General features: G+C 47.4%; 92 protein-coding genes and 5 tRNA genes (1 of these 97 cut by a window edge). 68 read left to right on the top strand and 29 right to left on the bottom strand.

The features are described 5' to 3' along the window. A protein-coding gene (locus tag BMW65_RS03320; protein WP_245747476.1) for a triple tyrosine motif-containing protein crosses the window boundary here: on the bottom strand, positions 1-1,925 show its 5' portion. It extends 982 nt beyond the left edge of the window; the window shows 1,925 of its 2,907 coding nt (coding positions 1-1,925); the start codon lies at positions 1,923-1,925; its stop codon lies beyond the left edge, outside the window. Positions 1,926-2,028: 103 nt separating this feature from the next. Between BMW65_RS03320 and BMW65_RS03315 the strand changes: the two genes are divergently transcribed. Continuing rightward, a complete protein-coding gene (locus BMW65_RS03315) occupies positions 2,029-4,296 on the top strand; it encodes a glycoside hydrolase family 20 protein (RefSeq protein WP_090602717.1) in 2,268 nt (755 codons plus the stop codon). A 1-nt stretch (position 4,297) separates the two neighbouring features. Here the strand turns inward: BMW65_RS03315 and BMW65_RS03310 are convergent, their stop codons facing one another. The 6 genes from BMW65_RS03310 to BMW65_RS03285 form a co-directional block, all read right to left on the bottom strand. Further along, positions 4,298-4,771: a ribonuclease H-like YkuK family protein gene (locus tag BMW65_RS03310; RefSeq protein WP_090602715.1), complete on the bottom strand. Its 474-nt coding sequence runs from the start codon at positions 4,769-4,771 to the stop codon at positions 4,298-4,300. 129 nt (positions 4,772-4,900) lie between these two features. Next, positions 4,901-5,545, bottom strand: a complete 645-nt coding sequence (gene upp, locus BMW65_RS03305; protein ID WP_090602714.1) for a uracil phosphoribosyltransferase — start codon at positions 5,543-5,545, stop codon at positions 4,901-4,903. A gap of 95 nt (positions 5,546-5,640) precedes the next feature. Beyond that, a complete protein-coding gene (locus tag BMW65_RS03300) occupies positions 5,641-7,146 on the bottom strand; it encodes a PepSY-associated TM helix domain-containing protein (protein WP_090602712.1) in 1,506 nt (501 codons plus the stop codon). A gap of 24 nt (positions 7,147-7,170) precedes the next feature. Then, positions 7,171-9,936 (bottom strand): TonB-dependent receptor, encoded by a 2,766-nt coding sequence (locus BMW65_RS03295; RefSeq protein ID WP_177180977.1) that lies wholly within the window; start codon positions 9,934-9,936, stop codon positions 7,171-7,173. A gap of 228 nt (positions 9,937-10,164) precedes the next feature. Then, positions 10,165-11,130, bottom strand: a complete 966-nt coding sequence (locus tag BMW65_RS03290) for a FecR family protein (protein WP_090602709.1) — start codon at positions 11,128-11,130, stop codon at positions 10,165-10,167. Positions 11,131-11,247: 117 nt separating this feature from the next. Beyond that, positions 11,248-11,802, bottom strand: coding sequence for a sigma-70 family RNA polymerase sigma factor (locus tag BMW65_RS03285; RefSeq protein ID WP_090602707.1), 555 nt, complete (start codon positions 11,800-11,802; stop codon positions 11,248-11,250). A gap of 205 nt (positions 11,803-12,007) precedes the next feature. Between BMW65_RS03285 and uvrB the strand changes: the two genes are divergently transcribed. Further along, the gene (gene uvrB, locus BMW65_RS03275) at positions 12,008-14,041 is read left to right on the top strand and encodes an excinuclease ABC subunit UvrB (protein ID WP_090602704.1); all 2,034 of its coding nucleotides are present in this window, start codon (positions 12,008-12,010) and stop codon (positions 14,039-14,041) included. A gap of 47 nt (positions 14,042-14,088) precedes the next feature. Here the strand turns inward: uvrB and BMW65_RS03270 are convergent, their stop codons facing one another. The 6 genes from BMW65_RS03270 to BMW65_RS03245 form a co-directional block, all read right to left on the bottom strand. Continuing rightward, complete coding sequence (locus BMW65_RS03270) at positions 14,089-14,982, bottom strand: TlpA family protein disulfide reductase (RefSeq protein WP_090602702.1); 894 nt, start codon at positions 14,980-14,982, stop codon at positions 14,089-14,091. A gap of 88 nt (positions 14,983-15,070) precedes the next feature. Beyond that, positions 15,071-16,333 (bottom strand): NAD(P)/FAD-dependent oxidoreductase, encoded by a 1,263-nt coding sequence (locus tag BMW65_RS03265; protein ID WP_090602700.1) that lies wholly within the window; start codon positions 16,331-16,333, stop codon positions 15,071-15,073. 17 nt (positions 16,334-16,350) lie between these two features. Continuing rightward, positions 16,351-17,358 (bottom strand): 4-hydroxyproline epimerase, encoded by a 1,008-nt coding sequence (locus BMW65_RS03260; protein WP_090602699.1) that lies wholly within the window; start codon positions 17,356-17,358, stop codon positions 16,351-16,353. A gap of 16 nt (positions 17,359-17,374) precedes the next feature. Further along, complete coding sequence (locus BMW65_RS03255; RefSeq protein ID WP_090602697.1) at positions 17,375-18,853, bottom strand: aldehyde dehydrogenase (NADP(+)); 1,479 nt, start codon at positions 18,851-18,853, stop codon at positions 17,375-17,377. 5 nt (positions 18,854-18,858) lie between these two features. Continuing rightward, positions 18,859-19,800 carry a dihydrodipicolinate synthase family protein gene (locus BMW65_RS03250; RefSeq protein ID WP_090602695.1) on the bottom strand — a complete coding sequence of 314 codons (942 nt, stop codon included), beginning with the start codon at positions 19,798-19,800 and terminating at the stop codon, positions 18,859-18,861. A gap of 153 nt (positions 19,801-19,953) precedes the next feature. Continuing rightward, positions 19,954-20,832, bottom strand: coding sequence for an AraC family transcriptional regulator (locus tag BMW65_RS03245; protein ID WP_090602694.1), 879 nt, complete (start codon positions 20,830-20,832; stop codon positions 19,954-19,956). A gap of 405 nt (positions 20,833-21,237) precedes the next feature. Between BMW65_RS03245 and BMW65_RS03240 the strand changes: the two genes are divergently transcribed. The 7 genes from BMW65_RS03240 to BMW65_RS03210 all read left to right on the top strand — a co-directional run bounded on the left by BMW65_RS03240 (position 21,238) and on the right by BMW65_RS03210 (position 27,186). Further along, entirely contained in the window at positions 21,238-21,846 is a 609-nt protein-coding gene (locus BMW65_RS03240; protein ID WP_090602992.1) for a DUF4254 domain-containing protein, read from the top strand. After that, positions 21,843-22,883 (top strand): glycosyltransferase family 9 protein, encoded by a 1,041-nt coding sequence (locus BMW65_RS03235; RefSeq protein ID WP_245747475.1) that lies wholly within the window; start codon positions 21,843-21,845, stop codon positions 22,881-22,883. The genes BMW65_RS03240 and BMW65_RS03235 overlap by 4 nt, the downstream gene beginning before the upstream one ends. Next, positions 22,880-23,992, top strand: a complete 1,113-nt coding sequence (locus tag BMW65_RS03230) for a glycosyltransferase family 4 protein (RefSeq protein WP_090602690.1) — start codon at positions 22,880-22,882, stop codon at positions 23,990-23,992. The genes BMW65_RS03235 and BMW65_RS03230 overlap by 4 nt, the downstream gene beginning before the upstream one ends. 96 nt (positions 23,993-24,088) lie before the next feature. Continuing rightward, positions 24,089-24,904 (top strand): glycosyltransferase, encoded by an 816-nt coding sequence (locus tag BMW65_RS03225; RefSeq protein WP_090602990.1) that lies wholly within the window; start codon positions 24,089-24,091, stop codon positions 24,902-24,904. A 14-nt stretch (positions 24,905-24,918) separates the two neighbouring features. After that, complete coding sequence (locus BMW65_RS03220; protein WP_090602688.1) at positions 24,919-25,689, top strand: glycosyltransferase domain-containing protein; 771 nt, start codon at positions 24,919-24,921, stop codon at positions 25,687-25,689. A gap of 16 nt (positions 25,690-25,705) precedes the next feature. Beyond that, positions 25,706-26,422 (top strand): glycosyltransferase, encoded by a 717-nt coding sequence (locus BMW65_RS03215; RefSeq protein WP_090602988.1) that lies wholly within the window; start codon positions 25,706-25,708, stop codon positions 26,420-26,422. Continuing rightward, positions 26,419-27,186: a glycosyltransferase family 2 protein gene (locus BMW65_RS03210; RefSeq protein WP_218145328.1), complete on the top strand. Its 768-nt coding sequence runs from the start codon at positions 26,419-26,421 to the stop codon at positions 27,184-27,186. Before BMW65_RS03215 ends, BMW65_RS03210 begins: the two co-directional genes overlap by 4 nt. Positions 27,187-27,194: 8 nt before the next feature. Here BMW65_RS03210 and BMW65_RS03205 read toward each other — a convergent pair whose 3' ends face one another. Continuing rightward, complete coding sequence (locus BMW65_RS03205; protein ID WP_090602685.1) at positions 27,195-28,160, bottom strand: glycosyltransferase family protein; 966 nt, start codon at positions 28,158-28,160, stop codon at positions 27,195-27,197. A gap of 415 nt (positions 28,161-28,575) precedes the next feature. Here BMW65_RS03205 and BMW65_RS03200 point away from each other — a divergent pair, with 415 nt between their 5' ends. From BMW65_RS03200 to BMW65_RS03180, 5 genes are read left to right on the top strand one after another with little or no spacing between them, the layout of a single operon-like run. After that, positions 28,576-29,457, top strand: a complete 882-nt coding sequence (locus BMW65_RS03200) for a glycosyltransferase family 4 protein (RefSeq protein WP_177180975.1) — start codon at positions 28,576-28,578, stop codon at positions 29,455-29,457. Then, positions 29,454-30,311: an alpha-1,2-fucosyltransferase gene (locus BMW65_RS03195; RefSeq protein ID WP_090602681.1), complete on the top strand. Its 858-nt coding sequence runs from the start codon at positions 29,454-29,456 to the stop codon at positions 30,309-30,311. The genes BMW65_RS03200 and BMW65_RS03195 overlap by 4 nt, the downstream gene beginning before the upstream one ends. Next, positions 30,308-31,315, top strand: a complete 1,008-nt coding sequence (locus BMW65_RS03190; RefSeq protein WP_090602679.1) for a glycosyltransferase family 2 protein — start codon at positions 30,308-30,310, stop codon at positions 31,313-31,315. Before BMW65_RS03195 ends, BMW65_RS03190 begins: the two co-directional genes overlap by 4 nt. 19 nt (positions 31,316-31,334) lie before the next feature. Continuing rightward, complete coding sequence (locus BMW65_RS03185; RefSeq protein ID WP_090602678.1) at positions 31,335-32,348, top strand: glycosyltransferase; 1,014 nt, start codon at positions 31,335-31,337, stop codon at positions 32,346-32,348. 26 nt (positions 32,349-32,374) lie between these two features. Next, positions 32,375-33,490, top strand: a complete 1,116-nt coding sequence (locus BMW65_RS03180; RefSeq protein ID WP_090602676.1) for a glycosyltransferase family 2 protein — start codon at positions 32,375-32,377, stop codon at positions 33,488-33,490. On the opposite strand, the gene BMW65_RS23820 is transcribed toward BMW65_RS03180, so the two are convergent. Together BMW65_RS23820 and BMW65_RS03175 are read right to left on the bottom strand one after the other, a co-directional pair. Then, a complete protein-coding gene (locus BMW65_RS23820) occupies positions 33,485-33,826 on the bottom strand; it encodes a hypothetical protein (protein WP_143053782.1) in 342 nt (113 codons plus the stop codon). The genes BMW65_RS03180 and BMW65_RS23820 overlap by 6 nt on opposite strands. A 15-nt stretch (positions 33,827-33,841) precedes the next feature. Next, on the bottom strand, positions 33,842-34,639 hold the full coding sequence (locus tag BMW65_RS03175; protein WP_090602674.1) for a glycosyltransferase family 2 protein: 798 nt from the start codon (positions 34,637-34,639) through the stop codon (positions 33,842-33,844). A 167-nt stretch (positions 34,640-34,806) separates the two neighbouring features. Here BMW65_RS03175 and BMW65_RS03170 point away from each other — a divergent pair, with 167 nt between their 5' ends. From BMW65_RS03170 to BMW65_RS03160, 3 genes are read left to right on the top strand one after another with little or no spacing between them, the layout of a single operon-like run. Beyond that, positions 34,807-35,292, top strand: a complete 486-nt coding sequence (locus BMW65_RS03170; protein ID WP_090602673.1) for a SixA phosphatase family protein — start codon at positions 34,807-34,809, stop codon at positions 35,290-35,292. A gap of 19 nt (positions 35,293-35,311) precedes the next feature. Then, positions 35,312-37,318 carry a thioredoxin domain-containing protein gene (locus tag BMW65_RS03165; RefSeq protein WP_090602671.1) on the top strand — a complete coding sequence of 669 codons (2,007 nt, stop codon included), beginning with the start codon at positions 35,312-35,314 and terminating at the stop codon, positions 37,316-37,318. A gap of 40 nt (positions 37,319-37,358) precedes the next feature. Then, entirely contained in the window at positions 37,359-37,856 is a 498-nt protein-coding gene (locus tag BMW65_RS03160) for an FKBP-type peptidyl-prolyl cis-trans isomerase (RefSeq protein WP_090602669.1), read from the top strand. A 5-nt stretch (positions 37,857-37,861) separates the two neighbouring features. Here BMW65_RS03160 and mnmD read toward each other — a convergent pair whose 3' ends face one another. Next, positions 37,862-38,530 (bottom strand): tRNA (5-methylaminomethyl-2-thiouridine)(34)-methyltransferase MnmC2, encoded by a 669-nt coding sequence (gene mnmD / locus BMW65_RS03155; RefSeq protein WP_317040394.1) that lies wholly within the window; start codon positions 38,528-38,530, stop codon positions 37,862-37,864. Positions 38,531-38,574: 44 nt separating this feature from the next. On the opposite strand from mnmD, the gene BMW65_RS03150 reads away from it, so the two are divergent. Further along, positions 38,575-39,843 carry a dicarboxylate/amino acid:cation symporter gene (locus tag BMW65_RS03150; RefSeq protein WP_090602667.1) on the top strand — a complete coding sequence of 423 codons (1,269 nt, stop codon included), beginning with the start codon at positions 38,575-38,577 and terminating at the stop codon, positions 39,841-39,843. After that, positions 39,830-40,249 carry an alternative ribosome rescue aminoacyl-tRNA hydrolase ArfB gene (gene arfB, locus BMW65_RS03145; RefSeq protein WP_090602666.1) on the top strand — a complete coding sequence of 140 codons (420 nt, stop codon included), beginning with the start codon at positions 39,830-39,832 and terminating at the stop codon, positions 40,247-40,249. The genes BMW65_RS03150 and arfB overlap by 14 nt, the downstream gene beginning before the upstream one ends. On the opposite strand, the gene BMW65_RS03140 is transcribed toward arfB, so the two are convergent. After that, the gene (locus BMW65_RS03140) at positions 40,246-41,241 is read right to left on the bottom strand and encodes a lipid A deacylase LpxR family protein (protein ID WP_090602664.1); all 996 of its coding nucleotides are present in this window, start codon (positions 41,239-41,241) and stop codon (positions 40,246-40,248) included. The two genes, arfB and BMW65_RS03140, sit on opposite strands and share 4 nt — an antisense overlap. A gap of 136 nt (positions 41,242-41,377) precedes the next feature. Here BMW65_RS03140 and BMW65_RS03135 point away from each other — a divergent pair, with 136 nt between their 5' ends. From BMW65_RS03135 to BMW65_RS03125, 3 genes are read left to right on the top strand one after another with little or no spacing between them, the layout of a single operon-like run. Further along, positions 41,378-41,785 carry a cytochrome c maturation protein CcmE domain-containing protein gene (locus BMW65_RS03135; protein ID WP_090602663.1) on the top strand — a complete coding sequence of 136 codons (408 nt, stop codon included), beginning with the start codon at positions 41,378-41,380 and terminating at the stop codon, positions 41,783-41,785. Positions 41,786-41,788: 3 nt separating this feature from the next. Further along, positions 41,789-44,236 (top strand): cytochrome c biogenesis protein CcsA, encoded by a 2,448-nt coding sequence (gene ccsA / locus BMW65_RS03130; RefSeq protein WP_090602661.1) that lies wholly within the window; start codon positions 41,789-41,791, stop codon positions 44,234-44,236. Further along, positions 44,236-45,000 carry a Rossmann-like and DUF2520 domain-containing protein gene (locus BMW65_RS03125; protein ID WP_090602660.1) on the top strand — a complete coding sequence of 255 codons (765 nt, stop codon included), beginning with the start codon at positions 44,236-44,238 and terminating at the stop codon, positions 44,998-45,000. The genes ccsA and BMW65_RS03125 overlap by 1 nt, the downstream gene beginning before the upstream one ends. 81 nt (positions 45,001-45,081) lie before the next feature. Here BMW65_RS03125 and BMW65_RS03120 read toward each other — a convergent pair whose 3' ends face one another. The 4 genes from BMW65_RS03120 to BMW65_RS03105 all read right to left on the bottom strand — a co-directional run bounded on the left by BMW65_RS03120 (position 45,082) and on the right by BMW65_RS03105 (position 49,204). Then, positions 45,082-46,065 (bottom strand): DUF6624 domain-containing protein, encoded by a 984-nt coding sequence (locus tag BMW65_RS03120; RefSeq protein WP_143053781.1) that lies wholly within the window; start codon positions 46,063-46,065, stop codon positions 45,082-45,084. 337 nt (positions 46,066-46,402) lie between these two features. Further along, entirely contained in the window at positions 46,403-47,686 is a 1,284-nt protein-coding gene (locus BMW65_RS03115) for a TlpA family protein disulfide reductase (RefSeq protein ID WP_090602657.1), read from the bottom strand. Between the two features lie 434 nt (positions 47,687-48,120). Then, a complete protein-coding gene (locus BMW65_RS03110) occupies positions 48,121-48,720 on the bottom strand; it encodes a hypothetical protein (protein WP_090602655.1) in 600 nt (199 codons plus the stop codon). Next, positions 48,707-49,204 carry an RNA polymerase sigma factor gene (locus BMW65_RS03105; RefSeq protein WP_090602654.1) on the bottom strand — a complete coding sequence of 166 codons (498 nt, stop codon included), beginning with the start codon at positions 49,202-49,204 and terminating at the stop codon, positions 48,707-48,709. Before BMW65_RS03105 ends, BMW65_RS03110 begins: the two co-directional genes overlap by 14 nt. 105 nt (positions 49,205-49,309) lie before the next feature. Here BMW65_RS03105 and BMW65_RS03100 point away from each other — a divergent pair, with 105 nt between their 5' ends. Then, positions 49,310-49,699, top strand: a complete 390-nt coding sequence (locus tag BMW65_RS03100) for a hypothetical protein (RefSeq protein ID WP_090602652.1) — start codon at positions 49,310-49,312, stop codon at positions 49,697-49,699. Positions 49,700-49,746: 47 nt separating this feature from the next. Here the strand turns inward: BMW65_RS03100 and BMW65_RS03095 are convergent, their stop codons facing one another. Together BMW65_RS03095 and BMW65_RS03090 are read right to left on the bottom strand one after the other, a co-directional pair. Next, complete coding sequence (locus tag BMW65_RS03095) at positions 49,747-50,529, bottom strand: amidohydrolase (protein WP_090602984.1); 783 nt, start codon at positions 50,527-50,529, stop codon at positions 49,747-49,749. 362 nt (positions 50,530-50,891) lie between these two features. Next, positions 50,892-51,866 carry a polyprenyl synthetase family protein gene (locus BMW65_RS03090; RefSeq protein ID WP_090602651.1) on the bottom strand — a complete coding sequence of 325 codons (975 nt, stop codon included), beginning with the start codon at positions 51,864-51,866 and terminating at the stop codon, positions 50,892-50,894. 126 nt (positions 51,867-51,992) lie between these two features. On the opposite strand from BMW65_RS03090, the gene BMW65_RS03085 reads away from it, so the two are divergent. Next, positions 51,993-52,568 carry an RNA polymerase sigma factor gene (locus BMW65_RS03085; protein WP_090602649.1) on the top strand — a complete coding sequence of 192 codons (576 nt, stop codon included), beginning with the start codon at positions 51,993-51,995 and terminating at the stop codon, positions 52,566-52,568. A gap of 7 nt (positions 52,569-52,575) precedes the next feature. Further along, positions 52,576-53,676: a S1 family peptidase gene (locus BMW65_RS03080; RefSeq protein WP_090602647.1), complete on the top strand. Its 1,101-nt coding sequence runs from the start codon at positions 52,576-52,578 to the stop codon at positions 53,674-53,676. Positions 53,677-53,733: 57 nt separating this feature from the next. On the opposite strand, the gene BMW65_RS03075 is transcribed toward BMW65_RS03080, so the two are convergent. Continuing rightward, positions 53,734-54,369: a peroxiredoxin gene (locus BMW65_RS03075; protein WP_090602646.1), complete on the bottom strand. Its 636-nt coding sequence runs from the start codon at positions 54,367-54,369 to the stop codon at positions 53,734-53,736. 105 nt (positions 54,370-54,474) lie between these two features. Here BMW65_RS03075 and BMW65_RS03070 point away from each other — a divergent pair, with 105 nt between their 5' ends. The 25 genes from BMW65_RS03070 (at position 54,475) to BMW65_RS02950 (ending at position 91,838) form a co-directional block, all read left to right on the top strand. Beyond that, complete coding sequence (locus BMW65_RS03070; RefSeq protein ID WP_245747474.1) at positions 54,475-55,224, top strand: EcsC family protein; 750 nt, start codon at positions 54,475-54,477, stop codon at positions 55,222-55,224. A 40-nt stretch (positions 55,225-55,264) separates the two neighbouring features. Further along, the gene (locus tag BMW65_RS03065; protein WP_090602644.1) at positions 55,265-55,762 is read left to right on the top strand and encodes a VOC family protein; all 498 of its coding nucleotides are present in this window, start codon (positions 55,265-55,267) and stop codon (positions 55,760-55,762) included. Between the two features lie 105 nt (positions 55,763-55,867). Continuing rightward, on the top strand, positions 55,868-57,007 hold the full coding sequence (locus BMW65_RS03060) for an acyl-CoA dehydrogenase (RefSeq protein WP_090602642.1): 1,140 nt from the start codon (positions 55,868-55,870) through the stop codon (positions 57,005-57,007). After that, positions 57,004-57,942, top strand: a complete 939-nt coding sequence (locus BMW65_RS03055) for a bifunctional Delta(1)-pyrroline-2-carboxylate/Delta(1)-piperideine-2-carboxylate reductase (protein ID WP_090602641.1) — start codon at positions 57,004-57,006, stop codon at positions 57,940-57,942. Before BMW65_RS03060 ends, BMW65_RS03055 begins: the two co-directional genes overlap by 4 nt. A gap of 173 nt (positions 57,943-58,115) precedes the next feature. Then, complete coding sequence (locus tag BMW65_RS03050; RefSeq protein WP_090602639.1) at positions 58,116-59,897, top strand: DUF885 family protein; 1,782 nt, start codon at positions 58,116-58,118, stop codon at positions 59,895-59,897. A 27-nt stretch (positions 59,898-59,924) separates the two neighbouring features. Then, complete coding sequence (locus BMW65_RS03045) at positions 59,925-61,349, top strand: APC family permease (protein WP_090602637.1); 1,425 nt, start codon at positions 59,925-59,927, stop codon at positions 61,347-61,349. A 44-nt stretch (positions 61,350-61,393) separates the two neighbouring features. Continuing rightward, positions 61,394-63,646, top strand: a complete 2,253-nt coding sequence (locus BMW65_RS03040; protein ID WP_090602636.1) for a S9 family peptidase — start codon at positions 61,394-61,396, stop codon at positions 63,644-63,646. A 345-nt stretch (positions 63,647-63,991) separates the two neighbouring features. Beyond that, entirely contained in the window at positions 63,992-67,204 is a 3,213-nt protein-coding gene (locus tag BMW65_RS03035; RefSeq protein ID WP_090602635.1) for a SusC/RagA family TonB-linked outer membrane protein, read from the top strand. Positions 67,205-67,210: 6 nt separating this feature from the next. Next, the gene (locus BMW65_RS03030; protein ID WP_090602634.1) at positions 67,211-68,635 is read left to right on the top strand and encodes a SusD/RagB family nutrient-binding outer membrane lipoprotein; all 1,425 of its coding nucleotides are present in this window, start codon (positions 67,211-67,213) and stop codon (positions 68,633-68,635) included. 22 nt (positions 68,636-68,657) lie between these two features. After that, complete coding sequence (locus tag BMW65_RS03025; protein WP_245747472.1) at positions 68,658-70,937, top strand: S9 family peptidase; 2,280 nt, start codon at positions 68,658-68,660, stop codon at positions 70,935-70,937. A 51-nt stretch (positions 70,938-70,988) separates the two neighbouring features. Then, a complete protein-coding gene (locus BMW65_RS03020) occupies positions 70,989-72,488 on the top strand; it encodes a S10 family peptidase (RefSeq protein WP_090602632.1) in 1,500 nt (499 codons plus the stop codon). 420 nt (positions 72,489-72,908) lie between these two features. Next, positions 72,909-76,097, top strand: coding sequence for a SusC/RagA family TonB-linked outer membrane protein (locus BMW65_RS03015; RefSeq protein WP_090602630.1), 3,189 nt, complete (start codon positions 72,909-72,911; stop codon positions 76,095-76,097). A gap of 21 nt (positions 76,098-76,118) precedes the next feature. Continuing rightward, the gene (locus BMW65_RS03010; RefSeq protein WP_090602628.1) at positions 76,119-77,549 is read left to right on the top strand and encodes a SusD/RagB family nutrient-binding outer membrane lipoprotein; all 1,431 of its coding nucleotides are present in this window, start codon (positions 76,119-76,121) and stop codon (positions 77,547-77,549) included. A gap of 13 nt (positions 77,550-77,562) precedes the next feature. Then, on the top strand, positions 77,563-79,104 hold the full coding sequence (locus BMW65_RS03005; RefSeq protein WP_090602627.1) for a twin-arginine translocation signal domain-containing protein: 1,542 nt from the start codon (positions 77,563-77,565) through the stop codon (positions 79,102-79,104). Between the two features lie 112 nt (positions 79,105-79,216). After that, a complete protein-coding gene (locus tag BMW65_RS03000) occupies positions 79,217-79,981 on the top strand; it encodes a (Fe-S)-binding protein (protein ID WP_317040391.1) in 765 nt (254 codons plus the stop codon). 5 nt (positions 79,982-79,986) lie between these two features. Then, positions 79,987-81,354: a lactate utilization protein B gene (locus BMW65_RS02995; protein ID WP_090602624.1), complete on the top strand. Its 1,368-nt coding sequence runs from the start codon at positions 79,987-79,989 to the stop codon at positions 81,352-81,354. A 16-nt stretch (positions 81,355-81,370) separates the two neighbouring features. Next, positions 81,371-81,967: a LutC/YkgG family protein gene (locus BMW65_RS02990; RefSeq protein ID WP_090602622.1), complete on the top strand. Its 597-nt coding sequence runs from the start codon at positions 81,371-81,373 to the stop codon at positions 81,965-81,967. 17 nt (positions 81,968-81,984) lie between these two features. Continuing rightward, positions 81,985-83,865: an aldolase/citrate lyase/malate synthase family protein gene (locus BMW65_RS02985; RefSeq protein WP_090602621.1), complete on the top strand. Its 1,881-nt coding sequence runs from the start codon at positions 81,985-81,987 to the stop codon at positions 83,863-83,865. Positions 83,866-83,893: 28 nt separating this feature from the next. Then, the gene (locus BMW65_RS24040) at positions 83,894-84,067 is read left to right on the top strand and encodes a hypothetical protein (RefSeq protein ID WP_177180974.1); all 174 of its coding nucleotides are present in this window, start codon (positions 83,894-83,896) and stop codon (positions 84,065-84,067) included. A gap of 85 nt (positions 84,068-84,152) precedes the next feature. Continuing rightward, positions 84,153-85,058 carry a DUF6282 family protein gene (locus BMW65_RS02975; protein WP_143053780.1) on the top strand — a complete coding sequence of 302 codons (906 nt, stop codon included), beginning with the start codon at positions 84,153-84,155 and terminating at the stop codon, positions 85,056-85,058. A 129-nt stretch (positions 85,059-85,187) separates the two neighbouring features. Beyond that, positions 85,188-86,933 (top strand): DUF885 family protein, encoded by a 1,746-nt coding sequence (locus BMW65_RS02970; RefSeq protein ID WP_218145327.1) that lies wholly within the window; start codon positions 85,188-85,190, stop codon positions 86,931-86,933. A 28-nt stretch (positions 86,934-86,961) separates the two neighbouring features. After that, on the top strand, positions 86,962-87,597 hold the full coding sequence (locus BMW65_RS02965; RefSeq protein ID WP_177180973.1) for a peptidylprolyl isomerase: 636 nt from the start codon (positions 86,962-86,964) through the stop codon (positions 87,595-87,597). 160 nt (positions 87,598-87,757) lie between these two features. Then, on the top strand, positions 87,758-88,102 hold the full coding sequence (locus BMW65_RS02960) for a hypothetical protein (protein ID WP_177180972.1): 345 nt from the start codon (positions 87,758-87,760) through the stop codon (positions 88,100-88,102). Between the two features lie 71 nt (positions 88,103-88,173). Beyond that, positions 88,174-89,256 carry an alpha/beta fold hydrolase gene (locus tag BMW65_RS02955; protein ID WP_090602613.1) on the top strand — a complete coding sequence of 361 codons (1,083 nt, stop codon included), beginning with the start codon at positions 88,174-88,176 and terminating at the stop codon, positions 89,254-89,256. A 185-nt stretch (positions 89,257-89,441) separates the two neighbouring features. Then, on the top strand, positions 89,442-91,838 hold the full coding sequence (locus BMW65_RS02950) for a TonB-dependent receptor (RefSeq protein WP_090602612.1): 2,397 nt from the start codon (positions 89,442-89,444) through the stop codon (positions 91,836-91,838). A 3-nt stretch (positions 91,839-91,841) separates the two neighbouring features. On the opposite strand, the gene BMW65_RS02945 is transcribed toward BMW65_RS02950, so the two are convergent. After that, entirely contained in the window at positions 91,842-92,726 is an 885-nt protein-coding gene (locus tag BMW65_RS02945; RefSeq protein WP_090602610.1) for an AraC family transcriptional regulator, read from the bottom strand. A gap of 176 nt (positions 92,727-92,902) precedes the next feature. Between BMW65_RS02945 and BMW65_RS02940 the strand changes: the two genes are divergently transcribed. From BMW65_RS02940 to BMW65_RS02930, 3 genes are read left to right on the top strand one after another with little or no spacing between them, the layout of a single operon-like run. Then, positions 92,903-93,775: a sugar phosphate isomerase/epimerase family protein gene (locus BMW65_RS02940; protein ID WP_090602609.1), complete on the top strand. Its 873-nt coding sequence runs from the start codon at positions 92,903-92,905 to the stop codon at positions 93,773-93,775. Between the two features lie 20 nt (positions 93,776-93,795). Then, the gene (locus tag BMW65_RS02935) at positions 93,796-94,929 is read left to right on the top strand and encodes a Gfo/Idh/MocA family protein (RefSeq protein WP_090602978.1); all 1,134 of its coding nucleotides are present in this window, start codon (positions 93,796-93,798) and stop codon (positions 94,927-94,929) included. Positions 94,930-94,986: 57 nt separating this feature from the next. Then, positions 94,987-97,992, top strand: a complete 3,006-nt coding sequence (locus tag BMW65_RS02930; RefSeq protein WP_090602607.1) for a PVC-type heme-binding CxxCH protein — start codon at positions 94,987-94,989, stop codon at positions 97,990-97,992. A 12-nt stretch (positions 97,993-98,004) separates the two neighbouring features. On the opposite strand, the gene BMW65_RS02925 is transcribed toward BMW65_RS02930, so the two are convergent. Continuing rightward, entirely contained in the window at positions 98,005-98,460 is a 456-nt protein-coding gene (locus tag BMW65_RS02925) for a DUF6644 family protein (protein ID WP_218145326.1), read from the bottom strand. Between the two features lie 36 nt (positions 98,461-98,496). Next, the gene (locus BMW65_RS02920; RefSeq protein ID WP_090602976.1) at positions 98,497-98,850 is read right to left on the bottom strand and encodes a DUF6152 family protein; all 354 of its coding nucleotides are present in this window, start codon (positions 98,848-98,850) and stop codon (positions 98,497-98,499) included. A 358-nt stretch (positions 98,851-99,208) separates the two neighbouring features. On the opposite strand from BMW65_RS02920, the gene BMW65_RS02915 reads away from it, so the two are divergent. Further along, a complete protein-coding gene (locus tag BMW65_RS02915) occupies positions 99,209-100,735 on the top strand; it encodes a hypothetical protein (RefSeq protein WP_143053778.1) in 1,527 nt (508 codons plus the stop codon). A gap of 2 nt (positions 100,736-100,737) precedes the next feature. Here the strand turns inward: BMW65_RS02915 and BMW65_RS02910 are convergent, their stop codons facing one another. Then, positions 100,738-101,892, bottom strand: coding sequence for a BamA/TamA family outer membrane protein (locus tag BMW65_RS02910; protein WP_090602603.1), 1,155 nt, complete (start codon positions 101,890-101,892; stop codon positions 100,738-100,740). A gap of 239 nt (positions 101,893-102,131) precedes the next feature. Between BMW65_RS02910 and BMW65_RS02905 the strand changes: the two genes are divergently transcribed. The 14 genes from BMW65_RS02905 to rpoC all read left to right on the top strand — a co-directional run bounded on the left by BMW65_RS02905 (position 102,132) and on the right by rpoC (position 115,318). Continuing rightward, positions 102,132-102,204, top strand: a tRNA-Thr gene (locus BMW65_RS02905). Positions 102,205-102,211: 7 nt separating this feature from the next. Next, positions 102,212-102,295: transfer RNA gene (locus BMW65_RS02900), tRNA-Tyr, on the top strand. 3 nt (positions 102,296-102,298) lie between these two features. Next, positions 102,299-102,371, top strand: a tRNA-Gly gene (locus BMW65_RS02895). A gap of 77 nt (positions 102,372-102,448) precedes the next feature. Next, positions 102,449-102,520, top strand: a tRNA-Thr gene (locus BMW65_RS02890). A 54-nt stretch (positions 102,521-102,574) separates the two neighbouring features. Further along, on the top strand, positions 102,575-103,762 hold the full coding sequence (gene tuf, locus BMW65_RS02885) for an elongation factor Tu (RefSeq protein ID WP_090602601.1): 1,188 nt from the start codon (positions 102,575-102,577) through the stop codon (positions 103,760-103,762). 80 nt (positions 103,763-103,842) lie between these two features. Then, a tRNA-Trp gene (locus BMW65_RS02880) sits at positions 103,843-103,913 on the top strand. A gap of 17 nt (positions 103,914-103,930) precedes the next feature. Then, a complete protein-coding gene (gene secE, locus BMW65_RS02875; protein WP_090602599.1) occupies positions 103,931-104,125 on the top strand; it encodes a preprotein translocase subunit SecE in 195 nt (64 codons plus the stop codon). 17 nt (positions 104,126-104,142) lie between these two features. Further along, on the top strand, positions 104,143-104,688 hold the full coding sequence (nusG, locus tag BMW65_RS02870; protein ID WP_090602598.1) for a transcription termination/antitermination protein NusG: 546 nt from the start codon (positions 104,143-104,145) through the stop codon (positions 104,686-104,688). A gap of 185 nt (positions 104,689-104,873) precedes the next feature. Beyond that, the gene (rplK, locus tag BMW65_RS02865; protein ID WP_090602596.1) at positions 104,874-105,317 is read left to right on the top strand and encodes a 50S ribosomal protein L11; all 444 of its coding nucleotides are present in this window, start codon (positions 104,874-104,876) and stop codon (positions 105,315-105,317) included. Between the two features lie 23 nt (positions 105,318-105,340). After that, positions 105,341-106,039, top strand: coding sequence for a 50S ribosomal protein L1 (rplA, locus tag BMW65_RS02860; protein WP_090602595.1), 699 nt, complete (start codon positions 105,341-105,343; stop codon positions 106,037-106,039). 2 nt (positions 106,040-106,041) lie between these two features. Next, positions 106,042-106,560, top strand: coding sequence for a 50S ribosomal protein L10 (gene rplJ / locus BMW65_RS02855; RefSeq protein ID WP_090602593.1), 519 nt, complete (start codon positions 106,042-106,044; stop codon positions 106,558-106,560). 78 nt (positions 106,561-106,638) lie between these two features. After that, positions 106,639-107,019, top strand: coding sequence for a 50S ribosomal protein L7/L12 (rplL, locus tag BMW65_RS02850; RefSeq protein ID WP_090602591.1), 381 nt, complete (start codon positions 106,639-106,641; stop codon positions 107,017-107,019). Between the two features lie 174 nt (positions 107,020-107,193). Further along, positions 107,194-111,003, top strand: coding sequence for a DNA-directed RNA polymerase subunit beta (gene rpoB / locus BMW65_RS02845; protein WP_090602589.1), 3,810 nt, complete (start codon positions 107,194-107,196; stop codon positions 111,001-111,003). Between the two features lie 34 nt (positions 111,004-111,037). Next, positions 111,038-115,318, top strand: a complete 4,281-nt coding sequence (gene rpoC, locus BMW65_RS02840) for a DNA-directed RNA polymerase subunit beta' (protein WP_090602587.1) — start codon at positions 111,038-111,040, stop codon at positions 115,316-115,318. The last annotated feature ends 25 nt before the right edge of the window (positions 115,319-115,343 follow it).

Here is a 115,343-nt window from a genome sequence, read left to right as displayed (position 1 = left end):
TTACTGATATTTTCCTTATATCGCTGGTAGTTGAGGTGTATGGCGCCTCGATTGGCTCCGATGAAGATGTTTTCCTCGTTTAGGATATAGATGTTTTCAAATCCACCTAAAACCTGTCCATTCAGCTCGGGGAAGTACGTAGTGGTGTAGGGAAGGCTATCAGTCGGGCGAGAGAAATCAACGACTCCCAATTTTTTGTGGTTGACAAACCAGACATTGCCGTCGTTGTCCTCCTTAAAGTATTGGATTTCGACCCCTTTGAATTGCGAATAAAATAAAGGCGAGGGAATAAAACGATCGGTTGTACCTTCGTATTCATAGATGCCGTCATTGGTGGCAACGGTGATCTTATTCTTAACGAGAAAAACATAGTTGTATAACGAAGAAGGGAGCCCATCCTCATGGGTATAGGTTTTCTGCTGTGCAACGCGGCTGAAATCTTCCGAGAGGTTGAACTTGAAGACCCCACGGTAGGGATGTGATGCCCAAATAGTACGGTCGTGATCGTCGTAGTGGATAAATCGTAATGACTCATAGGGACCATCGACGCGGCCTGCATTGCGAAATACATTCCCATCAAAGGTCACATGGTGCAAGCCCAAATAAGTACCTGCTATGAGGTGTTGGGACGGGAATACCCGTGATACAGGCTGATAAAGCCAGGTTCCTGGGATTGTATAGATTTTTCGGGCTGATTGATTGATAATCTCAAATGCGCCATCTTCATGCCCCATAAGCAGACGTCCGTTGATTTCATTAAGGCTCCATACTTGACCTTCAGTGTGGCTTACTTCAGAAAAATCAGCATTGGAGAGACTGATGTCTTCTTGATTGCTATCAACGGGTGTGGCATACAATCCGTTGGAAGTACCAATGTAGAGATGTCGATCAAATAGTCTGACGGCATAACTGCTTATGGGGTTAGCTTTGTTGGGATGAATGTATTTTACGGCGCTGTTTATGCCGATGAAATCGATGCCATCATCCAGCGCGAGCCATAGATTCCGGTTTCGGTCAATGAAGACATCCCGGACATTGTTTTTTTGCAGGCCTTCGCCATACACGTATTGCTGCACGAGCCTATCCTGCCTATCGACAATTAATACCCCCGCTGACGTGGTGCCCAATACAAACCAATCGTTATTTACGGGTAATCCACAATAAATGCGATCAATGGAAAACAGCTCATCAAACGGTGTTTTCTTGGGGATCAACATGTTGTCCGTTAGGAAAAAAAGGCCTTGCTTAAGGGTCGTGATCAACAACGTGTCTTGGTTATACGGCATAATGGCGGTTATCACGTTGCCATTCAGGTCGGGATGATTAGTCAATGGCTTCCAGAATCCAGATTCGTAGTACATGATGCCCTGCTTCATGGATTGGGCATATAATTTTCCTCCTGCCTCTCCAAGGAATTGCCATTCCGTAATGGTCTTGTCTACCCTTATGCGACTATCCTTGTAATGCAGTATTTTGGTGTTTGCCCTAAAAAAAACGCCCGCATCTGTAATGACAATATCCCATACATCAGCAAACTGCCGTTCCTGGTTTGGAATGAGGTCTATCAGCGAATGATATTGGAGCGATCCGGTGCTATCTGCTTCAAAATACCCTACCTCATCTTGGCCGCCTACATATACCCGGTCATTTTTGTCAATCGCTATCGACCGGACTACCGTTGCATTCGGCAGTGGATAATTATTCCAATACCGGCCATTAAAGGTAAGCAGCCCTTCATTATTGCCGAAATACATGATGCCATGGCTGTCCTGGGCGATGTCCCAATTTTGCAATCCACCCTTATATTGGTTATTGTTATAATTGATAATTTGGGGGATGGCTACCCGATGTTGCGCGGCACTGTATACGGGCCCGGTAAGAAACACAACAATTAATAAGGCTCGCTGTATACATGCATTGGTCATTAGGCAAGTTGGTTAGTCATTATTTTCCCACAAAGGTAAAGATAATTGGATAATTTAGGCATTTTCGATAAGTTTGTAACAGATACATTAAACAAACATTCGTATGACTCAATATGCACTTCGGCTGATATTGGGTTTTTGGGTTATACCGTTCATTACGGTATTATCTGCCCGTGCCCAACACCGGGTCTCCATTATCCCCCAACCCAATATATTGGAAATCCACGAAGGGGAGTTCGTGTTTCCATCCATCACATCACGCTTTGCCTTTGAACCATTCATTGAGGTAGCTGCGTTGTTGGACGATCATCCTTTTACCACGTTTGCGCCCGTTGAACGCATAAAATCGCATAGACGTATACCCGAGTCGGGAGTACGGCTTATTCAGGCCCGCGATATGGACAGGCTGGCATCCGATGCGTATCGGCTTGTTATCGATACAGGAGGCATCACCATCACTGCCCATCAGCCTGCTGCGATGCTCAATGGGATTTTGACATTACTGCAATTAGCCTATACACAGCCCCATGGTGACGTGTTGCCAGCTATGCTTATCGAAGATAGACCCCGATTTGGCTATCGCGGACTCCATCTTGATGTCTCCCGGCATTTTTATCAAGTATCTTTTTTGAAGAAATTTATCGATATCATGGCCCTTTATAAGTTCAATAAGTTCCATTGGCATCTCACGGACGGGCCAGGGTGGCGACTGGAAATCAAACGTTATCCTGAACTTACACAAAAGGCAGCTTGGCGCACTCATGTCGTGTGGAAAGATTGGTGGCAAAACGGGAAGCGGTATTTGGAAACGGGCCATCCCAACGCTAGTGGGGGCTATTATACCCAGGATGAGGCGCGTGACTTGGTGGCTTATGCGGCGCGCAAAGGGATAACCATCATTCCCGAAATCGAAATGCCGGGGCACTCCGAAGAAGTATTGGCTATCTATCCAAATTTGTCGTGTACGGGCCAGCCTTACCAACAAGCCGAATTTTGCATTGGTAACGAGGAAACATTCACATTCCTCACGCAAGTATTGGAAGAGGTCATCGATATCTTCCCTTCCGAGTACATTCACATCGGCGGTGATGAAGCGGATAAGGAGGCTTGGAAGACTTGCCCGAAATGCAAAGCGCTGATGGAAAAAGAAGGCTTGAAAAATGTGGAGGAACTACAAGCTTATGCAATTAAGCGGATAGATAGCTTTTTGCAAGCCCATAATAGAAAGCTGATTGGGTGGGATGAAATTTTAGCGGGTGGGCTTTCGACTGCTGCTACGGTCATGAGTTGGCGAGGGGAAGCCGGTGGCATTCAGGCCGCAAATGCTGGGCATGACGTCATCATGACACCCAACTCACATTTATATTTCGATTATTACCAAAGTGATCCTGCCACGCAGCCCGAAGCCATCGGTGGCTATATATCGCTTCGCAATGTTTATGAATACGAGCCCATACCTCAGGCCATTGCGGCTGATAAGCGAAAACACGTGCTCGGTGCACAGGGCAATATCTGGACGGAATACATACCCACTTCAGAACAGGTGGAATACATGGCCTTCCCCAGGGCATTGGCGTTGGCAGAGGTGGCATGGTCTGCTTCGGTAGACCGTGATTGGAAAGATTTCCAGGAGCGGCTACAGCAACATTATCAGTTGCTGCAACGGCTAAACATCAATTATTACCGGCCTTCTTATGTGGTGGATATTGCTGTCCACTTCAATACAGATACGCCTACAAACACCATTTCCATGACGACGGAGCAGTACGAGCAGGGTATACGCTATACAACCGATGGCGAAGATCCGAATGCCGAATCACCCTTATACACAAAACCCATTCGGCTGGCAGTGCCTTCTGTCATTAAAGCAGCTTATTTCATCGATTCCGGCCGCGTTGGTCCTATTGGTGAGGCCAAGGCAGACATCCATAAGGCTATCGGCAAAAGCATTACCTATCATACGAAGTGGGATAGTACGTACTCCGCACAAGCAGAAAATACGCTGCTGAATGGGCAAAAAGGTGGAAAGCTGCCTAATGGTGGTCAATGGCAGGGATTTGCCAACAACTTTGATGTGACCGTGGATTTTGAAAGACGGGAAGCGTTGAATAGCGTAGCGATAGACTTTCTGCAAGATCCCTTGATAAACGCCTATCAACCCAGTGACGTAAAAGTGTTGGTTTCGGACAACGGCAAGAATTTCCGGGAAGTAGGTACTGTGATCAATGATATACCGCCCCAGGAAAAATTCAGGAAGGCTAAAACCTATGCATTCAAATTCGATGGCACACAAACAGCACGTTACCTGCGCATTGTAGCAACAAACGCACGGCATGCACTGTTGCTTACGGACGAAGTCGTCGTGTACTAGCCTATTGCACTATTTTATTTGCACAGGCTGAACTGGCAAACGCTTCGGGCTTGGCCTTAAATACAAAGCCCATGCTTAAGATGTAGCCCATGGCATCGTGCAATGCTTGGTTTGATTTAAACATCGGGTTTGTGTTGATGTCCGCATGCACTTCCAAATCGACTTCATAGCGATCTAATGTGTCGCAAAGAGCGTAGGCTGTTTCGATAGAGCGTTGCACCTCCGCTAGCATACGCTCTTTGATGCTCATTTTTTGGGTTGTACGGTCTTGATGGATGTACATGAAGCCGCCCTTTTTTTCGCGGACAAATACAATGACAGTGGCGAACTCGGTGATGGCACCTTTTACCTGCGAATCAGTACCGATACAAACTTTAAGCTTATTGCCCAGCGCATATTCACGCGCGATAGTGGTAGATACCTCATCAAGAATGGGCTGGCGGATGGGTTCGCCGCTGAATTTTTTCCAAGTCATATAAGATAGGATTGAAGGATACGGAAAAGAACGTTATTGAATTATGATATAAAGTTACCGATAAAAGTCCCTTAATACCAACAACTTATTGTTATGTTTTTATTAACATTGAAGCGGTTTTCAACACATTTATGCCTTGGCTCCGTAAGCCAAATCACCGGCGTCGCCCAAGCCAGGTACGATATAGGCTTTGCTGGTAAGTTCGCTATCGATGCTGCCTACCCACAACGTTGCTTGGGGAAGAAAAGCCCGTACATGGGCGATGCCTTCTTCACTGGCGATGGCAGATACGATAATTAGGGACTTGATGGCAAAGTCATCCAATAATTCTTTACAGGTGAGCACAACGGTACGGCCCGTAGCCAGCATGGGGTCAATCAAAATGAGGTCACGGTTGTCTAAATTGACGCTGCTTACGTATTCTTTTCGGATTTCGAAGGCACCGCTCTTTTTGGTCTTGCGATAGGCTCCAATAAAAGCACAGTCAGCCTGGTCCAATACATTCAGCATTCCCTGATGCATGGGTATTCCCGCGCGCAGGATAGTGGCCAGTACAGGTTGCTCGGAGAGCAAGGAAGTTTCAGCAATGCCCAATGGTGTTTCGATCTCGGTAGGCTCGTAGGTCAGCGTTTTACTGATTTCATAGGCAAAGATTTCGCCTAATCGCTCCATATTGCGCCGAAAACGCATCCGGTCCTGCTGGACTTCCCTATTGCGAAGCTCGGCGAGGAAATGATTGACGATGCTGTTTTGTTCGGTCAGAATCTTCACCATAAGTCAAACTTAATAAAATTTCTGTTATGTTGTATCACTGAAAGACCAACAACATAAAGCTTGGTTTGGTTTTCCCGTCAGGTCGTTCTTCCCGATTAAAAAATGGTTATTCCGGTAATGTTTATGAGCAAGACAACAGGTAAAAACATAATGACAAAGGCAAGCGAGAGGGCAAAGTACTTAAAAACGGGACGGTAGATTTGGCTAAAAAAAATGGAAATTATAACCCCGGCCAACAAAGCCAAGCAGGATATAGCAAAGTTGGCGACAATCAATACCGTTGCAAAGATGACAAAGAAAAAAGCTGGCTGTATCACAATGCCCGAAACTATTCCATATAACGCACCCATAGCCAACGCTATAAACAGTGACCATGTTGCGTATTTGATGCCTTTTTTAAAATGTTGGTTTACGTATTGGCGCACTGATGACTGTATTGTTGATCGGATGTTTCTTCTTGGCTTTTTTTTGAGGGACCCTTGCTTGCTATACCTGGGCCACCAAATGATAAAACCCGTAATAAATAAAGCCAATGGGACCAAACCGCCAATGAATGCGAGCAGTTTTGTGCCAATGCCTCCGAAGCTTCCATAATGCAGGGGGGTGAGCCAGCTCATGTAGGCATGGCCTACATTGGGAAAGTCTGCCGCTGAGTTCAGTACTACTTTTCCGGAGTACTGATCAACAATCAGCAAGATTTGTTTCCCTGTTTCGGCAATGTAGGGCGTTTGGTAGCTAAGCTGATAGGCCCCGGTGCTGTCTGCCGGCAACCGTATCGCTTGTAAGGTGGCGTCAGGAAGGTTTCTCTTGCCAATCGCTGCAACTTCCGGTGCAGTCAGGGGTTGTACACCGGATATATATTGGGACCGCGTATTGAGCAGCTTGGCAACACCTTGCGGAGCTTGTCCATTCAGCATAAACAACAAGGGTACGACCACAATGGAAAAGGTAATGCAGAAGCCAGTGAGTGAAAGCAAAGCCACAACAGGCGAGGTATAGAAGCCCAGTACGTTGTGCCAATCGTAATTCTGCCGCTTTAAACTCGCTTTGAAATTGACCGTTAGCATGCTCTTCAATTGCCGCCATTTTTTGGGAATCCATAAGCGCAGACCGGTGATCGTCAGTATCAAGACGATCAACGAAGAAATACCCACCACATATCGCCCAACCACGGGAATGAGCAATGTCCGGTGGATACGCACCATCCAATCCGTAAATGAGGTTCCCGTAATGCGTTTTCCGCAGACTTCGCCCGTGTACGGATTGAAATAAACCGTCTGTTTAGCGGTATTGTCAAAGGTATAATATGTCGATGTGAGGGCATCCGTTGTAAGCGATACGTAAGAAAAGTCCAGATCCAGATACCGCTCCCGGATCAAGGGAACCAGCTCTTCCAAAGGTATTTTTTGGATCTCCTTCTGTACGGTGAAAAGATCGGGATCCAGTGCCCGGTCTATTTCATCCCGGAATACGAGTATGCTGCCGGTTACGCCGACAATGGATACGACGAATCCTGCGATAATCCCCAGGTAGACATGCCACTTAGCAAACCACCGTTGTTGGTGGTTTGCCCAAGTGAGCCTAAAATGTGTCATTTTCATATGCGAACATTCCTACATGGATGGTTAGATCTTGATCCCCAAAGTAGCCAAAAACTGACGGGGCATTTGCGGTAAAATGGTGCCACTGCCGCGCCAGAATCGTTCGTTGGTTAGGTTGTTTACACGCACGCCAAATGAATATTTCGGACGGTCAAAGGAGAGTTTGGCATTCAGTACGGTATAGGCTGGTATGGCCAGCGCGCCATCGGGGTAGTAGTTTACGGTGAAGGTCTCGCCTGCATAATTTCCACCAAACCCGATACTGAATCCGTTGAGCGGGGTAAGCTCATTGAAGTGGTAGTGTACCCAGAAGTTGAGCTGATGTTCCGGACCTGCTTCAATCGGCCTCAACCCTTCGACAAGTGGATCGGCTTTGGTCATTTTGCTGTTATTGTAAGCGTAACCCAATAAAATATTCAGGTCGGGAATCGGGTTACCCAGTACTTCCACTTCCATTCCGCGGCTGATCTGCGTTCCGTCCTGGATCCGGAAGAGGGGATGGTTGATGTCTGTACGGACCTTGTCTTCCACGCGGATGTCGTAATAACTCAATGTACTCGTGAAGTGGCCGTCGAAAAAACTTGTCTTTACACCGCCTTCCCATTGGTAGGCCTTTTCCGGTCGGAAGGGGGTACCCTCGAAATTGCTTCCCTCCTGATTGGTAAAGCTGGTTTGATAGTTTCCGAACAGCGCGATCCTGTCCTGCAGTGGCTGATAAATCAGTCCAAATTTTGGGGCCAATGCCGTTTGACGGTAAGCCCCGTTAGTTTCATTGACCGTGCCGTTGTATACCCCTTTGTTGATAAACCGGTCTATCCGGAGCCCGGCTGATGCGATGACCTGGCCAGTAATATTCAGCACATTATTGATATAGCTGCTGTATACACTTTGGTCATCACTGAAGTTCTGTTTGGTTCCAGGGGCCCGTTGGATGCGATCTTCAATGGCGAGGCGGTTGAAATCGTAGTAATTAGGGGTTTCGCCGGTAGCATTGACCATATCAAATGTTTGCTCTTGCGGTATACCGAAGAGGCTACCCACGAAGTTGTCATAATACGAGGAGGTGCGCCGGTGGTAGTAATCCAATCCGATGACCATCCGGTTTCGGAGGCTGCCGATAGCAAAGTCACCTGTAAAATTCTGTTGGATCTGATAAGTTTCGAGGTTGGAGGTATATTTCCGTGCGTCCCGTTCGAAAAAGGCGATACCGGGTGTGCCAAAGTCAAATCTTCCTTCGGTGATACCTGCCAGAAACACCGGTATCATAGTGGGTACCGGACTGATACGTAGCGAATAGCCTTCGGAAGCGGCGGAACCGAAAATCGCTGATGTAGTCGATTTCCAATTGGTTGCCAGGTCATAGTGGACTTCGGGACTGACCACCACGGAATGGTTAGTGGATACGAGGTCATTGCTGCTATAGCTGCGGGACGGGTCGAAACCAAAATCTTTCAGTGAGGTGATGCCGAACGTTTCAGCGACGGTGGCAGGCGCAGCTGCGATGATTTGCTGGATCGTTTCATCCGGCAATCCAAAACCTGCCAGGGCAGTGGACAGCGAACCTTTGATAACACTGGGTACATAATTAAAGTAAATCGGCAGGGCAGCACCTGCGTTTTTACTGTGATTGATTTCAGTGTTCAGGTTGATGGTCATGCGGTCGTTCATCCGGTAACGAAAGGAAGGGGCTACCAAGATATCCCGGTAATATCCACCATTGTCCTGAAAAGAATTTTGGTTTTGGTACACCGCATTCAGCCTGGAAAGGAAGGTATGATCCGTGTTGAGTGGTGTGTTCATATCGATGGCAATGCGGTGAAAACCATAGCTGCCTCCCGCCATCTCTACCGATCCGCCTTGGAGCTCATAAGGTTTTTTGGTGACGCGGTTTACCAAACCTCCGTAAGAACTGACGATGTTTCCGAAAAGCGTTGCCGAAGGCCCTTTGATGACTTCGATTTTTTCCAGGTTTGCCACGTCGTGACTACTGTACATATTTAGTGCAAGGCCGTTGAAGACCGCCGATTTGGTCGTAAAGCCACGGCTGCTGAATGTGGCACCTCCATAGTCGGCAGAATTGGTCGTGCCGGTACCCAGAATGGTAATCCCCGGTACATTGCTCACCGCGTCAGTGATGTTATAAATCTTCTGCTGTACGATTAAGGTATTGGTAATGCCGGTATAGACTTGGGCATTTTCCATATTGCTGAGCGGCAACTTTGCTACATATTCACTTGAATCTGTGACAACGGGGCGGTTGCCTGTCACGGTGATTTCGTCCAATAGGTGGTCCGCGGCTTGTACCGTGATATTGAGCGTTAGCACGTTGTTTTCTGCTATTTCGATCGTTGTGTTATAAGGTACATAGCCCATGCCACTGTATTCCAGTGTATAGTTGCCTATCGGTATATCGCTCAGGCGGTAATATCCTATGCTATCTGTCATCACCCGGTAGGGTGTATTTCGTAGACGTATCGTAGAAAATGCACCCGGTAGACCGTTGTCGGTTTTAACAGTCCCCACGACACTGCCAACGCCCTTGCCCAGTCGGATGAATATTTGACGTCCACTGGTTTGGAATTGTGTCTCTGGTCCCAATAATTCAAGGAGAATTTCCTTTAACGGAGTTGCCCGGTAATTGGCGGATGCTTTTTTACCTTCGAGGGCTTTGCTATTGTACGAAAAAGTGCATCCGGCTTTCTCCGCGATTATATCGAGGATGTTGATGAGCTCGGTGTTGGGAAGCTGTATGCTTATTTTGGTGTCCAATAGATCGGACGATTGTGCCATTGATGGTGTGTGGAAACTTGAGACACACAGCAAGATAGGGAGAATTAAGCGGTTAAAGCGTGATTTACTGTAAGTGATAAACGTTGTTTTCATACCTTTGAAAGTTGTTGTTCATTTCGAAACTTGATGGACTGCACGACCCGGTGTGAAGTTTGGCGACTGGATCACCGGGTTTTTTGTAAGCGGTATCCGGGTTGCTATGTGGTATCGGAGTACATAATCAGTGAATTAGTTGATGGTGACTGTTTGTTGATCAAGGGTATAGTCGAATTTCATCACAAAGGCCATTCGGTCTAATAAAAAATGAAGGGAAGGATTATTAAACTCACCCGTGAATTTTTCCTGGCTCAGCGCCGGTTCCTCCAGCTGGATACGGATATTATACCAGCGTTCGATAATGGGAATGACCTGTGTAAGTGGTTGCTTGTCGAAAATCAGTTTATTCTCAGTCCATGCCATATGGTTGGCAAGCGAAGAGACCGTTTGGCGGATTATTTTTCCGGCCGTAGAATAGACACCTAATTGATTGGCAGAAAAGGGCTGACCTTGTTGCTTATTACCGACGCCTCCGAAGACGACTTTTCCTTCCACGACAGCCAGCACTACTTGTTCGTTAGGATACGCTTTTAGGTTAAATTCCGTGCCCAATACACAGGTACGCGTTGTCGGCGTATGGATGACGAAAGGTTTTGCCGGATCTTTGGCAACATCGAAATAAGCCTCACCGCTCAAATAAACCAGCCTGCAGGTATCTGCGAACGGTTCGGGATATCGTAATTCGCTTTGGTTGTTCAGTTTAATAATTGTTCCATCGGGAAGTGTGATGCTGGCTTTTTGCCCTTTTTCCGTTCGGATGGTTTTGTACGTGTCATTTGAAGCCCGGTTTTGGTAAGGTCCAGTTTTTCTATTCAGTGAGGAATATCCGATTGCCAAACCGGCCAATAGCGTAATGCAGGCCGCTACACGCCAAAATATACGGGCGTTTGCTGAGCGTTTCAGACGGCGTGCTTTTTCAAGATCGGTGGCAAGCGGTGCCCACAATTGCTGTTTTAGCGCACGTTTGTCTATTTCCGGAGGGAGCGTTACTTCCGGACCGATTTCCGAGGACTGCTGCCATTGCTCTATGGCAAGCTTTTCATCAGCAGTGCATTGCCCTCGATAGTATTTTTCTAATAATGCTGGTGTGATGTTCATATAGATAAACAATGACTATCGTAATCACGATTATCCATATAGTTGCTTAAGACGGTTAGATTCTTGGTCTTTCGATCAATAAAGTTGTAGGAGGCTGAAAATCAATTGCTAATTTTTTCATTGCCTGATTAAGGATTCCCGATAGAGTTTCCCCAGCTTAACTTTTAGGGTGTCTTTGGCTTTCGAGAGGTGATAAGACACCGTTTTCTCCGAGATGAGCAGCGCTGAAGCAATTTCGCGAGGAGACATTCCCTGTTCCTCACTCATTTTATAGACTTTCTGACATTGTGTAGAAAGTGTGCTTACCATGGTATTGACCTGGCTGTTCAACTCATTGTACAGTATGATCTGTTCGGTGCTATGTTCACCATGATGAAGAGTTTCCGCTTTATATGACAATTGACGCTCATCGTAAACCCTATTGCGGATATATTCGCAAGCTTTCAGTTTAGCGGCACGCAGTAGGTAATGCTTGATGGAATGTGTGATTTGAAATCCATCACGCTTCTCCCAAAGCGAACGGAAAATATCCTGTACCATCTCTTTGGAGGCCTCCATGTCCCCGCTGTTTTGGTAGCAAACCGCGAACATTTGCTCCCAATAGGTATTGAATAGCGTGGTGAATGATTGCTCGTCAAGTTGGTTATGCCAGTCGTTTTGCTGTTGGGCCATCCAAGTTCCTGTTTTACAAGCCTCCGGCAGTATGTAGTTGAGTCGTGCCAAATGCCACGCAAAGATAGTTATTTATACTGATTATAAACAAGAGGGCTTTTTTATTCCGTATTACGGTATCTTCTTGTCCATGTTTTTTTGCTACCTTTGTATTTGGCTGCAAATCCCATGTGGTTTTTCCCACACAAATCAGATTGAACATTCCATGAAATTCAAGCTTACTTCCGAATATACGCCCACGGGCGACCAGCCGGAGGCTATCCGGCAACTGGTCGAAGGTGTCAATACCGGCGAAATGTACCAGACGTTGTTGGGCGTCACAGGCTCCGGCAAGACATTTACCGTTGCCAATGTCATCGAGCAAACGCAGCGCCCTACCTTGATTTTGAGCCACAATAAAACCCTGGCAGCCCAGCTTTATGGGGAGTTTAAGCAGTTTTTTCCGGAGAATGCGGTCAACTATTTTGTGTCTTATTACGACTATTACCAGCCCGAAGCGTATATCGCCTCATCGAATACCTATATCGAAAAAGATTTGGCCATCAATGATGAAATCGAGAAACTACGTCTGCGCACGACTTCGGCACTCATGTCCGGCAGACGCGATGTCATCGTCGTTTCGTCGGTGTCATGCATTTATGGTATGGGCAATCCCGAGGATTTTTCCCGCTCGGTATTCCGCTTTGGCGTGGGTACAGTCGTCAGCCGTAATGCCTTTCTGCATCGACTGGTGGAGATTTTGTATGCACGTACAACGACAGATTTTAAGCGGGGTACGTTTCGTGTCAAAGGAGATACGGTGGATGTGTTTCCGGCGTATATGGATGAGGCCTACCGCATTTCTTTTTTTGGCGACGAAATTGATGAGTTGAGCGTCATCGACCCCATTTCCGGTAAGACCTTGGAAAAAATGGAAACGATGGCCTTGTATCCGGCAAACCTGTTTGTGACGCCACGCGAAAAGTTTGTCGGCTCGCTGTGGGCAATAGGGGAAGAACTGGAATTGCGTAAGGAACAGTTACTGCTGGACGGCAAGCCTTTGGAGGCCAAACGCCTGGAAGAACGTGTGAACTACGATCTGGAAATGATGCGCGAATTGGGGTATTGCAATGGCATCGAGAATTATTCCCGGTTTTTCGACGGGAGGCAGCCGGGCATGCGCCCTTTCTGCTTGCTGGATTATTTTCCCGATGATTACCTCATGGTCATCGATGAGAGCCATGTGACGATCCCCCAGATCCGGGCGATGTATGGAGGGGACCGGTCACGCAAGCTCTCCTTGGTAGAATATGGTTTTCGCCTGCCAGCGGCTTTGGACAACCGGCCGTTGAATTTTCCGGAGTTCGAGTCGCTGGTCACCCAGACGATTTACGTGAGTGCCACGCCCGGTGATTATGAATTGCAGCAAACGGGTGGCGTGGTCGTGGAGCAGGTTATCAGGCCTACGGGCTTGCTCGATCCGATCATCGAAATCCGGCCGATCATTAACCAAGTGGATGACTTATTGGATGAGGTAGATCGGGCAACAAAGGAAGGGGGGCGAGTACTGGTCACCACACTCACCAAACGTATGGCTGAGGAACTTACCAAATACATGGCTAAGCTCGGCATCCGGGTGCGGTATATCCATTCGGAGGTTAAAACATTGGATCGGGTTGAAATCCTGCGTGGGTTGCGTCTGGGCGAATTTGACGTCTTGATAGGCATCAACCTGCTCCGCGAAGGGCTGGATCTGCCAGAAGTTACATTGGTAGCCATTCTGGATGCTGATAAAGAGGGATTCCTACGGTCAGAGCGATCGCTTATCCAAACGATAGGCCGCGCCGCGCGTAACGATAAAGGGCGGGTGATCATGTATGCGGATACGATGACAGAAAGCATGCGGGTGACCATCGATGAGACGAATCGCCGTCGGGAGAAGCAAATTCGTTATAACGAGGAACACGGCATCACCCCGCGCACCGTGGGCAAGTCCCGCGAAGCCATTTTGGAACAAACATCGGTCGCCGATTTAAAGGGGGGTGAGGCAAAAATTTATGTGGAACCCGAGCCTACCAGCAGTGTGGCAGCAGACCCTTTGATACAGTATATGAGCAAGCCGCAAATGAAGCAGGCGATTGATAAGGTACGCAAAGACATGGAGAAGGCTGCCAAAGAAATGGACTTCCTGCAAGCAGCTAAGCTACGGGATGAGATGTTTGCTTTGGAAAAAACCTACGCTGAACAATTTGACGAGTAATTATTGTAAATAGCAATAAGGCTATAAACTCATAACGGCCCCGATGCTTACAGCTTTTCCAGCAACTCAGCGGCCTCACTATTATCCGGCTGGATCGCCAATACCTTTTCCAGGTTTTTCTGTGCTGATTTGGTATCGCCAGCCTGGTTATAAAGCTTACCTAAACTCAGGTAACTTGCCGGATCGTCCGGATATAACAGGGTGTTTAATTCGAGAACGTTAGCAGCTTCCGCGGATTGTCCTTGTGCTGCTAATGCATAGCTGTATCCGTTAAATTCAGCTGCATTCCTGGAAATACCTTTGATTGCTTCGGCGAGTTCGCTCAGTCGCTGTGGGGACAATTTTTGCTCGGTGCCATCCAGCCGTTGCCAATACGTGATCGCATAATAGTTGGATATATAAGGCTTTCCAGAAAGGATGTCAAACAGGTCTTTCTCCAACGAGTTGACCGGAGTTTCAACGATCCGGTTAAGTTCCTTTCCATCCTCGTAGACGATAATGGTAGGAATACGATGAATGGTCTTACCCGCTTCTTCATGTTGCGGACTTTGCTTATAGAGTTCCTTGCTATTGTCAACGAAAATGAGTTTCAGTTGAGCAGTATCAAAGTTGTTGGCTTCCAGGATTTTCATCAGCCGCGGTATTTCCCGGCGGGTATCTCCACACCAGCTGCCAGCAAATATTTCAATGACCTTACCGTCCAGAAGCGGTGCAAACTGGCTGGCTAATCCCGCATCGATGGTGTAGCCATCGTAGCTCTTGTCGTACCATTCTTGGTAGATGCCGCTTTGCATCATCAATGGCGAGCAATGGCCCAACAATACTTTTTGCCCATTGGTACGTGTATATTCCGTGTTTAAAATTGGTGTACTTGCAGGCTGGGCTACTACAGCCGTCGTCGCGGCAATTACCACTAATATGGAGAAAATGATCCGTTGCATATCAAAGACTACTGATGATGTAGACAAAAATAAGAAATATCCAATAATAGGTGCAAATGACTGCTTGTAATATTATTGTAGCTACACCTTAATGGAACCGTTCGGGATCAAAGCTGGCGATGTTGGCGGATGTTTTGCCATGCTGGGCAAGTTCGGATACAATTTTCCCCGCTGCGGCCCCCAAGCTTAATCCCATCATGCCCATACCTCCAGCGATAATTAAATTGGAGATGGATCTTGAGCGCCCGAGGTAAGGTAGTCCGTCAGGTGAGCAAGGCCTGAACCCATGCCAAATCGCCTGTTCGTCGGGCATGGCCAATCGATATTCAGGATAGTATTCAGGAAGGGCATTGACAATACCTTCCACCCGGCGTATGTTGATCCGGTGGTTAATAGCAGCTAATTCCATTGTTCCGCCGATACGCACGTTGCCGCCCATTGGCGTGAGCGCTACCCGGGCCTCCAGCAACAGCGCAGGATGCCTTACCTTCCCCCCAAAAGCATCCGTCATAAACGAGTATCCCTTGCCCGGCATCAACGGAATAGCGAGCCCCGCTTTCTTCGCTAATCCCTGTAGCCAAGCCCCTCCGGCAAGGACCACGGTATCGGCAGTAAAATGGTCATCTGTAGTGGTTACTTCGGTGATCTTTCCGTTGTTGCGTGTCATTGCTACGACCTCGGCGTGCGGTACCATTGTCGCACCCAGTTGCTTGACGCGTTCCATCAGCACGTGCATCAGCGCGGGGGGATAGAGGTGGGCATCGCTGCGGTAGTGCACCGCCCCCAATACATCCAATTTGACGTCCGGCTCGATTGCCTGTGCTGCTTGGCGTGTCAGAACCGCTACATCAAGCCCCAGTGCTTTGGCCTGTTCAGCCAAATGGATTTCCTCTTCGGCCGTTTTCTCCGTTTTATAGAGCATGAGTATGCCGCGATGTGCCAGCCCAAAGTCTTCACGTAATTCATCGGCAAGGGAGTCATAGAGGCTTTTGCTGAGGTTATTTAGGGAGAGTAGGTGGGGGGCCGAACGCTTTACATGGTGTTCGTTGGCATGCTTAAGAAATTTGAGCCCCCACGAAATCAAGGATGGGCTGAGGGTAGGCTTCACATAAAACGGGCTTCGGCTGTTGAACATCCATTTGATGCCTTGCGCCACGATGCCCGGAGCGGCCATCGGCGTGAAATGGCTGGGGACGATCATACCGGCGTTGCCGTACGAACAATTGTCAGCAAAATCACCCTTGTCTAAGATGGTCACCTTCCATCCTTCCTTGGCCAAGTAGTATGCCGAGGTGAGGCCAATAATGCCACCACCAATGATGAGCGCGGTTCCTTTAGCGGGAGAAGCCATTTTATTCTGATTTACGATTAAATCACCTGAAATCCATGTGCATAAGGATCGTCATCATCAATGATGATGGTGTTATATCCAGTCACCATCGCCCATCCTTCGATGCCCGGCACGATAGCTGGCCTGCCATCGCCAAAAGCGTCGGCCAGTTCATTCTCAATGGTACCAATAAACTTAGAACCGATGATACTTTCGTGTACAAAGCGATCACCTTTTTTAAGCTTGCCTTTGGCGTGCCATTGTGCCATACGTGCCGATGTGCCCGTGCCACACGGAGATCGGTCTATGGCTTTGTCGCCATAAAATACCGCATTGCGCGCTGTGGATGCTGGATCAAGCGGCGTGCCCGTCCACTGGATGTGGCTCAAGCCCCTGATATTGGAATCCTCGGGGTGGACAAATGTATACTGATCGTTTATGCGTTGGCGCAATGTTCGGCTCCAAGCGATGAGCTGGTCCGCCGCATAGTGCTCCAATCCTTTAAAGTTTGGCTGCGGATCAATGATGGCATAAAAGTTTCCGCCATAAGCTACGTCTGCCGTAAGGATGCCGAGTTCTGGGCATTCAACGGAGATCCCTTCTGCCGCCAAAAAGGATTTGACATTGGTCAGTTTTACTGACGTTACCTTTTTACCTTCCTGTGTATAGTCAATGAACACCAATCCAGCCGGGGTTTCCAGTCGTAATCTGCCCGTTGTTTTCGGAATAATCAGGCCTTCCTCAATGGCGATGGTAACGGTACCGATGGTGCCATGTCCGCACATGGGAAGACAGCCGCTGGTTTCGATATACAATACACCGATGTCATTGGCCGGGTCTACCGGTGGGTAGAGGATGCTACCGCTCATCATGTCATGTCCACGGGGCTCAAACATCAGCCCTTTCCGTATCCAATCATACTCCTTTAAAAAATGGAGCCTGCGTTCCATCATGCTGTTGCCCTGCAATAGCGGGCCGCCGCCAGCCACCAGCCTTACCGGGTTGCCACAAGTATGCGCATCAATACAAAAAAATGTTTTTTTCATGTTCTGAGTTGTCAGCCTATTGAATTGCCTCCTTTGTCAGCGCTCCGTTTACCGTCCGCCAGATTCCCAATGGATTGGCGTTTTTCAGTTCATCCGGCAGGTATTCATCCGGCCAGTTTTGATAGCTCAATGGCCTTAGAAACCGCTTAATGGCATCAGGCCCCACAGAAGTAAACCTGCTGTCCGTGCTGGCTGGATAAGGCCCTCCATGTTGCATGGCGTAGCATACTTCTACACCCGTTGGAAAACCGTTGAGCAGTATGCGCCCACATTTGTTGGTAAGCAGCTCGATGAGATGTTGGTGAGCGTCGATATCTTCCGGTTCAGCCAATACCGTTGCGGTGAGTTCTCCCTTGAAAGTCTGGGCAATAGCCTCGGCTTCTTGGGCGTTTTCGTAGGTAACCACCAGGCCGAAAGGGCCAAAAACTTCATGCCCCAATTGGTCGTTGGCCAGAAACTGGCTGGCCTTTACCGTGGCTATGGTTGCATTTCCATGGGTTTCTGGGGAAGTTTCGGGAGCTTCAGCCAAAACCGTTACACCCGTGTTTGCCAGCAAAGCAGCCTTATTTTTACCATAGGCTGATGCAATACCTTGATGGAGCATTGGAGTAGCCTCGGTGTCCGCAACACCGATCTTTAGTGTATCAAGAAATTGGCGTAAACCAGCATGCTCAGGAGCCACAAGGATACCCGGGTTGGTACAAAATTGGCCCACGCCCAACGTCAGCGACGCCAAATACTGCTTTGCAATGTCAACAGCGGCATTTTCCAGCCTGCGCGGGAGCAAAAATACCGGATTTACACTTCCCATTTCGGCGAATACCGGAATGGGCTCGGGCCGTTTTGCCGCAAGGTCGTGCAATGCTTTGCCTCCGGTAAATGATCCGGTAAACCCTACCGCCTTAATCAATGGGTGGGACACCAGGTATTGACCGCCCTCAAACGTATCGCTATGAACTTCTGCGAATAAACCCGGATGTAATCCCGCCCGTTGTATGGCGACTTTAATAGCCCCTCCCATCAATGCGGAAGTTTTTGGATGTCCGGGATGTGTTTTTACAATTACCGGACAACCCGCAGCCATAGCGGAAGCGGTATCTCCACCAGCGGTGGAAAAGGCAAAAGGAAAATTACTTGCACCGAATATAGCCACCACGCCCAGTCCTACAGCGGTCTTCCGGAGATCAGGTTTCGGAGGAGTACGTGAGGCGTCAGCGGTGTCAATGCGGATATCCAATACGCTGTCCAGCGCATCGGCATAGCTACGCCACTGGAAGACTGTCCGCGCTTTTTCACCAACTAATCTTGCCGCAGGAAGGTTTGTTTCCAGTTGAGCAGTGGCGATAAGCTCAGGCCCCAGGGCCTCGATCTCATTCGCTACCGCGTGCATAAACGCCGCCCGTTGCTTGCTGTTTATCCGTCTAAACACCCGGAAAGCTTCGTGTGCTTGCTGGACTGATTGGTCGATTTCCGTTATTGAACTGTTTTTGCTCATGATGCTTATTCCACTGCTGTATGAAGCGGTAAATTTAAGTAATCTGGCAATATAGGTCGTATAGCAATTGCATCATCGATAATTTTTTGGATGCGCGCCCGTTCTTCACCTTCTAATGTCAGCCGGGGTGCTCTTACATATTCGTTGCTCAGGCCTTCAGCAGTCGCTGCAAGTTTTATGTATTGAACGAGGCGGGGATGGATATCCAATTCCAACAAGGGCATGAACCAACGGTAGATGTCCAGCGCTTCATCTAATCGGCCTGCACTGGCCAGGCGATAGATAGCCACTGTTTCGCGCGGAAAAGCATCGACCAGGCCAGCTACAGAACCCTGTGCCCCCACCAACTGGCTTTCGAGCGCGATGGTATCTACACCCCCCAATACAGCGAACCGGTCACCAAACCGGTTGATCATCCGGGTAATATTGGTCAAATCACGCGTAGATTCTTTGACGGCTTGGATGTTGGGACATTCAGCCAATTCGGCAAACATGTCTACCGTCACATGAATGGCATAGTCTACCGGGTTGTTATAAATCATGATAGGAAGGCTCGTGGCAGCCGCTATGGTTTTGAAATATTGCACAACTTCCCTATCAGAAGCCTTATAGCGCATGGGAGGGAGCAGCATCAATGCATCGGCACCAAGGCGTTCGGCTTCTTTTGCAATATCCGCGGCTTCAGCAGTGGCCTGCTCGGCAATGTTCAAAATTACCGGAATATGATCCGGCACATGCTGTTTAGCAAAAACCAGTAAGTCAAATTTCTCCTGTCTACTCAGTGTGCTGGCTTCGCCCAAGGTTCCTGCAATGATGATCCCAGCGATCCCTGCATCGATTTGCGCCAAGAAATTTTTTTTGAACATTTCATAATCAATTGCTCCATCTACGGAAAACGGCGTCAATAATGCAGGATAAACCCCGTGCCAAAGTTTGGTTTTATTCATGTCTTCTATTGTTATAGTATGAGTGAAAATTGTTCCACCTTTCACGCATTGATCTGGTGTGCTAATTAATATTTGGGCACAAATATAGCATTAACGGGGAGGTCAAACCACCCGCTAATTAATCAATGCTGTGCAGATATTAACAAGCATCCGCTATTGTACACTATTGAGGTATCGAGATAGATATTCCTTGGGTGATGCGCCGGCAACGCTTTTGAATACCCGGTTGAAATTGGTAATACTATTGAATCCGCAATTGTAGGCCACGGTAGCTATTGAATCGTATTGCCCTGCGGTGAGCTTTTTGCAGGCCTGGTTTATCCGCATCTCATTGAGGAAAGTAACGAATGTGATTCCTGTATGTTTCTTGAAATACCTGCAAAAAGCTTGGGGAGTGAGGTGTGCCTCAGCAGCCACTTCTTCCAAGGTTAATGCATTCTGATAATGGTGTAAAATGTAATTGTAAATGTTGCCCATCCGTAGTCCTTCGCCATCTGTAATGTGCTCCTTGCTAAATGTAGAAAGGTGTTCAGGTTTGGGGCTCATCTTACAAAATGTCCTCAAAAGGTGGAGAAAATTCAACATTTGGTCCATGCTATTGGACGCTTTCAGTTTAAGAATGTGTTTGGAGACTGCATGAAAATGCTGTTCGGGCAGCTTGAACCCATATTTGTATTCCCTCAGAAACGCGTTCAATTGGCTCAATTCGGGCAGCTGGAGGAAATTGGCAAGATGACCATTAGGATCGTAAAAAACCGAGATACTGTGCACAAACCCCCTTTCCATATCGTTGTCCAAATGACGGGCACCTTTAAATACATGCGATTGATTGGCGGCAATCATAAAAATATCATTGGCCTTAAAGGTGTGCATGGTGTTTTCTGCGATCAATGTCCCCTCGCCCCTGATAATCCAAATCAGTTGGGCCTCTTTATGACGATGTAAGTGTGGATAAAATTGAGGGATAATATCCTCCTGTATGATTACGGTCTTATCCGGTGTAACCGGAACGGTAAACTGGAGTGCTTTCATAACAGTTGGGTTAGTAAAAAATGTCATATAAATATACAGATATTAACCGCAGTTATACAACCTTTTATGAAAAGTGGTTAAAATATGGTTGTTAATGGCTAAAAATCGAGATAAATGAAGATCAGTCGCTGCATAAATGCCGGTTTATGAGGCCAGTTCGGTACAAGATGTTTTTCTAAACTGGCATAGTTTTTATGCTTTTTATGAAAAAATGTTAAACAAAATTGCTTCTTAATGTTTATCCATTAATGGAATTTCTTTGATCGGTTGTTTAAATGGATGTCATTGTAGCATTTCGGATCAATATTTCGTATAACTATTCGGAGTGAATGTTTGGATGCTATGCGATCTGCATGGCACAATGAATATTTCAGCTGTTACATTTATTTAATGACGAGCAACATCATGATACTTAGTAAAAAAGCAAATCATATCTTTGACCAAACCATATTGAACTACCACATTTTCGATTCCATCGATTGCCCCTTCAATAATCCTTATCCCGATCATACGTTGGATTACCTCTTATATAAAAAATGTTGGATTGACACGATGCAGTGGCATATGGAAGATGAGGTACGCGATCCAAATATTGATCCGGTAGTCGGATTGGAATGGAAGCGTCGGATTGATGAATCGAATCAATTGCGTACAGACGTAGTGGAACAGATTGATAGTTATTTCCTGCGTTATTTTTCGCATGTGAAACCCCGCAAAGACGCTAGGATCAATACAGAAAGTCCGGCATGGGCACTGGACAGGCTTTCTATTTTATGCCTGAAAATATATCACATGCGCCAAGAAACCCAAAAAATTGATGCTTCTCGGCAGCATGTAGCTTCTTGCCTGGAGAAATTAATGATATTACTCCGCCAGCACGAAGATCTTTGCTTGAGTATCGATGAGTTGCTGGAGGATATTCGTACCGGTAAAAAATACATGAAAGTGTACAAACAAATGAAGATGTATAACGATGCTACGCTAAACCCGGTATTATACGCAGCAAGGAAGTGAAGCAACGACGCAAAAATTCCACGTTGTTGGTTCTCCGCTTTTCGGCAATGGGCGATGTGGCTATGGTGGCTTCTGTATTGCGGGCATTTGCCGAGCAGCATCCCCATTTTACCGTTATAGTAGTTAGTCGGGCAACATTTGAACCTTTTTTTGCTGATATTTCTGGTCTTATTTTCCATCCATTTTATCCCAAGGGGGCGCATCGAAATATCCGGGGCTTATATCGGCTTTTTACGGAATTATTGCAATACAAACCAGCCGCCGTGGCTGATTTGCATGATAACCTGCGCAGCCGGTTTCTTTCACTGTTGTTTCGTGCAAAGGGCATCCACGTTAGCCAGTTGGACAAAGGCAGAAAAGAGAAAAAGGCACTTACGAGACCACACCACAAGGTTATGAAACCACTTAAGCCCACCGTAGACCGCTACGCCGATGTGTTTGGAAAATTGGGTTTTCCCATCGTATTGAGCCATAGCTTGAGCCGCCGTAGGCTACCCCTTCCCGAAACGGCAAAGCGGTTCTTTGCCGGTGGTGAAGCGGTTAAAAAAATTGGAATCGCCCCATTTGCGCAGCACCTTCCTAAGGTATATCCGCCCGATCGGATGGAAGCTGTGATAGCCTATCTCAGCCAGCAGGGCCATACCGTGCTTATTTTCGGGGGCGGCCCCGCCGAACAGCGTGTGGCTGAGGGGTGGCAACACCGGCACAAGCATGTGCATAGCCTTATCGGGCAATTTTCATTGCAGCAGGAACTGGCTATTATCGCCAACCTTGACATCATGCTTAGCATGGACTCGGCTGGCATGCACCTGGCGTCACTGATGGGCGTACGGGTACTGTCCATCTGGGGAGGCACCCATCCCTATGCTGGATTTTTAGGATATGGGCAACACCTGGAAGATTGCATCCAAGTCGATCATCCGGCACGACCCAGCTCGGTATATGGCAATAAACCCTGTATTTGCGATGGAAAGGATAGTATGGAACTCATTCCACCCGAAATGGTCATTGATAAATTGCAGCATATAGGTCTATGAACATCGGTTACGAAGCGAAGCGGGTATTCCACAATCGGACAGGATTGGGTAATTATGGGCGTGATTTGATACGCATCTTGAGCGAACACCATCCCGAAAATACCTATTACCTTTACAATCCAAAACCGGCAAAAAACCAACAGTTCCACATTGACCGTACAAACGTGCTGGAATGCTTGCCCCAAAAGCGCTTGGACCGTGTATTTTATAATTTATGGCGGCAGCGAACGGTACTGCGCGATCTTAAGCGGGATCACATCCAGATCTATCATGGCTTATCGGGCGAACTGCCGATCGGCCTACCTGTGTATCCGATGAAAAGCGTGGTGACTATCCATGATCTGATTTTCATGCGCTATCCCCAGCTGTATCCTTTTATTGACCGCACCATTTATTTCCGCAAATTCAAATATGCGGCCCATCATGCGGATCATATTATTGCCATCAGCGAGCAAACCAAGCGTGATATTGTGGAATTTCTGGACGTTAAGGAAGCGAAAATAAGTGTAGTCTACCAAGGATGCCACCCTGTATTCAAGCAGCGATATACCGAAGCAGAAAAACAGGCCGTGCTGAAAAAGTATGAGTTGCCCAGCGATTTCGTGCTGAATGTCGGTACCATAGAAGCCAGGAAAAATGCATTGTCCATCATCAAAGCCATGGAACATATGGACGTTCCATTGGTTATCGCAGGCAAAAAAACGCCTTACCTCAATGAAATTAAGGATTACATGGAGAAGCATGGACTGTCAAGTAAAGTTTCATTTGTACATGGAGCGTCGTTGGACGAACTAGCGAAACTTTACCAGTCGGCATTGCTATTTATCTACCCTTCTATCTTCGAGGGATTCGGTATCCCGATTATAGAAGCGTTGTATTCGGGGGTGCCAGTGATTACTACGCAAGGAGGTTGTTTTCCCGAAGCAGGGGGATTGCGTTCGTTATACGTATCACCTACTGCTACCGATGAAATCACCCAAGCGATATCAGCGGTGCTCCATGATACGATGTTGCGGGATGTCATGGTTACAGAGGGACTTTTGCATGCCCAACAATTTGACGATGCCCACCTTGCATTTCAAATGACCTCTTTATACCACGGATTGTAGCCAGGGAGGGCATAGCCCCCCGATTGTATATGCCATTCCTTTTACCTATGTTTGCGTTGCAAAAAGCAGGTAGTCAATCAACATAGGAAATATTTCATGAATGTCAGCTTAATCATTTCGGTGTATAAGAATACCTTGTTCCTTAAAACCATCCTCGATGCCCTGCATTTCCAGACTGTGCTTCCAGATGAGGTTATTATTTCGGAAGATGGCGATAGCGTCGAGATGCGGGATTTCCTCGCCAACTACGAAAGCCGTAAACTCAATCTTATACACTTAACACAGCAGGATGAGGGCTGGAAAAAAAACCGGGCATTGAACCGGGCCATCCTGGCAGCGTCCCATGAATACCTTATTTTCATTGACGGGGATTGCGTACTGCATAAACGATTCATTCAAAACCACCTTAAACTGGCCAGTCCCAATCACATTTTGGCTGGAAAACGCATCAAGCTGGGGCCTCAATACAGTGAAAAACTCAGAAGAACGCCACTGCCGAGCTTTCAGCGCGGATTGATGTGGCAACTGTCAAAACTAAAAAAGGACGGTGCTAAATTTGTAGAAGAGGGGTTATACATCCCATTAAATAAGCTCACTGAGGCCGTCATACGCTATCACGGCATCCGCTCGATAAAGGGATGCAATTTTTCCTGCTTTAAAGCGGCGCTATTGGCCATCAATGGGTTTGACGAGGATTATGTGCGGCCAGCGGTTGGCGAAGACGATGATTTGGTCTGGCGGTTCGAAGGATTAGGGTACCGCATTGTTTCAGCTAAACATTTTGTTGTTCAATATCATTTGGATCATCCAGAAAGTTGGACATGCCAAAAAGAAAACCTTGCGATACTCCAAAGGAAACAAGCGTCAAAACAATACCGTTGCCTCAACGGGATAAAAAAGCTATCACATTAATATTAGGTGCATTGATGCCAATACAAGGAAGAAAGAAAGTCATTTACACAGCGATATTTGGAAACTATGAGGGATTGTTACCCCAGAAGCCGGTGGTAGATTGGGATTTTATTTGTTTTACCGATAATGACCGCTTGCAAGCTGCGCCTTGGCGTGTGGTATTGATTGATCCGCCCATCGTTGGCGACAATGTGAGGAGCAGCCGATACATCAAGATCAATCCGCATCTGTTCCTGTCCGAGTATGATATCAGTATATTCATCGATGGCAACTTTTTAGTCATCGGCAATATGGACACGTTGGTAGAGCAGGTATTGGCTGATGCCCCGATAGCTTGTTTTGACCACAACCAGAATACACGCGATGCGCGAGATTGTGTGTATATGGAGCATGCCGCCATCAAAGAGATGGCCGAAGCACGCGGTATTTATAAAGACGATCCCCAGGTGATGGAAAAACAAATGGCATTCCTACGAGCCCAGCATTATCCGGAACATAATGGGCTTGTGTACTCTGGAGTATTGCTTCGGAGGCATCACGACGCACGCCTAATCAGCGCAATGGAGGAATGGTGGTATATGGTAAAGCACTACAGCAAGCGGGATCAGCTAAGTTTTGACTACGCCATGTGGAAGCAAAGCCTTATTTACAAAACCATCCCCGGCGATTCACGCAGGAAGAATGGCTTTTTTTACATGCTTGGCGCCCATCGGAAAGACTGGTCGGCCAAATTAAGGAAATTCCGATTGAAGAACATGGTGGGTTTAGTAAAAAAGCATGGATAATATAAAGGAACGCCCTATGGCAAAAGCGATCGTAATTACGCCCGTGAAAGACGCTATTGGACGCACGTTGGCGACCATCCGGGCCATCCATGAGAGTGATGCCGACATTTTACACTTGGTTTATAACGATTTTAGTTCGGCAGAGACGAAGGCAGTGCTTGAGCAAAGTAAGGATCAATACGGGTATGAGCTCGTCCACCTTGAGGATATGACCACCCATCCTTCACCGAACTACCGGCTTGTGCTGCAAGATGCGCAGCGGAGGGCCTTGCACAACGATTTGCCCTTGATCATTGTAGAGTCCGATGTCATCGTAAAACCGGATACATTGGGGCAACTCCTCGACTTTTATTACCAGCATCCCAATACCGGGCTTGCAGGAGCAGTCACGGTAGACGAACAGGGGCAGGTAAACTTTCCTTATCTCCGGTTTAAGGAACAGCCTAATGAAGCACGTGTCATCGAAACGAAGAAAAGCCTCAGCTTTTGCTGCACATTGATTGCTGTTGAATTTTTGAGAAAGTATGACTTTGCTTACCTAAATGAATCAAAAGATTGGTTTGATACATTTATTTCTTACCAAGCTACTGATATGGGGTTCAGGAATTATTTGTTGTATGATGTACCGGTCTTGCATAGCCCGCATGGAAGCAGGCCATGGAAGCAATTGAAGTATACCAATCCGCTGAAATATTATTTGCTCAAGTTTCTGAAAAGGAGGGACAAAATATGACCCCGCTTGTATCTGTTGTTATCCCATTTTATAACATGCAGGAGTTTTTGGCCCAAACCATTGACTGGACGTTGGAGTTGGCCTATCCGACGCTGGAAATCATCCTGGTTGATGACGGATCGACGGATGATTCAGGCGCGATAGCCAAACGGTATGCGGAACGTTTTGAGCAGGTATCGTTTTTGAAGCAGGCGAATCAAGGGGTCTCCGTGGCCCGTAATTTTGGTATCAGTTATGCCGGGGGCACCTATATATTGCCATTGGATGGCGATGACCGGATATGTCCCAGGTTTATCGAAGAAGCCGTAAGTATATTGGAAAGCCGGCCGGAAGTGAAAGTCGTGACGGCCGAAGGGGAGTTTTTTGGTGATAAGGCAGGCCTGCGTCGGCTGCCGGAGTTTAACATTAACCTGCTTGCCCGGAAAAATATCTTACATGTCAGTGCGTTATACCGGAAATCGGACTGGCGGGAGGCAGGGGGCTATTGTGCGGAAATGAAAGGCCGGGAAGATTGGGATTTCTGGATTGCTATGCTCAAAAACGGCGGCGAAGTTGTGAAATTGCCCATGGTTGGTTATCATTACCGGATCCGGCCCAATTCCAAACGGATACAGGATCGGAAGCTGAAAAAACAGGTAAACGATCTGCTCAATGCACGGCATCGTGAGTTTTTCAGGCGTGTGCTGGGTGGGCCGTTGCGCATTAACCGCTCGTGGTCGAGGCCATATAACAAGGTGCTTGCTTTTTTGGGTTTGTTGCGGTAGGTTTTTTGTTAATTCCTGAGTGCATCCAATAAGGTATTGATGCGATGGTGGTAGGTGTGGTTTTGCAACACGTTAGCTTGCATTTTCCGGATATAAGGAAGGCGGCTCGCTGGATTCGCGCTGAAGTGCTTGAATGCTTCGAGGAAATCCTGCGGTGTTTCTGCAATGACAAGTTCTTCCGCGGAGAAATATTTCCGGGCTAAGGGGTTGTCGCAGATTTGGAAACCACCTTGCATGGAAGCGGTGAAGACGCGTTCATTGACCAAAATACCGTGTTTTACTTGCGCGGATGTATGGATACTCGGAATCACCGCACTTTTGCTATATAACTTATTTTGTTCAATTTCGTGGGGTTTGCCCTTGTTAAACTCAGAGTAATCGAGGTAATTGGCAGAAAGTGTTTTGAGCGGAGTGATGAAGGCTTCGTATTGGTCTTTCCGGTGGCTGATATTGCCTACCCACATAAAATCATAAACTGGTGGCTCTTCGGAAGGTGGCAGGTAGGCTGTTTTGTCAGCAGCGTGCAGCAATTGTACGAACTTTAATCCCATGTCGTGGGTGTATCCCGCAAAAAACTCTTCGTTGATCGCATCGTCATGCTGCGACCAAATAAGGATGTCATGCCTGGCACTAAGCTGTTGAAGAAGTTTCTTGGTTGTCGGTTGCATGTGATGTATTTGTGCTTCATAATCACAAGGCTTGTAAAACTGTCCCCATATTACCAGTTTAGTGTCATTATTCATTTTCTTGGGCAATAGGTGGATGTTCTCAAGCGATATAAAGATCAGATCGGGGTGGTATCGCAGGAGTCTCCACCTTTCCGAAAACCCCCAAGCTCCACCTAATTTCTTCAGGTCAAAAAAGCGGCAATCATCACCTTTGTCAGTAAACGCGTTTCTGAAACCATACGCAATGGTTTTTGCAGCAAATGTATAGGGATTGTCCAGTTCAAAAATATAAGCTATCTTCAACATATAAGCTGTTTATTCGTCGTAAAGTTACAAATAATAGCACGTGTATCCGGTAGTTTAGTAGCAAGCTTGTATCGAATCAAGTAGTTTTGCCGTTTATGATGACAAATGGTATGAAGAAGTAAACGGAATGAAGTTACGGAAAGCAATCGAAACAATCTTATCATTGTGGCACTATCGAAGTATACGCAATTCAGTCCATGAAGTACGATCGACCCTGTTTTTTATCTTTCCTTCCTGGCAGGTCGGGGGTTCAGAACGCGTCCATGCAGAAATCATGGCCTTAGTGAAAAATAGGCAGCCGGTCTGCATTATTACTACACCGCAAAGGCATGTTGGATTTAGGAGATTATTTGCCCGATATGCACAACTTATCTATCTCAGACGTTGGGGTACGAAAGCTTCATTCAAACAAAAAATGATCAAGCTTGTCGCCGATGCGATCAATAAACAGCCGAGTGCTGTCGTATTTGGTAGCAACAATCTTTTCTTTTACGATTTGCTGCCCCATTTACGTTCGCATGTCCGTGTAATCGATCTCACGCATTCCATTACACCCAAGCAAGAATGGTGCGAAACGTATAGCTTACCCTATGTGCACCGAATAAACCAACGGGTAGTTTTGGGCCCCAATACCTTAGAAACCTTTAAGGCTATCTATGCGAGCCATGGCGTTCCAGCGGCGTTGTTAGCGCGTTTTACGATTATTCCTAATAAGACCGGTATAGCGGTTTCTTTGCTGAAGAAAGAATTGACAGGTTCTTTACGCGTAATTTTCGTTGGACGCGATTCCGAGGAAAAAAGGCCTGAGCTTTTCTTCCGGATTGCAGAAATGTGTGTTGGAAAAGGAATAGATGCCCGATTTGTTGCAATAGGCAAATTTGTGAGAAATTGGAACCACTACACACCTTACGTCAGCTTTGAAGGTGAGATTCGCGATACCGAAAGGCTGGTTGAGCAGTACCGGCAGGCCCATATTATCATTATTACTTCTTCTTTTGAGGGTTTTCCGCTGGTATTACAGGAAGCCATGTCGCAGGGCGTGGTGCCAATAGCTACCGATGTGGGAGAAATTCCCTATTATATTTCTCCGTCGCTGGAGACGGGGTATACCGTTGACGGCCGCCAGCCAGACGACAAAATTATTGATGATTTTATTGCAAAAATCAGTTATTTACAGGTAAATCCATTCGTGTGGACATCATATTCGTCGCGTTGCCGGGAGATGGTCGGCGAACAGTTCAGTGAAGAGCGGTTTGAAACCGAATACCGAAACCTGTTGTTAAATAAGGGCGCATGACGATTGTCAAATTTTTAGGAGGATTAGGTAATCAACTTTTTCAGTATGCTTTCTATTTGGCACTGCAAAAGACATTTGGGAACACGAAAGCCGATTTAGCGGGGTATGACAGCTATACCTTACATCAGGGGTTTGAGTTAGAAAGAGTGTTCGGAATCAAACTTCCTCAAATCAATGATTTTGAGCGTAAGCTTTATCTACCTGTGGATCGGCAATGGTTGTGGCGAAAGCTTAGGCAGGTGTGTGGCACAAAACATAGTTATTGGGAAGAGAGGCAGCTGTTCAGCTTTGACGAATCGATTTTCCGTGAAAAAGCAAAGCGCTACTATTGGGGGTATTGGCAGCACATTAACTACATCCGGCCTGTGGAGGATGAACTGCGCCGCAGGCTTATTTTTCCACCTTTCGATGATGAACATCATGAAAAGCTGTTGACGTGGATGAAAGGCCGGAACACCGTATCTGTCCATATCAGAAGAGGAGATTATATCGGAGATCCGTTACTGGGCGGTATTTGTGATACGGTATATTATAAGCGGGCCATTGATTATATGGAACTGGAGCTGCACAACCCCGAATTCATTTTTTTCTCAAATGATATCGACTGGTGTAAAAAGACGTTTGCGGCACACCATGCCCTGTTTGTGGACTGGAACGACACGCACAACAATTTTCGCGATATGCAACTAATAGCGCATTGCAAGCACCACATCATCGCAAATAGCAGTTTTAGTTGGTGGGGGGCGTGGTTCAATATGTCGCCGTCCAAAATTGTCATTAGCCCGTCCCGGTGGGTAAACGATGCATCAGTGGGATTAGATGGTATTATCCTTCCAAATTTCATCAGATTATGAATGTCTTGCCACTCGTTACTGTTTTTGTGCCGGTGTATAACGCCGAACGGTATATCAGCGAGACCATACGGAGCGTATTGAGCCAAACGTATGTAAATTTTGAATTGTTATTGATTGATGATGGTTCTAAGGACGGTAGTGCGGCAATCATCCAATCGTTTGATGATCCCCGTATTCGCTACCTAAGGAATGTGACAAATAAGGGGATTTCGTTTACAAGAAACCGTGGTATCGCAGAAGCCCGTGGCGAATTCATGGCACTATTGGACGCCGATGATATCGCCCTTCCGCACCGGTTGCAAAACCAAATCGAGTATTTTCAACGGCATCCAGAAATGGCTATGTGCGGTTCGCACGCTCGCCTTATCGATGCGGCGGGCATAGCGACAGGGAAAGTTTACCTGATGCCGACCGATCCGGCCGAAATCAGCGCACGGTTGTTTTTCCACAACACGTTTATCAATTCATCGGTGATGTTCCGTATGGAAGCATTGCGCGCTTCTTCGGGTTATTATGAGGGGTTTTCAGAAGATTACGAAATGGCTATTCAGCTTAATGGCCGGTTTGTATTGGGAAATGTAAACGATGTGTTGGTTTTGTACCGGATACACGGTGCCAATTCGACCATCCAAGACTCAAATCGGTATCGGGAAGCCGAATATCAGCTCTTGGCGAGGATGCAAAGGGCTATAGGATTGCCAGGTGATGATCAGGAGGTGGCTGTACACCATAGCCTGCGTTTGGGAGGAGATTCCACTGCTTTTGATATCGGTGATTATTACAAGCTCCTCAATGCCATTTGGTATGCAAACGACAAAATGAGAAAATATCCCAAGGCATCTTTTAAGAAATTTATTTTTGAACTTTGGTATGAAAAGATTCGCGAAAAAGCCAAGCGTAGGGCATTTTTCGTGGTATTTGCGTCACCTTTGTTTTCGTGGCGATTAATGACCTTCAAGATGTTCCGCAAGACGTTTAAGCAGACATTTTGGATGGAGCGGTAAAGGGTCGAAAATAATTAAGATGAAAGTAGTTTCCGAGGTTTACTTTACGATTGTTATTTGCAGCTACAATCCTGACGATCGGTTGCTGCAACGATGCCTGAATGCAGTCAGTCGACTTGCGCACCATGGATTCGGGAGTGAAGTGCTGTTGGTAGACAACAATAGCAATCCGCCATTGGCCAACCGTCTTTTTGTGCAGGATTTCTTGAATACAAAGCCCGATTCGAAAATCATTGTAGCCGAGCAGCAAGGGCTGGTCTATGCACGGATTGTCGGCATTTCGCAAGCGAAAGGCGAATACCTAGTGTTTTTCGATGACGATAATGAGCCACAATCGGATTACCTCATTGAAATACACGCACTAAATCAACGATACCCTGCTGTCGCTGCTTGGGGACCAGGCACTGTACCCGTTGATTTCGTAGATGGTATAGATTCACGGATAAAGGAAGTAGCGTATGGCGCGTTACAAGGCAAACGGGAAAACTATACGGCGTTTGCCTGTCTCCGTCAATGGCAGGCATGCTATCCTTTTGGCACAGGTTTGTGTATAAAAGCTAATGTATTGGCGAAATTCATGGAATGGTTTAATGCAGGCAAGCTCACCGCCACGGGGAGAAATGGTGTATCGTTGGCTAGCGGAGAAGATCTGCAAATGGTCATGACCTGCATCGCGTTGGGGTATGCTGCGGGTCATTCACCCCGGTTGCAGGTAGTCCATGTTATCCCCGGCAAACGGGCCGATATGACGTATATCAAACGATTGTCATACGGGAGCAACCTGGCTTTCCATACAAGTATCGCAGAAGTCCTTCCCGAATACGCCGAAGTGGTAAACTCCCAACTTCATCGACCAAGACGATTTGCGTTTAAATCAGCAAAGCGCTACCTCTCCGCCTTGTTGACGGGCAGCCCCGCCAAGATGGTCAATACCATCAATTATATCGGAGCGATGTCCAGCCTATACCGGTTATATCACCTACCCGTTCCAAAGATCGTCACCGCTATTTTAAAACATGCCAAGTTGCTCTAATTGATCATAAATTGCTTGTCTCATATATGCCCGACATTACACATAGCATTGATATCGTCATTCCGTCTTACCGACTGGAGAAGGATTATATTTTACGCATTATCCGCTTATCGAAACCGGAGAAATGGGTGTTCAAGTATTACATCGTGGTGGATAATCCCAACGTTATTGTCGATGAAGAAATTGCCCGATTGGCCGCATCGGGAGATATTACGCTGCTCATCAATCCTGTAAATCTCGGGGCTTCCACCAGCCGGAACAAAGGGCTGGAGGCAGGGAGCGGCGAATGGATTTTATTTTTGGATGACGATATCAAAGCCGATGAGCGGCTTCTGCACAATTACGTGCACGCGATAACAAAATGGCCAGATGAAATCGGGTTTATCGGCTTGGTAAAGTTGCCCCCGCCACCCACGGCGTTTGCCCGGGCACTGATCATCAATGGCTCCATGATGATATTCGGTATAGCCGAAGAAGCGGAATCTTTCGCTTGGGGAGCCACGGCCAATACGATGGTCAAACGGGAAGCCGTCGGTGCAATTAGATTCTCTACAGATTACCCAAAATCCGGCGGCGGAGAAGATGTGGACTTCTTTCTAAATGTACGGGATAGTAATGGAGGGAAAGATTATAAGACATTAAAGGAGGCTGTCGTGTACCATCCGTGGTGGAATGAAGGACGGCCATCATTCAAGCGGTCTTTCCGTTACGGCGTGGGCAATAGTTATCTTGGGCAATTCCTCCCAAAATATACATACTACGATTTTCCGAATACGCCTGAGGCGCTCTTTTTAATGTTGCTGGCATTTCCCATTGTGATCTTCATTGCGCCCGTATACCTGGGATCGTGGGGCCAGCTGTTTATTGGGTTTGGCTTGGTGGAGGTCATAGCAACGCTTTTTCAGGCCGCTAAGCGCAAAGCACCATTGAGTGCCGCTGTCGCCTATTACGTGGTGCGCCTCAAGCTGGCTTATGAAACGGGACTGCTCTGGGGCAATATCGCTCGGTTTCGCTTTGCGGGGATTGGTGCCCGATTTGAATATAAGGGCCGGAAGCATGGAAATGGGTTTTTCCAATTCAATACCTATAAAATTGTAAAGTGGGTGCTATACGCGTTGTTTATCTATGGGGTGTTTTTATGACAAAAGTTGATTAAGCCGTTGCCGCAATGAGTCAATGCGATGCGCGATGTATTCCGCAGCAGTTGGTCTGTTCTCTCCCCTATAGAAGATTTTAATGCTGCTCCGACTGGCGTTTATCGCTTTTCTTGGGCCAAACACCGAGCTTAACAAAAGTGTTCTTTCAGCGGAAAGATAATGAGAAAAATGCTGCCGGATAAATTGATACAACCATATCTCATCGCGTTTTTGGGACGTCCAGAAATTAAGCAGCTCAATGTGGTTTTCATCCGGCTGATACCGGTAAAAAGCTGGCTGGCGGTACAATCCCAATTTTTGGAAAAAACGTTTGATATGCATTGCGGCTGAATATCCTTATACGGTTGTCTGCGTGCTATATCCGTTAATACATCGCTTTATGCCGAGTGCAAGAACTTCCTCATAAACGTTTTTATTTTGCTTTTCCCAAGTTCGTGCGTTCAGTTCGTGGTGGATGTGATAGCATATTGCCGCCAGTTTTAAGTGGCGTTTTTTGATGCCATTATTGACAAATCTCGCCGCTAATTCGATATCCTCATGGCCCCATCCCGTCAGGTCGTTGTTATAGCCGTTGACCAATATGAAATCCGATTTCCAAAAAGCCATGTTGCAGCCCTTCACATCAGCGGGCGAAAGCGGATTGGTTTTGATCAATCCGGAAAGAAAAGGCATCCGGACAGCGTTGAAGCGGTGCAGGATGCCCTTTGATAAAAAATTAAACGTAATACGTTTATTCTGCTGGATAAGCGATGAGGTGCTTTTGTCAATCATCGCCCGGCTTCCACGTATAAACTGTCCCCGTTTCGCTGCCGCCAAGTGATCCTTTACAAAGGCGTTATGAACGATGATGTCTCCGTCGATTTGGATAATATATTCGCCCTGTGCCTCCTGTATGGCCGCATTGAGGATGATGGTTTTCCTGAATCCGTCGTCAGGATGCCAGATGTGTTTGATTGGAATAGGAGAAATCGCTTGGTATCGGTTTATTAATAGACGGGTTTCTTCTTTAGATCCGTCATCAGCAATGATAATCTCATTAGGCATAGGGCGTAGAGCTAACAAACTCGTTAAGCACAAATCCAATGCTTCCGGCCAATTATAGGTGGATACGATGAGCGAACAAGAGGGATACATGAAGTTTTAAAGCTGCAAAATATGTGCCAGAGGCTGTGTCGGAGAAGCTCTGGTGAGCAACTTGACGTATCCGGTATACTATTGCCAGAGTTTGTGAGGTTATAAGCTATTTAGACATCGACGGGGCATGATTATTGCCAAAGAGAAAGGTAAGAAGCGAGGTAACTATGGCTAAACATTTATTTGTCATTAGGCACGCTAAGTCAGATTGGAGCTTTGACGTCAGCGACTTTGATCGGCCCCTTAATTCACGTGGATTTAGAAACGCACCCCAGATGGCGGAACGATTGGCCAATTATGCCATCCTTCCCCAGCATCTTATCAGCAGCCCCGCGAAACGAGCCATCACCACTGCACAGATATTTGCTGAACATTTGGGGGTATTCGTGAATGATATTCAAACCGACGGGCGTATCTACGATGCATTGCCAGACACGTTGTTGGAAGTTGTCAACGAATTGGACGATGCATACAATAGTGTGGCCCTTTTCGGACACAATCCCGGTATTACCTCGCTGGTTAATTATTTGGCCAACGAAAATATTTATAACCTGCCCACCTGCGGTATCATGCATGTCCGGTTTGATGATACGGATGAATGGGCCTCGGTAAGCACGGGTACGGGAACCAATGCTTGGTTTGTATACCCATAAACGCTACCTTTATCACCACATGCCCAATAAACTCCATAATGAAACCTCGCCTTACCTTCGGCAACATCAGCACAATCCTGTGGCGTGGTATCCTTGGGGAGCGGAAGCGCTCAGTAAAGCAAAGGATGAAAATAAACTTATCCTCGTCAGTATCGGCTATTCGGCCTGTCATTGGTGCCATGTAATGGAGCGGGAGAGTTTCGAAAATGAGGCGATAGCGGCAGTGATGAATGCGCATTTCGTGTCTATCAAAGTAGATCGCGAGGAACGGCCAGATATCGATCAGATTTACATGATAGCCGTGCAATTGATGACCAACCAAGGTGGGTGGCCGCTCAATTGTATTTGCCTGCCGGATGGTCGGCCGATTTACGGAGGCACCTATTTTCGTCCGGACGACTGGCGGAATGTATTGCTGCAATTGGCTGGAATGTGGCAAGACAGACCGGAAGTAGCTCGCGACTATGCCGAACGGTTGACCACGGGTGTCAAGCAGAGCGAACAATTGCCCGTTAGCCGTATTCCTGAAACTTATACTCCGCAGGATTTAGCAGCTATCGTCACGCCGTGGAAGCGCCTTTTTGATAATCAAGAAGGCGGTTACAAACGGGTGCCCAAGTTTCCTCTACCCAATAATTGGCTGTTTTTGTTGCGTTATGCCGTGTTGGCCAAAGACAGCGAGGTATTGGAACACGTGCACTTTACCCTTCAGAAAATTGCCTCAGGAGGTATTTATGATCATGTGGGCGGAGGTTTTGCCCGCTACGCCGTGGATGGGCAGTGGCACATTCCCCACTTTGAGAAAATGTTATATGACAATGCACAGTTGGTCAGCCTATATGCAGAGGCTTGGCAACAGCGCCCTACTGATCAATATAAGCGGGTGGTAGCCGAGACCTTGGAATGGGTGCTCCGTGAGATGACAAGCCCCCAAGGAGGGTTCTATTGTGCCCTGGATGCCGACAGCGAGGGGGTAGAGGGAAAATTTTATACGTTTCATCGATCTGAAGTCGCACAAATACTGGGTGCAGATGCCGACTTATTTATGCAGTATTTTGGCATTACCGAAGCGGGCAATTGGGAGGAAGAACACACCAATGTGTTGAAAATTGATATCGAAGCGGACAAAATGGCATATGATGCAGGCTTTTCTGCCGAAGAATGGGCTAAGTACTTAGCCCATGGCAAGCAACGGCTGCTAGACTATCGCGACATCCGTGTGCGTCCAGGACTGGATGATAAGCTTTTGACATCCTGGAATGCATTGATGCTCAAAGGTTTTGTGGATGCTTACCGGGTATTTGATGTGCCAGAATACTTAAGGGTGGCGCTGGAAAATGCGCAATTCATCCGCCACTACTTATATGCCAAAGATGGAGGGCTACTCCATCAACCGGAGGCCAACGGAAAATTAATTACAGGTTTCCTTGATGACTATGCTTGTTGTATCGATGCGTTTACGGCCTTATATGAGGTGACCTTTGAAGAGACTTGGCTGTATGAGGCAAAACGGCTAATGGAATATGTATTGAGCTATTTTTACAATCAGGATGCCTCAGCGTTTTATTATACTTCGGCCGCCGCTGAGCAGTTAATCGCCCGTAAGCAAGAGATTATGGACAATGTGATCCCGTCTTCCACCTCTACGATTGTGCGGCAACTTCATCGATTGGGCTTGATTTTTGACAATCAACGGTACGTCGAAATTGGCTCACAGGTATTGGCCAATGTGGTGCCGCAAATGGCAGCTTATGGTTCGGGTTATTCCAACTGGGCCATACGGTTGCTTGAAGAAGTTTATGGGTGTTCGGAAATTGTATTTACCGGCCCTGATTACAAGGTCATGCGAAAGGCATTTGAACGGCATTATATCCCAAACAAAATCATATTGGGAGGAACAAAAGAAACACTTCCATTGTTAGCAGGGAGGGTGGGCAGTACAACGAGAGCCTATGTATGCCGTAACAAAGCGTGTAGTTTGCCCGTGACGCAGGTGGAAGAACTGTTGGAATTAATTACACAATGATAACCGGGCATGCGCGCCATGTCCATAATTTTTAAAAACGATGACTATAGTACCCAACAGCGTGGTGACGCTGACCTACAAACTCCACACCATTGAAGAGGGCAAGAAAACTTTTGTAGAGGAGGCTGGCAAAGACAATCCGTTGGATTTCCTTTACGGTGTGGGCATGATGTTGCCTAAATTCGAAGAAAATATAGCCGGGATGGCAGCAGGAGATATAACGGATTTTGAACTGGCTGCCGAGGATGCATATGGCGAAATCAATGAGCAAGCAATTGCTTCGTTGCCAAGCGATATGTTCAAGGAAAGCGGTATACCTGCCGTGGGCCAAGTATTGCCATTGCAGGATAATCAGGGTAACCAATTCAGGGGTAAAGTGACCGAAGTGAGCCCGGAAGTGGTGGTGGTTGATCTCAATCATCCCATGGCCGGCCAAAACCTTCACTTTGCCATTGAAGTACTGTCCGTTCGGGAGGCTACGGCAGACGAGTTGGCTCACGGACATTCACACGGCCCCGATGGTTCGCATCACCATTAATGGCATTATAGCTTGGTTGCCCTGAGCATCTCTCGTTTTCCGGGTGCTCCGGGTACTTTCTCAATAGCAAAGCCTAAGGCTCTCATTGTACGTTTGAGCTGGCCAGTGATGGCATAAGTGACAAATATACCGCCGGGCTTCAAATATTGGCATACATACGCCAAGGTCTCCGTTGTCCACATCTCCGGCTGATGTACAGCTGCAAATGCATCAAAGTACAGCACGTCAAATCGTTTATCTGTATTAAATTCCAATACATCAGCGTGGATGATCTCCAATAAGCAGTCATCGGCTACCGTTTGTGGCCGTAATAGGCTATCGGAATAGCACGATAAAAAGGAGCTCCATGTCCTTTCCCCTATGTGCGCATCATACCCGGTTTGGGCGACCATCGTGGTAGCCAATGGATAAGCCTCTATGCCGGTATAATGCAGCTTCACATCATTTAGTGCACAATAGTCTGCCGTTAGCAAAAAGTTGAGTCCGGTGCCAAAGCCGATTTCCAATACGGATACGGCTTCCGGTTTGTGCAATGCGAGGAAGTGCTGTAATCCCATGCCCAGGAAAACATGCTTGCTTTCCTGCACGGCGCCGTGCAGGGAGTGGTAGTGCTCGCCAACGTCCGGGTGATAGAGCGTTTTGGAGCCGTCTGCGGTGACAACAAATTCCATCATGTGGTGCAAACATAAAATAAATCCGCTACTTTAGTAACCAAAATATGGAAAGGCAGACGTCCCATTTCTTTCAGCATTACGGAAGCATCCTGCTTCTATTGCTGGGCATTCTGATAGGAAGTATCATCGGAGGGTTTTTTCCGGATACGGTTACTTGGCTAAAACCATTGGGAGACATTTTCCTGAATCTCCTGTTTGCCGCAGTCATCCCCTTGCTGTTTTTTGCCATCGCTTCGGCAGTAGCCAACATCGACAGGTCGCAAAAACTTGGACGGATCATTTCCGTTATGGCTGCCGTGTTTTTGGGTACCGTCCTTATTGCTGCGATATGCACAATTATTGCATTGTGGTTTTTTCCGGTCGAAGCGCCCCAAGCTGCTCAGGAACCAACGAGTGAATTGCTACAGAGCGATCCCAATGACACCTGGGGGGACAAATTGGTCAGGTTTGTGACGGTGGATGAATTCTACAAGCTGCTATCCCGCGAAAACATGTTGGCATTCGTTATTTTTTCCTTTCTTCTGGGGATTGCTGCGCAGCGGTCGGGAGATGCGGGGGCTTCGTTCCGGAGGTTTTTGTCGTCAGCAAACGAGGTTATGAAGCAACTGCTCATACTCATCATGAAAGTTGCTCCGATAGGTCTGGGGGCTTATTTTGCCTATCAGGTAGGGACCATTGGTCCAGCGCTTTTCGGGTTTTATGCCAAGCCGCTGGGCTTGTATTACATTCTGGGTGCATTTTACTTTCTGGTATTCTTCAGTGGCTATGCGTACCTCGCTGCTGGCAAGATTGGTGTCAATCGTTTTTGGAGAAACAATATCCTGCCTTCCGCTACGGCTATCAGTACCTGCAGCAGTATCGCCACGATGCCTGTCAACCTCGCGGCGGCCCCTAAGATGGGTATCCCCGCTGCGGTGGCCAATGTGGTGATCCCATTGGGAACCACGTTGCACAAAAACGGATCATCCATGTCCAGCATCGTCAAGATTTATGTCGCCTTCGTGCTCATCGGTCGGGATTTTTTCGAGCCGATGACATTGCTTACCGCTCTTGGCATCACCGTATTGGTCAGCATCGTGGCGGGCGGTATTCCCAATGGCGGGTACATTGGGGAGATGCTGATGATTTCGGTATACGGGCTGCCCACGGAAGCCATTCCGGCAGTGATGATTATCGGCACGCTGGTCGATCCCATGGCTACGGTACTGAATGCTACGGGCGATACCGTGGCTGCCATGCTGGTGAGTCGTTTTGCGTTGGGCAAGAATACATTGCACTCAAACGAGGAGTTAGATACGGATGGCATCGAATAAGCAGATTGATATCGGTGCGTTGTTGCCGTTTGTGCAATTTCAGACCTCCCGGAGCGGGGGTAGTGGTGGCCAGCATGTCAATAAAGTAGAGACCAAGGTCACCTTGCTCTTTGATATTGACGCTGCACCATTCTTTTCAACGGCCGAAAAAGTACGTATCCGAAAACGTCTTATTAGCCGTTTGCAAAGCGACGGATTGTTGCAAGTGACCAGCCAGGAAAGTCGCAGCCAATTGCAGAATAAAGAAATTGCGCTGCAGAAATTAGCCGTGCTACTGGCCAACGCCATCAAGGTCGAAAAACCACGTAAGGCGACCAAACCTTCCAAAGCATCCGTTGAAAAGCGCCTTGACACGAAGCGCCAGCAGGCACTGCGAAAAATCAACCGGAAAAAGGATTGGTTTTAAAACCGATAACTCATTCCTACGGAGCCATAGCGGTGCCTGAAAAACATCCCCGGTACCTCCTTCGTGTAAAAGATGTATTGCAAGCGTAGCGTGAGCGCATGCTGGGCGTACATCACGCCTACATTGTTGTACCACACCCAGCGCGCAGGTGTATGGGTCACCGGGCCTTTGTCACGCAAAAACATCCCTCCTTGCAGGGTAGCATCGTAGCCTACGAAATTCAACTGCGGGCTATAGAAAAAAAACAGTTCATTACCTACAGGCTTGGCCGCAGTTTGCAGTCGGCTATATGTATAGGCAGATTGATGGAACGAATTCAGTTGCCCCAAGCGTATCGTCGGTGCGATTGACATCCCGGTATGATTTAATCCCAATTTAGCTTCCGCTTGGGCGGATAGATCAAACCACTGCTGCGCATTACGGTATAGCAATCCACCATATTGCACAGCAGCATCAATGCCAAAAGCATTTTCCAACTGATATTCCCATCCAGCGATATCATACAGGTTCAGTACCTTATGGATGCTTTTCTGAAATTGCTGCCCGAGTGCCCGCTGCCCGATAGTGCCGATTTCCCCTGTAAAGGACAGCAATGTCTCATTGGCAAAATACCGATCGATATCCACGGCAAGAAAGAGGTAAGCCGTAATGGGCCGGTCAACTTCTTCAATATAACGGATTTGGGCCGTATATGCATTGTACATCTTTTGGCCTATTGTAATGCCCCAAAGCCTATTTACCTCATTCGACGACAAGGACGCGCTATCCACAGTCCTGCGGATATTGAAAAATACACCGTTGGTATAGTATTGATCCTGTTTGTTGAATAGGTAAAGGTCGTTGTCATTCCGGAAATTAAATTCGGAATGTGGGACATGTTGTGCAAGGCATCCAGTATGGTCAAAAAAAAGCATGGCCATTAAGCAGGCCTTGAGGATAGTATATAGGTTGTTGATCATGAATGGTATAGCCGTTTCTCGCGGAGCAAACATATGGATTTTTTGTTAGAGTCGGCACATCCACTGTTTAGAATAATTCTAAAAAACAGCAATCATTTGCAATATTCGTAGCTTCGTTTTTCAATTCGTAATTTTGCATTCCGGTATTAATTCATTGGGGGATAAAGACATGAAGAAAAGTTCGGTAATAGGGATCATCATCATCGCCATTGCTATTGCAATGATTATTGTGATATATACGGATTCAAGTACCTATTCAACATTTACCGAGGCGAAGGAGAAGCAATCTGAATTATACGTGGTTGGTGTGCTTAATAAAGAAAAAGATTTATTGTACAATCCAACCGTAGATGCCAATCATTTTTCGTTTTATATGTATGACAATGACAGTACCGAGTGCAGGGTGGTATTCCGTGGTGCTAAGCCCCAGGACATTGAGCGTTCGGAACAAATTGTACTGACGGGCAAAATGATAGGCGAGGAGTTTCACGCCAGCAAGATTCTGATGAAATGCCCCTCAAAATATAACCAAGACGAAGTGGAGGTGACAGAGGCAGCCGCTATTCAAGCAATATAGTAGATGGATATAACATATGTAGGTGAAACCCTCTTGCCTGGAAAAATCGGGCAATTCTTTGTCATTCTTTCCTTTGGAACGGCGTTATTGGCTTGCATCAGCTATTATTTTGCCGCTAAATACAAGGAAGACCAATCGTGGAAAACCATAGCGCGCATCGCCTTTTGGACGAATGTGGTTGCTGTGATAGGTATTGGTACCTGTTTATATTACATCATTTATAACCACCTTTTCGAATACCATTATGCATGGGCCCATTCTTCCAGGTCATTGCCCACGCATTACATCATTTCCAGTTTTTGGGAAGGCCAGGAAGGCAGCTTTTGGCTTTGGATGTTTTGGCAGGTCGTGCTGGGCGCGGTATTGGTTTTTAAGTCGAAAAGTTGGGAAAATCCTGTGATGGCCGTAGTCATGCTTTGCCAAGCCGTACTGGGATCCATGCTCATTGGCATAGTGATTTTCGGAGAACGGGTAGGCAGCTCGCCTTTCATCCTCTTCAGGGATGCCATGGATTTGCCGATTTTCGCTGATCCGAATTACCTGAGCATGATAGCCGATGGTAGGGGCCTCAATGCATTGCTGCAGAATTATTGGATGGTCATCCATCCGCCCACCCTTTTCCTTGGCTTTGCGGCAATGATAGTGCCTTTCGCCTATGCCGTGGCCGGTTTATGGCAGCGGCGCTATAAAGAATGGATTACACCGGGCATTCCCTGGGCACTTTTTGCGGTAATGACGCTGGGCGCGGGCATCATTATGGGATCGTTCTGGGCCTATGAAGCCCTTAACTTCGGGGGGTTCTGGGCGTGGGATCCGGTGGAAAACGCATCCATCATTCCCTGGCTCACGCTCATTGCGGCCGTACATGTGATGGTGGCTTATAAAAATTCCGGCCATTCTTATTTCACCGCCTCGTTTTTGGTGATGATCAGCTTTGTGTTGGTCATCTATGCTTCCTTCCTCACGCGCAGTGGCGTGTTGGGTGAGACATCGGTACATTCCTTTACCGACCTGGGCCTTTATTGGCAACTGGTGGCATTTAACATTATCTTTTTGGGCATCATGGTCTACCTGTTGGTAAGACACAAGAAGACCATGCCGTCAACACAAAAAGAAGAAGACATTTACTCCCGTGAGTTTTGGCTGTTTATCGGTGCGCTGGTGCTGACGGTCGCCTGCGTGCAAATTATCGCTTCCACCTCCATCCCGGTATTCAATGCGATTTTTGGGACCAAGGTGGCACCACCTGTTGAGCCTGTACAACACTACAACAAGTGGCAGGCCGGCTTTGCCGTGGTCGTTGGGCTGCTCTCCGCATTTACGCAATTCATGAAGTACAAGCGCACGGATGTCCGCAAGTTCTACGCCGCAGCTATTGCCTCGTTGGTCGTGGCCATCGTGGTCACAGCTATCGTCGTATACGTGGCTGATGTGTACACCAATTTCATGTACATCCTATTGGTCTTTTCTGCGGCTTACACCATTGTGGCCAATGGCAAGATATTGGGCGAAGCTATCAGGGGCAAGTGGAAGCTCACCGGGTCAGCAGTGGCCCACATCGGATTTGGCTTGTTGCTTATTGGGGCATTAGTTGCTGCCGCCACAAACGAGGTGATTTCCGTCAATAGCAGCAACTACATTGCGGTGGCGGGCTTTGATCAGGTGGAGAAACCTGGCGACAACCTCTTTCTTACCGAAGGCGAACCTGCGCAAATGGGTGACTACCGCATTACCTATGTAGGCGATAGCGTGGCGCCACCCAATGTGTATTACAAAATCAACTACGAAAAGATAGACGAGGAATCGGGCAGGGTGACGCAAAGTTTCCAGCTTCGGCCTTTTGCGCAGAACAACCCCCAGATGGGAGGGCTTATTGGTACCCCAGCAACCAAACATTACCTCACCCACGACGTATACACGTTGATTACCGCAGCAATGTCGGACGCCCACCAGCAAGGTCAGAAAGGAGAGCAAAGCGGCTTTGAAGATTATGAGGAACCAGCCATCTACGAGACCAACATCGGCGATACGCTGCGCTACCGCAATGGATACATCGTAGTGGAAGGCATCAACCGCAATGCTACCGTACAAAACATCCCCCGTGGGAATGATGATGTCATTGTGGGCCTAAAATTGAAAGTACATGCCGTGAGTGGGGAGACCTATGAGGCCGAGCCTGTGTTTTTAATCCGTGGAGGTTCTACGTTTGATCTATTCAAAGACGTGGAAGAGCAAGGGCTGCGGCTGCGGTTTAGCAACATCATGCCTCAGAAGGACAAACTGGAACTCATGGTATATCAAAAACCAGTACCTGAGAAGCGGTGGGTGGTGTTTAAGGCCATCAAATTCCCGTATATCAATTTCTTTTGGTGTGGGGCGATTGTGATGACCATCGGATTCTTCTTGTCTATTCTACGCCGCAATAAAGAAATTAAACCTCAAAAAGCCTGATGGATATTGTATTGCTTGGCAGCGGCAATGTGGCTACGCATTTGGGGCGGGCGCTTGTGGATGCCGGGTATCGTATCATGCAGGTATACAGCCCTACTCAAGCACATGCAGCAGCGTTGGCTGGTACCGTCAATGCGCAGGCCATAGACGATGTCACCGGAATAGCGACCAATGCGGATCTTTACATTATCGCCGTAAAGGATGATGTCCTTGCGCAGGTGGTGGCTCAGTTGCCTGTTTCATTGAAAGGTATGGTCGTCCATACAGCAGGCAGCGTGGCCATGGATGTGTTGGCCGGGCATGCAGGCAAGTACGGTGTGCTGTATCCGGTACAGACTTTTTCCAAGGCCAAGGCGGTTGACTTTTCCGTAGTTCCGATTGCCGTGGAAGCTTCTGACCCGATCACTTATACAGCACTGGCTGGACTCGCTGGAAACTTGTCCAACCGCGTCTTCCCCTGTGATTCCAAGCAGCGTCTTTCCTTGCATGTAGCGGCAGTATTCGCCTGCAATTTCAGCAACCACCTCTATGCTATCGGTGCGGATATTCTCCGCGAGCATGGGCTTGATTTCGACCTCATCCGGCCGCTCATTCTCGAAACGGCGGAGAAAGTGATGGTCCATCAGCCAAAAGACGTACAGACGGGACCAGCGGTACGGCATGACATCGGGACGATGCAAAAGCATTTAGTGCTGTTGGAAGATGAGGCTGAGTTAGCGGAGCTTTACAAGACGTTGAGCGAGCGGATTGGCAAGGACGCATAATTTTTCGGTTCTTTTTTGAGCACAGGCTGCCTGGTAAATGGAAACTTTCTCAATATTTTGATTGATAAGCTAACTAACCCCTTATTTTTGCCAATACTTTTTGATATCTCGGTTGTATTGCTCAATGCTCCAAACAATTCCCCATTGGCGTACATACTCAGCAATGGGTTGTAGCCCTACTTCATCACGTCTTTTATCAACGTTTTCTGGATCAACCAATGGTTGGACATAATACTTGCCCGTCTTGTCGTCTCGAATAATTTGGCTGCCATACAGTTGTTCTTTTCCTTGCCTTAAAGCAATCCTATCTTCCAGTAACGCCAAACTTGACGGTTTTGCCTTACCATCTTTCACGGCTTGGCTTATCATAGGGAGATACCGTTCTTGGGTAGCTAAATCACTGTGTTGAATAACGAGGAATAGCGTCTCGTTTCCTTGTTCACCTATATCTTCCTTGCCAAGCCAACCGTACTCATCCAGTATATTGGTAACCTTTTGCACATTTCTTTTGTCATAATCATCTATGAGGGCTATTACCGCCGCCATTTCCGGTGAATCCCATCCATATTTAAACTCAATAACTGACATTTGCAGTCGATACAACTGATCATCGATGTGTACCGTATCTAATAGCAAGGCCAGCCGCTTGTTGATATTTTTGAACCTAGCTTCTTCTGTTTTCAACCCATTTGCCCTTATTGAATCCAATATGTTATTCCATCTAATAGTATTGTGTAAACTGTCGAACGCCGTATCCAGTCTGATGGTCAAATAATCCCTATAGCCAGCTTTAACTACCCTATCGAGTTGATAAAATGCAGAATCCGTTTCATCCCCCAATGCCCATAGTCGCGCAGCTTCATAACGGTGGTCAGGGCGTCCTAGATTATGATTGGAAGAAAAAGCTTCTGAATAAAATTGTGCCGCTTTGATATAATCCTTGGCTTGGATATATGGTTGGGCTTCACTGATTTTGGAAGTATATAAATCTTGTGCTTTGACGGGATTAAACAGCGTAAGACAGACCAAGAATGAACAACAGAGGGAGTTATAAAAAATTTTCATGTTTAATTATAGGTTTTGACTTTATGGTTAGCAGGAAGGGTAATCTTGCAACGCTTGCCCGATTAGAGTCACTGATGTTAGTAACGCCTATTTTTTCAATCCTATATGCTCAATAGTTAGGTCGCTTTATAGTTTAAATGCCTCGTTAAGTTTGAAAGTATATAGAACGGTTATGCAGTAAGCCTGCCTAGGCCAATCCAGCCAAGATCAGGTAATTGTTTGTCACCACATGTCATTTATAATTCCGGCTGTAAATTTTTCATCATCATATTCTTTTGCAAAATTACATAATACTTCTAATACCGGAATTACAATTAGCGAGGCGTGGATATACCTGTCAATGTTTTGCCAGATTTAGGTCTAAGAATTCATCCAATTGTTCGGGCGTTATGTGCTGTTCCGCCACACGGCCATTGCTGTCTATCAGTACGTTGTACGGGATGGACTGGATGCCATATTTCACGGCGTTCATTCCCTTGAACGCACCATAGTCTGAAAGGTGGAGCCAACCGGATAGCTTATCATCCGCAATGGCTTTCAGCCAACTGTCCGTGTCCGAGTCTAATGAGACACCCAGAATCCGGAATCCCCGGTTTCCGTAACGCGCCGACAGGTTATTCCAAGCGGGGTTTTGCTCCCGGCAGGGGATACACCAGGAAGCCCAGAACTCCACGAGCGTATACTGGCTGTCTTCAGGCCGGAAACTTGGGTTTTCTCCCGAAGGTGTTTTCCCTTCCGGCAATTCAAAAAGGGCCCCTTCCTTCAATGGATTTGCAAGGCCTGCCAATTTTGAACGTGCCAGTGTATGATATTCACTCTCCCGGGCCCTGCCCTCCATATCGTCGAGTAATGCTGTGTAGTCGTTGAGGTTTTCCAGCAGTTGTTCATTGCTGACCTCCAGGATGTCCAGCGCGGCAACGGGATTGTCGGGATGTCGGCGGGCTAAGTTTCTTCTGGCCCTGAGATAAGATGAGATGTTGCGTTCGGCATTGATTTTTTCGGCGAGAATTAATACCGCATTATTTCCCTTCGGCAATACCGCCATATGCCGCCGGATACTATCGGAGATCAGGTGGATATTCATGTCGTAGTGGTATTTTTTTAGGCTGTCCAGCGTTTCGTAGTACCGGGCATCAGCCGAGGTGGTCGTCAGTTTCAGCCGGAATAAATCGGGACGATCATAATCATCCGTGGTGAATTTATCGATCATCCGCATCGTGATTTCTTTTTCCGGCGCGATATGGTACGTTGTTGCCTGTACGGGATTGATATACAGCTCTTTTCTAAGAATGTATCGAGTAAAGATATGGGGCGGGAACTTTTTGCGGATGATTTGCCCGTTAGCATCACGGGTGGTTTCGAAGCGGTTTCTTTCCGGGACCGGCCACTTGATGGAAAAGTTGTATACCCCGGTCACGGCGCTGTCCAAGTAAAAGTCGAATTTGCCTTGCTTCAGTGGAGTTTCGATGACCTTTAGCCGCTCCTGCCTGTAGAAAGCAAGCCGGAGATAGGCACCGGCTACCGGAGGGAATTCGCCGTGGATGCGTACCCGGCCTGTCGGTTGAGGGGACTCGCAGCCAAGGCATGCAATTAAAATAAAAAAGAAGGATAATTTTTTCATCGAACGTTGTGCCTGTGATAATTACAATGAAAATAGACAGGATAAGACCGTTAACAGCATAACGGCCTTATTAATGGTTGCATTAACAGGTGTTTGCTCCGGACAGTATTGGTTTCATTTGTTTTCTATTGAGTTTTTCTCCGAAATTTAAGTTTAACGCATTCATCTTTAAATCGTTTAATGCAGGCCTTACTATCCAAATATAATGAACGGGTTTCCTTCGGCAAAAAACTTTACGAGAATAGTCGGGATTTTTACGAGACTTGCAATTTTCTTTAAATCTCATCTACACCCTGCAGGTTGATGCCGAAGGCCGAGGCATAGGTTTTAATCTGGTCGGCCCTTTTGAGGATTTGGTAATTGAACTTATATACGGGCGTGATGTGTATTAAACCGGTGGGTACGTTTTTGTTGGAATAACGACACCGCTAAATTTACGCATCCCTAAACTGTCCCTTTATCCGCTCCAGGTTCTCGATCATCTCTTCAATACGCTCATTTTCGCTGTGGATGTATTGTTTCATGAATACAAAGTGACAGATAAGGAACCAGAAGACAATGAAAATAATTGAGCCAACGAAAGTCCAGAAAGGTAAGACAAAATACATTTCAATACTGTAAAGGGCAAATGCGACCGCGATACAGGCTTCGTATACGGCGTAGTTACGTGTATTGAAATGGTTGCGTTTTTGCTGGAAAGCCTTGAGATAATGGATATAATCTTGCGGTTTGGCCAGCAGGTGGTGACTTTTACGGATGTTGTGGTAGTCGGCAAGTTGCGTGAAGAAATAATAGCAAACGCAACCTACCATGATGACGCAAGCCAGGTAGGTGGTCCATGTTGAAAATTGTACGGCGATAATCATCCAAAGCAGGATTATGGTGGCCGGTGCTACGGCTACAATCTGCCACAATAGTTTTCTGGCCAGTGCAGCTTTGTTGCCCTTGATGCGCTTCAGAATTGCCTCAAAGCTAACGTTTGGCTCAGGCTCCTGCCGATGCCAAAGCTGTTGTATCTCATCAAACTCTTTCATTACTATTGTATATTTCTGTTAGCTTGTGTTTTATCCGGTGTATTTTTACCCGCAAATTTCCTTCGGAGATGCCCGCCACCTCGGCTATCTCGGGGTAGGGGATTTCATCAAGTACCATGGTGATAATGATCCGTTCGTTTTCTTCCAGTTGTGCGATGGATCTGTATAATAGGGCAACTTGTTCTTGCTTTTCAGAGGGCTCTTCGGTATAGTTTTCGATGATTGTATCGTTGAGTTCATCGGTAGCCCGCCGTTTTGCAGTACGCAGGTAAGAGAGGCAGGTATTCACGGCAATGCGGTATATCCAGGTTGAAAATTGCGATTGGTTGCGGAATTTGTCAAGGTTTTGCCATACCTTGATAAATGTTTCCTGCATGAGATCATTTGCCGAGTCGCTATCGCCCGTATAACCATAGCAAAGGTGGTACACCTTTTTGGAGTTGTCTTCAAATAGTCGCTGAAACAGTTGTCGTTGGTTACTCATGAACGGCAATTACACTCACTTTGACGTGTGTCCGATCGATATGTTACAAAGGTGGGAAATCAACGCTACAATACATTGTCAGATTTATTCCGTAACTTTATAGCGATGGAGACGTTGATTCCAATATTAATTGCCATTGTGGTTTTTGCTTTTCAGGCGTATGCCAACTTCCAGAAGGAACAGGAAAAGGCCCGGAAGCGGAATTTCGGCCAACCTCCTTTGCCTGAAGAAAATGCAAAGCGCCCCGTGGACGTATCCCCGAAGGAAATGACCGTTGAACAGCGGCCATCCACCCGCCATCCCGCATTTGAAAATTACTCCGGTGCAATAGATGCAGACGAAGTGAAACGCGTACGCAAAGCCCGTCAACAACGCACGGTGCAACGCTTGGAAGTGATGGAGGATACAGCTGCTGGTGCCTTCGGCAATGAAAGGGATTTTGACCTGCGTGATGCCATTATTAAATCGGCCATCCTCGAACGGCCTTACCAGTAATTAGGCAGGTATTTATATCCCGATTGATCATCGGGACTTCGCCCCGTTCATCTTACGATTAAATTAAAGTCATCCATGTCTTTCAAGAAAGGCAAATCCCTGCGGACATCCTCCAGATCCCTTTTGTAGATGGTAAATGTGTACAAATCCTCATATTCGGGTTTGTAATACACGACATCACCTGCGGGAGAGATACACATGGAGCCGCCGGAATAATAAATTTCGTTTCCATCGTGGCCTACACGGTTTACACCAAGGACAAATGCCTGGTTTTCGATGGCTCTTGCAGGGATGAGACTACGCCAGTGGGCCGATCGTTTATCCGGCCAGTTGGCTACATACAACAAAACATCGTATGCCGCATTAAGGTTACGCGACCAGACGGGAAAGCGTAAGTCATAACAAATCATCGGGCATATTTTCCAGCCGTTGAGCTCCACAATAATGCGCTTGTTGCCCGGTGTGAAAATCGTATCTTCTTTAGCCAGACCAAAGAGGTGGCGCTTGTCATATTTGATGTAATTGCCATCTTTGGTCATCCACACAAACCGGTTGTAATACTTGCCCGCTTCCTCAATGATAAGGCTGCCTGCTACTACACAGTCATATTTTTGAGCCATTTCCAGCATCCAATGCATGGTTTTTCCGTCTGATTTTTCCGCACATTGCGCCACATTCATCGTAAAACCGGTATTAAACATTTCGGGTAATACGATTAAATCGGTCTTTTCGCGTATAGCTGACAACCTCAATGACAGATTACTGAGGTTTTTATCGATATTTTCCCAAAAAAGATAAGCCTGGAAGGTCGTTATTTTTAGTGCATCCATCTCCATAAGCTAGGATATCATTTATTTGTGGCCTGCAAAACGCACAAGTTAGTGAAAAATAAGTAATAATAAAATGATTGTGTGTTTAGCTGCAATTATTTTGCCAGCTTCCGTATCCCCAACCTATTTTTCGAAGACTTGCCAGTGTTCATTTAATTAAATATAAGTTAAATATAATATAATAAGTATATTCAAGATTTATAATAGGTGTCTAGCCCTATAATTCCCCTATAAAACACCTATAATATCCCTATTAAATCCTATTAATATGAAGCAAAATTGGGAAATCATCGTTAACTTTGAGTTTAATCAAGAGACCAGCAGGCATATAGAAAGCCGGAAGGGTATTATTACAGTAAGTATTAGTGCGTACGCATGATTAGTGAATGCGCCAACGTCTGAAGCGGGGTTTTGCGGCGGGCATCGACCGCTATATGTTCCAGGGTTTGAAAAGATCGATCGGCGTAAGCTTGTTTGGCTGCCTCGGCAAGTTGCCTTACGCCAAGACGGTCATAAATGGCGGTCACTGCGTTGATTTTTTCGGTAGGGTGGATATCGTCGTGGAGCCATCGGTCCAATTCGGCAGCGTTAGCGGTATCGGCTGTTTCCAGTGCTTTTAATAGTAAGAATGTCTTTTTATTGGCCAAGATATCCCCCCCTTGCTGCTTGCCGAATTGTGCGGGATCGCCGTATACGTCCAGAATGTCGTCCTGCAATTGGAAAGCGAGGCCGACGTTGACACCAAAATCATAGATCAGTTGTGCGTCATTGTTGTCCGCATTCCCGAGTATTGCACCCATTTTCAAGGCCGTGCCAAGTAAAACGGACGTTTTTAGCCGAATCATTTGGAGATAGTCATCAATGCCGACCGATGCTGCGTGTTCGAAGTCCATGTCCAATTGCTGCCCTTCGCACACCTCCATTGCCATGGTGTTGAATGCGTCCATGAGCGAAGGCAATTTGGTTGGGGGGCATTTTGCCAGTTGTGCATATGCCATGATGAGTATGTTGTCGCCGGAGAGGATAGCGATATTGGGGTTCCATTTCTCGTGCACCGTTTGCTGTCCGCGACGCAGTGGGGCGTTGTCCATGATGTCATCGTGCATCAGTGAGAAGTTGTGAAACAGCTCGACAGCCAATGCTGCGGGCAGGGCTTTATCCATCTCATCAATCGAAAATAGATCGGCTGCCATCAACGTAAGCAGGGGCCGGATACGCTTGCCCCCAATCTGCAGCATGTAGTTGATAGGCCCGTAGAGATTTTGCGGAAAATCAGGCATATCAATTTCCGCCAGTCCCTGGGCTATTCGCTGCTGCAATATCGTGGTGTCGTACATGGCCTTCCTTAAATTTGCCGCTAAGATAGGGATTAACAAAAAATACACGGCTCACGAAAAATGAAAAAAATGTGTTAGGTTTGGAGAGGATATGGGTTACTATTTGGGGTAAAAGCGTATTAATAAGTGAGTAAATTGAGCAAGTCTGCCATACCGGAAATTGATCAGAAAACCGTTGACGGCATTGCCCTTGGCGATGCTTCCGTACTATCAGGATTATATAAGGATTATTTCCCGATGGTGCTGAACATGGTGGTGCAAAACAACGGTACGGAAGAAGAGGCGAAGGATGTATTTCAAGAGGCGGTTATTGTGCTGTATGATAAAATTAAGCAGGGTAATTTTGCATTGAGCAGTAAGTTAAAAACCTATATTTACTCCGTATGCCGAAGGCTGTGGCTCAAGCAATTGACAAGCCAAGGGCGGACATTCTACGATGTGAGCGATTATGAGGAAATCATTCCTGTAGAAGAGGATTTGGCAGTGCACCGGGAACGGGATGTGCAACTTTCGTTAATGGAGCAGGCGTTGGATAAATTGGGGGAACCCTGTCGAACCATTATCCACGATTTTTATGTGTTGAATTTGTCCATGCAGGAAATTTGTGAAAAATTTGGATATACCAACGCAGATAATGCGAAAAACCAAAAATACAAATGCTTGCAGCGGTTAAAAAAACTATTTTTTGCGGCAACTAAGTGAATCGGATATGATGAACGAACAGGAATTTATAACATCGGCTGAGCGCTACCTCAATGAGGAAATGGATAGTGCGGAGCGTAGTGCTTTTGAACAGTACTGCGAGCAAGACCATGCTGCTGCTGAACGGCTGGCGACCCATCGGTTGTTTTTACAGCAATTGAAAGACCATGCAGATCGGGTAGTATTTAAACGTACGTTGTCTGCGGTCATGGCCGACCATCAGGCCATTCCAGTGACTACAATCCAGCGTCAACCGCTGCTTGTGACGTTGTGGAACAAGTATAAGATCAACTCGTTGATTGCCGCAAGCGTGGCAGTGGTAGCGGTGTTTTCAACCCTGTGGTTATCGGGGTATTATCAAACGATACTAAAGACCACAACCAACTACAGTGAGTTGAAGCGGGACATGAATACGGTAAAGAAAAACGTCAATGCACAAAACGCGGTGATACGCAATATCAATAGCGAAAAGCAGCGGGGAGGGCAGGCTGAAAGCCATTTTGGTGCCACGGGATTCCTCCTATCGGCCAATGGTTATGTCGTGACGAATTACCATGTGATAAAGGGGGCGGATTCGGTGCATTTGCAAAACACGAAGGGAGAATTGTTCAGGGCTGACGTGATTTATGAGGATCCCAGCAATGACGTGGCCATGTTATATATCCGTGATAGCACTTTCAAAGCGTTGAAAACTACCCCGTACACCTTTAAAGAGTCGCCTTCGGAACTTGGCGAGGATGTATATACCATCGGATTTCCCCGCGATGAGGTTGTATATGGCCAGGGCTACCTCAGCTCGCGTACCGGCTACGCCGGGGATACTACGGCGTACCAGCTGTCTATCCCGGTCAATCCCGGAAACAGTGGCGGGCCTGTACTTGATAGCAAGGGCAACGTTATCGGTATCATTAGCGGAAAGCAGACGGGCATTGATGGGGCATCATTCGCTATCAAAACCGAAGCCCTATTGAAATCCATATCCGCTATTCCAATGGATTCATTAGCCAGCAAGCTGACCATCAACAAACGGAATACACTCAACGGTCTTCGGCGGACCGAACAGATAAAGCGGGTACAGGATTACGTGTATTTGGTAAGGGTCTTTTAGTGGACTTTGTGAACTAACGAAAGCGGTTGGTGCTGATGGCCCAACCGCTTTTTTTATTTAAAGATTTGGCTGCGGTGTTGTACGCAGATAAGGCTTGATGATCGTATGCCCTTTCGGAAACTTCGCCGGAATTTCCTCCGTAGGGACAGCAGGCACCACAATGACATCTTCACCATGCTTCCAGTCTGCTGGCGTGGCCACGCTGTAATCGGCAGTGAGCTGCAGCGAATCAATCACCCGAAGGATCTCCTGGAAATTGCGGCCGGTTGAAGCAGGGTAGGTGAGGGTAAGTTTGACCTTCCGATCCGGCCCGATGATGAATACAGAACGGATGGTAGCTGTTGCGGAGGCATTGGGATGAATCATGTCATACAATTCGGAAACCTTGCGATCCTCGTCGGCAATCAGCGGGAAATTCACCTCGGTATTTTGTGTTTCATTGATATCATTGATCCAGCCAGTGTGTTTATCCAGTGGATCTACGCTCACGGCCAACACCTTCACATTGCGCTTGTCGAATTCCGCCTTTAATTGGGCGGTACGCCCCAATTCTGTCGTACATACCGGCGTATAGTCAGCAGGATGCGAAAACAATACCACCCAGCTGCCCTCCGTGTAATCGTAAAAATCAATTTCTCCTATTGTTGTTACCGCCTTGAAGTTTGGCGCGGTATCACCCAATCGTAAGCTCATGTTTTGTTCCTCCTTAAATTATAAGTTTGTAATCTACAAAGTTAATGGATTTTATCAGAATACAAAATGATGTAACATATGCCGGTTGATTCCATCTAAAAAAATATGGGAGGAGAATCGTTTGAAGAAATGTCACCGCTGTATCGCAAAAGGGTACTGATCGAATTGGCTTTCTGGCAACGCAAGATGATGAAGAAGCAGCCTATCGGCAGTGTGTGGGCTAAAAACATCCAGACTAAGCTAAATAAGCTGATTCCCGAAAAGATCCATCAGGCAATTACATTCACCATTGAAAAGATGGTAAAAGGTGTCCTTTTCGGAGCGCAATATACCACAGCTTTGCCAAAGACGTATAGTAGTTTCCAATTGCGTGAAGCGTATGTGCTACGCCTTATTGAGACTTACAAGAAGACGGCTTCCATCGAGGGAGCGGTTACCGGGGCAGGGGGGATCTTAATGGGTGTTGCCGATTTTCCGGCCTTGCTGGCTATCAAACTAAAGATGTTGTTTGACATTGCCGCTACCTATGGCTATGACGTGCGTCAATATAAAGAACGCCTGTTTTTGCTGACGGTATTCCAACTGGCATTTTCGAGCCACCAACACCGGGCGGAGGTATATAATCGGGTGTTGCATTGGGAGTCTTACGCAGAAGGGCTGCCTGATGATGTGGACAGCTTCGATTGGCGGACATTTCAGTTGGAATATCGTGATTATATTGATCTGGCTAAAATGGCGCAATTGATCCCCGTAATCGGTGCGGCTGTGGGTGCGGTGGTCAACTACCAGCTGGTACAACAATTGGGCACGGCAGCGATGAACTGCTACCGGATGCGGATGCTGAAGGTTGAATGAGCTATTTGTACATAAAGAATGGTTTGGTTAAGTTTGCTGGATGGGCGATCAGTATACCATTCCTCCGCTAACACGCATTGGACACGTTCACCTGAAGGTGTCTGACCTTGAGCGTTCCCTTGAATTTTATTGTGGTTTGTTGGGATTTGAATTGACTACGCGATACGGGAGACAGGCGGCATTTATTGCTGCCGGAGGCTACCACCATCATATCGGGCTGAATACATGGCACAGTGAAGGCGCGCCACCTGCACCCATACGGAGCGCCGGATTGTATCATACAGCCATCCTGTATCCAACAAGAAAGGATTTGGCGATGATTTTCGACCGCTTGCGGGAAGCTCGCTACCCACTGACTGGAGCGAGCGACCACGGTGTGTCTGAAGCGTTGTACCTCGATGATCCCGATCGCAATGGCGTGGAACTTTATTGGGATAGGCCAAAGGAACAATGGCCTTACTTCCCCGACGGTTCGCTGAACATGTATACCCGTACATTAGATTTGGAAGATCTATTGCGTGAGCTGGCGCATCGCTAGGGTCCCGTGATCCGTAGCATGAACGACAAAATTATTGCTATGCTTGCATAGTAAATTTACTATATTTGCCTAATAGGCAGGGCAAGTACCGATAACCACTTAATTATGATATTCGAACTCACTGAAGAACAACAGCTAATACGGGATGTTGCCCGTGATTTCGCGCAGCATGAGTTGAAGCCTGGTGTCATCGAGCGTGACGAACAACAGCGATTTCCTGCGGAACAGATCAAGAAGCTTGGTGAACTGGGCTTTTTGGGCATGATGGTGGATCCGAAATATAACGGCGCAGGATTGGATGCGGTATCCTATGTGTTGGTGATGGAAGAATTATCCAAGGTTGATGCTTCTACTTCGGTAGTTGTTTCGGTAAACAATTCGCTCGTATGCTATGGGCTTGAAAAATACGGCAGCGAGGGGCAAAAGGAGAAATACCTCAAACCCTTGGCAGCAGGGGAATGCATTGGTGCATTCTGCCTATCCGAACCCGAAGCTGGTTCGGATGCTGCCTCACAGCGGACCACTGCGGTGGACAAAGGTAATTACTACCTGCTCAATGGTACCAAAAATTGGATAACCAACGGCAGCACGGCGGCTACCTATATTGTAGTCGCACAGACCGACCCCGGAAAAGGTCACCGAGGTATCAATGCATTCATCGTGGAAAAAGGATCGGAGGGCTTTACGGTAGGCCCCAAGGAAAATAAACTGGGCATCCGGGGGTCGGATACTCATTCGCTCCATTTCAATGACGTAAGGGTGCCCAAAGAAAACCGCATCGGTGAAGAAGGTTCCGGCTTCAAGTTTGCAATGAAGGTGCTGGAAGGCGGGCGCATCGGCATCGCAGCACAGGCGCTTGGCATTGCTTCGGGCGCTTTTGATCTGGCGCTCGGTTATGCCAAGGAACGCCAAACCTTCGGCAAGCCCATCGCCGAGCACCAGGCCATCCAGTTTAAGCTGGCCGACATGGCCACCCAAATCGAAGCAGCCAGGTTGTTGTGTTTCAAAGCGGCATGGCTCAAAGATAAGGGCCTGCCGTACACACAGGCTGCCTCCATGGCCAAGCTCTATGCCTCGGAAGTGGCCATGAAGACAACCGTCGAAGCGGTACAGCTACATGGGGGCTATGGCTATGTAAAAGAATACCATGTGGAGCGCCTGATGCGGGATGCCAAGATTACCCAGATCTACGAAGGCACCTCAGAAATGCAGCGGATGATCATAGCAAGGGAAATACTCAGATGATACAAATTACCAACGAGCAGGTTACTGCTGCCCTGCACTACCAAGCGTTGATCAACGCTTTGCGTGCCATCTTCCAATCCAGCTACACGATGCCCGTGCGGCACCACCATTTTTATCAGACGGAAGAAGGCGTGGAAAATACCCTCATCCTGATGCCGGTTTGGAATGATCGTTACTTGGGCGTCAAGCAGGTCGTTGTTGCGCCCCTAAACAGCGGTAGCGGATTGCCAGCGATCCATGCAAGTTATACGTTGATGGATGCCCGTACGGGGGTGCCTTTGGCGCAACTGGATGCTGCGGCGCTTACGGCGAGGCGCACAGCTTGCACATCGGCGTTGGCGGCCTCATTTCTGGCGCGCTCGGATGCCGAGACCTTGCTGGTGGTTGGGAGTGGTAAAGTAGCCCAGCATTTGGTACAGGCCCATGCTGCGGTGCATGCTTACCGGCACATCCTGATCTGGGCGCGTAATCCCCAGCAGTCACGTGCGCTTGCGGATCAACTGGCTGGCGACGGGTACACGGTGGATCCAGCCTATGATTTGGAGGCCGCTGCTCGCGAAGCTGACGTGATTTCTTGTGCGACCTTGTCGCCCACGCCAATCATCAAAGGGGAATGGCTAAAGCCCGGTGCCCATCTTGACCTCATCGGCTCACACACACCGAAAACACGGGAAGTGGATGACGAAGCCATCCGCAGGAGCAAGGTATTTGTAGACTCCCGGGAGGGGGCACCTCATGAAACCGGGGAACTGGCTATTCCTATCGCCCGGGGTGTATTGGCCGTAGCTGACATCAAAGCGGATATTGTTGAACTATGCCGGGGCTTGCATCCGGGCAGGACAGCTACCCAAGAAATAACCCTCTTCAAATCGGCGGGGCTAGCCATAGAAGATCTGGCTGCCGCGCTATTGGTGTACGAATCCGTGAACGGCTAAGCCTGTTGGCTGCGTTTTGCCATAATGATGTTACACGCCTTTCGCAAATTTGGGCAGTAAAGGTTAATATGCAGCTATGCAAATTCGCCTATCATCGCTTATATTTGCTCACCCATAATTATATACCTGTCGCTAATTGATCCGGAGTGGATATTGTTTAGAAATTTTTTGTTATGAAGTATCGATTACTTAGTTGTTTTTTCGTGGCATTACTTGCTTCGACCTTTCCTTTTGTTGCGTTGTCGCAGCAAGGCGACCAATTGTCCAGTTTATATGAGCAGGCCACGGAAGTATCCGGCCTTGTGACGCAATATGGCCAAGACGAGCGGGCCATTGAATACTTTTACGGGCCGATGGCTGCGTCTTTCGGAAGGGGCGGCGGCGCCACGGTGCACTCGCCCGACCAATTGGCGCGATTGGAGGCGTTGAACAAGGAATATTTAAGCAAACTGCAAGCGCTGGATTTCAATGCCTTCAGTATCTACGGCCAGGTAGATTATATCTTATTGAAACGCAAAATCGAGCGAAGCCAAGAGGCATTGGCGGCAGAAAAAAGTAACTACGGGAAAATAATCCAGCGCATACCATTTGCAGATTCCATTTATGCATTTGAGCAGTTTCGGCGCCGCGGCACGGCAGTGGATGGAGAAGCGATAGCCAGTTCGCTGCATGGCGCTTTGCAGCAACTCCAACAAGCACAAGCAGCATTGGATGGAGAAAATACAATAGACGGCGAGCTGGCGGATTATGCGGTTGGTGTGGTGCAGGATTTAAAGGTACGGTTGAAAAACGCATTTGACTTTTACAACGGCTATGACCCCTTATTTACTTGGTGGGTACCTGAGCCGTATAAAGCCCTGGATACCGCGATGCAGGCCTATGCCAAGCGCATTGGCAGCAAGAGCGATGCTAAGCCATTTGATGATGGTAGCAATATCGGTGGCAAGCCGATTGGCCGGGAAGCCTTTGCGAAGGCGCTGCTGGACGATATGATCCCTTATACGCCGGAAGAACTGTTGAAGCTTGCTGATAAAGAATTTGCGTGGTGTGAAGCGGAATTGCTGAAAGCTTCCCGTGAGATGGGATTTGGGGACGACTGGAAGGCGGCGCAGGAAAAGGTGAAGAATAGCTATGTCGCACCGGGGAAACAGCCCGAGCTGATCATCAAACTGTATAAAGATGCTAATGACTTCATCAAGGCCAATGACTTGGTAACCATGCCTCCGCTTTCGGAAGAAACGTGGGGGATGATCATGATGACGCCGGAACAACAGCTGGTCAGCCCTTTTTTTCTGGGGGGTCGCAACATCCTGATTGCCTATCCCACCAATACAATGAGCCATGATCGTAAGCTGATGAGTATGCGGGGCAATAACCCGTATTTCTCGCGTGGCACCGTGCAACATGAACTGATACCGGGGCATCACCTCCAATATTTTATGAATAGCCGCTACAAGCCGTATCGGGCAGAGGCTTTCCGGACGCCATTTTGGACGGAGGGTTGGACACTCTATTGGGAGTTGCTATTGTATGATCTGGGCTTCGCCAAGACGCCCGAGGAGCGTATTGGCATGTTGTTTTGGCGTATGCACCGCTGTGCACGTATTACGTTTTCCATCAAATACCATTTGGGTGAATGGACTCCGCAGCAGTGTGTGGATTACCTCGTCGATCGGGTTGGACATGAGCCATCCACCGCGCACGGCGAGGTGAAACGCTCATTCGAAGGCAACTATGGGCCGCTTTATCAATTGGCGTACCTTACCGGTGGGCTGCAAATGTGGAGCCTGAAGAAGGAGTTAGTCGATTCGGGCAAGATGACTTTTAAGCAGTTCCATGACCGCGTCATCAAAGAGAACTACTTGCCCATCGAAATGCTCCGTGCTACGCTGACCGACCAGCGGCTTAGCCGCGATTTTAAAAGTAGCTGGAAGTTTTATGATGTTAATAATTGATCGGATAATCAACCCAAAATCAATAGGATGAGTACAACAACGGATAAAGGATTTAAATCGTCTTTGGGACTGCTGGATGCCACCATGCTGGTAGCCGGAAGCATGATCGGTTCGGGTATTTTTATTGTGAGCGCTGATATTGCGCGCAACACGGGAAGCGCTGGATGGTTGATGGCTGTATGGCTGATTACCGGATTCATGACGCTCACGGCCGCGCTGAGCTATGGCGAGCTGAGTGCGATGTTTCCCAAAGCTGGCGGGCAATATATTTATTTGCGGGAAGCCTATAATCCGCTGGTGAGTTTTGTCTTTGGCTGGACTTTCTTTACAGTCATACAAACCGCAACGATTGCCGCAGTTGGTGTCGCATTTGCCAAATTCACGGCATACCTCATCCCTGCATTGGATGAAGATGTCATCCTGATGGATCTCGGTTTTCTGCAAATATCTTCTGCACAGTTGGTTTCTATCGTGGTGATCTTGTTGCTGACCATTGTCAATACCCGTGGGGTCAATAGCGGCAAGGCGGTACAGACATCCATCACCGTTATCAAAATTGTCAGCCTGCTCGGATTAATACTTTTTGGTTTGTTTGCCTTCAACAGCGAGGTGTGGCAGGCCAATTGGTTATCGGGGGATGCATGGAACTTACGGCGGTTGGATGCTGGTGGGTCGCTGGCTGAATATACCACCTTTGCGGCACTGGGTGCTGTTGCCGCGGGGATGGTAGGTGCCATCTTTAGCAGCGATTCATGGCATGCCTCCTCTTCCGTAGCCGGTGAAATCAAAAATCCCGGGCGCAATGTTGGACTGAGTTTGGCATTGGGCACCATCATCGTCACCGTGGTCTACCTGCTTACTAACTTGATGTATACCGGTGTGCTCACGATGGAGCAGATGGCCGCATCAGACAAAGACCGTGTTGCCATGACCGCTGCTCAGCAGATCTTTGGCCCCGTGGGCATAACCATCATTGCCGTCATGATCATGGTTTCTACGTTCGGCTGCAATAACGGACTCATCATGGCGGGCGCTAGGGTATATTATTCGATGGCACAGGATGGGCTTTTCTTTCGGAAGGTAGGACAGCTGAACAAGTCTGCCGTTCCCGGCGTTGCCTTGTGGCTGCAGTGTATCATCGCTTCGCTATGGTGCTTGAGTGGCAAGTACGGTGATTTGCTGGATATGATTTCCAGTGTCGTAGTCATATTCTATGTGCTATGTATCATTGGCATCTTCAAGCTGCGTAAATCACGGCCTGAAGCACCAAGGCCCTATAAAGCTTTTGGTTATCCCGTATTGCCTACAATTTATATTATTATGGGTATAGCCTTCATCGTACTGATGATCATTTATAAGCCTAATTATACATGGCCTGGGATTATCATTGCGTTGCTGGGGGTTCCGATTTATTATGCCATCCGCAAGAAGACGTTGCCCAATAACTCCTGATGGGATCTGTATTGGCGAATGTGTTACATGACGAATAAACCACTATGAGCAAGTATTATCAGATTTACGGATTGCTGCCTATTATTTTAGTGATATGGGCCATCGACGTTTCAGCGCAGGGCAGCGTAGCGGATTACCGGCGTGCTGCAAACTACCGGGAGAGCACCCGGGATAAGGTATGCTATTCACCGGGTTCTTTTTCCTGGGTAGCAGACCAGCCACGTTTTTGGTATGTCCACCAGACGCCGAAAGGGAAGGAGTTTGTCGTGGTAGATGTCGCAGGGCATAAAAAAGTGCCCGCTTTTGACCATGAGCGGCTGGCCTCGGCACTGGCCATGGCGAGTGGCGAACAAGTCGAAGCGTATAAACTGCCATTCAACAGCATTGAATACGTCGAAGGGAACCGGATAGCATTGCGCGCATTTGATAAGAAATGGCACATCAATCTGTCTGACTACCAAGTCACGGATAAGGGCCAAGATGGCGAAGCGGAACGCCCCCGGGGTTATTGGGGTGCCCGCCGTGATGATCGCCAAGGTCCCCCTGTCACATCTCCTGACAGTTTGTGGGTGGCCTATATTAAAAACGACAATGTGTATGTCCATCCTGTGGGCAAGCCAAAGGAAGAAATACCGTTAAGCTTTGATGGGGCGCCCGGTCATTACTATGCCGCTGCCATTGCTTGGTCTCCCGATTCGAAAAAATTGGCTGTGAATAAGGTAAGGCCGAATACATCTCGGACGGTTTACTTTGTGGAATCGTCGCCTGCAGACCAATTGCAGCCTAAGCTCCATGAAAGGAGCTACCTAAAACCCGGTGATGCCCTGCCGCAATACCAACCTACCTTGTTCTTGCTTGATACCCGGGAGTCTTTTGCGGTCGATCCGGGGTTGATCGACAACCAGTATAGCTTGTCTCGTCCCGAGTGGCGAAAAGATAGCAAGGCATTTACCTTCGAGTACAACCAGCGGGGGCATCAGCGGTACGAAGTGTTTTCCATGGATGCAACCACGGGCACGGTAAAGCCGCTCATCACTGAAACCAGCAAAACCTTTATCGACTATAGCGGCAAGAAGTACCGTAAAGATGTAAACGATGGAAAGGAGATCATCTGGGCGTCGGAGCGTGATGGCTGGAATCACCTTTACCTATACGATGGGGAGACCGGCGTCGTGAAAAACCAGATTACCAAGGGTGAGTGGGTGGTACGTGAGGTGGTACATGTCGATGAGGATAAACGGGTTGTCATTTTCGCTGGCAGTGGCCGTGAGCAGGGGCAGGATCCTTATCTACTCCAATATTATTGCGTCCATTTCGATGGCAGTGGACTGACAGCATTGACTATGGAAGACGGCAACCACCGGGCGACGTTTTCGCCGGATTTTACCTATTTTGTAGATGCTTACTCGCGAATAGATGAGCCTCAGACGACGGTACTGCGCAGCACTGTGGATGGGACGGTCGTGATGGAATTGGAAAAAGCCGATATCAGTGCATTGGAGGCCACAGGGTGGCAGCGGCCTGAAGTGTTCCATAGTAAGGGGCGGGACGGTGTTACGGATATTTGGGGCGTTATCGTTAGACCTACGGACTTTGACAACCGGAAAACTTATCCGGTCATTGAGTATATTTATGCAGGGCCACACAGTTCCTTTGTCCCCAAAAATTTCGTGCTTGACCCATCAGGCATGGCAGCCCTCGCTGAATTGGGTTTCATCGTCGTGCAGATTGATGGCATGGGTACGTCCAACCGTTCAAAAGCATTTCACGATGTATGTTGGAAGAATTTAAAAGATGCTGGTTTCCCCGATCGCATTGCGTGGATGAGGAAAGCGGCTGAACGATACCCCTATATGGATCTCACGCGTGTAGGGATATATGGTACTTCTGCCGGGGGGCAGAGCTCCGCGGGCGCTGTACTATTCCACCCCGAATTTTATAAGGTGGCGGTATCATCCTGTGGCTGCCACGACAATCGAATGGACAAGATTTGGTGGAATGAACAATGGATGGGTTATCCCATTGGCCCTCACTATGCCGAATGTTCCAACGTTGAGAACGCCCACAGGTTGCAGGGCAAATTGATGCTTATTGTAGGCGAAGTGGATGATAATGTGGATCCCGCATCTACCATGCAGGTTGTGGATGCACTCATCAAAGCCAATAAAGAACATGAGCTCGTCGTCATACCGGGAGCAGCACATACCTCCGGAGGGCCATATGGCGAACGCAAGCGCAGGGATTTCTTCGTAAAGCACCTCTTGGGGGTCGATCCCCCGGCATGGGAAGGTTGGTAAGCAGGCATCCCCCATGTGATAGGTATTCAAGCCGCCGTATTCCCGATACGGTGGCTTTTTAAGTTAATTTGTGGTGCAAAAAGGGCAAAATCCGGTTAGCTACCTGTAAAACAGATTGTTACTTTTGTTAAGCTAATGTTTCAGAATGATTAGCTTTAAAAATTGCTAACCTAAAAACGATAACCTTCAAACAAAAATTGCTGGGAGTTTAATGGAGTGGATCCAATAAACTTGGGGGCCTTGTGTCCGCCAAGAAACGGATCCCGGACTGTAGCTGTACGGAGAATGCCTGGTTGCTATCCAAGCACGAAAAAACTTAAAAACATTTTTAATTAAATAACAGCTATGAAACAGTTTTTTCTATTCCTTAACTGCTTAGTGTTTTTGGTGCTTTGCGCCAATGCCCAGCAAAAAGCCATTACAGGTATTGTGATGAGCGCGGAAGACCGGTTGCCGATACCGGGGGCAACCGTGAAAGTTGAAGGTACCGGTGTAGCAACCCAAACCGATGAAAACGGAAGTTTTCGCTTGGAGGCTGCCGTAGGGGCGACGTTAATAGCGTCGTCTATCGGTTTTGGAGAACACCGGTTGCAAGTGGGCGGAGACAATTATTACGAAATACGGCTCATCAACGATACGGAAGATTTAGATGAAGTCGTGGTGACCGCCTTGGGGATTTCAAGGCAAAAGAAGTCGCTGGGTTATGCGAGCCAGGAAATTTCCGGAGACTTGGTCAATCAGGTGCCAACCGGTAACATTACCAATAACCTGTCGGGGAGAGCTGCGGGCGTGCAGATAACCCGGAACAATAACTTCGGGGGATCTACAAATGTGATTATTCGCGGCTCAACTTCACTTACGGGTAATAACCAAGCCCTTTGGGTTGTGGATGGGGTTCCTATTGATAATACAACCTATAATTCAGGAGGCCAGACAACGGGTGGTGGGGGGTATGACTACGGCAACTTGGCGTCAGATATCAATCCTGACGACGTGGAATCCATCAACGTATTGAAAGGTGCTGCCGCAACGGCATTGTATGGATCAAGAGCCGCCAATGGCGCCATCATCATCACGACAAAAAGGGGATCGCAACGGACCCGATCGAGTATCGAAGTGAGCTCAAGCGTGACTTTCGGTGCGATTGATAAATCCACCTGGCCAAAATTCCAATGGGAATATGGAGCTGGATACGAAAAAATATACGGTCCGAACAGGGATCAATTTTTTAATGAAGAGGATGTTAACGGAGATGGCGTACCGGATTTGGTATCGCCCCTTGCGGTGTACGGCTCATTTGGAGGGCCTTACGATTCTGATCTCCTCGTTTATCAATGGAATGCGTTTGATCCGGAGTCACCGTATTATATGCAAGCCACACCATGGGTTGCGCCGGCAAATGATCCGATAGCTTTTTTTGAGACACCAATAAATAATACCAATAATGTCTCGCTTTCCGGCAGTGCAGGAGATGCGGGGACCTATCGGTTTTCGTATACCAATGCCAACCAAAAAGGACTGCAACCGAATAGCAACATCAGGCGCAATAACTTTTTTATGAACGGTTCCTTTAAGTTGAATGAACGGTTGACCGTGACCGGTAGCGGCACCTTTTCAAAGAATGATGCCGTGGGCCGAAACGAAACAGGGAATGAGTCTGGTTCAAATGGGGGCAATTTTGTTGCGGTAGTGCGGCAATGGTGGCAGAATAATGTGGATGTGCTGCAATTGAAGGATGCTTATTTGACGACCAAGCGGAATGTCACAAACTTCATCGGCGGCACCATCGGCAATCCGTATTGGCAGCGCTATGAAAATTTCCAAAGTGACACCCGGAATCGGTTCTATGGCAACATGGGGCTCAATTTTAAAGTGACGGATTGGCTGAACATCGACGGCCGTGTGTCCGTGGACACCTATTCGTACCTTCAGGAAGGCCGAGTAAATAACGGTACACTGAATGAAGTGGGCAGCTATCAGCGGCGGGACATCGACGCTACCGAATTCAACTACGATTTGATGGCAAATTTCAATAAAAATTTTGGGGAGAAATTCAATGTCAGTGGCTTGGCTGGGATCAACATTCGTCGGAATACGCTCCGTTCGGTTCAAATGCAAACGAACGGCGGCTTGATCGTAGACCGTTTGTATGCGATTTCGAATTCACTTAATCCACCCAATGCACCTAACGAACAAGAGACTAAAATCGGTATTGATGGTATTTATGGAATGGTCTCACTGGGCTATGCAGACACCTATTTCTTGGATGTAACCGGTAGGAGTGATCACGCTTCGACCCTACCGGAAGAAAACAGTACCTTCTTCTATCCTTCGATTACGGGTAGTTTTATTTTTTCAAATCTAATTCAAAGTGATATACTTTCTTTCGGCAAGTTGCGGTTAAATTATGCGGAAGTGGGGAGCAGCGCACCGGCCAATAGTTTGGTCGATGTGCTACAGAAGCCCACACCTTACGGATCGGTGCCTTTTTATTCGGTGAGCAGCAGGAAAAATAACGCCAGGTTGCTCCCCGAATTGACGAAAAGCTATGAAGGGGGGCTTGAATTGGCCTTCTTGGGCCGTAGACTGTCCGCAGATATATCACTCTATCAAACCAATACCATTAATCAGATTATTCCGGTTTCCATATCTACGGTCACCGGTTTTGGTTCAAAGTATGTAAACTCCGGGGAAGTGGAAAACAAAGGCGTTGAAGTTGTATTGTCCGGAACACCGGTTAGGAAAGAAAATTTCAGCTGGGATATTACGCTGAACTGGGCGAAAAATGTCAACAAGGTGCTCTCGCTCTATGAAGGGGTAGACAATTTACAGATTGGATCTTCAAGGGGGTCAGTTTCGCTGAATGCAAGCATAGGTGAGCCATATGGGACGCTAAGGAGCAGCGACTTTATTTATTTGAACGGCAAGCGAGTAATCAATCAAACCAATGGCGAATATGAGCGAACTTCGGCTTCCAACTATGTCGTAGGCAATGTCAATCCCGATTGGAGGGCCGGTTTGAGCAATAATTTCCGCTATAGGAGTATCAGTGTATCTTTCCTAATTGATATGCAACGGGGGGGCGATATTTTCTCCAGTGATATGGCTTATGGATATCGATCGGGCTTGTATGAAAATACAATAGGACTGAATGATTTGGGCAATCCGATGAGAAATTCGCTTGAAGACGGTGGTGGGATTATTTTGGATGGCGTAGCGCCGGATGGCTCGGTGAATACGGTGCGGACACGAATGGATACCTACAACAATGCGTTGGGAGTGGTCAAAGCGCCGGGGGCATTCTTTGTCTACGATGCCTCTTTTGTCAAATTGAGGGAAGTAGCTGTCTCCTATACACTGCCCTCCAGGTTGCTTAGGGATACGTTTATTCGTTCGATAAGTGTATCGGCAATCGGATCCAATTTGTGGATCATCCATAAAAACCTGCCGTATTCCGATCCCGAAGCGGGAATGAGTGCGGGAAACTACCAGGGGTATCAACTTGGGCCCATGCCCACCACACGTGACTTTGGCTTCAATGTTAAACTTCAATTCTAACAAACCATGAAACGAATTTTTATTATTCTTCTTGCGCTAACCGGCACTTATTCGTGTACGCAAGATCTGGAGAATCTAAATAGGAATACTAAGGATGCAACTGAAGCAAATGGCGGATCTTTTTTTGCCTATTCTGTAAAAGAAATGGCGGATATCCTGCAAAATATTACATATGGTGGCAGCGGAAATCCCTTTTCAATCTGTCGCCATTTTGCACAGCATATCTCCTGCAATACCTACAATGAGGGGACGAATTATTTCGCGCAGTTTAACTGGTCGAGCTTATACAGTTCGGTATTAATCAATCTTGAGGAAAGCAGAAAGATAATCGACATGTACCAACCTATTGATGAGGCTACAGCTCAAGAAAAACAGAATAGACTGGCATTGATTGAAATCATGAACATCTATGCCTACGCCCGATTGGTGGAGTCATTTGGTGATATTCCGTATACCGAGGCGCTGAATATCGATAATGTCCAGCCCCGATATGACGATGGGGAAACGGTATATGTTGATCTCATTAATCGCCTGAATACAGCCATCGGCAACCTTACACCTACGGTGGGTGCCTTTGGTACGTTCGACCTGTTATATGGGGATAATGTGGCACTTTGGTTGAAGTTTGCAAATTCCTTAAAACTTCAGATGGGGTTGCGGGTCATCGACGCATTGCCTGAATTGGGAGCGGAGGCCGTACAAAGCACCGTCAGCAGTGTTTTTTCATCCAATGCAGATAATGCAGAATTCCAGTACCTCGAAACCACACCCAATACCAACCCGCTCTGGAGCAGCTTAGCTGTTGGCAATCGGCAGGATTTTGTAGCGGCCGAACCGTTGGTCGACGAGATGAATCGGCTGAATGATCCCCGTCGGGCAGTGTACTTTTCGGATGTAAGCGGGGATTTTATAGGCGCTCCCTACGGTCAGCCTGTCGAATACAACAGGTATTCGCATTTTGGCGCTCTTTTCTATACGCCCGCGGTTCCTGCTATTTTTTTGGATTACGCGACGGTGGAGTTTTTATTGGCCGAAGCCGTTGAACGCGGATTGACCGGTGCCCCGGCAGATGCAGAAACACACTACAACGCTGCCATCCGGGCTTCTTTCGAATACTATGGAGTGGCGTTGGGGGATTACCTTGAGCAACCGGCTGTTGCCTACCAAACGGCCGAGGGGTCGTGGAAGCAGAAAATCGGCATGCAAAAATGGATTGCTTTGTTTAACCAAGGCTATGAAGCGTGGACAGAATACAGGCGTTTGGATTATCCGTTGTTGGTGGCTCCTCCGGGAGCATTCGTTGATGTGGTGCCCAGAAGGTTGCTTTATCCGGTCTCCGAACAAACACTCAATGAAGCAAGCTGGAGCGCTGCTGCAACGGCAATTGGTGGGGATTTGATGACTACCAAGTTGTTTTGGGATATTTATTAACGAGGAAAACAGTGAGGATGGAATGAAGAACACAAGTTTTAGTGGCCACTATTTCATGCTGGCTTATTTGTATTTGTTTTGGTTTTCCATGTTCAAGGTATCGGCTCAAGAAATGGCCGAAAATTACCGGAAAGCGGCAATGATCAAGACAAGCATGGAGCAGAACATCTATTATGCACCGCGTTCCTTTCGTTGGTCGGCAGATGGAGAAAAATTTTGGTATGGATATCAGACACCTAAGGGAAAAGCATTTGTCTTGGTGGATACCCATGCTCCTACACGTGGTCAGGCGTTTGACCAGCATGCCCTTGCCAAAAGCCTTTCGTTCGAATTGAAGGCAACCGTCGATCCTTACCGGTTGCCTTTTGATGAATTTAATTACCTGAAGCATGATAGCATCATCGAGTTTACGGCCTATGATGAGGTTTGGCAATTTGATCGGTTTACCTACCGGTGTGTCCAACGACGTGGGTTATCCGGACGGCAACGGAGCCAGCAAGGCGGTGCGCCGATAGGTAATGGGGTCATTTCGCCCGACGGGAAATGGATTGCGTTTATTGAGAATAGTAATGTGAGTGTTCGTTCGTTGACAGACAGCGTTGTTTTTCAGCTCAGTTTTGATGGGTCACCGGGCGCTTATTATGAACCCAATCTCCAATGGTCACCCGATGCTAAAAAACTGGCGGCGCGTAAAGTGAGGCCCGGGGAAACTCATTTGGTCTATTTGATCGAATCCTCACCAACTGACCAGCTACAACCGAAGCTCCACTCACGCAATTACCTGAAACCCGGCGATGTACTGCCCCATTATACACCTGCGCTTTTTGATATGGAGAAAAAAAGGCAGGTACCCGTCCATGGGGTGTCTATTGTGTCACAGTTTAATCTTACCGAGCCCCTCTGGTGTGCGAATAGCCAGTATTATACCATTGAGTACAATCAAAGGGGGCATCAACTGTACCAAATCATCCAGGTGGATGCACAGACCGGGGCAATGAAAACGATTGTTTCGGAAACGAGTAAAACGTTTATTGACTACCGGGGGAAACGTTTCCGGTATGATGCTGGTGGTGGCAAGGAAATCATCTGGGCCTCCGAGCGTGACGGATGGAACCATTTGTATTTGTATGACGCCGTTACGGGGACCGTAAAAAATCAAATTACAAAGGGACAATGGGTAGTCCGGGGAGTCGTCCATGTTGACGAACAGGAGCGGAGCATCATTTTTGAAGCAAGCGGGATGGTGACAGGGAGCGATCCTTATCTTAAAGGATATTACCGGATCAACTTCGATGGCTCGGGGTTATTAGAATTGACACCCGAGCATGCCAATCATCATGCTTATTTTTCGCCGGATTTTAGCCGCTTTGTCGATACGTATTCGCGCATTGATAGTCCCCCTGTGACGGTATTACGGAATTCGGCCGACGGCAAGGTTGTGCTCAAGCTGGAAGAAGCGGACATTGGTGCGTTGGTTGGTGCCGGATGGCAAATGCCCGAAGTGTTCAGCACTACAGGCCGCGATGACAGTACCTCCATCTGGGGAATTATTGTGCGCCCCAGCAACTTTGATCCGACGCGGCGTTATCCGGTCATTGAATACATCTATGGCGGGCCGCACAACTCATTTGTACCCAAAAGTTTTATTTCGGAGCCTGCCAGTGGAGACTACCGTCCGTGGACCGCATTGCACGAACTGGCAGAACTTGGATTCATTGTGGTGCAAATTGATGGCATGGGTACATCCAATCGTTCCAAAGCGTTCCACGACGTCTCCTGGAAGAACTTGAAGGATGCAGGATTCCCGGATCGGATCCGCTGGATCAAGGCGGCAGCCAGCCAATACCCTTATATGGATACGACCCGTGTCGGCATTTATGGAAACTCAGCAGGAGGTCAAAATTCCGTGGCGGCCCTTTTGTTTCATCCGGAGTTTTACAAGGTAGCGGTATCCTCGTCCGGATGCCATGACAATCGGATGGATAAACTGGGATGGAATGAGCTGTGGATGGGATATCCGGTAGGCCCCCAATATTCGGCATCATCCAACGTGGATAATGCCCATAGGCTCAAAGGACACCTGTTGCTGATACTCGGAGAAATGGACACCAATGTCCCACCCGAGTCTACCCTCCAACTGGTTGATGCCCTAATCAAGGCGGGGAAGAATTTTGACTTTCTTCTCGTACCCGGTATGGGCCATTCGTTGGGAGGGGACTACGGCGAACGGAAGCGAAGGGACTTTTTCGTGAAGCACCTGCTGGGCATCGAACCCCCGGTTTGGGCAGGGATGAATGATTGAATACAATTGAACCAATTAAAAAAGTAATAAATCTCATTTAAATTAATTAACATGAAACACCGAGTAAGAGTAAGTTTGTTTTTTTTGATGGTTTTTGCAACCTCAGCACTTGCACAGCACATCGTCATCAATCCGGATTCGGCAGTGACGACAAGCCATCAGGTCACTATCAAAGGGCAGCGGGTTGCATTCAAGGCAATCACTGGAACCCAACCGGTTTGGGATGAAAAAGGGAAGGCTGTTGCAAGTGTATTCTATACCTATTATAAACGCACGGACGTAGCCGATAGCCTGACGAGGCCGTTTGTTGTGTCGTTCAACGGCGGTCCCGGTGCAGGCGCGCTTTGGATGCGGTTGGGCTATACCGGACCGCATCATATAAAGATTGATGACGAGGGTTTTCCCATTCAGCCTTATGGAATAGAAGATAATCCCTATTCGCTGCTGGATGTGGCCGACATTGTATTTGTTGAGCCGGTGAATACGGGGTATTCTCGGGCTGTGGGCGATACGCCTCCTGCTACCTTCTTCGGCGTGTATAACGATGCACGTTACCTGGCAAAGTGGATCACGACCTTCGTAACCAGGCACAATCGTTGGGCATCGCCCAAATACCTTATCGGTGAAAGCTATGGGACGACCAGGGTGTCGGCCCTATCACTTGAGCTTCAACAAAGGCATTGGATGTATCTCAATGGGGTGGTGCTTGTCTCCCCGACAACGTTGGGCATACGTCGGGATGGTCCGGTCGCCGATGCCAATAAGGTGCCGTTCTATACGGCAACGGCCTGGTACCATAAGCAACTGGCTCCCGATTTGCAGCAAAAGGATCTGACGGACATTTTGCCTGAAGTGGAAGACTTCACGATTAATGAATTGGTACCGGCATTAGCTAAAGGTGGATTTCTCGAAGATGCTCGGAAAAAGGAAATTGCTGCAAAGCTTTCCCGGTATTGTGGGATATCGGAAAAAGTCATTTTAGAGCATAACCTCATTATCCCTGCTCAGTTTTTCTGGAAGGAATTGTTGCGGGAAGAGGGGTATACGGTGGGGCGATTGGATTCGCGGTATTTGGGCATCGATCGGGAAGACGCTGGGGAAGGCCCGGATTATTCTCCGGAAAACACGACGTGGCAGCATATCTTCACACCAGCGAACAATTTTTACTATAAGAATTACCTCAACTACCACACGGACCTGGAGTACTACGTGGCGGGAAGTACCCGGCCTTGGCCCCGGGAGGGAGAGAATACGGAACATAGCGGGGAGGATTTACGGCAGGCGATGGCCATGAATCCCTTTTTGCATTTGCTCGTACAATCTGGCTATTACGATGGCGCTTGTGACTATTTCAATGCAAAGTACAACATGTGGAATATGGATCCCAGTGGAAAATTACGCAGCAGGATGGATTGGAAAGGGTATCGGAGTGGCCACATGATGTATTTGAGGCGTCAAGATCTGATGCAATCCAACGAGGATCTGCGTGAATTCATCAAAAAGAGTATTCCCGCTGAGGGGCAGCCGGCAAAATACGTGGTAGGCAAATGAAATAAGCCATGAGGGTGCCCGGTATTTATCATCATTTCCTATTTCAGTAGCCAAGTGTAATTACCGGCTGAACGGATAAAGCCGCCATAATAGGCGGCTTTATTTTTTTAGATGCACGCGAACAGCGGCAAAACAGATAATGACTAAATTTTCACCCATTGTAATTATATTTTAACATAGGATAAATTTTTAACAATAAATGATTGTTGAGGGTTCATTTTCGCAATTAATAGGCCAATATACGGTTAGCTATTCTTTACGTGCAACGTTACATTTGTTTTGCTGTTCGGTAAGACACAGTTGCTAACTGACATAACCAAATTAATTGTATGCACATCGGCCATGTGATAACCTATATTGAAGGCGGGGTAGGGAAGTGATATAAAACGGATTAATTAACCCAATCAAATCAACAAAATTATGGAAAATAGAATACTGCTGCTAGTTGGTTTTTTGCTGACGATGGCGTTTACTTATGGCCAACAACGCGCAATTACAGGCAAGGTAATCGGAAGCGCGGATCGACAAGCAATACCTTCGGCTACGGTGCAGGTGGAAGGTTCAAATGTAGCTACTCAAACGGACGATAACGGAAGTTTTCGTCTTGAAGTCCCACAGCATGCAACCATCTTGATTTCATCAGTCGGATACGAGGTCTACCGCTTAACGGTCGGATCTGCAACCTACTATGAAGTTGAGTTAAATTTAGAATCTACAGGGCTGGATGAGGTTGTGGTTACCGCATTAGGTATTTCAAGGGAAAGGAAGTCGCTGGGGTACGCTGCACAAACTATCGGCGGGGAAGATGTAAGCACGGTAAATACCGGGAACGTAACGAACGCTTTATCCGGGAAAGTGGCCGGGGTACAGATCAGACGAAATACGAATATGGGTGGATCCACGAATATTGTTATCCGGGGTTACGGATCGCTGACAGGCAATAACCAGGCATTATTCGTGGTAGATGGTGTGCCGATTGACAATTCAAGCCCCAATACGGGTGATAACAGCTTTGACTACGGCAATATGGCTTCTGATATCAATCCGGATGATATTGCTTCAATCAATGTGCTGAAAGGTGCCGCCGCTACGGCGTTATACGGTTCGAGGGCAGCAAACGGCGCTGTTATTATCACGACAAAGAAAGGTGCAACGGCGGAACGTGCCAGTATCCGCATTTCCTCAGGCGTTAATTTCGGATCAATCGATCGATCGACCTTTCCCAAGTTCCAAACGAAATATGGAGCAGGTATCGGGCCGGTATATGGTGCAAATGGGAGCAGCTATTTCAACGAACAGGATATTGATGGCGATGGGACGGTAGATTTGGTTGTCCCATTCACGGCGACGGCATCCATGGGAGCGCCGTTCGATCCGGATTTGCTGGTATTTCAATGGCATGCGATGGATCCGGAGTCGCCAAAATATATGCAGAAAACGCCTTGGGTGCCTGCGGAAAACGGACCGATTACGTTCTTTGAAAACCCATTGACGTATACCAACAATGCAAGCCTTGAGGGGGGCTCTGCAAACGGTACTTACCGGCTTTCTTATTCCAATTACCTGCATAGTGACTTAATGCCGAATAGTCGCTTGAAAAGGCATAATTTTTCACTGAATGTATCCCACAAACTGCTTGATAAATTAACGGCTTCGGGTAGTGCCAATTACATCAATGCACAATCGAAAGGCCGTACCGAAGCGGGATCCGGGGCATCATTTACCAATCCACTGGCCACGTTTAGAAACTATTGGCAGACGAATATTGATGTCAAGGAAATGGGCGACATGTATTTTAGGACAGGTCGCAATGTCCGGCCTTTTTACGGTGGAACGACGGATAATCTATATTATGTGATTTATGAGAGTTTTCAGTCTGACGAACGTAACCGCCTTTTCGGAAATATGTCATTGAAATACGAAATCAATGACTGGCTGAACATTGAAGGAAGGGTTGCCACTGATCTCTACTCCTATATACAGGAAGACCGAAGGAATAACATGACCCGTGTCCCGGCTCGGTATACCAATTATACCAGCAATTTTATTGAAACGAACTATGATTTGATGCTGAATTTCAATAAAGATCTATCAACGAAGTTTAATCTCAATGGTGTGTTGGGGACCAACATTAGGAGAAGCAAATTCCAATCTGTATTTAACACGACCAATAATGGCTTGATCGTTGAAAAGCTGTTTGCGATTTCCAATTCGTTGAACACGCCGCCCCCAACCGAAGAAGTGCTCAGAAGGATCGGCGTAAATGGCTATTTTGGTTTACTGTCCATGGGATACAATTCAATGTTCTATCTCGACGTGACCGGACGGGTGGATCAATCATCTACCCTGCCGGAGAGCAACAACACGTATTTCTACCCATCGATAGCAACAAGCTTTATTTTTTCGGAATTGATGCAAAGCGATGTCCTTTCTTTTGGGAAATTTAGGCTGAATTACGCAAAAGTCGGTAGTGACGCGCAAGCGAATAGTTTGGTTGATGTATTGACCAAACCTGTTCCATTTGGCTCGGTGCAACTGTATACGATAAACGATACCAAACGGAACCCGGAATTGCGGCCCGAAAGTACGGAAAGTTGGGAAGCTGGTATTGAAACATCGTTTCTTAATAATCGGTTGGGGCTTGATGTATCGCTCTATAAGACGAACACAAGGGATCAGATTATGCCGGTGGCTGTTACTTCGACGACGAGTTACCTGAGCAAATTTGTCAATGCGGGCGATGTTGAAAATAAAGGTATTGAAGTATTCTTAAAAGGAACCCCACTAAAGAGAGAACGCCTCCAATGGGACGTCAACGTGAATTGGGCGCTGAACAGAAACAAGGTTATCTCGTTGTTTGAAGGAGTTGAAAGCCTGCAACTGCGCTCTTTTGGGGCGGGAGTGACCCTGAATGCCCATGTGGGTAGGCCATATGGCACATGGTACGGGACGGATTACATCTACCTTGACGGTCAGCGCGTGGTCAACCAAACCAACGGTGAATATTTGAGAACCACCACCACGAATAACCTGATCGGCAACATGAATCCCAGTTGGAACGGGGGCGTGTTAAACAAAATCCGGTATAAAGATTTTAACCTGAGTTTTTTGGTGGATGTACAGAAAGGCGGAGATATCTTCTCCAATGATATGGCCAATGGATTGCGGGATGGCGTGTATGACGACTGGACCGTCGGCCTCAATGATCTGGGGAATCCCATCCGTAATTCGCTGGCTGACGGTGGTGGTATCATCTTGCCCGGTGTAGACGAAAATGGCAATCCCAATACCGTACGTACGCCTATCAATACCACCAATCATGCATTGGGGAGCAACAGGGCCCCGCAAAAGTATTTCATTTTTGACGCTTCCTATATAAAACTGAGAGAAGTATCCTTGTCTTATCGGCTACCCGGTGGAATATTCCGCAGTACGCCTATTGAATCGATAGACCTCTCCCTCATTGGATCCAATCTATGGATAATCCATAAAAACTTGCCTTATGCAGATCCTGAAGCAGGTGTCGGTTCCGGCAATGCATATGGCTATCAGGTGGGGGTCTATCCGACAACAAGGACGATCGGTTTTAATATTCAGGTTCAGTTTTAATTCATTTAATCGTTAAAAGTCATGAAAAAGATAATAATTGCCTGCATGATGTTTCTTGGTTTTTCCTGTACAAATGATCTCGTATCATTAAACGAAGACCTAAAAAATGCAACGGTAGCCGCTCCCGGATCCTTCTTCGCGAATGCATTGAAAGATATGGCAGATGAGATGAACGATATCAGTTACCAAGTCAACGGAGGAGTAACCCGCCTATTTGCCCAGCAACTTACTTCCGTCCAATTTCTGGAGGGCACACACTACGTGGCTGAATCACAGACAAATACGTTGTGGCGAACGATTTACAGCAGCGTACTGCCGGACTTGGTGGCGAGTGCTGAAGGCGTTCGCAATACCAATCCCGTTGGTACAGTCGGTGAAATAACACAACGAAATCAATTGGCGATGATTGAAATCATGATCGTCTATGCCTATGCGATGTTAGTAGAGGGATTTGGTGATATTCCTTATTCCGAAGCGTTGGATTTTGACAATGTGCAGCCAACGTTTGATGATGCGCGTACGATATACATCGATTTGATCAACAGGTTGAGCGGGGCGGTGAATAACTTGGATCCCAGTGGTGCGGGATTCGATACCTACGACCTGCTGTACCAGAATGATGTTGCCAAATGGAAGAAGTTTGGCAATGCCCTGAAATTGAAGATGGGCATGCGGATTATCGATGCAGACCCTGAATTGGGTGGACAGACGGTTTCATCGGCGATTTCGGATGGCGTATTTACTTCAAATGCCGACAATGCATTGTTCAGGTACTTGGATGAGGTGCCCAACGTCAGTCCGTTCTACCTTGCGTTGTTGCAGCGCCAAGTGAACTATTTCGTCGCGACCAATACCATCATCGATTTAATGAATGAATATGGTGATGCTCGGCGTAGTGTATTTTTTACAACGGTCAACGGTGCATACATCGGGGGAACATTTGGTTTGCCGCAGAACTTTGGTTCATTTTCCACTGTGGGTCAGGGTATTCTTACCCCTTCGACTCCAACCGTTCTATTGGACTACCAAACCGTGGAGTTTTTGCTGGCGGAAGCTGCCGAAAGGGACATCACGGGCGTTTCGGATGCAGAGGCGCATTATAATGCCGCTATCAGGGCGTCTTTTGCGTATTACAATGTAGGGGATGGTGCCGACAGTTACTTAGCGCAGCCGGGCGTCGCATATGGTACGGCATCCGGAACCTGGAAGCAGAAGATTGGTGTCCAGAAATGGCTGGCACTTTTCAATCAAGGTTTTGAGGCTTGGACCGAGTACAGACGGTTGGATTATCCGTTGTTGACCGCACCGCCTGCTGCGATACTGGATGTGGTGCCAACCCGGTTTAGCTATCCTTTTGAAGAACAAACCTTGAATGCCGTCAATTATAATGCAGCTGCTTCGGCCATTGGAGGCGATTTGATGACGACGAAATTATTTTGGGATCTATATTAAATACTAACGAAGGATGAAAGACAACAATCAATCACGCAGGGAGTTTATAAAACACACGGCAACGTTGGCCGGTATGGCGGGCATGGGTTCTTTGGGCGAATTATCTGCCGCTTTGGCACAAAAGCAAGCCGGAAACGACAAAATCGTCGGAATCCAAATTGGCCCGGAGTCTTTTGTTGATGAAGGCACGGAATACATATTGGACACGTTACAGGAAAAAGGCGCGGTCAACACGCTTTTCCTAACGACATTTACTTATGGGCGTGGTTTTGCAGGGCGGATGACCCCAGGTCGGTCGTTCCCCGACCATGGGAAGCCATTGTCTGCCGAGCATTTTTTCCATGGCGGTTATTTTGCCAAGCCCCATCCTGAATTTTACAAGGATACCGTGTTGAAACATACCCGGGCCCCTGATCACGGTGATTTGGACATCGTTGCCGAAGTGTTGCCCGCCGCGCGGAAACGCGGAATGAGGGTCTTTTGTGGGATAGAGGATCGCTGGGACAGTGCCTTCGATGTACCGGGGCTGGAAGCTTGCGCAGAAGTGGATCTCGCGGGGAACAGGGTGTTTACAAAGGGTCGGCGCATCACACAATCGATGTTTAACCCGAACGTCAGGGCTTTTTGGAAGGGCTTGGTGAGTGATGTATGCACTTCTTATGACATCGACGGCGTGCTATTTTTGAATGAACGCACCGGACCGTTAATGACGGTACTCACAGCCAGCCCCTTCCGGGATGAGATTGGCGATCCCATGCAGGTAACTTGTTTTGACGCCTATCACGAACAGGCAGCAGGAGCGCAAAATATCGACTATGGACGGGCCAAGGAAGGGTACCTCAAACTGGCCAAGTTTGTGCAGGATGCGCTGAGCGATCGGAAGCCTACGGATGGCTATTATGTATATTTTCAACGGCTGCTCCTTCAGTACCCGGAAATTGTTGCATACGACAGGCTGTTTGACTGGGGCAAGCACCAGATTGTGGACGATGTCCGGGGGGCCATTAAAGCAGTCCGTAAAGAACTGCAGGTCGTTTTCCATGTTGAGCATACCATTTCCTTTAATCCGTTTATCCGTTCGGGTATCGACTATGGACATCTGGCATCCAGAACGGATTTTCTCAAACCGGTAGCTTACAACAATTGTGGCGGTGAACGTTATGTCAATTTTATCCGGAATGTTGGGTCAACGATTTTCAGGGGGGTTCCATTGGATGAACTGCTTCACCTGAACAACCAGCTTATGGGATTTTCAGGCGAAGCATCGTTGGAAGATTTGCCCAAGGCGGGATTGTCGGCTAACTACGTGTTTGCGGAAACCAAACGGGCTCTAGCAGGCGTAAACGGCCAATGCGGCATTCTGACGGGTATTGATATCGATATTCCTGTGGGGCCTGACAGTCGGCGCGCTACACCCGAAGATACCTACAAAGCTACCTACGCAGCATTGGAAGCAGGTGCACAGGGGGTTATCTTATCCCGGAAATATTCTGAGATGCGGAACACGAATCTTGCCGGGGCGGGTCGGGCAGTCCGGGATGCACTGAAAGCATAATGCCGCTGTCGCGTTTTATTACCTGTCTGCATTGGCACGGATTGTTGTATTGCTGGTATTTTTCATTTATTTTAGTAATGAAAATCGGAGAGAAGCAGAAACCAATTAAATTATGATGACGGTTGGACTTTTTATTCCCTGTTATATGGATCAGCTTTACCCCAATGCTGCGATTGCCACATTGGAATTGCTGGAGGGTTTGAGCCTTGATGTAGTGTATCCATTGCACCAAACCTGCTGTGGCCAACCGTTGGCAAACTCGGGTTTCAGCCATTTAACCCAGGGCTGCAATGCGTTATTCATCGAAAATTTTTCCAGGTTTGATTATGTCGTATGTCCGTCGGGCAGCTGTGCATTACACATCAAGGAGCACCTGTCGTCGTTGAATCAGCAAGAAGATGCCACTGCATTAGCATCGCGGGTTTATGAGCTCGTTGAATTCCTGACCGATGTCATTAAGATACAAGCATTGGACGCCAGTTTTCCGCACAAGGTAAGCTTACACCACAGCTGCCACAGCCTCCGTGGCCTATATTTAGCCCAGATGAGCGAGCTTTCGTCTCCGACTTTTTCCAAACCAAACGACCTGCTGAACATGGTAGACGGCCTGGAGTTGGTGAAGTTGGAGCGATCCGACGAATGTTGCGGTTTTGGTGGCACATTCTGTGTTTTTGAAGAAGCCGTTTCCGCCAAAATGGGTAAGGACAGGGTGGATGATCATGTCGTCAGCGGGAGCGAATACATCACCTCCTCGGATATGTCGTGCTTAATGCATATGGAAGGAATATTAAAGCGAAACCATAGCGCGACTAAGGTCATCCATATCGCAGAAATACTCAACTCGAAATCAGCACCAAACATTGAACCAAAAGGATAGCAAACATGGATCATGCATCATTGGCAAGCACGTTTAACAAGGATGAGCCGCGTGTCGATTGGCACGACGAGTCGCTTTGGTGGGTACGGCAAAAGCGCGATCTGCAGGCTCGAAGTGTAGCGGACTGGGAAGTGTTGAGGGAAGTGGCATCAGCGATCAAGAACAATGTCCTTGCCAATTTAGGAACCTACTTGCAAGCATTCGAATCACATGCCATCAAACGGGGCATCGTTGTGCACTGGGCTGCCGATGCAGGCGAGCACAATGCCATCATTCACCGTATTCTCGAGGAAAACCGGATTACCGCTATGGTAAAAAGTAAATCGATGCTAACGGAGGAGTGTGGTTTGAATGCCTACTTGGCTGATCGCGGGATTCATGTGGTAGACTCTGATTTGGGCGAACGTATATTGCAGTTGGCAGATGAAAGGCCAAGCCATATCGTGATGCCAGCCATCCATAAGAAAAAAGAAGAAATAGGCGAACTATTCCATGAGTTTCTTGGGACACCCAAAGGGGAATCTGATCCCCAGCGGCTGACGGAGGCTGCCCGCCTGCACCTCAGGGAAGTTTTCCTGACGAGAAAGGCGGCCTTGACGGGTGTCAATTTTGCAATAGCCGAAACGGGCGAATTTGTGGTATGTACCAATGAAGGGAATGCTGACATGGGTGCCCATTTATCGGATGTGCATATCGCATCCATGGGTATCGAAAAATTGATACCGCAACGTGAACACCTGGGTGTTTTTTTAAGGTTGTTGGCACGAAGTGGTACGGGACAACCCATTACTACGTATTCCAGCCATTTTAGTGGTCCCCGGCAAGGCCAGCAGATGCATATCGTCATCGTAGATAATGGCCGAAGCACCCAATTGGGGCGTGCTGATTTCAAGGCCTCACTGAAATGCATCAGGTGTGGGGCGTGTATGAACACCTGTCCTGTTTATCGGCGGAGCGGTGGATATAGTTACCGTACTACTGTGGCTGGGCCTATCGGATCCATTTTGGCACCGAATCTGGACATGCGTGACTATGCCGACCTTCCTTTTGCTTCTACGTTGTGCGGATCGTGCACCAACGTATGCCCGGTTAAGATCGATATACACGAACAACTCTATAAATGGCGTCAAGTGCTGGCGAAGGAAGGGCATGTCGCCCATTCGAAAAGCCTATTGATGAAAGGGGCAGCAGCAGTACTATCCCGGCCTTCATGGTACCAGGTTTCCGGCAAGTTACTGAGGTGGTTTCTCCGGCATTTCCCGAAGATTGCCAGTAAATTTACAAAATGGTCCGATCACCGGGAATTGCCAGAAGCGCCGAAGCAGACCTTTGCTGGCTGGTATAAGCAAAACAGGGTTGAGCGGAATGGCTAATGACTGACAACGCGATATGGACAGCAAACGTAAGATTCTTGATGCCATTGCAAGGCACAAACACCCACCAGTTCCTTTGCCCGATCTGGATAGGCTGGGATTTATTAGCGGCGATCAGGTAGCAGCTTTCACCGCGACGTTGACGGCGATTGGAGGGCGGAGCTTTCAACTCGGCGGGAAAATGGCCATCGCCGAAAAGGTTCGCGAATTATGGGGTGGGCGGGGACGTGTTATTACCACACTGGATTACCTCGCGGATGTGGGTGAACAGGTCTTCCCCGGAGACATCATACCGCAGCGCCTCCATGATGTTGAACTGGCTATTATTGAGGCAAGGTATGCAGTTGCCGAGAATGGTGCGGTTTGGATACCCGAAGTGCTCATGGGACACCGTATCGTTCCGTTCATTTGCCAACACTTGGCTGTGGTAGTACCGATTGGTGCTATCTTACCTACGATGCATGATGCATATCGCTTGATCGGCAGTGAACAGTATGGGTTTGCTTGTTTCATTGCCGGCCCATCTAAAACGGCAGACATTGAACAAGCATTGGTATTGGGGGCTCATGGGCCGCGGACGATGACGGTTTTTATCTTGGTGGAAACCACTTAAAAAAATATAAATAACCTATGGAAATAAAAAACATCCGGATACGGAGCAATTTGGCCGAGGTATATGCAGACATCTATACCCCGGAGGTACTTGAGCTTTTATCTTCCCTGGCGCATCATAATGCACCTATCAAGGAGCTGATGGCCGAGCGGTTGAGACTGAGAGCCGAGCGGCAAGCTTTGGGTGCACGGATTCATTTCCTCGATGAAACGGGGTATATTCCCGGAACACACATAAAGATTCAGGATGCGAGGGATGGAAATTTTGAAGGCTCGGAAATACCGCCCGATCTGCGACGGCAGTGGATTCAGGGAACGGGCCCGGCAGCAAAACCGGGTGTACCCCTCGAAAAAAGTATCCGCAATGTCGCTTATGCGTTACTGTCAGGAGCCGATGGGTGGATGTTTGATGGTGAGGATGCGCTTGGCCAGATCCAAACCATGTCGCTGGATAACCAACGTAACCTTAAGCTTGCCATCGGCGGCGCACCTATCTTTACTCAAGTGGCCAAGAAAGTTGCCGAAGAAATGAACCAGTGGTCGCTGGGTTTTCTGGGGTGTGGCATTGTGGAAGATTGGGAAGCGCAATTGGGTTTTACCACCAAAATTTTCCGTCCCCGGGGGTTGCATTTGGACGATCGCCATGTCTGTCACACCGATGGGAGCGGTATGGCAGCATCCATCGTTGATCTCACACTTTATGTGGTCAACAACTACAAAAAATTGCAGGAGAACGGTTCGTCAATCGTGTTGTATTTGCCTAAAATACAGACAGCCAGGGAGGCTGCCTTATGGAACGAGCTGATTTCAGATTTGGAAAACAACCTCCAGCTATCCCTTGGTACCATAAAGGTTTACGTCTTGGTAGAGCAGTTGGAGGCGACCTTTCAATTGATGGAGATACGTGCCGTGCTCGGCAAACATTTTGTCGGGTTTAACACGGGACGATGGGATTACATCAACAGTGTTTCGGATGCCATGGCGTGGGATAATGACTTTATTAATCCCAACATAGACAACATTACCATGACATATGGTTACATGGCTAATTATGAAGATCGGGTTCGGCGTGCTGTAAATACCCCCGATGTCAACGGGAATTTTGCGCTATGGCAGGGGGGCATGGAACCCAATATTCCGGTGGGATCTGTAGACGGCGTGGCGACCAGCATGGCAAAAGCCATCGCAGGAGCAGAGCGGGAGCAACGTGCCGGGGCAAGCGGGAAATGGGTTGCACATTGGAAGATGGTTAACATTGTGCGGCCGGTGTGGGGGAAAATCCAAGCTGAGAATCAACTGGGTTGGGATTTCCCGCCATTGACCTATACTGACGAGGATGCTAAAGGACTGACCCAACTGGCGGCGGCTCCCATTACCATTCGGGGAGCTCGGGATTTGCTGAGCGTAGCTCTTCAATATGGGAATGCTTTCGGGCAGGGCATGCAAGCAGCCGCCCTCAAACCGGCTGATTTTTTTGGTAATGACGATGTGCTTTACCTGATGGAGGATATGGCCACCGGGGAAATCAGGGTAAGCATCCTGTGGGAATGGGTGCATAAAGGTGCGCAGCTGACGGAGGATGATGATCAATCGAGCGTGAAGGCCGGAGCTATTTTTTCGCCGGATTTGTTTTTGAAGCTTTTGGATGACGAATATGGCAAATTGCTGAATGCCGATGATAAAGATGTCTACGCGTCCTCCAAACAAACGACGTTGCCCATCTCACGGGAAATCGTGGAGGCCTATGTGTTGAGCAGTACGAAATTCCCTTGGTTCATTGATTTGTTCAACATCAACATCGATAATACCAACCTTGAAATTGCTAAAAAGCGTATCGCATTGTTTATGGAAGCATTCGAAGCCGATGGGACAAGAATTACACACAACCTCGATGCCTGAAGTTGAAGGCGACAAAAATCATAGACAGATGAATATTGTAGTAACCGATGGATATACGGTCAATGGTGGCGACCTGGATTGGGGGCCTATCAGCGCCTTGGCTCATTTGACCAAGCTAAAGTTCATCGGTGTGCTCGCTACCAGGTACAACACTATCGATACCTCAGCGGCTGCTGCTTTTGGGATTGCGGTAAGCAACTAAACAGGGAGGAATATTGGAAACGTACATAAAAACTCGCAACACCCTTCTGTGTTTGGCCATTAACCTGATTGCAACATTTATCTCGGTGTCAGTTTGTCGGGCGCAGTTTCCAGAGAAAAATGAGTCGGCCTATCTTTTGCAGGGAGCCATAGATTTCCACGTGCATTCCGCCCCGGATTTCTTTGATAGGAGCCTGACCGATCTGGAGTTGGCCGAGCTGGCTGAACGAAAGGGGATGAGCGCGTTTGTCATTAAGAACCATTTCATCTCCACGGTAGACAGGGCCATGCTGGTCAATAGCCGTTTTGAAAAGATCAAGGCGTATGGTGGGGTTGTGTTGAACAGATCCGTTGGAGGTATCAATCCAGCGGCTGTGGAATGGATGTGCAAAATGTCTCCAGTATATGGGAAAATAGTTTGGTTCCCTACGCTGGATGCGGCTTTCCATAAGCGTATCGTCAAAGACAGTACCGCTGGCTTGTCTGTCGTTGATCCCAATCGCATCAGTGCAAAAACGATTGAAGTGCTCAAAATCATCGCGCGGGAAAACCTGGTGTTGGCCACAGGACATTTGTCGGCAGAGGAGATGGTAGCCTTGGTAAAAGAAGCAGTCCGGCAGGGTGTCGCGAATATATTAATCACCCATTGCCTTGCAGATTGGCCTAACCTAACTCATGCACAAATGACCGAATTGGCGAAAGCGGGCGCACTGCTTGAACTAACCTACTTGAGCTACTTGTCGGGACCGCAGGCTCCGGTAAATTTTCTGAAAAATTCCAAGCATGTGTCTATGCAAACAATGGCAGAAGCCATAAAAACCATCGGAGCCGAGCATTTCATCATCAGCAGTGATTTGGGACAAACGGGCAACCCCATACCACCCGACGGCATGAAGTTATTTATCGCCATGCTTATGGAAAATGGAATCACGGCAGAAGAAGTTCGTTGGATGATACGCCGGAATCCTGCCAGGCTCTTGGGGATAGAGTGACGTGGATAGGATAATATCATGGGTTACATGGTTAAAATATGGCCGTATCCAAACATAGATTCTGACTAATTTTGAAAGGTTGGTAAACTGAGCACTGCGGAACACACGACCATGGTTAAACAAACGGTTATGAAAAAAAAAGATCGCTACATGTGGTATTGGTTGTTTATGGGAATGACCTGTATACACGTGCCTGCATACGCGCAAATTGGCGAGGGATTCGTGCCCTGCCAGGAAATGCCGGACTTAATTACCCGATACCAAGCGGACTATAATTCGCTCCAGATTGCGTATACCGTTGAATATGCTCCTGAACGCCGGGAGCGGTTCGATAAATTGGAGCGCGACTACCTAACCTTATTGGATAAGATCGATTTCAATAGCTTGCCGCAGGAATGCCAAGTAGATTATATTTTATTCAAGCGTGACAGGGAGGAAAACCTCCGGTTGTCCAAAGGAGCGGAATCGGAGGTTTCTAAAATCACCAACTGGTTCCCGTTTGCCGATTCCATTTATGCGGTAGAACGTTTCCGTCGTGATGGCGGCGAAATCCCGCATTCCGAAAAACTGGCTCTGTTGTATGCGGATATTACCAAGCAGGTAAAGGCGCTCCGCGAAAAACTTAACGCGGAAGAGGGGCTTAATGTGGTCAACATTTACACAGCCGATCAAGTCATTACGGGACTTAAGACAGCGCTGCGGAGCTCCTACGAATTTTACAATGGCTATGATCCGCTCTATACGTGGTGGATTCCCATGCCTTATGAAAATTTGGTGAAGGAGCTTAACGGATATGCCAATGATTTCCGGCAAAAATTGGTCAGCGGAAGCCTGCAAATGGATAACAGCGGTATCGTGGGTAAACCTGTAGGCCGTGAGGAGCTGATCCGCCTGTTGCAATATAATCTTATCCCGTATACGCCGGAAGAGCTAATTGAAATCGCGGAGAAGGAATTTGAATGGTGTGATGCTGAGGCATTGAAAGCCTCACGAGAGATGGGTTTTGGCGATGATTGGAAAGCGGCACAGGAAAAGGTCAAGCAGACCTATGTGCCAGCAGGGGGCAAACCGGCACTCATCCGACGGTTATTCAACGAATCGATGGATTTTATCAAAGGACATGATTTGGTGACCATTGATCCGCTGGCAGCGGAAGTTTGGGGGCTCCGGATGATGTCGCCGGAACGGCAACTCATCAACCCCTTCTTTACGGGGGGAACTTCGATCAGCATTTCTTATCCAACAAATACGATGGAAGTGGAGGATCGGATGATGAGCATGCGTGGGAATAATCCGCATTTTTCACGAGCGACCGTGCATCATGAATCAATCGTGGGCCACCATTACCAACGGATGCAAAACAATAGAAACCGTGTTTACCGATCGTTCGGCACACCATTCTGGACTGAAGGCTGGGCGCTTTATTGGGAGTTTCTACTGTATGATATGGATTTTCCGCAATCACCTGAAGATAGGTTAGGTATGTTGTTTTGGCGCATGCACCGGTGTGCGCGGGTTATTTTTTCGTTGAATTACCATTTGGGCAACTGGACTCCTCAGGAATGCATCGATTTCTTGGTAGACCGGGTAGTTTTCGAACGTGCGAATGCAGCAGCGGAAGTCAGGCGGTCGTTCGGGTTGGACATTACCCCGCTGTATCAACTGGCGTACATGATGGGTGGGCTGCAATTTTCAGGGTTAAAACAGGAGTTGGTGGACAGCGGGAAAATGTCCATCAAGGAATTTCATGATTCCGTATTGAAACTGAATGCGATGCCTGTGGAGATGGTGCGGGCTATATTGACAGGACAAAAGTTGACCAAGGATTTCAAAACGGGCTGGCGGTATTATGACCAAGCGCCATTCTGGAAATAACATGCTGTATATGCGATCAATAGGGGGAATGCCAAAGTTTTTCGCCGTACTGGCGGCCGTATCCTTATCCTGCGGTGATGGTCGTTTGTTGAATCCCACCCATGCGGTTTTTAATACACCAGCGCCGGAAACGTTTAACGTGATGCTTGAAACGAGCAAGGGAGACATCCTGTTGGAATTGAGGCGTGAATGGGCACCTCATGGGGTTGATCGCTTTTATAATCTTGTGCGGCATGGCTACTACGAGCAGGCCGCAGTATTCCGCGTGCGCGAGGGGACTTGGGCACAATTTGGGATAGCCGGCAATCCCAAGGTGGCACAAGCATGGCGTACGCAGACCATACCCGATGATCCGCGTAAGCTGTCGAATACCCGGGGGACGGTAGCCTATGCATTTAAAGATCCCAACGGTAGGACGGCCCAAGTATTTATTAATTTGACAGATAACCGAAGTACTCATGATGAAGAACCATTTGTGCCTTTCGCCAAAGTTGTAGACGGTATGGAGGTGGCAGATGCCTGGTACGCTGGATATGGCGAAGCGTCAGGGGGTGGTATCCGTGCGGGCAAGCAGGATTCAGTGTTTGCCTACGGGAACGATTATTTAATGCGCAAATTCTCGAAATTGGATTATATCCTTCGTGCACGAATCGTCAAACAGTAATAGCGCAAAATCTAAGATGGGCAGGCTGTATATAAATAAGGTAGATTACCAATTGTGGGCACCGATAAGGCAACTGCTTTTCCTTTGCGGTATGATCCTATGCATATCCGGATCTTTACATGCACAAACACCCCACAATGGTACTGTACATGAACCGGCTATGAATGATACGTGGCGGGCAATCAATACAGTAAGCCAACCTTCGACTTCGGGAAATGCCACGGCCGTGAAGGCGCTGCAAAATAAAACAGTCAATTTAGCGGGGTATATGATTCCGATTGAAAGCGGCTTGTCCCATAAGCGGTTCATGCTTTCCCTATTGCCGATTATGCAATGCATGTTCTGCGGGCAAAACGGGATCCCTCCCATGGTGGAAGTGGTCATGAAAGATGATGCGGTACCGTTCTCTGATTTTCCGGTAGAAATCCTTGGTCGGCTGTACGTGAACGTCAAAGCAGATGGGGGCATGGAAATACAACTTCTTGATGCGGAGTTGTACCAATAAGCAAATGGCGGCCTGTAAAATAGGTGGTAACGAACAAAATAACTCATGAAAAAATAATAGTAATAATGATAATGAAAAATACCCTAATCTTTTTTGTACTTGCTATGTTGCTGGCCGCCCCACGGGCTGGAATGGCTCAAGAACGCTATCCTGCACCTGTAGAGGGTGACTACGAGGTGATGGATTTCCGATTTGGAACTGGGGAAACACTTGCGAGGATGAACCTTCATTACACCACCATTGGTACACCCACAAAAGGATCCGACGGTAAGGTGAATAATGCTGTACTTATTATGCATGGAACGACAGGCAGCGGCCGTGGATTTCTCACTGATCGGTTTGCGGGAAACCTATTCGGCCCAGGCCAGTTGCTGGATGCGACGAAATACTTTATCATACTCACCGATGCGGTTGGCCATGGTAAATCCAGCAAACCAAGTGACGGTTTGCATATGAAATTTCCTAAGTATACCTACGATGATATGGTCGTGGCTCAATACAAACTATTGACAGAACATCTGGGCGTAGATCACCTACGACTTGTGATGGGCACTTCGATGGGGGGGATGCACACCTGGGTATGGGGCTATACTTATCCCGATTTCATGGACGCGTTGATGCCACTCGCCAGCTTGCCAGTCGAAGTGGCAGGCAGGAACCGTATACAACGGAAAATGGCCGTCGATTTAATCATGATGGATCCGGCGTGGAAGGGCGGCGAATATACGGAACAGCCGCGTACTGGACTCTCCGGAGCAATACTGGCATTGATGTATATGGTCAGCAGCCCATTGCAATGGCAATTGTCTGCACCAACCCGCGAACAAGCCGAGGAGATGCAGGGCGAAATGCTCAATCGATATTTGTCGACACTGGACGCCAATGACGTGATTTATGCTTACGAGGCATCACGGTTTTATAACCCCGAGCCCCATTTAGCAAAGATAAAAGCACCGTTGTTTGCGATTAATTCGGCGGATGATCAGGTAAATCCCCCCGAGCTGGGGCTAATGGAAAGAGCGATTGGGAAGGTGAAAGGTGGAAAGTATATCTTAATACCGATTTCTGAGGAAACATCCGGACATGGCACGCATTCCAATCCCCTGATTTGGGGTAAGTACCTTAAAACGTTGCTGGAAAAGTCCAAACGGTGACCTCGCGGCAATAAGGCCGAAAAGAATAAGCCGCTACCAGTATTGTCCCTTTTAACGCAGCAGCAAGGGGAGGTATTGGGGCGGTTTTATCTTTTGATGCAAGGTGCGTATGCCGATTTTCCGTCCAATGTTTTTTGTATGGTGCCCAATTAGTTATAGATTTGCGACGGTTAGAATCTTTCATTATGATAGTTTACAAAAGCTTCCATTGGCACAATATCGGTGTTTTTCTGTTCTTTGCTGGTTTTTATCTTGCGGGGCTGCCCAGCGGCTTGGCACAACACGCACAATTACAGGGCAAGGTCACGGACAGGGCCCATGAGGCTATCAGCAATGCAACCGTCCAACTGCTAAACTCCAATTTGGCAACATCGACAGACGAGCAAGGGAATTTTGTTTTCGAACAAGTCTCCCACGGGACACATATACTGCGGGTAAGTGCCTTGGGCTACGCCACGGAAAACCATACGATACTGGTGGATGGAGATGCCGCTGCTGCTATCCAGTTGACTAACATGGAGAACCGGCTGGACGAAGCCATTGTGACGGCACATAAAATGGAAAGCGATCCGCATGATATTCCCGCAAGCTTATCAGTAGTCAGTGCGAAGGAAGTCGAGCAACAATATATCTGGAACATTATGGACGCGACAGCCGTGATACCTAATTTAAATATCGCCAATCCCGGCGACAACCGGAATGTTGCATCCATCCGTGGCATTACCACGACATCCTATAACCAAGCCGTGGCAACCTATGTGGACGGGGTAAATCAATTCGGCCTGGACACCTACATTCCCTATTTGCAGGACGTGGAACGCATAGAGGTACTTCGGGGGCCACAAGGTACGCTATATGGCCGCAACGCGATGGCCGGGGTCATTAACATCATCACCAAGCAGCCAACAAATAACGTAAGCGGGCTAGCAGAAGTGAATTTTGGAAACCATGGGCAACAACGCTATCTGTTGGGGGTGCGTACGCCGGTTGTGAAGGACAAATTATTTTTTGGGGCCTCTGGCATGTTTAATGGTTTGGACGGGTTCTATACCAATGATTTCGACGGTTCGCATTATGATAAACAACATACCGTATTTGGCAACTACTACCTGAAATACCTGCTAAATACGCAATGGGCGATGACCCTAAATTTCAAACATGTTTCCAACCGCAACGGCGGTGCTTTTTCGTTGATAATGGGCATGGATGATGCTTTTGGCAACCCCTTTCATCTGAATCAAAATGCGAAGACCACCATGGCCGATGAGTCACGTAATGTATCATTGGCGATCAATCATTTCGGCAATGCGCTCAATTTCAGCTCACAAACTGCCTTTCAATCCAACTACCGGTATTACCAAGATCCCATCGATGGCGATTTCTCACCATTGGATGCCATTTCGATTGTCAATGATTATGGCAAAAATTGGAATAACGTAAAGGTATTTACCCAGGAATTTAAGGTGTCTTCGGCTCCATCTAAAGACGCATTGATCAATTGGACAGCGGGTGCATTTTTGTTTCATCAGGACGCTCCTACCAAACAGGGGACGTATTTTGGAGCAGATGCCGGTATGATGGGGGAAGGTACGCCAACCTATGCGACCAGCATCTTGACCAATTCAGCGACCAACCAAGGAGCAGCGATTTTTGGTCAAATCGGTTTCCGTTTTGAAGGTGGATGGGAACTCCAAGCGGGGCTTCGGTATGATTATGAACATGCGCAGTTAAATGCGCTTGGGGAATTCCAACCCGATGGCGGGGACGTGATGGTTGTACAGCCTGATACTGCGGCATCGGCCAATTTCAATGCCCTTACGCCGAGCGTGAGCGTAAAGTATGCATTTGATGCAACGCACCATATCTATGGTAGCTATGCCCGTGGTTTCCGGGCGGGCGGGATTTCTCAATTGTCATCTGATCCGAGCGAGGCTTCATTGCGGCCGTTTGATCCGGAATATAGCAACAACATAGAGGTTGGTTCCAAGAACGTATTGCTGGATCAGCGCCTACAGCTGAATCTGGCAGTGTTTTATTCACGGGTGAATGATGCCCAAGTGCCTACATTGGTATTGCCGGACGCGATTACGGTGACCCAAAATACAGGTCGGATGGAGAGCATGGGAGGTGAACTGGAAGCTACTGCACGCGTGGCGCGGCATCTGAGCCTTTGGGGCAATGTCGCATTTACCCATGCTCGTTATTTGGATCTGAATACGGTTGGTGAAGGCGGCAACGTACAATTGGAAGGCAACCGCCCGGTATTTACACCAGATTGGACTGCTTTTTTAGGCGGCCAGTACACCATACCTTTGGCCAAACGGCAACAATTTCAAGTGGGGGTGTATGGGAAGTTTGTCGGCCAGCAATATTTTACGGTGGAGAATACATTGGGCCAGGCTGCCTATAGCCTGCTAAATGTAAATATTGGCTATTCATTGCTGGGTTATGAAATCATCTTTTGGGGCCAAAACTTGGCCGATAAGCGTTATATAGACTATGCTTATGATTTTGGCTTTGCCGCTGTTCATATGGGAAGGCCTGCTACCTACGGCCTGACGCTAAGGAAACGGTTTGGGTAATGGTCAAAGCGTCAAAAACTTCTGACGGTATTCCGTTGGCGTCATGCCAACGAACGTTCGAAACTGTTTGTTGAAATTGGAAAATGTATTGAATCCCGATTCATAGCAGATTTGCGCGATGCTCTTTACTTCTTCGGTAGCGAGCAATTTACAGGCATGACGGATACGGAGCTCCGTAAGAAAATAGGAAAACGATTTGCTGGTTTTCATCGTGAAATACCTGCTGAATGACGTAGGCGTCATATTCAGCAGCGAGGCTACTTCCTCCAAGGTGATTTTATGCCTGAAGTGCCTGGCGGCATAGTTGTATACCGTATTTATGCGGCTTGTTTCTACGTCTTTCAGTTGATAATACACCGTGTCGTCGTGCAGCAATCGGTATTCTTTGCTTTTGGAAAGCAGATCAAGTATGCTAAAGAATTGGATGATACTTTCCAGGCCATGCAGGTGAACCAGTTCGGTCATTAACTTAATGGTTATTTGGGCTGTTTTTCCATAAAGTTCCATTCCCCGCCTTACTTTTTCCAACAGCATTTTGAGTTGCATAAACTCTTCTTTGTCGATAAGGGGGGCAAGCGCTGTTGCATTGAAGTAAATGACGAGGCCCCGGCTGTTTTTTTCGCTATACGGATCAAAGTAGCATTCATCACTGCGCCAGAGGTGGGGGATATTGGGGCCGAGGAACGTCAGATCACCGCTGTCAAATGGTTTCACGGTATTACCAATAAACTTGGTCCCCGTGCCCGCTAATACGAGGAAGAGCTGGTATTCCATATGCGCATGCCAGGTTGCGTCGAAATGTTTATCATGGAGTTCACGCACAAAAAAAATATTGGTTTCGGGGATTCGTGTCTTTTGGACGGCGGTTTTTTTGGGTAGGGCATCCATGATGGTTTATTTTAAATAAACGAGCAATTCCCCCGTTTATTATAAGGAAATGTTAGTCGATTATCCAATAATTCGGAAAGGGTGATGCCGATTGGAAAAGATACAGTCAAGATGTGTTAATCCATAGGTGGATTGGCATTGCATAAGCGCTTACCTTAGTGAAATAATAACCAATTATGGCTTTACAGGTAAAACTCGGTGTAAGCACTTGGCTATGGATGTCTCCATTTCGTACAAAGGATGCTGGTGTGTTGTTTGAAAAGATTGCGATGCTCGGCTATGATACGGTGGAAATCGCCGTGGAAGATCCGCGATTGATTGATACATCTACCATTAGGGGGGCGCTATTGATGAATAAGTTGGAAGCGGTCATTTGTGGAGCGTTTGGTCCCACGAGAGATTTGACCAGCGATGATGAGCATTTGCAGCAAACGGGACTGACCTATATTGAAGCATGTTTGGACATCGCAAGTGCATTGGGAGCGCGGCTTGTTGCTGGCCCCATGTATGCCGCTGTGGGGAAAGCCCGGATGGTGCCGCCCGAACAGCGTGCTATCGAATGGGAGCGGGCAGTTGCAAACCTGCGGAAGGTATGTGAGAAGGCCGCAACCAAAGGCTTGCAACTCGCGTTGGAGCCGTTGAACCGGTTTGAATCGGACTTGGTGAATAATGTGGATGACGTGCTCCGCCTTATTCGTGATATCGACCATCCAGCAGCCAAAATATGCTTGGATATGTTCCATATGAATATCGAGGAACCCGATCCCGAAGCGGCCATCCGAAAGGCGGGCGATAAGCTGATTCATATGCAAGTATCGGAAAACTACCGTGGTACACCTGGTACGGGAAATGCAAATTGGGATGCTTACTACCGTGGATTAATAGCCATTGATTACGCAGGGGCAGTATCGATTGAAAGCTTTACGCCGGAAAATAAGGAGCTGGCAGGTGCCGTGTGCATCTGGCGCAACTTGGCCGAGGATCAGGATACCTTTGCCCGTGAGGGACATGCTTATTTGCGTAAGTGGGCAACAGGCTATTACAGTTGACGAATATAAAAGAACGAATTATGAGCAAACAACCAATTAATATAGCGATTGTTGGCCTGGGTTTCGGAGCTGAGTTTATTCCGATCTATCAGCGGCATCCAGGTGCCAATATGTATGCCATCTGCCAACGAAATGAAGAAAGCCTGAATAAAGTTGGCGAGGCTTTCGGCATTGAAAAACGGTACCGGGATTATGATGAGTTATTAACGGACAACCAGATTGATGCGGTACATATCAATACGCCCATTCCCAATCATGCCGAGCAATCGTTAAAAGCACTCCGGGCAGGCAAACATGTGGCTTGCACGGTGCCAATGGCGACCACGGTTGAAGAATGCCGGCAATTAGTGGAAGCTGTAGCGGAAACCGGATTGACTTACATGATGATGGAAACCGTGGTATACGCCCGTGAGTTTCTCTTCATGAAAGCGTTATATGATACAGGCGAATTGGGCAAACTCCAGTTTCTCAAAGCCAGCCACCAACAAGACATGGATGGATGGCCGGATTATTGGCCGGGTTTGCCGCCGATGCATTATGCCACGCATTGTGTAGGCCCTGTGCTGGGGCTTACGCGCAGTGAAGCGGAGTATGTATCATGCTTCGGTTCGGGCACGATTAGCGAAGGATTACATCATTATCACAACTCACCCTTTGCGGTGGAAACTGCCCACATCAAATTCAAGGATTCCGATTTAAGTGCGCATGTATATCGTTCGCTGTTTGATACGGCCCGCCAGTACCGGGAAAGTTTTGAGGTATATGGTTCAAAAAAAACGGTGGAGTGGCCTTTGATAGAAGGCGACCCCTTGATTGTACATACAGCCAAGAAGCCGGAGCCTGAAATCCCCGAAGCGGTGAAATGCCCCGACTATGCGCATTTACTTCCTGAACCTATCCGGCGCTTTACTAGGGGTGGTGTATATGATAAAGCAGGCAACCAGCACCTGTCTTTTATTCAAGGGGCAGGCCATGGCGGCTCCCACCCACATTTGGTACATGAGTTTATCAGCGCGCTGGTGGAAGGGCGCCATCCTTTTCCAAATGCACAGCAATCAGCCAATATCACTTGTGTGGGCATTTTGGCGCATGAATCCGCACTAAAAGGTGGAGAAATCATTCGGCTGCCAGAGTTTACATTATCGGGCGAGTAAAAGGCAGTGCCATGAAGGGCTTGTTTTTTTAGTTAATAAACGTCAATTGAACATAAAATGAATGGGTTAATAAAAATAGGGCTATCGATGCTGCTGCTATTGTTCTTTTTGGGCTGTGGTAGCCAAAAAAACCGGGATGATGGGCCAAGGCGGCTGGAACTGTTTTTCCTTGGCCATGCCAGCAAACACCATGATTCGGAATTGTTAGCCAATATCTTGGCGCAGGAATATTTTCCGGAAGGGATCAACATAACCTATTCCGTAGACCCGGAAGACCTTACACGGAAGGACTTGCATCGATACGATGGGCTGATTGTATATGCCAACCATGATTCCATCAGCCCAACGCAAGAGCAGGCACTGTTAGATTATGTGGCTTCCGGTAAGGGGTTTATCCCCTTACATTCGGCTTCATTTTGTTTCCGTAATTCACCGGAAGTGGTAGCGCTCATTGGCGGGCAGTTTAAAAGTCATGGTGGCGAGGCGTTTTCCGCTGAAATTGTCAAGCCCGACCACCCGGCGATGGAGGGCGTACAACCTTTCGAGACGGAATGGGATGAAACCTATGTGCATGATAAGATAGCGGACGATATCGTCGTATTGATGGAACGCGTGGACAGCACGCATCGCGAACCGTATACCTGGGTAAAGGAATATGGAAAGGGCCGGGTATTCTATACGGCCTTCGGCCATGACGAGCGGGCATTCCGCAACCCAGGATTCCTACAACTGGTAAAAAGTGGCATCCTTTGGGCCGTTGGAGATGATGCAGTTAAAAAAATGAAGGAATACGCCATTGCCCAACCTGCCTACGAAGAAGGAACGATGCCCAATTACGAGCGCCGTGACCCACCACCAAGATACCAGCATCCCCTAAGCCCGGAAGAATCGCAGACATTAATACAAGTACCGGTAGGATTCCGGCTGGAACTGTTTGCCAGCGAACCGGACATCAAAAAGCCCATTGCTATGGATTGGGATGAAAAAGGTAGGCTTTGGGTGATCGAAACCGTCGATTACCCGAATACCGTGCGGAATGATAAAGGGGAAGGCGATGACCGCATTACCATCTGTGAGGATACCGATGGTGATGGCAAGGCAGACAAATTCACGGTGTTTGCCGAAGGATTGAATATTCCCACCGCTTTTGCATTTATCAATGGCGGTATTGTGGTTGCGCAAGCTCCTCAATTTTTGTTCTTGAAAGACACCGATGGGGATGACAAGGCCGATGTGCGCGACGTATGGATAGACGGCTGGGGGACTTATGATACCCATGCGGGGCCGTCCAATTTGCGGTATGGAATGGACAACAGGATTTGGGGTACGGTGGGTTATTCGGGTTTCGAGGGAACAATAGCAGGCAATCCTGTTAAATTCGGGGCCGGTATCTATCAATTTGATCGGGAGGGAAAGCAATTTGAATATTTAGGAAACACGACCAACAATACCTGGGGCCTCGGGTTCTCCGAAGAATTTGACGTCTTTATCTCCACGGCTAATAACGAGCACAGCGATTTTTTCGCCATTCCTTTACGTTATTACGAAAAGGCTAATCTACATGAGCGCGGGATAGAAAAGATTGATAGCCACTATAACATGCATGTGCTTACGAAAGAACTCCGGCAGGTGGATGTGCATGGTGGTTTTACCGCCGCGGCGGGCCACAGCTTGTATACTGCCCGTGCTTTTCCGCAAGAATATTGGAACAGGGTGGCGTTTGTTTCCGAGCCGACGGGACGGCTGGTACACCGCCATATTTTGGAGCAGGTGGGATCCGGTTTCAAGGAACAGGGTGATGGCTGGAATGTGGTGGCCAGTTCGGACAATTGGTTTGGGCCAGTGGAAGCAGAAGTAGGGCCGGATGGTGCATTGTGGATACTGGATTGGTATAATTTCGTCATCCAGCACAACCCAACGCCGCAGGGGTTTGAAAACGGAACGGGCAACGCTTATATCGACCCGCTGCGGGACAACACGAAAGGGCGTATCTATCGGTTGGTCCATGAAGATGCCAAACGTTATAAACCCTATGCATTGAATCCTGATCGTAAAGGCACGTTGGTGGATGCACTGAAAAGCGACAATCTGTTTTGGCGGCTCACTGCGCAACGGCTGCTCGTTGAATCTGGTGATAGAGGAATTGCCAGCGATTTATATAAGCTCATACAAGATACATCAGTAGATGAGGTGAATGTCAATGGTGCGGCTACCCATGCCATCTGGGCTTTGCACGGTTTGGGCTTGCTGGATGGGCCTGATGAAAAAAGCGTGTCAGTAGTCGCAGGAGCGTTGAGACATCCGGCACCCGGTGTGCGACGGGCGGCTGTCCAAACACTGCCTATAAGTAAATCTGATGTGGTACAGGAACTTCTTGCGTCTGGCGTGATCCACGACCCGGACTTGCGTGTGCGTTTAGCGGCTTTCTTGGCACTGTCGGATGCCGCACCAGTAGCGGAAATCGGTAAAGCCATTTTCGAAGCCGTACAGCAGCCGGATAACATAGCCGATAAGTGGGTGTCTCATGCCTTGCTTATCGCTGGCGCTGCGCACCGACAGGCTTTCATGAATGAATACCATCAGAAACTGGGACATCCTGATCTTTCCAATGCCGAAGGTTCGTTTGCGGAACGTATCATTGCAGGTAAACGCATGACGGTGCTTCAGCAAATTCCCGAACTGGACGATGCGTCTGTAACCATCAAGGCCGTCATCGGTGAAATGAAATACGATTTGACGAGCTTTACAGCTAAGGCAGGGCAGACGTTGAAAATCAGCTTCGAAAACCCGGATCACATGCAGCATAACTTGTTGATCTTGAAGCCAGGAACGCTGGATCGGGTGGGGCAGGCTGCGGATGAATTGGCCAAGCAGCCTAATGGTATGGATATGCAGTATATCCCTGATACGCCGGATGTGCTGTTCAGTACCCCATTGGTCAATCCGGAGGGGCGGTATGAGCTGACCTTTACGGTTCCTGACACGCCGGGTGAATACCCCTATGTGTGTACGTTTCCGGGGCATTGGCGCATTATGAAGGGCATCATGCGGGTGATAAGATGATGTTTACTTGGATTAGTAGGCCAACAAACGTCCACAAGCAATAACCGCTATCCAAACTATGATGGAAAAAAGTGCGCAAATTTTTGCTCCAAAAGGCGGGCTTTCCTGAATTTTTGGTTTGATGTGCCGATTGATAATAATTTGATGAAATACCAGGGCGTTAAGCCCCGCGGCACCCAGTAAGACCAATTTAAGCCAGAACGTCGGGTCAAAAGCCAGGGATGTAGCATTGGTCAAGAATAGCAACATGCCAGATGGTATGATAACTAGTAATCCCCGTGCCGACCAAGGTAATAAATGGCGTGAAAGTATGGGCAAGGGTAGATTTTTGGAAAAGCCTAATAAACGCAGATCAAATAAAAACGCGGCCCCTACAAGCATGACAATCCCTACAATATGTATAATTTCCAAAGCGGGGTAAGCCCATAAGGATTGCCGGATGCTTATTGCCAATGGGGTGTTTTCCAACCATTCAAAAAAATGCGATACCGTGGCGTGCATCGATTAACGCAACTCGTATTTTTCGCCCCCGATAAATATCCGTTCGGCACGCATCTCTGTCTTTTTGGTTTTATGCGGATAAGCTACTATCCGTAGGGAAGTTCCTTTTTTGATCATGTCTGCGGATACCCCACGGAGTTTCATCCGGCTTGCAGGAGCGAGATAAACTGTCCAGGTAGCGTCGTTGTACGTTACTTCAGCTAATGCGTGTGGATTTTCATAGACAGCATGCTCAATCGTCGTCTGGAAATCCAACACTTTCGTTTGGTCATAATTGGCCCATCCGTGATGGAAATACGTAAATGATACGCCAAGCAAAAATACCATTGCCAGCGTAATGCCTTTTAAATAAACCATGGCTGTTGGTTTTATGTTTTTTAACAACTCAATACCAATCAGATAAACAAAGAAAGAGGCGTTATGTTTGTGTGCAGGAGGCAAAAAATAATTACGGTAAATGGGCCGCTAACCAAGGTGTTTTTTTCTTACTTGTTAATTTTTTGCTGTGCGATTAAGCTTAGAAATGCTATTGCTATCCTAATTCTTACTCAATTTTATAGCATTGTAAAGATTGGCTTACATCATCACGGGCATTCGATGATTTTTGAATGAATGTTTTATTTTTGGTTTGACACTTAAACTCGTGCCTAAAGCTTCTGTCGCTGAACAATGTCCAGCTTTTCTAATTTACTTACTTAATTAATCATACTTACCTATGAATGCCTTACAACACCTTTCACGTGGTTTTATTTGTTGCGTGCTTACAGGCGGTGCACTATTTAGCTGTAAGCGGGATATTCCCGCATCGCCAACTGTCACCGAATCAGCTCACGCCGTCACTTTTAAATTATCCGGTTTTGAATCCGACATTGTGCCGTTGTCGAAATCATCTGCGGTTGACCACCCGGCCTTCGGGAGACTTAGCGCAGGTATGTTAGCCCAGCGGAATATTGAACCCAGCCCGGAGTCTCAATACGTATATTATTGGTCTTTTAATGACGAAACGTTAGAACCGGATATTGCAGTGGATGAAGTAGGGGCGGAGATTACGTTTGAGGCGGCTACGGAACCTGATTTTGGAAGCGGTTTTGGTTTGGCACCAGTGGAGGCAGGCCAAGCATGGAGTGTTCCAGGGGCACAAACGGTTGAATTTAATCTGCCTTTGTATGATATCGAATCGCTCACAACCTTTGCTTTTGATATAAGTAGTTCTAATACAGGGCCGAAGGATTTTTTGCTGACATATTCTGTGGATGGTGGTGATAGTTATGAGGTATTGAGTGCGAATAACCAATTTGGGAATATGGGAGCTCAATCTCGTAATCAATATGCTTTTGATTTGAATATCGTATCGGAATTTGTCGGTACTGTGGCATTAAAAATAAAAATTGAATTTCTGCCCGGCAATAGGGGATCGGCAGGCGATTACAACGGGCGTACCGGGGTCGTAAAACTCGACAACATCCGCCTTTCGGGGGTGTATACGGGTGCACCCACCGGCGATCCATCAGCGCCCAGTACGCTGCGTTATTATATCTTTTCCGCTGATGACGGTCATGTAGTCAAACAACAGGAATTGCCAATGGACGAATTAAGCGGAGACGGGACAATGGAGATCCTTCTGACCGAAGGCGCTTACGATATTGTATTCTTGGCTTACCGATCTCGCGGAGAACTTTTATTGCCCGATGAGGTAAATAACGCCAGGGACTTCTATTTCGGTCAGCATTTCGATGATCATGAAGCCATCACTTATGCGTCATTCATCAGAAACGTTGAAGTGACTGACGCCGATATCGAGGAAACGGTCACGTTGGAACGGTGTTACAGCCTGGTCGCGTTCGATTTTACGGACATCGTGACGGATCTTCTTGCCGTAAAGAAGATAACGGTGACGCGGCTGCATGACAATTACCTGTATACGCCGTTTGGTGAAACAACAGAACAACCAATCACTAATGTGCAAACCATCGTATTTAGTGGTTTTAGGAATGCGGAAGATTACCGGATTGCCTTTCATCAATTCTTGGGAATAGTACCCGATGTTCGCCAGGTGAATTATGAGGTGATTGCATACGGTGAAGAGGACGAATTATTGAACAGCGTGACAATTGATGAACAGATAACGAACAGTGTGCGGCTAACGTTCAGCGGGCGATTGACTGGTGGCGCAGGCCGTATTAACGGCTTCAACGTGGTGCTTGATGCAACGTGGCGTGACGATGTAGAAAAGGCGTTTTGACGTTAAAATGCTTCGCTTAATGACAGGTAGAACCCGCCTTGGCGTTTTTCGCCAGGGCGCTGTTCGCCGACACCATATTCCAACCGGACGCTGCTATTGTGTTCCAAATCAAAAAAGTAGCGTAGTCCCCCACCGTAGGAGGGTATGAATCGGGCATTTTTAAGGCCGTCATGATACGTGGAACCCGTGCCAGCAAAAGCGGCTATACCGATGCGTGGGTGAAAGCGGTAACGGAGTTCGCCTTGTGCCTCAAGTAGGCTACGATCCCGATAACGGCCAAGGTAATACCCACGCATCATCATATCACCACCCAATTCGCGGTATACGTAAAAAGGTACCCGTGGGCCCATAGTGGTTTCAAAACGACTGTTTAGTCCAAATGTGAGCTGATTCGTCAATGGGAAAAAAGCGCGCAGGTCGATATCCAGGAGACTGCCCTTAAACTGATGGCCACCGCCGATACCGGGGGAATACGCATATTTTGCACGGGCATAATACCCGTTGGTGGTGTACGTATTCCTATTGCGCGTGTCATACAATTGAGAGATGCCAATGAGAGCGTGTTGCCCGCCCGTCTGGCCATAGGGAGGCATATGCTCAAATATTCCGTCGCTTTCTTTGTCAAAAAATGTCAAATGCTCATAAGTAAAGTTGAGCCCTGCATAATAGTTGGGTGCCAGCTTACGTTCGCCCTCCAGCCGTATCCTGATCATGCGTTGGGTTAAGACATCGCTACTGGATTCTTCGGTTTGATTACCTAATCCATAATAATTGAAAGGGAAATTCCGAAAACGTAATTCACCCGCGTAATGGTAGAGATTGTCCGTAGTCCAGATATCTGATTCCAACTTAAGGTTGGTCTGCCGCTCTGTAGTAAACGTGCCGATAAACGTGAGGTTAGAGGTGCGGATTAGGTTGTCTGCTTTATTCAAGTAAAAATTATAAACACCGGCTAGGCCAAATTCGATTCCGGTTTCCTGGGCATATCCCAAGGCGGGGACAACAATGAAGCCTGCTGACCGCGTACTGTCTTTTTCGGGGGAAACGAATCGCTTGACAAGCGGGTGTTCCCAAAGGCTTCTTCTTTCCTGTGCAAAGGCAGGGAATATAGCACCTCCAATGAACAGGCAGATTAAATAGCGTAGAACAAATCCCATAGTAATTTCTGCGGGGCGAAGATAAGGATAAGAAGCGGAATTGTGGCGATGTCACGCACGATGATCAGGCCGTATCAGATTTTTGTAAATAATTTTTGTATTAAAACAAGTTTGTATATCTTTGCAGTCCCTAAGGAAAAGGGGTGTTTTTCAAGGTTTAAATTTAGTGATTAAACTAAGTGAGGCACACTAAGTAGGGCGGTTGGGGAAAGTTGTTCCCTGTGTTTTTTGAAGGTTTTGCCTCCTTAGCTCAGCTGGTAGAGCAACTGACTTGTAATCAGTAGGTCGCTGGTTCGATCCCGGCAGGGGGCTCTAAGTTGGGGGGATTCCAGAGCGGTCAAATGGGACGGACTGTAAATCCGTTGCTTCGGCTTCGAAGGTTCGAATCCTTCTCCCCCCACCATAAGCGGAAGTAGCTCAATTGGTAGAGCGATAGCCTTCCAAGCTATAGGTTGCGGGTTCGAGACCCGTCTTCCGCTCATAAATTGTGTAGATTGATACTCTGTCAAACCATCCATAGCGGTGAATTGGCGGGGATTTGGATTGTAAACACAAAGCCGATGTAGCTCAGCGGTAGAGCACTTCCTTGGTAAGGAAGAGGTCATGGGTTCAAGTCCCATCATTGGCTCGTAAGAGTAACTATATTCATACATAAAATTTTAAATTACTAATTCGCATAACAATGGCAAAAGAGAAATTTGACCGCAGTAAACCGCACTTAAACATTGGTACGATCGGTCACGTTGACCACGGTAAGACAACAACTACCGCTGCAATTACAAAGGTATTAGCAGATAAAGGACTTTCTGAGGCCCGTTCTTTTGATTCAATCGACTCTGCTCCTGAGGAAAAAGAACGCGGTATCACCATTAATACAGCACACGTTGAATACCAAACAGCCAACCGCCACTATGCGCACGTTGACTGTCCAGGCCACGCTGACTATGTGAAGAACATGGTTACTGGTGCTGCTCAAATGGACGGAGCTATCATTGTAGTTGCTGCTACAGATGGTCCCATGCCACAAACTCGCGAACACATCCTGTTGGCTCGTCAGGTAGGTGTGCCTGCATTGGTCGTGTTCATGAACAAGGTAGACTTGGTAGACGATCCGGAATTGTTGGATTTGGTGGAAATGGAAATCCGCGAGTTGTTGTCGTTCTACGAATACCCAGGTGACGATATCCCTGTGATTCGTGGTTCAGCACTTGGTGGTTTGAACGGAGAGCCTCAATGGGTAGACAAAATTATGGAATTGATGGATGCTGTGGATAACTACATTCCAATTCCTCCGCGGTTGACGGATCTTCCGTTCCTGATGCCTGTGGAAGACGTATTCTCCATCACAGGCCGTGGTACGGTAGCCACCGGACGTATTGAGCGCGGTGTAATCAACACCGGCGATACTGTTGATATTTTGGGTATGGGTGCCGAGAATTTGAAATCCGTGGTTACGGGTGTGGAAATGTTCCGTAAGATTTTGGATCGGGGTGAAGCTGGTGACAACGTAGGATTGTTGTTGCGTGGTATTGAGAAAACCGATATCCGTCGTGGTATGGTTATCTGTAAACCAGGTTCCGTAACTCCGCACACCGAATTCAAAGCAGAAGTATACGTATTGTCAAAGGCTGAAGGTGGTCGTCACACGCCATTCTTCAACAAATATCGTCCGCAATTCTATTTCCGTACGACAGACGTAACAGGAGAGATTGCACTTCCAGACGGTGTAGAAATGGTGATGCCTGGTGATAACGTAACGATTACCGTGAAGTTGATCAACGCTATCGCTATGGAAAAAGGCCTTCGTTTCGCTATCCGTGAAGGTGGCCGGACCGTTGGCGCTGGACAGGTGACTGAGATTATTAAATAATCACGTCCCTTTGGGATAAAATTCCATCGATTAGCTAATCAGTTATTTGGCTGATTAGCTAATCGTGTCTAAATAAATACACGGGCATAGTTCAATGGTAGAATAGAGGTCTCCAAAACCTTTGATCTGGGTTCGAATCCTGGTGCCCGTGCTAACTGTTAACAGGACATGGCAAACGTACTTGAATTTTTAAAAGACTCTTACACAGAGATGGGTCAAAAGGTCACTTGGCCCACTTGGTCGCAGCTGCAAAGTTCTGCCGTGGTGGTGTTGGTAGCCTCGATAATTATTGCATTGGTTATCTTTGCGATGGATAAGGCGTCGAGTAGTGTGCTGGAGCTGTTCTATAATATTGGGTCTTAATTGTTGGGAAAGAAGAAATGGCAGATCAAGGACTGAAATGGTATGTTGTGCGGGCTGTGAGCGGCAAGGAAAAAAAAGTTAAGCAATATATTGAAGCCGAAATAAACCGTTTGGGCATTAATCACCTTGTTCCTCAGGTGTTGATTCCAATGGAGAAATATTACCAAATGCGCGACGGAAAGAAAGTTGCTAAGGAGCGTAATTTTTATCCGGGTTATGTGCTGTTAGAAGCGGCGTTGGATGGTGAGTTGGAGCACGTAATTAAGAATATCAATAGTGTAGTAGGCTTTCTGGGTGATAAGGACGGTACGCCCATACCATTGCGTCCGGCTGAAATTAACCGTATTTTGGGAAAAGTGGACGAAATGTCCGGGCAGGGCGAAATGATGAGCGTGCCTTTTTATGTGGGTGAACTGGTGAAGGTAAATGATGGCCCATTCAATGGATTTACGGGTGAAATTGAAGAAGTGAACGAAGAGAAGAAGAAATTGAAGGTGATGGTAAAGGTCTTTGGCCGTAAGACACCATTGGAATTAAATTATATACAAGTAGAAAAGGAATAAGCTAACGGTCGGCACGACCTAAATTTTTTTCTTTATCTCTTGTTATTAAGTTTTTTTTTGTACCTTTGCACTCCATTTTGGGGTGCTTGTGCAATTAAGCGATAAGCGCTTCAAAATCTAAATGTTACGTTATATGCTTCCAACTTACTAACAAACATTTATTAATTAAATCAACATCGTTAAAAATGGCAAAAGAAGTCAGTGCGTTAGTAAAATTACAAGTGAAGGGCGGCGCTGCGAATCCATCACCTCCGGTAGGCCCAGCATTGGGTGCTAAAGGGGTGAATATCATGGAGTTTTGCAAGCAATTCAATGCACGTACCCAGGATAAACCCGGTAAAGTACTGCCCGTTGTCATTACGGTGTATAGCGACAAATCGTTCGATTTTATCATCAAAACTCCTCCCGTTGCCATTCAGCTTATCGAAGCTTCGGGTTTAAAAGGGGGCTCTGGCGAGCCTAACCGGAAAAAGGTTGGCGCAGTTTCTTGGGAACAAGTGGAAGCCATTGCTAAGGATAAGATGCCTGATTTGAATGCGTTTACACTGGAATCTGCCATGAAGATGGTGGCAGGTACGGCACGCAGTATGGGGATTACCGTGAACGGTAACGCGCCCTGGAACAATTAATTAACGAAATCAGTTTTAAGAAAGTGGCAAGATTAACAAAAAATCAAAAAACGGCCCTATCCAAAATTGAAGTTGGTAAAGCGTATTCTTTACAAGAGGCTTCTGCCTTGATAAAGGATGTTACTACGGCCAAGTTTGATGCTTCGGTGGATATTGATGTACGCCTCGGCGTGGATCCCCGTAAAGCGAATCAGATGGTACGTGGTATAGCCACATTGCCACATGGTACGGGTAAAACCGTCCGCGTATTGGTACTTTGTACGCCTGACAAGGAAGAAGAAGCAAAGGCTGCGGGTGCGGACCATGTTGGATTGGACGACTATATCAGCAAGATCGAGGGTGGGTGGACCGACATTGATATCATCATTACTATGCCCAGCGTGATGGCTAAGGTAGGTAAGCTTGGCCGTATCCTCGGTCCGCGTAACCTGATGCCAAATCCAAAGACGGGTACCGTGACGACTGACATCGGTAAAGCGGTGACCGACGTGAAAGCAGGTAAAATTGATTTCAAGGTAGACAAGACCGGAATCATCCATACTTCCATTGGTAAAGTGTCTTTTCCTCCGGAAAAGATTTACGAAAATGCCTTGGAAGTGTTGCAGACGATTTCTAAGTTAAAACCTTCGGCGGCTAAAGGTACGTATTTCAAGAGTATTTACCTATCTTCTACGATGAGCCCCGGTGTGCAAGTAGAAACTAAATCAGTAGCGGGAATTTAATCATGAAAAGAGAAGAAAAACAAGAGATTGTTAAGGCTTTAGCTGAGCAGATTAAATCTTATGGTAATTTCTATATTACCGATACTGCTGATTTGACTGTAGCTACAGTAAACGGTATTCGCCGTAAATGCTTCGATAGCGGTATCGCTATACAAGTGGTGAAGAACACACTGATTAAGAAGGCGCTAATAGAGGCCGGGGTGGATTCTGAGGAATTGCTTAGCGTACTTAAAGGATCTTCTACCTTGTTGTTCTCAGAGACAGGCAATGCGCCAGCTAAATTGATCAAGGAGCTTCGGAAAGCGGGTGATAAGCCTTTGTTGAAAGGAGCTTATATTGATGCGGCGGTATTTATTGGGGATAGCCAAGTAGATGCATTGAGCCAGCTGAAGTCTAAGAATGAACTTATCGGTGATATCATCGGGTTACTTCAATCTCCAGCTAAAAATGTTGTTTCCGCACTTCAGTCTGGAGGCAATACATTGGCCGGATTGGTTAAAACTTTACAAGAACGAGGTTAAAAAAGGGCATCCTCCAAGCAAAATGTCCAATGGATTGTTAATGTTTTTTAAAAAGTAAATTCAAAAATTTAAAATAAAATGGCAGATTTAAAAGCGTTTGCTGAGCAGTTGGTAAACTTAACAGTAAAAGAAGTTAACGAGTTAGCTCAAATCTTAAAGGATGAGTATGGCATCGAGCCAGCTGCTGCAGCGGTTGCTATTGCTGGTCCTGCTGCAGGTGGTGATGCTCCTGCTGCTGCTGAGGAACAAACTTCCTTTGATGTCATCTTGAAAGAAGCTGGTGGTCAGAAATTGGCTGTTGTTAAGCTTGTTAAAGATTTAACCGGTCTTGGCTTGAAAGAAGCTAAAGATTTGGTTGATGGCGCACCGAAAGAACTCAAAACAGGAGTTGCTAAAGACGAAGCTGAAGCTTTGAAAAAGCAACTTGAAGAAGCGGGGGCTGTTGTTGAGATCAAATAATTCGGATCATACAACGTACCTGAATGGGTTAGACTCTGACGTATGTTTCGTCAGAGTCTATTCCTGTTTATGACTTTTCCTTTTATATGTCATATCCACGCTGTATATGGATATTGCTTATGCAAAAAAATAACAGCAAAACAGTTTAAATAGTTAAACTAAATTCTTATTCCCTTGGCAAACAAAAGTATTCAAAGCGAAAGAGTAAACTTTGCAAGCAGTAAAAAGGTAATTGATTACCCCGATTTTCTGGATGTGCAATTGGAATCTTTCAAGGAGTTTTTTCAGCTTGAAACAACTTCAGACAACCGCCACCAGGAAGGGCTGTTCAAGGTGTTTTCCGAGAACTTTCCCATTTCTGATTCAAGGAACATTTTTGTACTTGAGTTCTTGGATTATTTTATCGATCCACCACGCTATGGTATTCAGGAATGTATCGAACGTGGGCTGACTTATAGCGTTCCACTCAAGGCAAAGCTTCGTCTGTCGTGTAATGACGAGGAACATGAAGATTTCGAAACCATTGTACAAGACGTCTATTTGGGGACTATCCCTTATATGACTCCTAAAGGAACCTTTGTGATTAACGGCGCAGAACGTGTGATTGTATCCCAGTTGCACCGTTCGCCAGGTGTATTTTTTGGCCAAAGCCGTCATACCAACGGTACGAAACTATATTCGGCTCGTGTAATTCCATTCAAAGGTTCCTGGATTGAATTCGCTACGGACGTGAATAACGTGATGTATGCGTATATCGATCGGAAGAAGAAGTTTCCGGTGACGACACTTTTGCGGGCCATTGGCTATGATTCCGACAAAGACATTTTGGAATTGTTTGAATTGGCCGATGAAGTGAAAGTAAGTAAATCGGGACTTAAGAAATATGTAGGCCGTAAGTTGGCGGCGCGGGTGTTGAAGAAATGGATTGAAGACTTCGTAGATGAGGATACAGGTGAAGTGGTATCTATTGATCGCAACGAGGTCGTATTGGAACGTGAAACTATACTGGAAGATGATCATATTGATTTGATTATCGATGCAGGCGTGAAGTCTATCATTTTGACTAAAGAGGATACGGCTAACGCTGCAGATTATTCCATCATATATAATACATTACAAAAAGATACCTCGAACTCCGAGAAAGAGGCGGTGGAGCATATCTATCGCCAATTGCGTAATGCCGAACCACCTGATGAAGAAACGGCACGGGGTATTATTGAACGCCTTTTCTTCTCCGACAAACGCTATGATCTGGGTGATGTGGGCCGATATCGCATCAACCGTAAATTGCAACTGGGTACCCCTGATGAGATCAAGGTGCTTACCCGTGAAGATATTATCGCCATTGTGAAATATCTCATAAACCTGATCAATTCGAAGGCGGAGGTTGACGATATTGACCACTTGTCTAACCGTCGTGTACGTACGGTTGGCGAACAACTGTATTCGCAGTTTGGCGTGGGCTTGTCACGTATGGCACGCACTATCCGCGAGCGGATGAACATCCGGGACAATGAGGTATTCACGCCTACGGATCTAATCAATGCGCGTACATTATCATCTGTAATCAACTCGTTCTTCGGTACGAACCAGTTGTCACAGTTCATGGATCAAACAAACCCGTTGGCAGAAATTACGCACAAACGTAGGCTATCGGCGCTTGGTCCCGGCGGCTTATCCCGCGAACGTGCAGGCTTCGAAGTGCGTGACGTGCATTATACGCACTACGGAAGGTTGTGTACGATTGAGACACCGGAAGGGCCGAATATTGGTTTGATTTCATCGCTTTGCGTACATGCGAAAATCAATAATCTTGGATTTATTGAAACGCCCTATCGGAGGGTAGAAGAAGGACGAGTTGTCGTTGAAGAACCGGTTATCTATCTTTCCGCAGAGGATGAAGATGGAAAGACTATCGCCCAGGCTAATGCCGAATATGACGATAAGGGTAATTTTATCACTCCGAAAGTAAAAGCCCGGTTTGAAGGTGACTTCCCGGTTATCGAGCCCGAAAAGCTGGACTTGATGGACGTAGCTCCAAACCAGATTACGTCGATAGCGGCTTCATTAATTCCTTTCCTTGAACACGATGACGCAAACCGCGCGCTCATGGGTTCGAACATGCAACGCCAAGCGGTGCCTTTATTGCGGCCGGAAGCACCTGTAGTGGGTACGGGATTGGAAGGACGTGTAGCGCGTGACTCACGTACACTGATTAATGCGGAAGCTAATGGTGTGGTGGAATATGTGGATGCAAACGAAATTAAAATCCGATATGAACGCAATGAGGATGAAAGGCTCGTGTCATTTGATGATGATGTGAAGACCTATAAACTCATCAAGTTTAAGAAGACTAACCAAAGTACTTGCATTAATTTGAAACCAATTGTCAGAAAAGGGCAAAAGGTAGAAAAAGGGCAGGTGCTGTGTGAGGGGTATGCCACCCAAAATGGTGAATTGGCGCTTGGACGTAATCTGAAGGTGGCCTTCATGCCTTGGCAAGGATTTAACTTTGAGGATGCCATCGTGATTTCAGAACGCGTGGTGAGCCAGGATATCTTCACTTCACTTCATATTGAAGAGTTTGAACTGGAAGTCCGCGATACCAAGCGTGGCGAAGAGGAGTTGACAGCTGATATCCCGAACGTATCGGAAGAAGCTACCAAGGATTTGGATGAGAATGGTATCATCCGTATTGGTGCAGAAGTACGCGAAGGTGATATCCTCATCGGTAAGATTACGCCTAAAGGCGAATCCGATCCGTCTCCGGAAGAAAAGTTGCTCCGTGCGATTTTTGGCGATAAAGCGGGCGACGTAAAAGATGCTTCGTTGAAAACCCCGCCATCCATCAATGGAGTGGTTATTGACACCAAGCTATTCTCCCGCGCAAAGAAAATGGGTAAGGATGAGGAGAAGAAGGCACTCGACCAACTGGATACGCAACATACCAAAGCGCTGAAAGCGTTGAAAGACAAGTTAGTGGATAAGTTGTTTGCCATCGTAAACGGTAAGACCTCGCAGGGTGTCTACAATGTGTATAAAGAACTTTTGTTGCCTAAGGGGGCGAAGTTTACACAAAAGATGCTATCCGACTTGGACTATACGAATATTAACCCAGTTGGATGGACTACAGATGATGATAAGAATGAGCTGATTAAACAGGCACTTCATTTTTACAACATCAAGCTGAACGAAGAACTGGGTGCCTACAAACGGGATAAGTTTGCCATCAGTGTTGGTGACGAACTACCTTCCGGTATCGTACAGATGGCCAAAGTGTTTATTGCTAAGAAGCGTAAACTCAAGGTGGGCGACAAGATGGCCGGCCGCCACGGTAACAAAGGTATTGTCGCACGTATTGTACGTGACGAAGACATGCCTTTCCTGGAAGATGGTACGCCCGTAGATATTGTGCTGAATCCGTTGGGGGTGCCTTCGCGGATGAACCTTGGCCAGATTTATGAGACTGTATTGGGTTGGGCCGGGCAAAAGCTGGGCGTCAAGTTTGCTACGCCAATCTTTGACGGAGCGTCTACGGAAGAGGTGGAAGGATGGGTGGAAAAGGCAGAATTGCCTGCATCCGGCCGGACATACCTCTTCAATGGGTTGACCGGTGAGCGTTTTGACCAGCCGACTACCGTAGGCGTGATTTACATGCTGAAACTCGGCCACATGGTGGATGATAAGATGCACGCCCGTTCAATCGGACCGTACTCGCTCATCACCCAACAGCCGCTTGGTGGTAAGGCCCAATTTGGTGGTCAGCGTTTCGGTGAGATGGAAGTGTGGGCATTGGAAGCATTCGGTGCTTCGAATATCCTGCAGGAAATCCTTACCGTCAAATCTGACGACGTTGTAGGTAGGGCCAAAACCTATGAGTCCATCGTCAAAGGTAATAACCTGCCGACACCGTCTGTACCGGAGTCCTTTAATGTACTCGTACACGAGCTGCGCGGTTTGGGATTGGATATCACGTTGGATTAATTAAGCAGAGCGCTTTAACTTTAGAAACGAAAGTATGTCTTACAAAAAGGATAATAAAATAAAAAGCAACTTCACCTCGATTACCATCAGCTTGTCTTCTCCGGAAACGATTCTGGAGCGTTCAAGTGGTGAAGTGGTAAAACCGGAAACAATCAATTACCGGACGTATAAGCCCGAACGTGACGGCTTGTTTTGCGAGCGTATTTTTGGTCCGGTAAAGGACTACGAATGCCATTGCGGTAAATACAAACGTATCCGTTATAAAGGTATTGTATGCGATCGTTGTGGTGTGGAGGTGACTGAAAAGAAAGTACGCCGGGAACGCATGGGCCATATCAGTTTGGTAGTGCCCGTGGCACACATTTGGTATTTCCGCTCGTTGCCGAACAAAATTGGTTACCTACTGGGATTGCCTACCAAGAAGCTCGATATGATTATTTACTACGAGCGCTATGTGGTCATCCAAGCTGGTGTGAAAGAAGAGGATGGTATCCAATACATGGATTTCCTTACGGAAGAGGAATACCTTGATATCTTGGATACGTTGCCTAAAGAAAACCAGTTTCTTGACGATACCGATCCGCAGAAGTTCATCGCTAAAATGGGCGCTGAGGCATTGGAGGAGTTGTTGAAACGGCTTGATTTGGATCAGCTCTCGTATGATTTGCGCCACCAGGCAGCTAATGAGACTTCACAACAACGTAAAAATGAAGCACTCAAGCGCCTACAGGTGGTGGAAGCATTTCGTGGCTCCAGGGACCGTATTGAGAATCGGCCGGAATGGATGATCGTCAAGATTGTGCCAATCATTCCACCTGAATTACGCCCATTGGTTCCTTTGGAAGGTGGCCGCTTTGCTACTTCAGATTTGAATGACTTGTATCGCCGGGTGATCATCCGTAATAATCGGTTGAAACGATTGATGGAAATCAAGGCTCCTGAAGTAATTTTACGCAACGAAAAACGGATGCTGCAAGAAGCAGTAGACTCGTTATTCGATAATTCACGTAAGGTGAATGCCGTGAAAACCGAAGGAAACCGGGCATTGAAATCGCTGTCTGATATTCTGAAAGGTAAGCAAGGCCGTTTCCGCCAAAACTTGTTGGGTAAACGCGTGGACTACTCGGCCCGTTCGGTTATTGTAGTAGGCCCGAACCTGAAATTGCACGAATGTGGTCTGCCGAAAGACATGGCAGCCGAATTGTATAAGCCGTTTATCATCCGCAAGATGATCGAACGGGGTATCGTGAAGACGGTCAAATCTGCGAAGAAAATCGTGGATCGTAAGGATCCGGTCGTATGGGATATCCTTGAAAATGTGCTGAAAGGGCACCCCGTACTGCTCAACCGGGCACCTACGCTGCACCGTTTGGGTATCCAAGCTTTCCAACCCACGTTGGTGGAAGGTAAGGCCATCCAACTGCACCCCTTGGTATGTACGGCATTCAACGCCGACTTTGACGGTGACCAAATGGCTGTGCACTTGCCCTTGGGCAATGCGGCTATCTTGGAAGCTCAGGTTTTAATGCTCGCGTCACACAACATCCTCAATCCGGCGAATGGAACGCCTATCACGGTACCTTCGCAGGACATGGTATTGGGCTTGTATTATATGACCAAAGGTCGTAAGACCGACGAAAAACGTGTCATGAAGGGCGAGGCCATGACCTTTTACTCTGCAGAGGAAGTCATCATCGCGCTTAATGAGAAGAAGATTGATCTGCACGCCTTCATTAAGGTGAAAACCAAGGTAAGGACCAAAGAGGGCAATATCGAAGAACGGCTCATCGAAACTACGGTTGGCCGGGTATTGTTCAATCAGGTCGTGCCGGAAGAAATCGGATATGTCAACGAACTCTTGACCAAGAAGTCCCTGCGGGATATTATTGGTGAAGTGGTGAAAATCACGGGTATGGCTCGTGCGGCGAAGTTCCTCGATGACATCAAAGAGCTTGGTTTCCAAATGGCCTTCAAAGGGGGACTTTCATTCAACCTCCAGGATTTGAATATCCCGGATGCGAAAGCTGACCTGATTGAACAGGCTACGAAGGAAGTGGAAGAGGTGATGAACAACTACAACATGGGCTTCATCACCAACAACGAGCGTTATAATCAAATCATTGACATCTGGACGCGCATCAACAACCGCTTGACGGCGAATGTGATGGAAATCCTTTCTACAGATAATCAAGGATTCAATTCGGTATACATGATGCTGGATTCAGGTGCCCGTGGTTCTAAGGAACAAATCCGCCAGCTCTGCGGTATGCGGGGCTTGATGGCTAAACCACAAAAATCTGGTTCTTCAGGTGGTGAAATCATTGAGAATCCTATTCTTTCAAACTTTAAGGAAGGATTGTCCGTATTGGAATATTTTATTTCTACACACGGTGCCCGTAAAGGTCTTGCGGATACGGCGTTGAAGACGGCTGATGCGGGTTACCTGACTCGCCGTCTACATGACGTGGCTCAGGACATGATCGTGGTAGATGAAGATTGTGGTGGCTTAAGGGGTGTGTATACAACAGCCTTGAAAGACAATGAAGACATCATCGAACCGTTGTATGATCGTATTCTTGGACGCGTCTCCCTGCACGATGTGTATGATCCGGTGACGAGTGAATTGCTGGTAGCAGCGGATCAGGATATCGATGAAGAGATTGCTGCCAAAATCGAAGCTTCTTCGGTTGAAGGGCTTGAAATCCGTTCGGTGTTAACCTGTGAAAGCAGACGGGGTGTGTGTGCATTGTGCTACGGGCGCAACCTGGCTACTGGTAAGCGTGTGCAAAAGGGCGAGGCTGTAGGTGTAATTGCTGCACAGTCTATCGGTGAGCCTGGAACACAGCTTACACTCCGTACTTTCCACGTGGGTGGTACGGCGTCAAACATTGCTGCAGAATCGCAAATATTGGCCAAGTTTGATGGTGTCATTGAGCTGGAAAATATCCGTTCGGTACCGCATGAAGGTGAAGAAGGGCCAGATCAGGTGGTCATCGGCCGTTCTGGTGAGTTCCGGATTATTGATCCGGAATCCAGAAAGGTATTGATGACCAATAATATTCCCTATGGTTCTTATCTCTACGTGAATGCCGGTGATAAAGTGACTAAGGGGGAACGCATCTGTTCTTGGGATCCATACAATGCGGTGATTATTTCCGAATTTGGCGGAAAGGTAGAGTTTGAATCGATTATAGAAGGCATAACCTTCCGTGAGGAATCTGATGAACAAACGGGCCACCGTGAGAAGGTAATCATCGATACCCGGGATAAGACAAAGAACCCGGCAATCAAAATATTGGATAGCAAGGGAGCGGTAATCCGTACGTACAATATTCCTGTAGGGGCTCACGTATCCGTCAACCATGATATGGTGGTGAAAGAAGGGGTTATTTTGGCTAAGATACCGCGTTCTACGGGGAAAACACGGGATATTACGGGTGGTCTTCCACGGGTGACGGAATTGTTCGAAGCTCGTAATCCATCCAACCCTGCCGTTGTGACTGAAATAGACGGTGTGGTGACGTTAGGTGGTGTGAAACGTGGTAACCGCGAGATCTCTATCGAGTCACGGGATGGACAGATAAAAAAATACTTGGTGCCATTGTCTAAGCATATCCTTGTACAGGATAATGACTTTGTAAAGGCGGGTATGCCATTGTCTGATGGTTCTATTTCGCCGGCTGATATTCTATCCATCAAAGGGCCTTCAGCGGTGCAGGAATACTTAGTAAACGGTATCCAGGAAGTTTACCGTCTGCAAGGGGTGAAGATCAACGATAAACACTTCGAGACCATCGTACACCAAATGATGCAGAAGGTAGAAATTGAAGATCCGGGTGATACCCGTTTCCTGGAGAAAGAAGCAGTAAACAGGTGGGATTTCGTGGAAGAAAACGATGCCATCTACGACAAGAAAGTAGTGGTAGAGGCCGGTGATTCCAATGAGCTGAAACCTGGACAGATTGTTTCACTGCGTAAACTGCGGGATGTCAATTCAAGCCTGAAACGCCGTGACCTGAAACTTGTGGAAGTACGGGATGCTATACCGGCTACTTCTAGCCCGATATTGCAAGGTATTACCCGTGCATCATTGGGAACCAAGTCATTCATCTCCGCCGCGTCCTTCCAGGAGACTACGAAAGTGCTCAACGAGGCGGCCATCGCTGGTAAACGCGATAACCTCTTGGGTTTGAAGGAAAACGTCATTGTGGGGCATTTGATTCCTTCCGGAACAGGTTTGCGCGATTACGAACGTATTATTGTAGGCTCGCAAGAGGAATACGACCAATTATTGGCTTCTAAAGAAGAGGACTAATTGGGGAGGCAGTGATCTGTGACCG

It is taken from the genome of Parapedobacter koreensis, assembly GCF_900109365.1.
Classification (GTDB): domain Bacteria; phylum Bacteroidota; class Bacteroidia; order Sphingobacteriales; family Sphingobacteriaceae; genus Parapedobacter; species Parapedobacter koreensis.
The sequence above is the reverse complement of the archived record's forward strand: the minus strand, read 5'-3'. Positions and strand labels throughout refer to the sequence as shown.

What these genes read in the sequence shown, in the direction of transcription:
- BMW65_RS03315 (WP_090602717.1), top strand. Translation starts at nt 2,029, where the DNA reads ATGACTCAATATGCACTTCGGCTGATATTGGGTTTTTGGGTTATACCG.
- BMW65_RS03310 (WP_090602715.1), bottom strand. Translation starts at nt 4,771, where the DNA reads ATGACTTGGAAAAAATTCAGCGGCGAACCCATCCGCCAGCCCATTCTT.
- upp (WP_090602714.1), bottom strand. Translation starts at nt 5,545, where the DNA reads ATGGTGAAGATTCTGACCGAACAAAACAGCATCGTCAATCATTTCCTC.
- BMW65_RS03300 (WP_090602712.1), bottom strand. Translation starts at nt 7,146, where the DNA reads ATGAAAATGACACATTTTAGGCTCACTTGGGCAAACCACCAACAACGG.
- BMW65_RS03295 (WP_177180977.1), bottom strand. Translation starts at nt 9,936, where the DNA reads ATGGCACAATCGTCCGATCTATTGGACACCAAAATAAGCATACAGCTT.
- BMW65_RS03290 (WP_090602709.1), bottom strand. Translation starts at nt 11,130, where the DNA reads ATGAACATCACACCAGCATTATTAGAAAAATACTATCGAGGGCAATGC.
- BMW65_RS03285 (WP_090602707.1), bottom strand. Translation starts at nt 11,802, where the DNA reads ATGGCCCAACAGCAAAACGACTGGCATAACCAACTTGACGAGCAATCA.
- uvrB (WP_090602704.1), top strand. Translation starts at nt 12,008, where the DNA reads ATGAAATTCAAGCTTACTTCCGAATATACGCCCACGGGCGACCAGCCG.
- BMW65_RS03270 (WP_090602702.1), bottom strand. Translation starts at nt 14,982, where the DNA reads ATGCAACGGATCATTTTCTCCATATTAGTGGTAATTGCCGCGACGACG.
- BMW65_RS03265 (WP_090602700.1), bottom strand. Translation starts at nt 16,333, where the DNA reads ATGGCTTCTCCCGCTAAAGGAACCGCGCTCATCATTGGTGGTGGCATT.
- BMW65_RS03260 (WP_090602699.1), bottom strand. Translation starts at nt 17,358, where the DNA reads ATGAAAAAAACATTTTTTTGTATTGATGCGCATACTTGTGGCAACCCG.
- BMW65_RS03255 (WP_090602697.1), bottom strand. Translation starts at nt 18,853, where the DNA reads ATGAGCAAAAACAGTTCAATAACGGAAATCGACCAATCAGTCCAGCAA.
- BMW65_RS03250 (WP_090602695.1), bottom strand. Translation starts at nt 19,800, where the DNA reads ATGAATAAAACCAAACTTTGGCACGGGGTTTATCCTGCATTATTGACG.
- BMW65_RS03245 (WP_090602694.1), bottom strand. Translation starts at nt 20,832, where the DNA reads ATGAAAGCACTCCAGTTTACCGTTCCGGTTACACCGGATAAGACCGTA.
- BMW65_RS03240 (WP_090602992.1), top strand. Translation starts at nt 21,238, where the DNA reads ATGATACTTAGTAAAAAAGCAAATCATATCTTTGACCAAACCATATTG.
- BMW65_RS03230 (WP_090602690.1), top strand. Translation starts at nt 22,880, where the DNA reads ATGAACATCGGTTACGAAGCGAAGCGGGTATTCCACAATCGGACAGGA.
- BMW65_RS03225 (WP_090602990.1), top strand. Translation starts at nt 24,089, where the DNA reads ATGAATGTCAGCTTAATCATTTCGGTGTATAAGAATACCTTGTTCCTT.
- BMW65_RS03220 (WP_090602688.1), top strand. Translation starts at nt 24,919, where the DNA reads ATGCCAATACAAGGAAGAAAGAAAGTCATTTACACAGCGATATTTGGA.
- BMW65_RS03215 (WP_090602988.1), top strand. Translation starts at nt 25,706, where the DNA reads ATGGCAAAAGCGATCGTAATTACGCCCGTGAAAGACGCTATTGGACGC.
- BMW65_RS03210 (WP_218145328.1), top strand. Translation starts at nt 26,419, where the DNA reads ATGACCCCGCTTGTATCTGTTGTTATCCCATTTTATAACATGCAGGAG.
- BMW65_RS03205 (WP_090602685.1), bottom strand. Translation starts at nt 28,160, where the DNA reads ATGTTGAAGATAGCTTATATTTTTGAACTGGACAATCCCTATACATTT.
- BMW65_RS03200 (WP_177180975.1), top strand. Translation starts at nt 28,576, where the DNA reads ATGATCAAGCTTGTCGCCGATGCGATCAATAAACAGCCGAGTGCTGTC.
- BMW65_RS03195 (WP_090602681.1), top strand. Translation starts at nt 29,454, where the DNA reads ATGACGATTGTCAAATTTTTAGGAGGATTAGGTAATCAACTTTTTCAG.
- BMW65_RS03190 (WP_090602679.1), top strand. Translation starts at nt 30,308, where the DNA reads ATGAATGTCTTGCCACTCGTTACTGTTTTTGTGCCGGTGTATAACGCC.
- BMW65_RS03185 (WP_090602678.1), top strand. Translation starts at nt 31,335, where the DNA reads ATGAAAGTAGTTTCCGAGGTTTACTTTACGATTGTTATTTGCAGCTAC.
- BMW65_RS03180 (WP_090602676.1), top strand. Translation starts at nt 32,375, where the DNA reads ATGCCCGACATTACACATAGCATTGATATCGTCATTCCGTCTTACCGA.
- BMW65_RS23820 (WP_143053782.1), bottom strand. Translation starts at nt 33,826, where the DNA reads ATGCATATCAAACGTTTTTTCCAAAAATTGGGATTGTACCGCCAGCCA.
- BMW65_RS03175 (WP_090602674.1), bottom strand. Translation starts at nt 34,639, where the DNA reads ATGTATCCCTCTTGTTCGCTCATCGTATCCACCTATAATTGGCCGGAA.
- BMW65_RS03170 (WP_090602673.1), top strand. Translation starts at nt 34,807, where the DNA reads ATGGCTAAACATTTATTTGTCATTAGGCACGCTAAGTCAGATTGGAGC.
- BMW65_RS03165 (WP_090602671.1), top strand. Translation starts at nt 35,312, where the DNA reads ATGCCCAATAAACTCCATAATGAAACCTCGCCTTACCTTCGGCAACAT.
- BMW65_RS03160 (WP_090602669.1), top strand. Translation starts at nt 37,359, where the DNA reads ATGACTATAGTACCCAACAGCGTGGTGACGCTGACCTACAAACTCCAC.
- mnmD (WP_317040394.1), bottom strand. Translation starts at nt 38,530, where the DNA reads ATGATGGAATTTGTTGTCACCGCAGACGGCTCCAAAACGCTCTATCAC.
- BMW65_RS03150 (WP_090602667.1), top strand. Translation starts at nt 38,575, where the DNA reads ATGGAAAGGCAGACGTCCCATTTCTTTCAGCATTACGGAAGCATCCTG.
- arfB (WP_090602666.1), top strand. Translation starts at nt 39,830, where the DNA reads ATGGCATCGAATAAGCAGATTGATATCGGTGCGTTGTTGCCGTTTGTG.
- BMW65_RS03140 (WP_090602664.1), bottom strand. Translation starts at nt 41,241, where the DNA reads ATGTTTGCTCCGCGAGAAACGGCTATACCATTCATGATCAACAACCTA.
- BMW65_RS03135 (WP_090602663.1), top strand. Translation starts at nt 41,378, where the DNA reads ATGAAGAAAAGTTCGGTAATAGGGATCATCATCATCGCCATTGCTATT.
- ccsA (WP_090602661.1), top strand. Translation starts at nt 41,789, where the DNA reads ATGGATATAACATATGTAGGTGAAACCCTCTTGCCTGGAAAAATCGGG.
- BMW65_RS03125 (WP_090602660.1), top strand. Translation starts at nt 44,236, where the DNA reads ATGGATATTGTATTGCTTGGCAGCGGCAATGTGGCTACGCATTTGGGG.
- BMW65_RS03120 (WP_143053781.1), bottom strand. Translation starts at nt 46,065, where the DNA reads ATGAAAATTTTTTATAACTCCCTCTGTTGTTCATTCTTGGTCTGTCTT.
- BMW65_RS03115 (WP_090602657.1), bottom strand. Translation starts at nt 47,686, where the DNA reads ATGAAAAAATTATCCTTCTTTTTTATTTTAATTGCATGCCTTGGCTGC.
- BMW65_RS03110 (WP_090602655.1), bottom strand. Translation starts at nt 48,720, where the DNA reads ATGAAAGAGTTTGATGAGATACAACAGCTTTGGCATCGGCAGGAGCCT.
- BMW65_RS03105 (WP_090602654.1), bottom strand. Translation starts at nt 49,204, where the DNA reads ATGAGTAACCAACGACAACTGTTTCAGCGACTATTTGAAGACAACTCC.
- BMW65_RS03100 (WP_090602652.1), top strand. Translation starts at nt 49,310, where the DNA reads ATGGAGACGTTGATTCCAATATTAATTGCCATTGTGGTTTTTGCTTTT.
- BMW65_RS03095 (WP_090602984.1), bottom strand. Translation starts at nt 50,529, where the DNA reads ATGGATGCACTAAAAATAACGACCTTCCAGGCTTATCTTTTTTGGGAA.
- BMW65_RS03090 (WP_090602651.1), bottom strand. Translation starts at nt 51,866, where the DNA reads ATGTACGACACCACGATATTGCAGCAGCGAATAGCCCAGGGACTGGCG.
- BMW65_RS03080 (WP_090602647.1), top strand. Translation starts at nt 52,576, where the DNA reads ATGATGAACGAACAGGAATTTATAACATCGGCTGAGCGCTACCTCAAT.
- BMW65_RS03075 (WP_090602646.1), bottom strand. Translation starts at nt 54,369, where the DNA reads ATGAGCTTACGATTGGGTGATACCGCGCCAAACTTCAAGGCGGTAACA.
- BMW65_RS03070 (WP_245747474.1), top strand. Translation starts at nt 54,475, where the DNA reads ATGGGAGGAGAATCGTTTGAAGAAATGTCACCGCTGTATCGCAAAAGG.
- BMW65_RS03065 (WP_090602644.1), top strand. Translation starts at nt 55,265, where the DNA reads ATGGGCGATCAGTATACCATTCCTCCGCTAACACGCATTGGACACGTT.
- BMW65_RS03060 (WP_090602642.1), top strand. Translation starts at nt 55,868, where the DNA reads ATGATATTCGAACTCACTGAAGAACAACAGCTAATACGGGATGTTGCC.
- BMW65_RS03055 (WP_090602641.1), top strand. Translation starts at nt 57,004, where the DNA reads ATGATACAAATTACCAACGAGCAGGTTACTGCTGCCCTGCACTACCAA.
- BMW65_RS03050 (WP_090602639.1), top strand. Translation starts at nt 58,116, where the DNA reads ATGAAGTATCGATTACTTAGTTGTTTTTTCGTGGCATTACTTGCTTCG.
- BMW65_RS03045 (WP_090602637.1), top strand. Translation starts at nt 59,925, where the DNA reads ATGAGTACAACAACGGATAAAGGATTTAAATCGTCTTTGGGACTGCTG.
- BMW65_RS03040 (WP_090602636.1), top strand. Translation starts at nt 61,394, where the DNA reads ATGAGCAAGTATTATCAGATTTACGGATTGCTGCCTATTATTTTAGTG.
- BMW65_RS03035 (WP_090602635.1), top strand. Translation starts at nt 63,992, where the DNA reads ATGAAACAGTTTTTTCTATTCCTTAACTGCTTAGTGTTTTTGGTGCTT.
- BMW65_RS03030 (WP_090602634.1), top strand. Translation starts at nt 67,211, where the DNA reads ATGAAACGAATTTTTATTATTCTTCTTGCGCTAACCGGCACTTATTCG.
- BMW65_RS03025 (WP_245747472.1), top strand. Translation starts at nt 68,658, where the DNA reads ATGAAGAACACAAGTTTTAGTGGCCACTATTTCATGCTGGCTTATTTG.
- BMW65_RS03020 (WP_090602632.1), top strand. Translation starts at nt 70,989, where the DNA reads ATGAAACACCGAGTAAGAGTAAGTTTGTTTTTTTTGATGGTTTTTGCA.
- BMW65_RS03015 (WP_090602630.1), top strand. Translation starts at nt 72,909, where the DNA reads ATGGAAAATAGAATACTGCTGCTAGTTGGTTTTTTGCTGACGATGGCG.
- BMW65_RS03010 (WP_090602628.1), top strand. Translation starts at nt 76,119, where the DNA reads ATGAAAAAGATAATAATTGCCTGCATGATGTTTCTTGGTTTTTCCTGT.
- BMW65_RS03005 (WP_090602627.1), top strand. Translation starts at nt 77,563, where the DNA reads ATGAAAGACAACAATCAATCACGCAGGGAGTTTATAAAACACACGGCA.
- BMW65_RS03000 (WP_317040391.1), top strand. Translation starts at nt 79,217, where the DNA reads ATGATGACGGTTGGACTTTTTATTCCCTGTTATATGGATCAGCTTTAC.
- BMW65_RS02995 (WP_090602624.1), top strand. Translation starts at nt 79,987, where the DNA reads ATGGATCATGCATCATTGGCAAGCACGTTTAACAAGGATGAGCCGCGT.
- BMW65_RS02990 (WP_090602622.1), top strand. Translation starts at nt 81,371, where the DNA reads ATGGACAGCAAACGTAAGATTCTTGATGCCATTGCAAGGCACAAACAC.
- BMW65_RS02985 (WP_090602621.1), top strand. Translation starts at nt 81,985, where the DNA reads ATGGAAATAAAAAACATCCGGATACGGAGCAATTTGGCCGAGGTATAT.
- BMW65_RS24040 (WP_177180974.1), top strand. Translation starts at nt 83,894, where the DNA reads ATGAATATTGTAGTAACCGATGGATATACGGTCAATGGTGGCGACCTG.
- BMW65_RS02970 (WP_218145327.1), top strand. Translation starts at nt 85,188, where the DNA reads ATGAAAAAAAAAGATCGCTACATGTGGTATTGGTTGTTTATGGGAATG.
- BMW65_RS02965 (WP_177180973.1), top strand. Translation starts at nt 86,962, where the DNA reads ATGCCAAAGTTTTTCGCCGTACTGGCGGCCGTATCCTTATCCTGCGGT.
- BMW65_RS02960 (WP_177180972.1), top strand. Translation starts at nt 87,758, where the DNA reads ATGAATGATACGTGGCGGGCAATCAATACAGTAAGCCAACCTTCGACT.
- BMW65_RS02955 (WP_090602613.1), top strand. Translation starts at nt 88,174, where the DNA reads ATGAAAAATACCCTAATCTTTTTTGTACTTGCTATGTTGCTGGCCGCC.
- BMW65_RS02950 (WP_090602612.1), top strand. Translation starts at nt 89,442, where the DNA reads ATGATAGTTTACAAAAGCTTCCATTGGCACAATATCGGTGTTTTTCTG.
- BMW65_RS02945 (WP_090602610.1), bottom strand. Translation starts at nt 92,726, where the DNA reads ATGGATGCCCTACCCAAAAAAACCGCCGTCCAAAAGACACGAATCCCC.
- BMW65_RS02940 (WP_090602609.1), top strand. Translation starts at nt 92,903, where the DNA reads ATGGCTTTACAGGTAAAACTCGGTGTAAGCACTTGGCTATGGATGTCT.
- BMW65_RS02935 (WP_090602978.1), top strand. Translation starts at nt 93,796, where the DNA reads ATGAGCAAACAACCAATTAATATAGCGATTGTTGGCCTGGGTTTCGGA.
- BMW65_RS02930 (WP_090602607.1), top strand. Translation starts at nt 94,987, where the DNA reads ATGAATGGGTTAATAAAAATAGGGCTATCGATGCTGCTGCTATTGTTC.
- BMW65_RS02920 (WP_090602976.1), bottom strand. Translation starts at nt 98,850, where the DNA reads ATGGTTTATTTAAAAGGCATTACGCTGGCAATGGTATTTTTGCTTGGC.
- BMW65_RS02915 (WP_143053778.1), top strand. Translation starts at nt 99,209, where the DNA reads ATGAATGCCTTACAACACCTTTCACGTGGTTTTATTTGTTGCGTGCTT.
- BMW65_RS02910 (WP_090602603.1), bottom strand. Translation starts at nt 101,892, where the DNA reads ATGGGATTTGTTCTACGCTATTTAATCTGCCTGTTCATTGGAGGTGCT.
- tuf (WP_090602601.1), top strand. Translation starts at nt 102,575, where the DNA reads ATGGCAAAAGAGAAATTTGACCGCAGTAAACCGCACTTAAACATTGGT.
- secE (WP_090602599.1), top strand. Translation starts at nt 103,931, where the DNA reads ATGGCAAACGTACTTGAATTTTTAAAAGACTCTTACACAGAGATGGGT.
- nusG (WP_090602598.1), top strand. Translation starts at nt 104,143, where the DNA reads ATGGCAGATCAAGGACTGAAATGGTATGTTGTGCGGGCTGTGAGCGGC.
- rplK (WP_090602596.1), top strand. Translation starts at nt 104,874, where the DNA reads ATGGCAAAAGAAGTCAGTGCGTTAGTAAAATTACAAGTGAAGGGCGGC.
- rplJ (WP_090602593.1), top strand. Translation starts at nt 106,042, where the DNA reads ATGAAAAGAGAAGAAAAACAAGAGATTGTTAAGGCTTTAGCTGAGCAG.
- rplL (WP_090602591.1), top strand. Translation starts at nt 106,639, where the DNA reads ATGGCAGATTTAAAAGCGTTTGCTGAGCAGTTGGTAAACTTAACAGTA.
- rpoC (WP_090602587.1), top strand. Translation starts at nt 111,038, where the DNA reads ATGTCTTACAAAAAGGATAATAAAATAAAAAGCAACTTCACCTCGATT.